The 81150-nt window shown below is 54.4% G+C and carries 71 protein-coding genes, 1 other RNA gene, 6 pseudogenes and 1 other annotated feature (1 of these 79 cut by a window edge); of the genes and pseudogenes, 40 read left to right on the forward strand and 38 right to left on the reverse strand.

Features of this window, described 5'->3' with window-relative positions; genetic code table 11:
* A protein-coding gene (gene stpA, locus QE396_RS22180; protein ID WP_044858472.1) for a DNA-binding protein StpA crosses the window boundary here: on the forward strand, window positions 1-209 show its 3' portion. It extends 196 nt beyond the left edge of the window; the window shows 209 of its 405 coding nt (coding positions 197-405); its start codon lies beyond the left edge, outside the window; its stop codon occupies window positions 207-209.
* Window positions 210-247: 38 nt separating this feature from the next.
* Here stpA and QE396_RS22185 read toward each other — a convergent pair whose 3' ends face one another.
* From QE396_RS22185 to QE396_RS22195, 3 genes are all read right to left on the reverse strand, one after another.
* Complete coding sequence (locus QE396_RS22185; protein ID WP_014171310.1) at window positions 248-427, reverse strand: hypothetical protein; 180 nt, start codon at window positions 425-427, stop codon at window positions 248-250.
* Window positions 428-506: 79 nt separating this feature from the next.
* A complete protein-coding gene (locus QE396_RS22190) occupies window positions 507-1028 on the reverse strand; it encodes a rhodanese family protein (protein WP_044868224.1) in 522 nt (173 codons plus the stop codon).
* A gap of 9 nt (window positions 1029-1037) precedes the next feature.
* Window positions 1038-1337 carry a helix-turn-helix transcriptional regulator gene (locus tag QE396_RS22195; protein WP_032680424.1) on the reverse strand — a complete coding sequence of 100 codons (300 nt, stop codon included), beginning with the start codon at window positions 1335-1337 and terminating at the stop codon, window positions 1038-1040.
* A gap of 179 nt (window positions 1338-1516) precedes the next feature.
* On the opposite strand from QE396_RS22195, the gene QE396_RS22200 reads away from it, so the two are divergent.
* Window positions 1517-1675 (forward strand): YqaE/Pmp3 family membrane protein, encoded by a 159-nt coding sequence (locus tag QE396_RS22200; protein WP_032678825.1) that lies wholly within the window; start codon window positions 1517-1519, stop codon window positions 1673-1675.
* Here QE396_RS22200 and QE396_RS22205 read toward each other — a convergent pair.
* Window positions 1672-2601, reverse strand: coding sequence for a LysR substrate-binding domain-containing protein (locus QE396_RS22205; RefSeq protein WP_309952488.1), 930 nt, complete (start codon window positions 2599-2601; stop codon window positions 1672-1674). The genes QE396_RS22200 and QE396_RS22205 overlap by 4 nt on opposite strands.
* Window positions 2602-2921: 320 nt before the next feature.
* Here QE396_RS22205 and QE396_RS22210 point away from each other — a divergent pair, with 320 nt between their 5' ends.
* The 6 genes from QE396_RS22210 to QE396_RS22235 all read left to right on the forward strand — a co-directional run bounded on the left by QE396_RS22210 (window position 2922) and on the right by QE396_RS22235 (window position 10537).
* Window positions 2922-3527 (forward strand): ankyrin repeat domain-containing protein, encoded by a 606-nt coding sequence (locus tag QE396_RS22210; protein ID WP_047366136.1) that lies wholly within the window; start codon window positions 2922-2924, stop codon window positions 3525-3527.
* Between the two features lie 106 nt (window positions 3528-3633).
* Window positions 3634-5175, forward strand: coding sequence for an acyl-CoA synthetase FdrA (gene fdrA / locus QE396_RS22215; RefSeq protein ID WP_309952492.1), 1542 nt, complete (start codon window positions 3634-3636; stop codon window positions 5173-5175).
* Window positions 5175-6590, forward strand: a complete 1416-nt coding sequence (locus tag QE396_RS22220) for a DUF1116 domain-containing protein (protein WP_047366123.1) — start codon at window positions 5175-5177, stop codon at window positions 6588-6590. Before fdrA ends, QE396_RS22220 begins: the two co-directional genes overlap by 1 nt.
* An 11-nt stretch (window positions 6591-6601) precedes the next feature.
* Window positions 6602-8146 carry a hypothetical protein gene (locus tag QE396_RS22225; RefSeq protein WP_014171302.1) on the forward strand — a complete coding sequence of 515 codons (1545 nt, stop codon included), beginning with the start codon at window positions 6602-6604 and terminating at the stop codon, window positions 8144-8146.
* A 44-nt stretch (window positions 8147-8190) separates the two neighbouring features.
* Window positions 8191-9141, forward strand: a complete 951-nt coding sequence (locus QE396_RS22230) for a carbamate kinase family protein (protein WP_279257781.1) — start codon at window positions 8191-8193, stop codon at window positions 9139-9141.
* A 16-nt stretch (window positions 9142-9157) separates the two neighbouring features.
* Window positions 9158-10537, forward strand: a complete 1380-nt coding sequence (locus QE396_RS22235) for an amidohydrolase family protein (RefSeq protein ID WP_309952497.1) — start codon at window positions 9158-9160, stop codon at window positions 10535-10537.
* A gap of 18 nt (window positions 10538-10555) precedes the next feature.
* Here the strand turns inward: QE396_RS22235 and QE396_RS22240 are convergent, their stop codons facing one another.
* On the reverse strand, window positions 10556-11476 hold the full coding sequence (locus QE396_RS22240) for a LysR substrate-binding domain-containing protein (RefSeq protein ID WP_020883878.1): 921 nt from the start codon (window positions 11474-11476) through the stop codon (window positions 10556-10558).
* A gap of 281 nt (window positions 11477-11757) precedes the next feature.
* On the opposite strand from QE396_RS22240, the gene QE396_RS22245 reads away from it, so the two are divergent.
* From QE396_RS22245 to QE396_RS22265, 5 genes are all read left to right on the forward strand, one after another.
* Window positions 11758-13089 (forward strand): MFS transporter, encoded by a 1332-nt coding sequence (locus QE396_RS22245; RefSeq protein ID WP_032678819.1) that lies wholly within the window; start codon window positions 11758-11760, stop codon window positions 13087-13089.
* Between the two features lie 36 nt (window positions 13090-13125).
* A complete protein-coding gene (locus QE396_RS22250) occupies window positions 13126-13875 on the forward strand; it encodes an SDR family NAD(P)-dependent oxidoreductase (RefSeq protein ID WP_047366121.1) in 750 nt (249 codons plus the stop codon).
* A gap of 12 nt (window positions 13876-13887) precedes the next feature.
* Window positions 13888-14733, forward strand: coding sequence for a transketolase (locus QE396_RS22255; protein WP_020883879.1), 846 nt, complete (start codon window positions 13888-13890; stop codon window positions 14731-14733).
* Window positions 14733-15731, forward strand: coding sequence for a transketolase family protein (locus QE396_RS22260; protein ID WP_020883880.1), 999 nt, complete (start codon window positions 14733-14735; stop codon window positions 15729-15731). The genes QE396_RS22255 and QE396_RS22260 overlap by 1 nt, the downstream gene beginning before the upstream one ends.
* Before the next feature lie 73 nt (window positions 15732-15804).
* A complete protein-coding gene (locus QE396_RS22265; RefSeq protein ID WP_047366120.1) occupies window positions 15805-16539 on the forward strand; it encodes a class I SAM-dependent methyltransferase in 735 nt (244 codons plus the stop codon).
* On the opposite strand, the gene QE396_RS22270 is transcribed toward QE396_RS22265, so the two are convergent.
* A complete protein-coding gene (locus QE396_RS22270; RefSeq protein ID WP_309952503.1) occupies window positions 16533-17135 on the reverse strand; it encodes a short chain dehydrogenase in 603 nt (200 codons plus the stop codon). The genes QE396_RS22265 and QE396_RS22270 overlap by 7 nt on opposite strands.
* A gap of 97 nt (window positions 17136-17232) precedes the next feature.
* Between QE396_RS22270 and QE396_RS22275 the strand changes: the two genes are divergently transcribed.
* The 3 genes from QE396_RS22275 to QE396_RS22285 all read left to right on the forward strand — a co-directional run bounded on the left by QE396_RS22275 (window position 17233) and on the right by QE396_RS22285 (window position 19992).
* The gene (locus QE396_RS22275; protein ID WP_032678815.1) at window positions 17233-18141 is read left to right on the forward strand and encodes a LysR family transcriptional regulator; all 909 of its coding nucleotides are present in this window, start codon (window positions 17233-17235) and stop codon (window positions 18139-18141) included.
* A 65-nt stretch (window positions 18142-18206) separates the two neighbouring features.
* A complete protein-coding gene (locus tag QE396_RS22280; protein ID WP_025203411.1) occupies window positions 18207-19388 on the forward strand; it encodes a PLP-dependent aminotransferase family protein in 1182 nt (393 codons plus the stop codon).
* Window positions 19389-19473: 85 nt separating this feature from the next.
* On the forward strand, window positions 19474-19992 hold the full coding sequence (locus tag QE396_RS22285) for a DUF6622 family protein (protein ID WP_047366118.1): 519 nt from the start codon (window positions 19474-19476) through the stop codon (window positions 19990-19992).
* A gap of 2 nt (window positions 19993-19994) precedes the next feature.
* Here QE396_RS22285 and QE396_RS22290 read toward each other — a convergent pair whose 3' ends face one another.
* Window positions 19995-20414, reverse strand: coding sequence for a hypothetical protein (locus QE396_RS22290; protein ID WP_020883886.1), 420 nt, complete (start codon window positions 20412-20414; stop codon window positions 19995-19997).
* Window positions 20415-20483: 69 nt separating this feature from the next.
* On the opposite strand from QE396_RS22290, the gene QE396_RS22295 reads away from it, so the two are divergent.
* Window positions 20484-21242 (forward strand): helix-turn-helix transcriptional regulator, encoded by a 759-nt coding sequence (locus QE396_RS22295; RefSeq protein ID WP_309952507.1) that lies wholly within the window; start codon window positions 20484-20486, stop codon window positions 21240-21242.
* Here QE396_RS22295 and nudI read toward each other — a convergent pair.
* The 5 genes and pseudogenes from nudI to QE396_RS22320 form a co-directional block, all read right to left on the reverse strand.
* Window positions 21214-21639 (reverse strand): nucleoside triphosphatase NudI, encoded by a 426-nt coding sequence (nudI, locus tag QE396_RS22300; RefSeq protein WP_044868767.1) that lies wholly within the window; start codon window positions 21637-21639, stop codon window positions 21214-21216. The two genes, QE396_RS22295 and nudI, sit on opposite strands and share 29 nt — an antisense overlap.
* A 171-nt stretch (window positions 21640-21810) precedes the next feature.
* Complete coding sequence (locus tag QE396_RS22305; RefSeq protein ID WP_086462978.1) at window positions 21811-22980, reverse strand: HlyD family efflux transporter periplasmic adaptor subunit; 1170 nt, start codon at window positions 22978-22980, stop codon at window positions 21811-21813.
* Between the two features lie 10 nt (window positions 22981-22990).
* Window positions 22991-25189: a type I secretion system permease/ATPase gene (locus QE396_RS22310; RefSeq protein WP_047356649.1), complete on the reverse strand. Its 2199-nt coding sequence runs from the start codon at window positions 25187-25189 to the stop codon at window positions 22991-22993.
* Window positions 25186-26590 (reverse strand): annotated as a pseudogene (locus QE396_RS22315) (TolC family outer membrane protein). Before QE396_RS22315 ends, QE396_RS22310 begins: the two are co-directional and overlap by 4 nt.
* A gap of 79 nt (window positions 26591-26669) precedes the next feature.
* Window positions 26670-37844 carry a BapA/Bap/LapF family large adhesin gene (locus QE396_RS22320; RefSeq protein ID WP_309952510.1) on the reverse strand — a complete coding sequence of 3725 codons (11175 nt, stop codon included), beginning with the start codon at window positions 37842-37844 and terminating at the stop codon, window positions 26670-26672.
* Window positions 37845-38611: 767 nt separating this feature from the next.
* Here QE396_RS22320 and QE396_RS22325 point away from each other — a divergent pair.
* From QE396_RS22325 to QE396_RS22335, 3 genes are read left to right on the forward strand one after another with little or no spacing between them, the layout of a single operon-like run.
* Entirely contained in the window at window positions 38612-39139 is a 528-nt protein-coding gene (locus tag QE396_RS22325) for a tetratricopeptide repeat protein (RefSeq protein WP_032678808.1), read from the forward strand.
* Window positions 39140-39146: 7 nt separating this feature from the next.
* Window positions 39147-39677 (forward strand): sigma-70 family RNA polymerase sigma factor, encoded by a 531-nt coding sequence (locus QE396_RS22330; protein WP_080346980.1) that lies wholly within the window; start codon window positions 39147-39149, stop codon window positions 39675-39677.
* Window positions 39674-40462, forward strand: coding sequence for an anti-sigma factor (locus QE396_RS22335; RefSeq protein ID WP_047366115.1), 789 nt, complete (start codon window positions 39674-39676; stop codon window positions 40460-40462). Before QE396_RS22330 ends, QE396_RS22335 begins: the two co-directional genes overlap by 4 nt.
* Here the strand turns inward: QE396_RS22335 and QE396_RS22340 are convergent.
* The 10 genes and pseudogenes from QE396_RS22340 to QE396_RS22385 all read right to left on the reverse strand — a co-directional run bounded on the left by QE396_RS22340 (window position 40454) and on the right by QE396_RS22385 (window position 45903).
* On the reverse strand, window positions 40454-41011 hold the full coding sequence (locus QE396_RS22340; RefSeq protein WP_047366114.1) for a YceI family protein: 558 nt from the start codon (window positions 41009-41011) through the stop codon (window positions 40454-40456). The two genes, QE396_RS22335 and QE396_RS22340, sit on opposite strands and share 9 nt — an antisense overlap.
* A 68-nt stretch (window positions 41012-41079) precedes the next feature.
* Window positions 41080-41424 (reverse strand): cupin domain-containing protein, encoded by a 345-nt coding sequence (locus QE396_RS22345; RefSeq protein WP_025203422.1) that lies wholly within the window; start codon window positions 41422-41424, stop codon window positions 41080-41082.
* 87 nt (window positions 41425-41511) lie between these two features.
* Window positions 41512-41868: a hypothetical protein gene (locus QE396_RS22350; RefSeq protein WP_047366113.1), complete on the reverse strand. Its 357-nt coding sequence runs from the start codon at window positions 41866-41868 to the stop codon at window positions 41512-41514.
* Between the two features lie 220 nt (window positions 41869-42088).
* On the reverse strand, window positions 42089-42529 hold the full coding sequence (locus QE396_RS22355; protein ID WP_020883897.1) for a carboxypeptidase-like regulatory domain-containing protein: 441 nt from the start codon (window positions 42527-42529) through the stop codon (window positions 42089-42091).
* A 557-nt stretch (window positions 42530-43086) separates the two neighbouring features.
* A complete protein-coding gene (locus tag QE396_RS22360) occupies window positions 43087-43254 on the reverse strand; it encodes a hypothetical protein (RefSeq protein WP_230075041.1) in 168 nt (55 codons plus the stop codon).
* Window positions 43255-43256: 2 nt separating this feature from the next.
* Window positions 43257-43493 (reverse strand): hypothetical protein, encoded by a 237-nt coding sequence (locus tag QE396_RS22365; RefSeq protein WP_050583616.1) that lies wholly within the window; start codon window positions 43491-43493, stop codon window positions 43257-43259.
* 330 nt (window positions 43494-43823) lie between these two features.
* A complete protein-coding gene (locus QE396_RS22370; RefSeq protein WP_309952524.1) occupies window positions 43824-44153 on the reverse strand; it encodes a TA system toxin CbtA family protein in 330 nt (109 codons plus the stop codon).
* A gap of 20 nt (window positions 44154-44173) precedes the next feature.
* A complete protein-coding gene (locus tag QE396_RS22375) occupies window positions 44174-44440 on the reverse strand; it encodes a type IV toxin-antitoxin system YeeU family antitoxin (RefSeq protein ID WP_050583617.1) in 267 nt (88 codons plus the stop codon).
* A pseudogene (locus QE396_RS22380) lies at window positions 44429-44946 on the reverse strand (DUF932 domain-containing protein); the annotation flags it as partial. The gene QE396_RS22375 and the pseudogene QE396_RS22380, both read right to left, overlap by 12 nt.
* A gap of 94 nt (window positions 44947-45040) precedes the next feature.
* Window positions 45041-45903 (reverse strand): annotated as a pseudogene (locus QE396_RS22385) (GTPase family protein).
* A gap of 188 nt (window positions 45904-46091) precedes the next feature.
* On the opposite strand from QE396_RS22385, the gene QE396_RS22390 reads away from it, so the two are divergent.
* Genes QE396_RS22390 through QE396_RS22400 form a run of 3 tightly spaced genes read left to right on the forward strand, consistent with a single transcriptional unit; the run spans window position 46092 to window position 52760 of the window.
* Complete coding sequence (locus QE396_RS22390) at window positions 46092-50867, forward strand: AAA domain-containing protein (RefSeq protein WP_309952526.1); 4776 nt, start codon at window positions 46092-46094, stop codon at window positions 50865-50867.
* Window positions 50839-51213: an AAA domain-containing protein gene (locus tag QE396_RS22395; protein WP_309952528.1), complete on the forward strand. Its 375-nt coding sequence runs from the start codon at window positions 50839-50841 to the stop codon at window positions 51211-51213. Before QE396_RS22390 ends, QE396_RS22395 begins: the two co-directional genes overlap by 29 nt.
* Window positions 51213-52760 (forward strand): hypothetical protein, encoded by a 1548-nt coding sequence (locus tag QE396_RS22400; protein ID WP_020883904.1) that lies wholly within the window; start codon window positions 51213-51215, stop codon window positions 52758-52760. The genes QE396_RS22395 and QE396_RS22400 overlap by 1 nt, the downstream gene beginning before the upstream one ends.
* 176 nt (window positions 52761-52936) lie before the next feature.
* Here QE396_RS22400 and QE396_RS22405 read toward each other — a convergent pair whose 3' ends face one another.
* Entirely contained in the window at window positions 52937-53263 is a 327-nt protein-coding gene (locus QE396_RS22405; RefSeq protein WP_020883905.1) for a hypothetical protein, read from the reverse strand.
* Between the two features lie 82 nt (window positions 53264-53345).
* Between QE396_RS22405 and QE396_RS22410 the strand changes: the two are divergent.
* Window positions 53346-53815: pseudogene (locus QE396_RS22410) on the forward strand (transposase); the annotation flags it as partial.
* A gap of 225 nt (window positions 53816-54040) precedes the next feature.
* On the opposite strand, the gene ssrA reads toward QE396_RS22410, so the two are convergent.
* Window positions 54041-54404: a transfer-messenger RNA gene (ssrA, locus tag QE396_RS22415) on the reverse strand.
* Between the two features lie 89 nt (window positions 54405-54493).
* A complete protein-coding gene (gene smpB, locus QE396_RS22420) occupies window positions 54494-54976 on the reverse strand; it encodes an SsrA-binding protein SmpB (RefSeq protein WP_008502505.1) in 483 nt (160 codons plus the stop codon).
* 156 nt (window positions 54977-55132) lie between these two features.
* On the opposite strand from smpB, the gene QE396_RS22425 reads away from it, so the two are divergent.
* Complete coding sequence (locus QE396_RS22425) at window positions 55133-55570, forward strand: type II toxin-antitoxin system RatA family toxin (RefSeq protein ID WP_024908332.1); 438 nt, start codon at window positions 55133-55135, stop codon at window positions 55568-55570.
* Window positions 55560-55847 carry an RnfH family protein gene (locus QE396_RS22430; RefSeq protein ID WP_020883907.1) on the forward strand — a complete coding sequence of 96 codons (288 nt, stop codon included), beginning with the start codon at window positions 55560-55562 and terminating at the stop codon, window positions 55845-55847. The genes QE396_RS22425 and QE396_RS22430 overlap by 11 nt, the downstream gene beginning before the upstream one ends.
* Window positions 55848-55946: 99 nt before the next feature.
* On the opposite strand, the gene bamE is transcribed toward QE396_RS22430, so the two are convergent.
* The 3 genes from bamE to nadK form a co-directional block, all read right to left on the reverse strand.
* Window positions 55947-56285, reverse strand: coding sequence for an outer membrane protein assembly factor BamE (gene bamE, locus QE396_RS22435; protein WP_014171256.1), 339 nt, complete (start codon window positions 56283-56285; stop codon window positions 55947-55949).
* A gap of 138 nt (window positions 56286-56423) precedes the next feature.
* Window positions 56424-58085, reverse strand: a complete 1662-nt coding sequence (recN, locus tag QE396_RS22440; RefSeq protein ID WP_047366094.1) for a DNA repair protein RecN — start codon at window positions 58083-58085, stop codon at window positions 56424-56426.
* A gap of 85 nt (window positions 58086-58170) precedes the next feature.
* Window positions 58171-59049, reverse strand: coding sequence for an NAD(+) kinase (nadK, locus tag QE396_RS22445; RefSeq protein ID WP_020883909.1), 879 nt, complete (start codon window positions 59047-59049; stop codon window positions 58171-58173).
* A gap of 122 nt (window positions 59050-59171) precedes the next feature.
* Between nadK and grpE the strand changes: the two genes are divergently transcribed.
* Entirely contained in the window at window positions 59172-59765 is a 594-nt protein-coding gene (gene grpE / locus QE396_RS22450) for a nucleotide exchange factor GrpE (RefSeq protein WP_020883911.1), read from the forward strand.
* A 51-nt stretch (window positions 59766-59816) separates the two neighbouring features.
* Here grpE and QE396_RS22455 read toward each other — a convergent pair whose 3' ends face one another.
* The gene (locus tag QE396_RS22455) at window positions 59817-61103 is read right to left on the reverse strand and encodes an HlyC/CorC family transporter (RefSeq protein WP_032670206.1); all 1287 of its coding nucleotides are present in this window, start codon (window positions 61101-61103) and stop codon (window positions 59817-59819) included.
* Window positions 61104-61121: 18 nt separating this feature from the next.
* Complete coding sequence (locus tag QE396_RS22460) at window positions 61122-61913, reverse strand: inner membrane protein YpjD (protein WP_003863130.1); 792 nt, start codon at window positions 61911-61913, stop codon at window positions 61122-61124.
* Window positions 61914-62079: 166 nt separating this feature from the next.
* Here QE396_RS22460 and ffh point away from each other — a divergent pair.
* The 7 genes and pseudogenes from ffh to QE396_RS22495 all read left to right on the forward strand — a co-directional run bounded on the left by ffh (window position 62080) and on the right by QE396_RS22495 (window position 67572).
* Window positions 62080-63442, forward strand: a pseudogene (gene ffh / locus QE396_RS22465) (signal recognition particle protein).
* 190 nt (window positions 63443-63632) lie between these two features.
* The gene (gene rpsP, locus QE396_RS22470; RefSeq protein ID WP_014171249.1) at window positions 63633-63881 is read left to right on the forward strand and encodes a 30S ribosomal protein S16; all 249 of its coding nucleotides are present in this window, start codon (window positions 63633-63635) and stop codon (window positions 63879-63881) included.
* Between the two features lie 15 nt (window positions 63882-63896).
* A complete protein-coding gene (rimM, locus tag QE396_RS22475) occupies window positions 63897-64436 on the forward strand; it encodes a ribosome maturation factor RimM (protein WP_032670210.1) in 540 nt (179 codons plus the stop codon).
* A gap of 31 nt (window positions 64437-64467) precedes the next feature.
* Window positions 64468-65235, forward strand: coding sequence for a tRNA (guanosine(37)-N1)-methyltransferase TrmD (gene trmD / locus QE396_RS22480; protein ID WP_014171247.1), 768 nt, complete (start codon window positions 64468-64470; stop codon window positions 65233-65235).
* A gap of 43 nt (window positions 65236-65278) precedes the next feature.
* Window positions 65279-65626, forward strand: a complete 348-nt coding sequence (rplS, locus tag QE396_RS22485) for a 50S ribosomal protein L19 (RefSeq protein WP_002914145.1) — start codon at window positions 65279-65281, stop codon at window positions 65624-65626.
* A gap of 131 nt (window positions 65627-65757) precedes the next feature.
* Window positions 65758-66162, forward strand: a complete 405-nt coding sequence (locus tag QE396_RS22490) for a DUF2946 domain-containing protein (RefSeq protein ID WP_014171246.1) — start codon at window positions 65758-65760, stop codon at window positions 66160-66162.
* 37 nt (window positions 66163-66199) lie between these two features.
* Window positions 66200-67572, forward strand: a pseudogene (locus QE396_RS22495) (PepSY-associated TM helix domain-containing protein).
* Between the two features lie 2 nt (window positions 67573-67574).
* On the opposite strand, the gene QE396_RS22500 reads toward QE396_RS22495, so the two are convergent.
* The 4 genes from QE396_RS22500 to QE396_RS22515 all read right to left on the reverse strand — a co-directional run bounded on the left by QE396_RS22500 (window position 67575) and on the right by QE396_RS22515 (window position 70350).
* Window positions 67575-68060, reverse strand: a complete 486-nt coding sequence (locus QE396_RS22500; protein WP_014171244.1) for an OmpA family protein — start codon at window positions 68058-68060, stop codon at window positions 67575-67577.
* A 12-nt stretch (window positions 68061-68072) separates the two neighbouring features.
* Window positions 68073-69293, reverse strand: a complete 1221-nt coding sequence (gene dgcN, locus QE396_RS22505) for a diguanylate cyclase DgcN (protein ID WP_047366092.1) — start codon at window positions 69291-69293, stop codon at window positions 68073-68075.
* Window positions 69286-69774 (reverse strand): YfiR family protein, encoded by a 489-nt coding sequence (locus tag QE396_RS22510; RefSeq protein ID WP_020883918.1) that lies wholly within the window; start codon window positions 69772-69774, stop codon window positions 69286-69288. Before QE396_RS22510 ends, dgcN begins: the two co-directional genes overlap by 8 nt.
* A 201-nt stretch (window positions 69775-69975) precedes the next feature.
* On the reverse strand, window positions 69976-70350 hold the full coding sequence (locus QE396_RS22515) for a DUF2799 domain-containing protein (protein WP_032680468.1): 375 nt from the start codon (window positions 70348-70350) through the stop codon (window positions 69976-69978).
* A 215-nt stretch (window positions 70351-70565) separates the two neighbouring features.
* On the opposite strand from QE396_RS22515, the gene aroF reads away from it, so the two are divergent.
* From aroF to QE396_RS22530, 3 genes are read left to right on the forward strand one after another with little or no spacing between them, the layout of a single operon-like run.
* Complete coding sequence (aroF, locus tag QE396_RS22520; protein WP_032680469.1) at window positions 70566-71636, forward strand: 3-deoxy-7-phosphoheptulonate synthase AroF; 1071 nt, start codon at window positions 70566-70568, stop codon at window positions 71634-71636.
* Window positions 71637-71646: 10 nt separating this feature from the next.
* Entirely contained in the window at window positions 71647-72768 is a 1122-nt protein-coding gene (gene tyrA, locus QE396_RS22525) for a bifunctional chorismate mutase/prephenate dehydrogenase (protein ID WP_309952546.1), read from the forward strand.
* A gap of 60 nt (window positions 72769-72828) precedes the next feature.
* Complete coding sequence (locus QE396_RS22530; protein ID WP_047366090.1) at window positions 72829-73701, forward strand: SMP-30/gluconolactonase/LRE family protein; 873 nt, start codon at window positions 72829-72831, stop codon at window positions 73699-73701.
* Here the strand turns inward: QE396_RS22530 and pheA are convergent.
* From pheA to bamD, 4 genes are all read right to left on the reverse strand, one after another.
* The gene (pheA, locus tag QE396_RS22535) at window positions 73698-74858 is read right to left on the reverse strand and encodes a bifunctional chorismate mutase/prephenate dehydratase (protein WP_020883922.1); all 1161 of its coding nucleotides are present in this window, start codon (window positions 74856-74858) and stop codon (window positions 73698-73700) included. The genes QE396_RS22530 and pheA overlap by 4 nt on opposite strands.
* 29 nt (window positions 74859-74887) lie before the next feature.
* Window positions 74888-75013, reverse strand: a sequence feature (Phe leader region).
* Entirely contained in the window at window positions 74965-75012 is a 48-nt protein-coding gene (gene pheL, locus QE396_RS22540; RefSeq protein WP_001386991.1) for a pheA operon leader peptide PheL, read from the reverse strand. It overlaps the preceding feature by 48 nt.
* 103 nt (window positions 75014-75116) lie before the next feature.
* On the reverse strand, window positions 75117-75458 hold the full coding sequence (gene raiA / locus QE396_RS22545) for a ribosome-associated translation inhibitor RaiA (RefSeq protein ID WP_003863162.1): 342 nt from the start codon (window positions 75456-75458) through the stop codon (window positions 75117-75119).
* A gap of 267 nt (window positions 75459-75725) precedes the next feature.
* Complete coding sequence (gene bamD / locus QE396_RS22550; protein ID WP_013098339.1) at window positions 75726-76463, reverse strand: outer membrane protein assembly factor BamD; 738 nt, start codon at window positions 76461-76463, stop codon at window positions 75726-75728.
* A 131-nt stretch (window positions 76464-76594) separates the two neighbouring features.
* Between bamD and rluD the strand changes: the two genes are divergently transcribed.
* From rluD to clpB, 3 genes are all read left to right on the forward strand, one after another.
* Window positions 76595-77575, forward strand: a complete 981-nt coding sequence (rluD, locus tag QE396_RS22555; RefSeq protein ID WP_014171235.1) for a 23S rRNA pseudouridine(1911/1915/1917) synthase RluD — start codon at window positions 76595-76597, stop codon at window positions 77573-77575.
* The gene (yfiH, locus tag QE396_RS22560) at window positions 77572-78303 is read left to right on the forward strand and encodes a purine nucleoside phosphorylase YfiH (RefSeq protein ID WP_047366089.1); all 732 of its coding nucleotides are present in this window, start codon (window positions 77572-77574) and stop codon (window positions 78301-78303) included. The genes rluD and yfiH overlap by 4 nt, the downstream gene beginning before the upstream one ends.
* A gap of 129 nt (window positions 78304-78432) precedes the next feature.
* A complete protein-coding gene (gene clpB / locus QE396_RS22565) occupies window positions 78433-81006 on the forward strand; it encodes an ATP-dependent chaperone ClpB (protein WP_032680474.1) in 2574 nt (857 codons plus the stop codon).
* Window positions 81007-81150: the final 144 nt, after the last annotated feature.

The raw sequence follows: 81150 nt of genomic DNA on the forward strand, positions 1-81150 counted from the left end.
AAGCTGATGGTATTTCACCGTCCGATCTCCTCGGTTCAGATTTGGCGCAGGCCGGTAAGCCAGCGAAAAAACGTAAACCGCGTGAAGCGAAATATCGCTTTATTGATCTCAACGGTGAAGAGAAAACATGGACCGGTCAGGGGCGTACGCCAAAGCCTATTGCCAATGCGCTGGCAAACGGTAAATCACTGGATGATTTTCTGATTTAATCCATGAGCCGGGCGGAGGACTCCGCCCGGTTGCCTGTTTAGCAGACGCCGAAATCACCCTCTTCGGTATACAGGGCCAGGTCTGCGGCCTTCAGGGTAAATTTCTCGCCTTGCTCATTGCTGGCCTGAACCGCCACAACGCTATCGCCGTTCACTTCGAGTACTTTCAGTTTTGGGCCGCCTTTACGCGGTTGCACATAATCACCGACAGAAAACATACTACCTCCTCATCGTTTCAATGATCTTCACCTTAGCCCACGTCTGATACCGGGTACAGCGTATTTCACCGATTACTGCTTACGAGGTACGCCGGTTCCAGGGCATCACTTTCAGCAGTCTCGCCATTCCGCAAAACCCGGTCAGCCCGGCAAACAGCAGCCCGGCCCCCACAAAGCCGCTCAGCAGGAAAAAGCCGCTGGAGAGCGTAAAGCCCAGCACGACCCCGCACAGGGTGAGCAGCCCGGCGGCAATTTGCACCTGACGCATCAACGGCAGCGGCTGTGACGTGTCTTCCTGCGTGATCAACCCAGCCTGCTTCCACCCCTGAATTCCGCCTTCAACGATAAATGCCTGAGCAGGCGCGGCAGCCTGAGCAAGGCGGGCTGCGTTCGAGGATGTCCGGGCGCCAGACTGGCAGTGAAAAATCACCGTTTCGCCCGCGTGCGTCTCAAGCCCGCCGGGTAAGGTGTCCAGCGGCACGGACCGGGCGGCGGGAATATGCTCGCGAGCATATTCGTCGGGATCGCGAATATCGATCAGTTTTGCACCTTCAGAAACGAGCGCATTGGCCTGCTGGGGTGAAATGAGCGGTAGTGACATGGTGGCTCCTTACGGGCAATAGAGGCTTTTCAGGGTACTGATAAGCTGATGCACCGCATCGTTTTTAATGAAATACAGAATGCGCTGCGCTTCACGGATGCTGTCGATAAGCCCCTCTTCACGCATACGCGCCAGATGTTGTGACGTGGCGGATGGGCTAAGCCCCGTCGCCCGCGCCAGATCGCCCGCGCTGGTACCCGGTGTACCGCACAGCATGCAGAGGATCAGCAACCGACGCGGATTGCTCATCGCTTTTAACAGGGCTGCGGCCTGTCCGGCGCTGGCCTGAAGTTGTTCCAGTTCAGTCATATTAGTTTAGTCTTTACTTAGTTAAGTAAACTCTAAACTAATGGGGAGGATTAAGCCAGTGTCAAAAGCGTAAAAGAGGGTAAAAGGGCGATAAAGAGATGGCGCAGGCCGTTAAACTGGCTACGCTTAGAGGATGTTCTCTTTTGTATTTTCAATTGGTTAGCTTGCACGGAGTCGTTATGGGTTTTTGGCGTATTGTCTTTACTATTATCCTGCCCCCGCTGGGCGTGCTGCTCGGCAAAGGGTTTGGCTGGGCGTTTATCATTAACATCGTTCTGACCTTACTGGGCTACATCCCTGGTCTTATTCACGCGTTTTGGGTGCAAAGCAAAAACTAAGCGCGCCACAGTAGATCGCTGTATATCCCGGTCAGCACGCCCTGTGGATCAAACTGCTGTTTGATCCAGCGCGTGACCTGGCCGGTCGCCGCATGCTGCGTGGCAAGCAGCATGCGTGAATCCTGACGCGGATTATTGATTCGCCGCGTGACCAGCAGCCCGTCCTCCACCGCCTCGCGGGCCATATACTCCGGTAAAAAACCAATCCCGTCCCCAAGGATCTGACACTGGCATTTGGTGTTGAAGTCGGGCACCAGAATCGCCTCCTGGCCGTGCAGCAGCCAGCCGACCTTCTTGTTTATAGTGTGCGCCGTGTCTTCCACCATGATGTTGGGGTACAGACGCAGCTGGCTTTCGGCTATCGGCTCCGGCACGAAGGCCAGCGGGTGTTCCGGCGCGATGGCGAATACCCAACGGATGGCACCGATCTCGGTGTAATCAATGCCGCCGCCGTCGAGCAGCGTATCCGGTGCGCCAATCGCGATATTGGCCTGGTTGTTGATGATGGAGTCCCAGACGCCGTTGTAGACCTCGGTCGTGACGGTGATCTGGCAGGTAGGAAACTGTTTTTTCAGCACCTGCAGCAGCCGCGCCGTATGGCGTGGGGTGTACAAAAGCTGATTGATGCAGATGCGGACCCGCGCCTCAATGCCCTGCGAAATGGTGTCTATCCCGCGCTTAATGGCATGAAAATCATTCAGCAGGTCGGTCGCTTTACGGTAAAAGTAAAACCCCGACTCGGTCAGCTCAATGCTGCGCGTATTGCGTACAAACAGCACCACATCCAGCCCGGTCTCCATTCGCTTGATGGTGTAACTGATGGCAGAGGTGGTTACGCCAAGCTCGGTGGCGGCTTTGCTGAAGCTGCCAAAGCGTGCCGCCGTGGTGAAGGCCAGCAGGTTCTCTTCAGTAAAGATGGAATTCATATTACGGCTCCTGTTAGCCATCAGTTTTGAACATATTTTAACAGCGCTGTTACAACGCATATGACGGCGGTCACAGTTCTGATTATTCGCGTCGAGCCGCGTCATGTCAGGCTTCATCAGGCATAAGCAGAATGCTGCCTGAGGCGAATAAAAGCGCTAAAACATAAGTAAAAGATTGCACGGCCGCACATTTTGGCTGAATTGTTGAATTTAACTCAATAATGAATTGACTGTCGATGAATGATTTTTAAGCGGATTCTTTTCTCACCAGGCTGTTGCTATTCTCAGGTCATGAGCAATACATCATGGGGAGTCTGAATATGTCTGCGAACGAACTCGTTACTGAATTTTTGCTGGCGGCAGAGCAGGGCAATATTGACGGGCTAAAAGCCTGCCTTGAAAAAGGTGTCGATATTAATGTCACTCAACGCCAGAAAAGAACGGCCGTTATTATTGCCAGCCTGAAAAAGCATTATGACTGCGTGGCATTTTTAATTGCCGCCGGAGCAGATATTGATCAACAGGATCAGACCTGTTTTAACCCCTTCCTGATTAGCTGCCTGACAAATGATTTAACCCTGCTGCGGATAGTCTTACCCGCCAATCCGGATCTTGATCGCCTGACCCGCTTCGGTGGTGTCGGCATTACGCCTGCCAGCGAGAAAGGGCACGTTGAGATTGTGCGCGAGCTGCTGGAGAAAACCGATATTAACGTCAACCACACCAACTTCGTGGGCTGGACGCCGCTGCTGGAAGCGATTGTCCTCAACGATGGCGGCGCGAAACAGCAGGAAATTGTAAAGCTGTTACTGGATAACGGCGCAAATCCGCACATGACCGATAAATACGGCAAAACCCCGCTCGAACTGGCGCGGGAAAAAGGCTACCACCAGATAGCAGACCTGCTGCTGGCTGCAGGCGCGTAATTCCTTCGGCCAGCCTTTTCCGGCTGGTCGCTCATTCAGACAGTATTTTACCGACGTGCCTATTGCACGACGGCGGCCCCCTTTTATCCTCATTCAGGAGAAAATAATGCCCACCAAAATCGTCATAAAAAAGAATACCTATTTTGACTCGGTGTCATTGATGTCGGTTTCCACGAAGGCCAATAAATTGCCGGGCGTTGAGCAGGCTTTTGTGGCTATGGCGACAGAAATGAACAAAGGCGTATTAAAAAATCTCGGGCTATTAACGCCGGAATTAGCGGATGCCAAAAACGGCGACTTAATGATTGTGATTAAAGGCGAGGCGGCGAATGACGAAACGCTGGCAGCCATCGAAGCGCTTTTCACCCGCAAGGAGAGCGGCGGGAGCCATGAAGCGCGTTATGCCACCCTTGCCAGTGCGAAAACCCATCGTCCTGAGAGCAACCTGGCGGTGATTTCGGTAAACGGCACGTTTGCCGCCCGCGAAGCACGTCAGGCGCTGGAAAACGATCTCAACGTCATGCTCTTCTCCGACAACGTCAGCCTTGATGATGAACTGGCGCTGAAGCAGCTGGCACACCAGAAAGGGCTGCTGCTGATGGGGCCGGACTGCGGCACGGCCATTATCAACGGTACCGGGCTGTGCTTCGCCAATGCGGTGCGCCGCGGACCGATCGGTATTGTCGGGGCGTCCGGGACCGGCAGCCAGGAGCTGAGCGTGCGGATCCATGAATTCGGCGGCGGCGTGTCGCAGCTGATTGGCACCGGCGGGCGCGATCTGAGCGAAAAGATAGGTGGCCTGATGATGCTGGATGCCATCGCGATGCTGGACGCTGACGACGCCACCCAGGTGATTACCCTCATCTCTAAACCGCCTGCGCCGTCGGTGGCAGAAAAAGTGCTGGCCCGCGCCCGCACCTGCCGCAAACCGGTGGTGGTCTGTTTCCTCGGTCGTCATCAGCCGCCGGCTGATGACGGCAACCTGCAGTTCGCCCGTGGCACCAAAGAGGCGGCGCTGAAGGCCGTGCTGTTAACGGGGGTGAAAAAAGAGTCTCTCGACCTGCATCCGCTGAACTGGCCACTGATCGACGAGGTGCGTGCCCGGCTGACACCCCAGCAGAAATACATCCGCGGCCTGTTCTGCGGCGGCACCCTGTGCGATGAGGCCATGTTCGCCGCGCTGGAAAAGTTCGACGACGTCTACAGCAACATTCAACCCGATCCGGCGAAACGGCTGGACGATATCAACGTCAGTAAAGCCCACACCTTCCTTGATTTTGGCGATGACGATTTCACCCACGGCAAACCGCACCCGATGATCGATCCGACCAACCGCATCAGTCGCCTGTTGCAGGAGGCGCGTGACCCCGAGGTGGGCGTGATCGTGATGGACTTTGTCCTGGGCTTTGGCGCGCACGAGGATCCGGTCGGCGTGATGCTTGAGGCCATAAAAGAGGCGCAGGCGACGGCGAAAGCTGATAACCGTCCGCTGGCAATTCTCGGCTATGTGCTCGGAACCGACCAGGACTCACCGTCCCTGGCACAGCAGTGTCAGCTTCTGACCGAGGCAGGGGTGATCTGGGCGAGCAGCAGCACCAACACCGGATTACTGGCACGTGAATTTGTCTTTAAAGGGGAGACTGCCTGATGACGACCTTATTTAACCAGCCGTTAAACGTGATTAACGTCGGTATCGCGCTGTTCAGTGCGGATCTCAAAAAGCAGCATATCCCCGTGACCCAGCTCGACTGGACGCCGCCGGGGCAGGGGAATTTGCAGGTTGTAGAGGCGCTGGATCAGTTGGCCCTTGCGCCACTGGCTGACAAAATCGCCGCCGCCAATAAGATTGCCCTTGAGCGCATTATCCAGTCCCATCCGGTGCTGGTGGGCTTCGACCAGGCGATGAACGTTGTGCCGGGCATGACCCGCACCACCATTCTGCACGCCGGTCCGCCCGTCAGCTGGGAAAACATGTGTGGCGCAATGAAAGGGGCCGTGACCGGGGCGCTGGTGTTTGAAGGGCTGGCACGCGATATCGACGACGCGGAGCGCGTGGCGGCGTCAGGGGCGATCACCTTCTCGCCCTGCCACGAGCATGACTGCGTAGGTTCAATGGCGGGCGTCACTTCGGCATCGATGTTTATGCACATCGTTGAGAACAAAACCTACGGCAACCGGGCGTTCACTAACCTTAGCGAGCAGATGGCGAAGATCCTGCGCATGGGTGCCAACGACCAGAGCGTTATTGACCGCCTGAACTGGATGCGTGACGTGCTCGGCCCGATGCTGCGCGATGCCATGAAAATCATCGGTGAAATCGACCTGCGCCTGATGCTGGCCCAGGCGCTGCACATGGGCGACGAGTGCCATAACCGCAACAACGCCGGCACCACGCTGCTGATCCAGGCGTTGACGCCCGGGCTGATTCAGGCCGGGTATCCGGTGGCACAGCAGCGTGAGGTGTTTGAGTTCGTCGCCAGCAGCGATTACTTCTCCGGCCCGACGTGGATGGCGATGTGTAAAGCCGCCATGGATGCCGCACACGGTATTGAGTACAGCACCGTGGTCACCACCATGGCGCGTAACGGCTACGAGTTCGGCCTGCGCATCTCCGGGCTGCCGGGGCAGTGGTTCACCGGCCCGGCGCAGCAGGTGATAGGGCCCATGTTCGCGGGCTACAGGCCGGAAGACTCCGGGCTGGATATTGGCGACAGCGCCATTACCGAAACCTACGGTATCGGTGGTTTTGCGATGGCTACAGCCCCTGCGATCGTCGCACTGGTGGGTGGCACGGTGGATGAAGCCATCGATTTCTCCCGTCAGATGCGCGAGATCACCCTCGGTGAAAACCCGAACGTCACCATTCCGCTGCTCTCGTTTATGGGCATTCCAACCGCCATCGACATCACAAAAGTCGCGGGCAGCGGCATTCTACCGGTCATTAATACCGCCATTGCTCACAAAGATGCAGGCATTGGCATGATTGGGGCGGGCATCGTTCACCCGCCGTTTAGCTGTTTTGAAAAGGCGCTGTTGACCTTCCGCGATCGCTACTTTTTATAAGGCATGCATCCATGAAAAACATGAAACTGGAGTGGAAAAGAGGTGACTGGGCGGCGTATTTCGGGTTGATGACCAACAACCTGACCAATTTGCTGACCATGATGGGGCTGCTCATTTTTGTCGTCGGCATCCCGAAGGAGATTGTTTATGGACGCATTGCGCCAGCCTTCGGGCTGGCGGTGCTGGTCGCGAGCGTCTGCTACGCGTGGTTTGGCCTGCAGATGGCGCGCCAGACCGGGCGTACGGATGTCACCGCGTTGCCGTCTGGCCCAAGCGCGCCGTCAATTTTCACCGTGACCTTTCTGGTGCTGATGCCGGTCTACCAGCAAACCGGTGATGCGGATTTCGCTATCCAGATTGGTCTGGTGTGGTGCTTCGTGGAGGCGATGATTCTGGCGGGCGGTTCGTTCCTGGGGGAAACCATCCGCAAGATGATCCCGCGTACCGTCCTGCTGTCTTGCCTGTCCGGGCTGGGCCTGCTGCTGCTGGCGATGAACCCGATGCTGCAGGCGTTTGAGGCACCTACCGTGTCGTTCATCGTGCTGCTGCTGATCTTTATTAACTGGTTTGGTAAAAAGCCGATCTTCGCCAAAATCCCGACCGGCCTGCTCTTGCTGATTGCCGGTACCGCGCTGGCGTGGATCTCCGGTCTGCAAAGCCCGGAGGCCATCAAAGCCTCAATGTCGTCGTTTGGCTTTAACCCGCCGGAAGTGCATGTCGACAGCTTTATGCAGGGACTGCCACACGCATTACCGTACCTGGCCTCTGCCGTCCCGCTGGGTCTGGCGAACTACATTTTTGACCTGGAAAACATCGAAAGCGCCCACGCGGCGGGGGATGAGTACCCGACCCGCAAGGTGATGCTGGCAAACGGGCTGGCCTCCATGCTCGGGTGTCTGATGGGTAACCCGTTCCCGGTGACGGTTTACGTCGGCCACGCGGGCTGGAAAGCGATGGGGGCCAGCATTGGCTACACGCTGGCCTCCGGTGTGACCATGTTTATCGTGCCGCTGTTCGGGCTGGGGGCGTTTATGCTCGCCATCATACCGATGACCGCCATCGTGCCGATTCTGGTGTTTATCGGGGTGGTGACCGCCAACCAGGTAGTAAGGGAAACGCCCAAAGTGGAGGTCCCCGTGATCTTCATCTGCCTGTTCCCGTGGATCGCCAACTGGGCGTTGACCATGATGAACAGCGTGATGGGCGCGGCGGGGACCAGTGCGGCGAAAATTGGCACCGACGTGCTGCACAGCAAAGGTATCTACTACCAGGGACTGGTGCATCTGGGTAACGGCGCACCGCTCGCCAGCATGCTGTGGGGCTGCATCGCTATCTTCGCCATCATCAACAAACCGCTGCGCGGAGCCGTGGCTGCCGCCGTTGGAGCGTTGCTGGCGCTGTTCGGCGTGATCCACGCGCCAGTGGTTGGCTTTGCCGAAGGCAGTTCGCTGATGTTTGTCACGGCCTACCTGATGATGGGGGGCATGTTTGTGGTGAAGCATTTTCTTGATAGCCGCGACGCGGTGAGCGCGGCAGCGCCGGTTTCGGAGTCCTGATAATGGCTGATGTCCTCACCCCGCACCATTTCAAAGGAAACACTATGAAAGAGCTCATGGTCGTCGCCATTGGCGGCAACAGCATTATCAAAGATAACGCCAGTCAGTCCATTGAACACCAGTCACAGGCCGTGAAACTGGTTGCAGAGTCAGTGCTGGAGATGCTGGCGTCTGACTATGACATCGTGCTCACTCACGGCAACGGCCCCCAGGTGGGGCTGGATCTGCGCCGCGCTGAAATTGCTCACGAGCGGGAAGGGCTACCCCTCACGCCGCTGGCAAACTGCGTGGCGGATACCCAGGGCGGTATCGGCTACCTGATTCAGCAGGCGCTCAATAACCGCATGGCCGCCCACGGCGAGCAAAAAGCGGTCACGGTCGTCACGCAGGTGGAAGTCGATAAACACGATCCGGGTTTCGCCCATCCCACCAAACCTATCGGCGCGTTTTTCAGTGAGACGCAGCGTGATGCGCTCCAGCATGCCCATCCTGACTGGCATTTTGTTGAAGACGCCGGGCGCGGTTATCGCCGGGTGGTGGCCTCGCCGCAGCCGCTGCGTATCGTTGAAGCGGAGGCTATCAAGACCCTGACGCAAAAAGGCTTTGTGGTGATCGGGGCGGGCGGTGGTGGTATTCCGGTGGTGCGCACAGCGCAGGGGGATTACCAGAGCGTCGATGCGGTGATTGATAAAGATCTCTCGACCGCGCTGCTGGCCCGCGAGATCCATGCCGACGTGCTGGTGATCACCACCGGGGTGGAGAAAGTGTGCATCAACTTTGGTAAGCCGGACCAGCAGGCGCTGGATACGGTGAATGTGGCGCAGATGAAACGCTACGTGTCGGAGGGGCACTTCCCGGCGGGCAGCATGCTGCCGAAAATCGTCGCCTCGCTGGCGTTTCTGAACGACGGCGGCAAGCGCGTGATCATCACCTCGCCGGACTGCCTGCCTGCGGCGCTGCGCGGTGAGACCGGTACCCACATTGTGAATGCGTAAGTAAAAGGAAGAGAAGATGAGTGAGAATAAAAGCCGACGCGAGTTTATTAGCCAGAGCGGCAAAATGGTTACCGCCTGCGCCCTGTTTGGCACCACTGGCTCCGTCGCGTATGCTGCAGAGACCGCGAAACCACGTTGTGAGACAGGCAAACCGATGAACATTACCGCCAGACACTACTACCTGGATAACGTGCTGCTGGAGGCCGGGTTCAACGTTGACGGCGGCGTGGCGACAAGCACCCGCACCGAACTGAAAACACTCGAAATTAATGACGGCAAAATTGTCGCCCTGCGTGATAACAAAAGCCATGCCGATGCCACGCTGCCACACTATGATGCAGGCAGTAAGCTGATGCTGCCGGCGATGCGCGACATGCATATCCACCTGGATAAAACCTTTTACGGTGGTCCCTGGCATTCCCTTAACCGCCCGGCGGGCACGACCATTCAGGACATGATCCGTCTTGAACAAAAATTGCTGCCAGAGTTACAGCCCTACACGCAGGAGCGTGCGGAAAAGCTTATCGATCTAATCCAGTCGAAAGGCTCCACCCTCGCCCGCAGCCACTGCAATATTGAGCCGACATCCGGCCTGAAGAATCTGGAAAATCTCCAGGCCGTCTTAGCGCGCCGCAAGCCGGGGTTTGACTGTGAAATTGTCGCCTTCCCGCAGCACGGCTTGCTGTTATCGCACTCCGAAACGCTGATGCGCGAGGCCATGCAGGCTGGCGCACACTACGTGGGCGGTCTGGATCCAACTAACGTGGACGGTGCGATGGAAAAATCCCTCGACACGATGTTCCAGATTGCGCTGGATTATGACAAAGGGGTGGACATCCACCTGCATGAAACCAGCCCGGCAGGCGTCGCGGCGGTGAACTACATGGTAGAGACCGTGGAGAAAACGCCCGCGCTGAAGGGGAAACTGACCATCAGCCACGCCTTCGCGCTGGCCACGCTCAACGAGCAGCAGGTCGATGAAATCGCCACCCGCATGGCGGCGCAGCAGGTGACCATTGCCTCTACGGTGCCGATTGGCACCCTGCATATGCCGCTGAAGCAACTCCGTGACAAGGGGGGGTTCGTCATGACCGGCACCGACAGCGTCATTGACCACTGGTCGCCGTATGGACTGGGGGATATGCTGGAAAAAGCCAATCTTTACGCCCAGCTCTATATTCGCCCGAATGAACAGACGCTCTCCCGCGCGCTGGGTATCGCCACCGGTGATGTGCTGCCGTTGAACGACAAAGGCGAGCGCGTGTGGCCAAAAGCGCAGGACGATGCCAGCTTTGTGCTGGTGGACGCTTCCTGTTCCGCCGAGGCCGTGGCGCGGATTTCACCGCGTACCGCGACCTTCCATAAGGGCCATCTTGTGTGGGGCACCGTCTCCTGACGCCACGTCGGGGTATTGCTACAGGTGATACCCCGACAGACGCAGCTCGCGATCAATCCATTCAACAAACTGCTGGATCTTCCAGGTGCGTTCGTTCATGTGCGGCATCACCAGATGATGCGCATTAATGGCGATCCCCGTTTCATCTGGTAGCACCTGCACCAGGGAGCCATCGTTCAGGTGATCGGTGGCCATCATCTTGCTTTCCAGAATAAATCCCAGCCCCATGCGCGCGGCTTCAAAGCTCATGTAAGAACGATCAAAACTCAGGCTGAAGTTGAGCCAGGGGCGGTCGATATTGTGCCAGGCAAACCATTTTTCCCAGTTGACGAGAGTGCTGGTCGACGAGATAAGCGCCTGTGAAAGCAGGTCCTGCGGCGTGTTGACGGGATGTGCACGCAGATATGCCGGTGAGGCCAGCACCACCAGCGCATCGTTTTTAATGGTCATGACCCTGTAAGCGTCCCAGTCCGGGATGCCGTGGCGAATATCAATATCGATGTTATCGCGTGCAAACTGCAGGTTCTCATAGGAGCAGGAAAGATTGACCGTAATATCCGGGTATTCACTGCGAAATTTGCCGAGCCGGCGCAACAACCACGTCAGGCCAAACGTTGGTGAAGAGTGAACGCGCAATACCGGATTATCAGCCTCTTTCATCACCTGTTCGGTTGCACGGCCGATGGCGCTCATCGCTGCGGAGACGTCGCGCAGATATTTTTCCCCCGTCGGGGTCAGGGTCACGCCTTTGCCGCTGCGGATAAATAACTTCTTCCCCATCCAGGATTCCAGCGAGGCGATCTGATGACTGACGGCTGACGCGGTGACGTTAAGCTGTTCGGCTGCCAGATGGATACTGAGAGAGTTGGCCACGGCGATAAAGGACTGAATATTTCGCAGCGAGGGTATGGGGAGGGTCTGGCGATCCTGCGCGGGCATGGCCCACTCCTTTTAAACGAGACAATTTTAAAAAACATAACATTGCGGCATCGTGTCAGCAATTTTTACCCAGCTGAATGGATTAAACATGATCCTGTTCACAGTGTTTTATCGATGAATATTGATGAGGGTTACATTTTATTTTTATGACCTGCATCGCGTATCAAATTTATCTCAGCAATAAATGAGTTTTATTGAATGGTGTTTCGTTCGATAGCCGATATATTGACGTTGAACGCATAAATAAAACGACTCACGTTGTTCGAATAATGAGGTAAAACATGTCTCGTATAGAACAAGTTGCCCCCTACATAGCGACAAAGAAAACCAATTACCGTTTCGTTGTGCTGGCATTAATTTTTATTGTGTATGCCATTAACTATGCCGACCGAACAAATATTGGTGCTGTACTTCCTTTTATCATCGACGAGTTTCATATCAATAATTTCGAAGCCGGTGCGATCGCCAGTATGTTCTTTTTGGGATACGCCCTGAGCCAAATACCGGCGGGCTTTTTTATCGCCAAAAAGGGCATTCGCGGGATGGTGGCGCTGTCGATATTTGGCTTCTCGGCGTTTACCTGGTTGATGGGGACTGCGACCTCAGTGCTGGGCCTGAAGTTTATCCGCCTCGGGCTGGGGTTAACCGAGGGGCCATGCCCGGTGGGGTTGGCATCAACGATCAATAACTGGTTTCCACCAAAAGAGAAGGCCACGGCGACCGGCGTCTATATTGCTGCCACCATGTTTGCCCCCATTCTGGTGCCGCCGCTGGCAGTGTGGATTGCCATGACATGGGGCTGGCGCTGGGTCTTTTTCTCTTTTGCTATTCCGGGGCTGGTCATTGCTGTCCTGTGGTATTTACTGGTACGTACCCGGCCTTCCGAGAGCCCTTTCGTGTCAAAGGCCGAACTGGAGACCATCACCGCAGGTCAGGCGACACCGGATGCCAGACGGGAAAATATCGTGATTTCCCCCGGCTTCTCCCGCCTTGACCGTTTGATTCGCGTACGGGATCTGTCGCCCATCAGCACGGTAAAAGGTCTGTTCACATCGAAAAATATTCTCGGTGACTGTGTGGCCTACTTCATGATGGTCAGCGTGCTGTATGGCCTGTTGACCTGGATACCGCTTTATCTGGTGAAAGAAAAAGGCTTTACGTTCATGAGTATGGGCCTCGTCGCGAGTATGCCGTGTATCGGCGGTTTTATCGGCGCGATTTTTGGCGGCTATGTCTCCGATAAATGGCTCGGGCGCAGGCGTAAACCGACCATGATGTTTACAGCCATCAGCACCGTACTGATGATGGTCATCATGCTGAATATCCCGCAAAGCACCGTTGCGGTTTGTGTCGGCCTCTTTTTTGTTGGTCTCTGTCTGAATATAGGCTGGCCCGCCTTCACCGCTTATGGAATGGCCGTCGCGGACAGCAAAACGTATCCCATCGCCGCATCAATTATTAATAGCGGCGGTAATCTCGGCGGATTTGTTTCGCCGATGCTGGCAGGTTATCTGCTGGATAAAACAGGAAGCTTTAATTCTGTCTTTATTTATTTCGGTATTTGTGCAGCAATTGGATTAGTCATGATTATCTTGCTGGAAGAACCGAAATAATAAATAAAACCTCTCTTACAATACTGGAGTAAATATATGCTTCTGAAAGATAAAGTCGCCGTGATTACCGGCGCGGCTTCTGTGCGCGGTTTGGGTTTCGCCACGGCAAAATTATATGCCGAGCAGGGCGCGAAAGTGGTCATTATTGATTTAGATGCCGAGGCCAGCCAGCATGCGGCTGCATGTCTGGGTGAAGGGCATCTGGGGCTTGCGGCAAACGTCAGCAACGAGTTGCAGGTGAACGCAGCCATTGAGCAGGTTCTGGGTAAATATGGGCGCATCGACATTCTGGTGAATAACGCCGGGATAACCCAGCCGCTCAAACTGATGGATATTAAGCGCGACAATTACGATGCCGTACTGGATGTCAGCCTGCGCGGTACGCTGCTGATGTCCCAGGCGGTGATTCCCACTCTGCGCGCGCAGAAGTCCGGCAGCATTGTCTGTATCTCTTCAGTTTCGGCACAGCGCGGCGGCGGTATTTTTGGCGGCCCGCACTACAGCGCTGCAAAAGCCGGCGTGCTGGGGCTGGCCAAAGCCATGGCCCGTGAGCTTGGGCCGGATAACGTGCGCGTGAACTGCATCACCCCGGGGCTTATCCAGACGGACATCACCGCTGGCAAGCTGAGCGATGAGATGAAAACCGCCATTCTGGCGGGTATTCCGCTCAACCGTCTTGGTGATGCACAGGATGTTGCCCGTGCCGCGCTGTTCCTGGGGAGCGATCTCTCTTCTTATTCCACCGGTATCACGCTCGACGTGAACGGCGGCATGCTGATCCATTAAGGGGAGACGAGAATGACGAATACGACAGTTCAACAGGTTGCCGCGGCCGCGTGGCGCATTCGCCGCTACGCGCTGCGAATGGGCGAAGTACAAGGTCAGGGCTATATCGGTCAGGCGCTGGGCTATGCCGACGTGCTGGCAACTGCGTTTGCGCACGGTATGACTTTCAGGGCTCAGGAGCCGGAGTGGGAAGGCCGCGACCGCTTCCTGCTCTCCCACGGACATTACGCCATTGCGTATTATGCGGCGTTGATCGAGGCGGGGATCGTTCCTGAAGAGGAACTTGAAACCTACGGCTCGGATGACAGCCGCCTGCCGATGTCCGGCATGGCAACGTATACGCCCGGCATGGAGATCTCCGGCGGTTCTCTGGGGCAGGGACTCAGCATTGGTGTGGGAATGGCGCTGGGGCTGAAACACAAACAGAGCACGGCGTGGGTAATTAACTCCATGTCTGACGGTGAGCTGGACGAAGGTTCGACCTGGGAAGCCGCCATGTCAGCCGCGCATCATGGGCTCTCGAACCTGATTGTGCTGGTGGACATTAACCGGCAACAGGCGGACGGTAATTCACATAACATCCTCGGTTTTGAGCCGCTGGAAGATAAGTGGACCTCCTTTGGCTGGTATGTACAACGCGTTAACGGTAACGATATCCCCGCGCTGGTGTCGGCGTTTGATAATGCCAGACGCTATCCCGAACAACAGCCGCGCGTCATCTTGTGCGACACGCTGATGGGCAAGGGCGTGCCTTTCCTCGAGCAGCGTGACAAGAACCATTTTATTCGCGTGGATGCCGATGAGTGGCAACAGGCGCTCGCCGTGCTCGATGCGAATAAACCAGAAGGAGTCCTGTAATGAGCCAGCCCGTCGAAAATAAACCGCGTTTAACCACCTCCGCCATGATTGCCTCAATTGCAGAGGAAGGGCAGGAAACCCGGGCCGCGCCGTTTGGCCACGCGCTGGTGAAACTGGCGGCTCAGCGCCAGAACATTGTCGGCATGACGGCAGATTTATCGAAATATACCGACCTGCATATCTTTGCTCAGGCATACCCTGAACGTTTCTTTCAGATGGGAATGGCGGAACAGCTGTTAATGGGGGCGGCAGGTGGGATGGCCAAAGAGGGCTTTATTCCCTTTGCCACCACCTATGCCGTGTTCGCCACCCGCCGTGCCTACGATTTTATTCATCAGGTCATTGCTGAGGAACACCTCAACGTCAAGATTTGCGCCGCGCTGCCGGGGTTGACCACCGGCTACGGGCCAAGCCATCAGGCAACGGAAGATATTGCGATCATGCGCGGCATTCCGGGCATGACCATTATCGATCCTTGCGATGCGATTGACACCGAACAGGCGGTGCCTGCCATTGCCAGCCACGAAGGGCCGGTTTATATGCGTTTGTTACGCGGTAAGGTTCCGGTGGTGCTGGATCAGTACAATTACCGGTTTGAAATAGGCAAAGCCGCGCTGCTGGAAGAGGGCAGTGATGTGCTGATTATCGCCTCAGGGCTGATGACCATGCGCGCACTGGAGGCGGCAAAGCAGTTGCGCAAGGATAATGTCAGCGTGGCGGTACTTCACTCACCCACGATTAAGCCCCTGGATGAAGCGACCATTCTGGCGCAAGCCGCGAAACCCGGACGTCTGGTTATTGTGGCTGAAAACCACAGTAGCGTTGGCGGGCTTTGTGAAGCCGTGGCGTCGCTGTTGATGCGCCATCGCGTTAACGTCGACTTTGATACCGTTGCGTTGCCGGATGCGTTCCTTGATGCGGGTGCGCTACCGACCCTTCACGCGCGTTACGGGATTTCGACTGCCGCCATGGTGGAGAAGATCCGGCGCAGGCTCTGATTTTCAGACGGGTATGTTGTCAACGGGCGAGGGGTGTTTTACCCTCGCCTCTGTTGCGATAAAGGAGTCCGTCATGGCACAAAACATCTACGACAACCCGGCGTTTTTTGAAGGCTATGCCCGGCTACCGCGTTCGGTGCAGGGTCTGGACGGCGCACCGGAATGGCCTGCGCTGAAAAGCATGCTGCCACCGTTATCCGGCAAGTCAGTTATCGATCTTGGCTGCGGTTACGGCTGGTTCTGTCGCGCTGCACGCGCGCTGGGGGCGACAGAAGTGACCGGCGTTGATCTCTCCGAAAAGATGCTCGCCCGGGCGGCTGAACTGACGGATGACGCGCAAATTCACTATCAGCGCAGCGATCTGGCATCTCTGGCGTTACCTGAGAACAGCGTTGATTTGATCTACAGTTCACTGGCGCTGCACTACCTGCCGGCGCTGGAGACCCTGTTTGAGAAAATCCGGCGGGCGCTTAAACCCGGCGGCAGCCTCGTCTTTTCAATGGAACATCCGATTTACACCTGCGCCACACGTCAGGGCTGGCTAACCGACGACAACGGCGAGCGTTTCTGGGGCGTTAATCGCTATCAGGATGAGGGCGAGCGCGTCAGCAACTGGCTGGCGGACGGGGTGATCAAATACCACCGTACGCTGGGTACCACGCTCAATGCGCTTATTAAGGCGGGGCTGACAATAACGGAAGTGAACGAATGGGGACCAACGCAGGCACAAATTGATGCCTGGCCCGCGCTGGCCGAAGAGGCGGAACGTCCGATGCTGGTCCTGATTTCTGCCGCTAAGGCTCAGTAACCCACTTTATACACCCGTCCATTCTGCACTCCTTCCACGCTGCGACGATAGGCCTGCGCCACCGTTGCGGCGGGAACACTTTCAAAGCCCGGGAAGAAGCCTTCGTACGCTTCCGCTGATTCGGTAAGCACCGTCGGGCTAATCAGGTTGATGCGGATCCCGCGCGGCAGTTCACAGGCCGCGGCGCGGACAAACCCTTCCAGGGCGGCGTTCACCGTGGTGGCATTCACCCCCTGAGCGATAGGCTCATGCGCCACGATCCCGCTTATCAGGGTGATGGAGCCGCCTTCGTTGAGATAATGCTGGCCGGTCAACGCCAGACGAACCTGTCCCAGCAGCTTATCCTGCAAGCCCTGGTTGAAATCGCTGTCTTTCATGGTCGCGAGCGGGCCGAAGTGCAGGCCGCCACTGGCAGAGACAATCGCATCCACCGCACCGATGTTTTCAAACAATGCCTGGACGCTTGCCTGAGAGGTGATATCCACCTGGTAGTCGCCCTGCGTGCGACCCACGCGGATCACGTCGTGGCGACGGCTCAGCTCTTCTGTTACCGCAAGACCGACCGTACCGCTGGCACCAATAATCACGATTTTCATAGCTGACTCCTTAGGTTGTGAGCCTTCATTCTTTAATAAATCAAAACTCAGATAAACTGGGCTAAAGTTAGAGGATTGCTAACCAAGGGTTTGGAATATGGATAAGCTTCGCAGCATGGAGACCTTCATTGCTGTCGTTGAGAGCGGCAGTTTTACCGGCGCGGCAGGCCGGCTGGAGATGTCGGCGGTGATGGTGGGGAAGTACATTGCGTTGCTGGAGTCTCAGCTCGGTACCCGGCTGCTGGAGCGAAACACGCGGCGTCAAAGTCTGACGGATGCCGGGCGGGTCTATTTCGACGAGGCGAAGCGGGTGCTGGAGCAGGTCTCTATCGCCGAAAGCGCGGTTGAGCGACTGCGTGCCGCCCCAGCCGGGACCTTGCGGGTCACGGCGCCCACCTCGTTTGGGGGGTGTGTGATAGCCCCTCTCACCGCGACCTTTTTGCAGCGCTACCCGGACGTGCGCGTGGAGCTGGATCTGACCAACCGGATGGTGGATCTGGTGGATGAAGGGGTCGATCTGGCCATTCGCATCGGTGACATTCATAACGACGATCTGGTGGCGAAGTACCTCTGCCCGTACCGAATGGTGATCTGCGCGGCCCCGGCGTATCTGGCGCGTTACGGCACGCCGCGAACGCCTGCCGATCTGGCGGATCATCTCTGCCTGTCACACACGGTGTGGACCGCACGTAACGAATGGCGGCTGCCGGGGGTTGAAGGCGAGATGCGCTGGAAGCGCGATGCCATTCTGCGCTGCAACGATGGCTATGGGCTACGGATGGCGGCGAGAGCGGGGGCGGGATTATTACTGCAACCCGAAGTGCTGGTGGCAGAAGAGCTGGCGAGCGGCAGGCTGGTGCAGGTGCTGGAGAACTACACGCCTGCGCCACGACCGGTACATTTGCTGTGGCGCCAGGATTTACGTCCGCTACCCAAGCTCACGCAATTTGTCGCGCATATTCTGCAGGGCGCGGAATATTTCGGCCATGCAGTTGAAGAAAAGTAATTATCAAAGCCGCAGACTTATGCTACTAAGATTAGGCACATTATAAAAAAGAAGGTAAGCAAAGAATGTCTGTGAATAAACTCGCCAGCAGCGCACAGGGCCTGCAATCATCAGCCATCCGTGAATTATTAAAACATAGCAAAATGGCCGGGGTGATTTCGCTGGGTGGCGGTATTCCTAACCCTGCACTGTTCGATCATGAAGGCCTGAAAATTGCCGCTGATGCCGTATTATCACAGCATTTTGGTGAAGCTTTTCAGTACGGTCTGACCGAAGGCATCCCGGGGCTGCGTGAAGAAATTAAGCTCATCTGTGAAGGCCGTGGGATCGCCTGCAAGGCCGATGACGTGGTCATTACGTCCGGTTCGCAACAATCTCTTGACGTGCTGGCGCGGGCGTTAATTAACCCGGGCGACACCGTCGTCGTCGAACGTCCAACGTATCTCGCGGCACTGCAGGTATTTGGTCTGGCACAGGCCAAATTTGAATCCGTGGGCACCGATGGCGACGGAATGAAAGTGGATGAACTTGAAGCACTGGTGGCGAATAAAACCATCAAGGCGGTTTATATTGTTCCGACATTTGGTAACCCGGGTGGGGTAACGCTTTCTGAGGTGCGTCGTAAACAGCTGGTGGAATTATCGAAGCGCTATGACTTCGTTATTATCGAAGACGATCCGTACAGCGAAATTAATTATACCGATGAAGTGTTCCGCCCGTTAATTGCCCATGCCAAAGATATCGGCAATGAAGAGAACGTTGTCTATACCTCGACCTTCTCCAAAATCCTCGCCCCGGGCACTCGTGTGGGCTGGGTGCTGGTACCGGAGTGGCTGAAACGCGCGGTGGTTAATCTCAAGCAAACCACCGATCTGCACACCAGCACGCTGTCACAGCTGATGACCTATGAGTACCTGAAAACCGGTCGTCTGGCCGATCAGATTAAAATGATCCGTGAAGCATACCGCCAGAAATACCAGACCTTTGCAAATGAACTGGAGGCGGAACTGGGTGATGTCATGTCGTTCCATAAGCCGAAGGGCGGAATGTTCCTGTGGGCCAAAATGAACAATGGCATCAACACCACGCGCTGGCTGGAAAAAACGTTAAGCAACGGCGTGGTTTTTGTGCCGGGTGAGTTCTTCTTTTGCAATGAGCCAGACCATACGACGCTGCGCATGTCGTTTGTCACGCCAACCGATGAAGAGCTGAAAGAGGCGGTTCGTCGCCTGAAAAAATCGCTGTAACAGACCTGCGCATAATGGCACCTGTGCTGTTATGCGCATTACTTGTGCAGTGCGGCCAGCGCCGCAAGCGTTCATGGTGAATCCCATGTTTGAATTTCTGATCGGTATCCTCACGCACACCCCCGTCTGGGTGTGGGTTCTGTTTATCTTTCTTATCTCACGCGGCCTCAATGCCCGTAAGCCTGCCACCGTTACGCTGGAAAGGCTGGCCATCATTCCTGCCATCTTTCTTATCTGGGATATCTACGATCTGGTGGTCTATCGCGATCTTACTCTCGCGACGGTGGCCCTTTGGGTTGCGGGGATTGTGGCGGGCGCGGCGCTGGGGTATGTGCTGATTAAGCAGACGGTCATCACCCGCACCGACGCGCCGCGCACCCTTTATCGCCAGCCGGACTACACGGCACTGCCGTTTATGATGCTGGCATTTGGGGTGAAATACGTGCTGGGGGTGATGAACGCCCTCTCTCCCCAGACGTTGCAACAGCCCGCCATGAGCGCGCTGGCGATAGTCTCCGGCGGGGTATTTGCCGGGGTCTTTATCGGGAAGTTTACGCGCTATGTAGGGGTATATCTCAGCAGCGCACCGCAACCGGCTGAGTAACGTTAGCCCGTTGCATGGGCCAGCGCGCGAGCAGAAGCTTCACCGTTGGCTACTCGCGTGACTTCGTGGATCCGGCAGATTTTTCCTGCGCACAGCGTGGCAAACATATAAACCTCTATTTCAGCCTGATGGCCTTCGGGATACGTGACGGTCACGATATGCCGGTCAGCCAGCAGTGTGTCATGACACCCTATCTGTTCCACGCGGAAGGCGATATCGCGGATCTGCGAACGCACGTGCTCCAGGTGCTGAATAAAGCCAGAATAATCAAGAGAGTGACCGTCCGTGATCTGCTGATACTCTGGCGAAAAAACGTCTTTCGGATCAATTTCGCCTTTAAACAGGCCGGTCAGTAAACGGGACATTTCCTCACGCAAAATAGCATTGTCAGACTGGGTAATCAGGCGGGTGATGATGTTCATGGTGATTCCTCGTTGCGTTGAGCCGCCATTATCCTTGACAGACAGAGACGTAGTTTCTGTAATAAGCCAATGAATAACGATTTTCGGCCAAATAACGTGGTCAGCTTCGAGACACTTTTGCATTCAGGTGGATACCATACGCCGTGGCACAGCCATCAGGCCGGTCAGCTCTGGCGGATTACGACGGGTCTGCTGGTTGTCGAAACAGCGTCTGGGCGTTCGGTTGTACCGGCGCAACATATCGGCTGGATCCCGCCTGGTCAGGAGCATGCTGCCTTTTCCGGAAGTGCGATTGACGGTCGTGCGATCTATCTGGATCCCGCAGGGTGTGACGCGCTGCCCGGTGAAACGACGCTTTTCGAACCCGACGAGCTCACCAGCGCGCTGTTTTCACGCTTAAACGCTGAAGGAAGCGGGTACGATCCGCGAAAGCTCACCCTGCTGCTGGATGAACTGGCGCGGGGCCGTCAGGTGCGCTATCTGCTGCCCATGCCAGCCGATCCCCGATTAAAGAAGGTAGCCAGCCATCTGATGCAACGTGTGGACGACAACCAGACGGTTGAGCACTATGCCTCCCTTGCGGGAATGAGCGTGCGGACATTCCACCGTCGGTTTAGCGCGGAAACGGGAATGAACGTTGTTAACTGGCGGCAACTTGCCCGCGTCATGCGGGCAATGGAGTGGCTGGCAGCAGGTAAACCGGTTGGCTGGATCGCGCTGTCGTGCGGCTACAACAGTATCAGCGCGTTTATTGAGGTTTTCAGGGCCTTTACCGGCAAAACGCCCGGGCAGTGGGCGCTTAAAGAAGCCCCTTCTGTGCGAAGGTAATGCGCGTGGCTTCGTTCAGATCCAGTGCTTTAAGTGCTTCCGGGCGAACCCAGGCAACCTCCTGAAACTCGTCGTTAAACGTTACCTGCCGATTTGCGCTGATGCAGTCGAAAATCAGGTAAATCATATAAATCTCTTCCGTGGTGCCATCGGCATAGGTTTTCACCCGAATGTCGTCGCGAAACGCCCAGGGTTTGACCTCCGTGATCTCCAGCGCGTCGCCCAGCTCTTCGCGAATTTCACGGCGCAGCGCCTGCTCCATGGTTTCTCCCGGCTCCATCCCGCCGCCCGATAACGCCCACTGGCCGGGAAATACGCCGCGGTCATCGGCCATTTTGCACAGCAGATACGCCCCGTCGTTCTGAATGATGGGGCAGACAATAGTTCGTTGACGCATGGTTTCTTCCTGAAAAATGAGTTTGGGCTATTTTAACAGAAGGCGGAAAGGGAAGAGGTAAACGAGGTCAGACTTTCGCCGCTGGCTTAAGCGGTATTGTTGCGGGTTATGGATGCCATGACTCCGGCCCTCTTCCACGAGGAGAGGGCCGGAGAAACAAACCGCCAGTGATTAGCGCTCTCGCAGCGCCTCTTTCGCCCGGTTGAACGGCTTGATCATGTAATCCAGCACCGTTTTCTCACCGGTTTTAATGTCCACCGTCGCAATCATCCCCGGCACGATTGAGAAGTGCCTGCCTGCTTTATTCACCAGGTAATCCTGGCTGGTGCGGATAAATACCCGGTAATAGAACACCTCCGGCTTGGCTTCGTCCTGAATAGTGTCCGGCGAAATGGTTTCAACCACGCCGTGCAGCCCGCCATAAATGGCGTAATCGTAGGCGGTGATTTTTACCAGCGCTTCCTGATTCGGGTGGATAAAGGCGATATCGCGCGGGGAGAGACGGGTTTCGATCAGCAGGTGATCGTCCACCGGTACAATCTCCATCAGCTCGCCGTTAGGCGGGATGACGCCACCGATGGTGGTGACTTTGATGTTTTTCACGATCCCGCGCACCGGAGATTTCACCGTTAAGCGGGTCACTGAATCCTCGCGGCCTTTGAGGATCGCCGAGACCATATCCACTTCAGCGTTGGCCTTGGATAACGCCTCGCGGGCCTGAACATAGTACTGGGATCGCACGTCGGTGAGTTTCAGCTCCAGATCGCTTTTCTGCCGCTGCAGGCGCAGTACCTCCACGTGGCTGGCGGCGCCGGTTTTCACCAGACGCTGAGTGATCGCCAGCTCCTTATTCGCAAGATCCAATGCCGCACGCAGCTCCCGCTGGGTATCTTCCAGCTGCGCACGGCGTGAGTTATAGAGCCGGGTTTCGGCGGCGGTCAGATCGGTCCACTTCGCCAGCGAAGGGGGAAATTTCAGCGGCAGATCGTTTACCTCGGCGTACAGTCGCACGCTGGAGGCCAGCGAGGCACGGTAGCGCGCCGCGCTTTCACCAACGTTAGATTCTGAACGCGTGGGATCGAGCCGCGCCAGCACTTGTCCGGCCTGCACCTGGTCACCCTCATGGACGTTCAGCTCGGTGAGGATCCCCCCGTCGAGCGACTGTAAAACCTGCTCGCGCGAACTGGGGATCACTTTGCCCGTGCCGGTTGAGACTTCATCCAGCACGCCAAACCACGCCCAGACGCCAAGTACCACGAACATCAGTAAAGAGAAGATAACAATCCGCCGCGCACCGGTGTAGCCGCTTTCGGAGTCGAGCGCATTGTCCAGGTCGTCCATTGCGGCGACGTCACGCTGACTGATTTTCATTTTTCCACTCCCGTCCGGTTGCTGCCTGCTGCTGTTGCTGCTGCATGCGGCTGTTGTTCAGTGCCTGTGCTTTCGGCGCGTCCATCACCAGCATTCCCTCTTTGAGCACCACGACGCGCTCCACCAGTTCCAGCACCGGCACGCGATGCGTGGCGACAATCAGGGTGCGGTTGCCAAGCCAGGCGCTCAGACGCTGGATAAATTCCCGCTCGGTGTGCTCATCGAGCGACGCAGTCGGTTCATCCATCAGCACAATATTGGGGTCGCGAAGCAGCATGCGCGCCAGCAGAATGGATTGCCGCTGGCCGCCGGATAACCCCACGCCGTTCTCCATAATTGGGTAGTCCAAACCCTTCGGCAGTTTCTGCACAAAGCCCGCAGCGCCGGTTAACTCCAGCACCTCGAAAATCTCCTCATCGGTGGCGCGCGGCATGCCGAGGGTGATGTTTTCGCGCAGGGTGCCGTAAAAGAGCCGGGCGTTCTGGGTCATAAAGCCGACGTTACGCCGGACATCGGCGACATCGAGGTGCGGGAGGCTGAAGTTATCGAGCCGCAATTCACCGCCGGCGAGATCCATTCCGCCCGCCATCGCCTGCAGCAGGGTCGATTTTCCGGCGCCGTTACGCCCGAGGATCGCCACTTTTTCACCTGGCTTAATCTCCAGACGGTTAATGCGCAGGGCCATGCGCGGATCTTCCGGGTGATAGCGGAACTGTGCCTGCTCGAAAAGATAGTGACCGCGCAGTACGTCCTGGCGGATCGGCGTCTCCTCACGCTGGTTTTCTGTGGGGAGCTGCATAATGCTGTCCAGTCCCTCTTTCGCCGCTTTGACCTGCTGCCAGCGCGCCAGCACGCCGCACAGGGTAGCCATCGGAGCGATCATGCGCGAGGCCAGCATCGAGGCGGCGACCACCGAACCGGTCGTCAGCGTGCCGTCGATCACCATCGGCGCACCGACCACGATCACCCCGGCATAGACCAGGCTCTGAATCGTCATTCCCCAGCTGATCAGATTCTGGGTCAGTTCACGGGTGCGCAGGCCAGATTCAGCGGTGATCTGGATGTAGCTGTTCCACTGCTGCAAAAAGCGGTTTTCCGCCTGCATCAGCTTTATGTCCTCCAGCCCCTGCACGCTCTCCACCAGCACGGCGTTGCGCAGGGTGGATTCATGCGCCGACTGCTTCGCCAGCTCTGCCAGCTTTTTCTGCAGCAGCAGACCGGGCAGGACCATGATCACCGCGGCGACCGGTGCGATCCACGCCAGTTGGGGAGCGATGATCGCCAGCACCACCACGAACAGGAAAAAGAAGGGCAGATCGACAATTGTGGAGATGGTGGAGGAGGTGACCATCTCGCGGATCTGCTCCAGCTCGCGTAGCTGGGAGATAAAGCTGCCGGTCGAGCGAGGAATGGCGCTGTTGCGCAGCCGCAGGGCGTGACCGAAGACCCGATCCGATACGCGCAGATCGGAGCGTTTGCCCAGCAGATCCATAATGTGCCCGCGTGCCACGCGTAGCACAAAGCCAAACAGGGTGGCGATCAGCACGCCGATGGTCAGGACATACAGCGTCGGGTAGGACTGCGCGGGGATCACCCGGTCATACACCTGCATGGAAAAGACAATCCCCGACAGGGACAGGACGTTAATGAACAGCGCGGCGAGCATTACCCAGCTGTAGGGGCGCAAGTCGCGCATCACCAGCCGGTAAAGCCAGTCCGGACGGTATTTCGAAATATAGGCATCCACGCGGCTGTCTTTCAGCGCGGCCAGTGGGCGCAGGGCAATGACGTGGCGGATGGCGGGCAGCATGGCGGTCATCGAAAGCCGGTTGGTGTAGGTCTGATCGTCGAAAAAGCTGACCTCCAGCGTATCGTCGCCATCGAAATGTTCGATCACGCCGATCCTGCCGTCGTTCATTGCCGCCACGACCGGCAGACGCCAGCTGTTGATCGCCTGCTGATCCGCCGTCAGCAGCTGAAACGACAGCCCTGCTTCACGGGCCAGCTGAGTCAGTGCGGGCACCATCGGTTTGCCTTTTAGCCACGGCGCGCCCGCGAGCAGCGCACCGGGGGAGCAGGCGACGCGGTAGCGCGTGGCGACAAAACCAAAGGCCTGCGCCCACTGCGCCAGGGCCTCATCCGTCATGGTCTCACCTTGCGGGATATCGCGTTGCTTCATGGCTGGATCTCCACGGTCTGGATGGGTGCGGTTATCAAGATCGAACGCGTGACGCAATTGCCCGGTGTTATAGAGGCAGTTGAGCTGCAGCTGGTGCAACTGTCCGAGGGTCTGCTGCTGGGTAAAACGCGCCTGATAGACCTCCTGCTCGGCGTTAAGCACATCGAGCAGCGGGCGAGAACCCAGATCCAGATATTGCTGCTGATAGAGTTCACGGGTGCGGGCGCTGAGCGCCTCCTGACGGCCCTGAATCTACAGCGTGCTCAGCAGGCTTAATACCTGGCTGCGCGACTCCAGCAGCTTCTGGCGTACCTCGAGGCGGGTACGCTGAATGGTGGACTGTGCGGCTTCTACCGCGTGGCCTGCGGCATTACGCCGGGCGGTGAGGCCGCCGCCCTGATAGAGCGGCATCTGCACTTTCACCCATGCAGAGTATTGGGTGCGATCCCGCGTTTCGTTACCCGCATAGCGTTCGTTCAGGTAGTGGCGCACCTCCGGCTCCAGCGAGACGGTCGGTGTCATCTGGGCGTCGGCGTAGTCGAGATTGGCCTGGGCAACGTTAGCCTGCGCCCAGGCGGCTAATACTGCCGGGACCAGGCGATCGTCCGGCTCGGCAATGTCGCAGCTGCGGGCCAGCTTTTGTGGAAAATCGTTGCTGATCGTGTTGAGGGTGTTCCAGCCAAGGAAGCTCATCAAAGTAGCACGGGCGCTGTCGAGGCTGGCCTGGTACTGCATCAACTGGGCGCGCGCGCCTTCGATACGTGCATCGGTCTGCACCACGTCAGAGAGTGAGGTGGCGCCTTCGTCATTACGCTGGCGGGTGAGGGTACCAATCGAGGAGAGCGCCTCAAGCTGCTCTTTGGCGGTGTCGACCATTTGCTGCCAGGTTTGCACCTGCACCATCGCGATGGCGGTATCGTGAGCGATAGTGTCGATGCTGACCAGCACGTTGGCCTGCTGCTGGGCGACGCCGGCACTTTCTGCACGCACCTGGCTTGCCACCTTGCCAAAGTCGTACAGCATTTGTGAGAGGGAGAGCACCAGCGACGGAGTAAAGCCATTATCGTCGCCATCATGGGTATAACCGTTATCCATGCCGGCATTAATTTGCGGATAGTATTTCGATTTGGCGACGTCCACCTCTTCGCTTTGTTGGTAGAGTTTCCCCACGGCTTCACTGATGGCCGGGTGCCAGGTGACGGCGCGGTTGACGGCTTCGCCAAGCTGCAGCGTGCCGGGGGCAGCCTTGCCGACGACAGGCGCCACGCGGCCATTCAGAGAGGGGAGTTCCTGCGTTTCACGGAGTTGTCCGGTATTGATCATCGCCGCCGGCGTCGCGGAGAGGGCGGGCACAGATATCAGGCAGCACGAGAGCCACCAGTAAGGCATCTTCATTCCCATGTCTTATCCCTAATAAAAATGTACTGCTTTATTGTTTATGCCCGGGCGCTGTGCGCCCGGGTCATTTGTGCAGGTGCTATCAGGTAACGATGTGTTGCTGGTTCACTAACTCGTCGTAGGTGGTCTGGACGTTATCCAGCGTCACGAGCGTCGTATTAGTGTAGGTGCTCCCTGAACCATCACGGTCGATGGAGATCACGGTATTGCCATTACTATTAGTAACATGCAGATAATTACCGAGCGTTGAGCTGCTCCCGTTCCAGCCCACCAGCAGATCGCCGATATCGATTTTGTCCCCCTGCGTGAGCGAGAAGTTGGTCCAGTGATCGCCGGCAGTGCTGCTGACGTTGCCCGCGGTGGCGTTGCCTGCGGTGGCGTTCAGCACCTGGTAAATCAGGGTGTCGCCGTAGGCGGTGCCGGTAATGACGTCGTTATGTTCCGAGCTGATGAACTGCGGCGCCATATTGATGGTCAGCGTGGCACTGTCTGTTTTCCCGTCGGCATCTGTCAGGGTGTAGTTGAAGGTCTCCTTCGAGGTGATGGTTGAGAGCGACACCCCGGTGTTGAGGGTGTAGGTGTAGTGGCCGTCCGCAGCAATTGCCAGCGTGCCGTAATGGCCGACGACGTTGACCGTTGCGCTGCCGGTGTACGGATCCAGCGTGGTGGTCACGCCGTTGTAGCCGGTCACGCTGAGGCGGGTATCCACTGAGTGCAACTGATCCATCGCCCCGGCAGAGTCGGTGCCATCGAAGATGTTGCCGTCAACGGTGTGGCCGCTGGTAGAGTCGAACTGGGTCAGCGAGTAGGTGGTGCCGTTCACGCTTGGGGTAATGGTAATGTTCCCCACGCTGAGCCCCGGTACGCTACCGGTATAGCTCAGCGTATAGGTTCCGGCATTCAGATCCAGCCCGGAGAGCGCGATGTCGATATTGCCGCCCAACAGCGAACCGCCGCTGAAGGAGCCGCTGCGAACAACATTCGAACCGTCACTGATTGACCAGTTCACCGTCAGGCCGCCCAATGCCAGCAGCGATGCCACGTTAAAGTGCAGCGACACGTTATGCAGCGCGGTGTTCGGATCCACCACGAAGGTTCCGCTCCCGCTGCCCTGGGTTGATGACAGCAGCGCGGTTGTCCAGCTGGCCGTCCCGACGGTGGTATCCGAGTAGGTCGTCGTGTGATGCACTGAGGTGACGTCCATCGCGGTACTGACATCGTTGACCGCATCCATCGCCCGCGCGGTTGGGGTGATGTTGAGCGATGCCGTATCCTTCGCCCCATTTGGTGCGGTGATGGTATAGACGAACGTATCCGGCGTACTGATCGCGTCAGCACCCACACCGGCTTTCAGGGTGTAGGTGTACTGTCCGGACGCATTGATGCTCAGCGTGCCGTATTCCCCCTGGATGTCGGTCAGGCCGCTGCTGTTCACCGCCACGCCGTTCACTTCTGATACCACCGCGCCGGTTGCGACATCGTTATCCAGCACATCTCCGGTGGTGGTCTCGCCCACGCTCGACACGCTGTAGACATGATCTTCCAGCACGTTCAGCGTGTAGGCGGTCAGGGCGGTGATCCCTGCAGCCGTATTCAGCAGGAAGAGGTACTCCCCGGCAGGCAGGTTCAGCGTCAGCTGAGACGAGGTACCGCCCAGCAACGGCGCACGCAGCCAGCCCGGTTCGACGCGCATCTGCTCGAAGGTCTGCGTCGCGTTATTGAACTTGTAGACATACAGGTCGAATACCGACGCCAGCGCCACACCGCCCACGGAAGCCTGAATGGTCATGGTGCGGGTGGTACCTTCCTCCACGTTATAGATGATCGGATTGCTCAGATCGTCCAGCAGGTTCAGCCCCAGCGTGTTGCCGAGATTGATCCCCACCACGGTAAAGCCGCCCTGCGACGAGGTGCCGTTATTGATTTCATGGACCGAGGTGTCAAAGGTCAGCGAGGCCGTGTCATCTACCGCCACAATACCGTTAGCGGTAGTACCGGCACCCAGCGACAGTACCAGGTTCGCCGACGCGCTGACGCCGTTATGGGTGATGGTGTAGGTGAAGCTCTCTGTCCGGCCTACGACCGAGGCGCTGGTGTCGGTCAGGTTGTAGGTGTAGCTGCCATCGCGGTTAATGGTCAGCGTACCGTACTGGCCCTGAACAACCGTGCCGTCGGCGTTCACGCTGGTGGTGACACCCAGCGCGTTGGTGACAGCAGAGACCGTGGTGCCTGCCGGGGCGTTGTCGCTGCCCGCGGTCGGGTCGGCGTCGAGAATTACGTTACCGTTCAGGCTGGTGTCGCCCGTCACGGTACCGGCGCTGGTTTCTTTCACCGCCACATCGAGGCTGGTGTAGGAGCCGGTCGCCAGCAGGTTAGTGTTATAGCTCAGCACCCGGTAGTCGCCGTTCGCCAGCCCGGTCAGGTTCAGCGATACGCCGGTAGCCCCGAGGGTCAGCAGATCGGCAAACTGGGGTTGTCCGGTATCCACCACGGTAGTCCAGGTACCGTTGACGCTGTCCCAGCGCTGTACCACCAGCTCAAGGGTATTGAGCAGGGAGAGCACCGCACCCGTGGCATTGGCGTTCACCACAATATCCGCATTGCCGCCGCTGCCCACCGTGAAGTCCACCTGGGCAGTATCATTACCCAGCAACGTGAGGACGTTGCCTACGGCACCCACCAGCAGGAAGCCATAATCACTGTACTGGCTGTTGGTGACGGTGGCCGTGGTGCTGATATCCAGCTCTTCGACGTTATTGCTGGCGGAGAGCGGGACGACCGGTGCGAGGGCTGAGCCGGGCTGCGACGTATTACCTGCGGCATCGGTGGCGGTGATCTGCAGCGTCTGACCTTCCGTCTGTTTATTGAGGAAGGTATAGCTGTAGGTGCCGTTGCTGCCCGCGATTGTGGTCACCGTGCTGCCATCGCCAAGACGGATAGAGACGGTGCTGCCTGCCTCCGCGTTACCGGTCAATACGCTACCGTCAGCGTTAAAGGTTCCGGTTGGGGCCGTTGGTGCCGTCAGATCGACAATCACGCTGGTGGCGGAAGAGACCGGGCTGGTGCCCGAACTGTTCGTCGCCGTGGCGGTAAAGGCGTGAGAGCCTTCGCTTAACGCCGGGGTGGTGAAGGTCCAGTTGCCTGAACTATCTGCCACTGCCGTTCCCATCGACACGCCGTTGTTATACAGCGTGACGGTGGTGCCTGGCAGGGCTGTACCACTCAGGGTTGGCGTGGTGTCGTCAGTGGTTTTACCGTTGGTCAGGTTACCGGTGACGGTGCCGACGTTATCGTTGATGGTGGTGATAAGCGGTGCGTTCGGCACCGGCGTCGCAGGGGCAATCACCGACGTGCTGACACCTGCGTTACCCGCCTTATCGGTGGCATAGACCAGCAGTGATTCACCGTTGGTTTGGGCCGGCGTGATTGTCGCGTTAAAGTTTCCGCTGCCGTCAGCCGTCGCGGTACCGAGTACTGTTCCGGTACTGGTGGTGATGGTAACGGTGCTACCCGCTTCGGCGGTCCCGGTGACGTGCGTACCGTTGGTGATCACGGCAAGGCTTGCCGGCACGTTCGGTGCAGTCAGATCCACGGTAATGGTGGTGGTGGCCGATGGCGTACTGGTGTTGCCCGCGGCATCGGTGGCGGTGGCGGTGAAGTTATGCGTGCCTTCCGTCAGTGTGGTGGTGGTTTGCGGTAGCGTCCAGTTGCCGTTCGCATCGGCGGTGACCGTGCCGACAAGCGTCGTGCCGTCATAGATGCGCACCGTCGCGTTGGCTTCGGCGGTCCCGTTCAGCGCTGGACGCGCGTCATTAGTCGGGTTATTGCCGGTTACCGGTCCGGTGATGCTGCCGACATCATCGACAACCGCACTGATGACCGGCGCAGCTGGCGCGGCGGCATCCACGTTGATCACATAGGCGGTGGTCGGGGCGCTGGTATTGCCCGCGGCATCGGTGGCGGTAAAGGTCAGGCTGTGTGACCCGTTGCTCAGCGCCGGAGAAGGGGTAAAGCTCCATGCCCCGCCTGTCGCGACCGCGCTACCAATCTGGACGCCGTTATCGAAAATTTTCACCGTGGCGCCCGCTTCCGCCGTACCCGTGAGGGTAGGCTGCGCGTCGTTAGTCAATCCGCCATTGGCAATCGGCGTAGCCGCATTGCCCACATCATCCACAATGCTGCTCAGCACCGGCAGGGCTGGCGGCGTCGTGTCGATAGTCAGGCTAAAGGCCGCTGACGAAACGCTGGTATTACCCGCTGCATCCGTGGCCTGCGCGGTGAAGCTGTGCGCGCCCGTGGCTAAGGTGGTCGTGAGCAAGATACTCCAGTTGCCACTGGCATCCGCGGTGCCCGTTCCGACAAGCGTTGTGCCTTCGTAGATATTCACAGTCGCAAACGGCTCACTGGTCCCGACAAGCCGCGGCACGGTGTCGTCGGTCGTCTGCCCTGAACTGAGCGGGCCGGTGATGCTGCCCGCATCGTCAACGGCCTGGCTGATAACCGGCGCATTGGGTGCGCTGGTATCAACAACCAGCGTAAAGCCAGGCGACGCCGGGCTGACGTTCCCCGCCGCGTCGGTCGCGGTCGCGGTCCAGGTATGACTGCCATTGCTCAGCGCTGATGACGGCGTAAAGCTCCATGCTCCGGTGCCATCCGCCAGCGCGGTGCCGACCGGCTGTCCGTTCTCATAGATGGTCACCGTGGCGTTGGCTGCCGCGGTGCCCGTCAACGTTGGCGTGGTGTCGTCGGTACTTTGCCCGGAAGTCAGCGGCGTCTGTACGCTGCCTGCGTTGTCTCCCGCGGTCGTGATGGCCGGTGCCGCCGGTGGTGCCGTATCCACTGTCAGGTTAAACGGTGCCGTCGTGCTGCCGGTGTTGCCAGCCGCATCGGTGGCATTGAAGGTGATGGCATGAGGCCCGTCACTCAGGGCGGTGTCAGGCGTGTAGGTCCAGTTCCCCTGAGCATTAACCACCGCGGTGCCAATCTCGTTGCCATCCACAATGATATGCACTGTGGCACCCACTTCGCCCGTACCGTTGAAGGTCGGACGCGCGTCGTTGGTGCTGTTGCCGGTAGTGAGCGTACCGGTGACCGGGCCGACGTCGTCAATCACACTGCTGACCAGTGGCGCAGCAGGGCCTGCTGCATCCACGGTAAAGGCAAAGACCGACGAGTTTGCTGACGCATTGCCTGTCGCATCGGTGGCGTAGGCGCGAAGGAGATAGTTGCCGTCACCCAGCGGCGTGCTCGGGGTAAAGGTCCAGTTACCACTTCCGTCGACGGTCGCAAGGCCAATTTGCGTACCGTTATTCATGATATGGATTGTACTACCCGGTTGTCCGGTGCCGCCGATCGTCGGGGTGGTGTCGTTGGTGACTTGCCCGCTGGTCAGGTTGCCGGTCACGCCGCCAGGGGCATTGTCGTTAACCGTATCCAGCGTTGGAACCGTTGGCGCCGTCAGGTCAACCACGACGTTCCAGCCGTTAGACACCTGGCTGACGTTGCCCTGTGGGTCGGTGGCGGTAACGGTGAAGGCGTGAGGCCCTTCGCTGAGCGCGGTGTCAGGGGTGAATGTCCAGGCACCGGTGCCGTCAGCCGTGACCACGGCAATCTGGGTACCGCCGTCGAAAATTTTCACCACGCTGTTCGCTTCCGCCGTCCCCGAAAGGGTTGGCGTCGCGTCATTAGTCGGATCGCCGCTCACAATCGTGGTTGCAGCATTGCCCACATTATCCGTTACGTTGGTGATCGCTGGCGTGGTGGAAACCGTATCAACGACGATGGTGAAGCCTGTCGACAGACCACTTTCATTGCCCGCGGGATCGGTCTCGCGGATGGTCAGAACGTTATTGCCCTCCGCCAGCGCGGGCGGTGTGAAGACCCAGGTCCCCGTATTGCCGACCAGTGCGGTACCCAGCAGGGTTCCGTTGCTGTAAACGGAGATGGTATCGCCCACCGTGCCGGAGCCGGTAAGGGTAGGCTGGTTGTCGTTGGTGGTCTGCCCGTTGGTGAGTTGACCAGTGCCAGGGCCGACATCATCAATCACTGAGCCAATGGTCGGCGTGTCCGGTGCAGTGAGGTCAACGGTGACGGTTGCAACCGGCGAGCGGCCGCTGGTCGAGAGCCCGACTGTCGCGGTCACTTCAAAGGTGTGCAGCCCTTCACCCAGCGCAATCAGTGGGGTATAGCTCCAGTTACCGTCCGCATCAGCAATCACGTTGATCAGCGGAACCGCGATGCCGTCCTGGTAGATGGTGATAATGCTGCCCGCTTCGGCCGTACCCACGAGTGTCGGGGTAATGTCGTTGGTGGTTTTGTCTTTCACGTCGCCGGTGACAGGCGTTTCATCATCGTTAATCGCCGTAATGATGGGCACATCCGGAAGATTCGGCAGCGTACCGGTGACGGTGTAGGATGCCTCAGGACTGAGGTTGCCCGCGGCATCGGTCGCGGTCACCGTCAGCACAGCGCCATCCGTTTGGGCTGGGCTGAGCGCGATGGAGAAGGTGCCACCGGTGGCTACGCCTGTACCGAGAACATTACCATTGTTATCGGTTACAGTGATGGTAGCCCCCGCTTCGGCGGTGCCGGTCAATGGAGTACCTTGAGCGGCTATGCCAGTAACCGCGGGAGCGGCCGGATCCAGAGTATCGACGTTAACGCTAAGCGGTGCAGAGCTACCGGACGTATTGCCGGCCGGATCGACCGCGGAGACGGTGAAGGTATGCGGGCCTTCCGCCAGCGTGCTGTCGGCGGTCCAGCTCCAGTTGCCGTCCGGCTGTACCGTTACCGGCACCGTGGATGCTGTACCGTCTATGGAGACGATAATGGTGGTACCCGGTTCGCCGGTGCCCGTGAGGGTCGGCGTGCCATCACGGGTATAAAGCACATTGCTTGTGAGCTGGCTGTCAGACACCGCGTTAATCAGCGGGATTTCTGGCGCAGTGGTATCAACGGTGACGGTGAAGACCGGGCTGAGGCCGCTGACGTTACCCGCAGCATCGACTGCCGCAACGGTGATGTTGAGTGGGCCATCAGTCTGGGTCGGAAGATCGAGAGACCACTCGCCATTGCTGCCGATTTCGACGCGTCCTAGTTCAACGCCATTGTTATAAACGATGACCGTTTCGCCCGCAGGGCCGGTACCGCCCACACCGGGGGTAGTATCCGTGGTAACACCACCGTCTGGCTTACCGCCAACGGCGCTAATGACAGGCGTATCAGGTGCCACGGTATCAACGGTAATAGTGATCCCCGGTGACGCCGCCGAAACGTTACCGGCTTCGTCGGTGGCGGTGGCGGTAAATTCGTGGCTTCCCTCATCAATGCTGGCGTCAGGGCGCCAGCTCCAGTTGCCGTTGCTGTCTACGGTGACGCGACCCACTTCGGTGGCAGGCTGACCATTTATGCTGTCATAAATAATAACCACATCGTTCGCTGTGCCGGTGCCGCTCAGGACCGGACGCGGATCGTTCGTGGTTTCCCCGTCGGCAACCGGTCCGGTTATCTGGCTGACGCTGTCCGTAATCACCGGTGCTGCTGGCGTAGCTGGCGGGTCGGTGTCAATGGTGATGGTCACCGGCTGGGACGGGGCGCTTTCGTTGCCCGCGCCGTCCTTGTTGGTGACGGTCAGGGTGATGTCGTAGGTACCGTTGGCCAGTGGGGTATCCGGTGTCCATGTCCAGTTACCGTTGCTGTCCACCTCGGCGTCACCAATTTTGTCGGTGCCGTTGTAGATAGTCACGGTATCGCCCGGATTGCCGGTGCCGCTCAGCGTCGGCGTGGTATCGCGGGTGGTCTCTCCCGGGTTCAGCGGGGTTTCTGTTGTGCCGCCGTCAGGGTTCACGGTGATTTCTGGCGTCTCCGGCGTGGCGGGTGCCACGGTATCGACCACCAGCACAAACGGGCTGGAGACGGTCGTATTCCCGGCGGTATCGGTCGCATGAACTGTCAGAGAGTGCGAGCCGTTGGTGAGCGGGGTGGTAGGGGTGAAGCTCCAGCCGCCGGTACCGTCGAGTGTGGCGGTACCGAGCAGGGTATTGCCATCATAAAGCGTAATAACCGTACCTGCCGGCGCGCTGCCCTGCAGCAACGGTTGCGTGTCATCCGTGGTGTCGCCGCTGGTGAGCGGGCCCTGAACGTCACCGACGTCATCGGTTACGGTTGTGATGGTCGCCGCCGGTGGCGGGGTGATATCGACCGTAAAGGTGAAGCCGCCTGACGGCAGGCTGATGTTACCTGCCGCGTCGGTGGTGACGGCGGTCAGGGTATGCTCACCGTTACCAATCGGTGTGCCTGGCGTAAATGTCCACGCGCCGCCGCTACCGACCAGCGCGGTGCCGATATCAACACCGTCCAGACGAATAGTGACCGTTGAGCCCGGTTCGGCAGTGCCGTTGAGTGTCGGGGTTGGATCGTTCGTAATGGCACCTGCGGTGAGCGCGCCTGTACTTCCCTGAACATCGTCCACCACTTGCGAAATTACCGGTACTTCGGGTGCGGTACCGTCAACAGTGATACTCCAGGCATTTGATGGCCCGCTTGGGTTACCGGCGGCGTCAACTGCCGTTGCGGTCAGCACGTGGCCGCCATCAGCAAGCGGTGAGGATGGCGTGATGCTCCATACGCCAGATGCCGGAACGAGTACCGTGCCGATGACCGTGCCGCCGCTGGAGAGCGTGATGGTTGTGCCAGGCTCGCCCGTTCCGTTTATGGTTGGCGTTCGGTCATTAGTGAGCCCGTTCTGGGCGACAGGGCCCGTAGTGGCAGAGGCATCGTCGTCCACTGAAACGATAACCGGCGTTTGCGCGGCGGTAATATCCGGCGCAATGGCAGGGGTTGTTGGCCCGGTATTGCCGGCGGGATCGGTGGCATCTGCGGTCAGGGTTTCACCGTTGGCTTTTGGTGGGGTCAGCGTGACGGTGAAGCTGCCGTCGTCATTGGCTTTCGCCTCGCCAACCGTGACGCCATTTTCACGGATGGTCACGGTGCTGCCCGGCTCTGCGGTACCTGTCACTTTGGTACCGTCATCTGAGACAACAACGTTATCCGGAGCCAGTGGCGCCGTGGTATCTGGTGCATCGGCTGTAGCGGGCAGGCTGGCGTTACCGCTGCCGTCGGTTGCCACGACCGTCAGCACTTCACCGTTGGTCTGTGCAGGACTAATAACCGCCGTAAAGGTGCCATCGCTGTTGGCGGTGGTTTCACCGATGACCGCGCCGTTAGGATCTTTAATGGTGACGGTGCTGCCTGGCTCCGCCGTGCCGCTGACGCTCTGGCCGTTATCTGCCACCTGAAGGTTTCCGGGGGCGACAGGAGGGGTTGTGTCCGTAGCCGTGACGGTCGCAGGTGTGCTCTGGTTACCAGCAGCATCAGACGCCACCACGGAGATCTGCTGGCCGTTAGTTTGCGCCGGCGTTAACGTGGCAACGAAGTTGCCGTTGCCGTCCGTTGTCGTCCGGCCAATTATGGTGCCGTCGCTGCTGGTGATGACAATGCTGCTGTTTGGCTCGGCAGTGCCGGTAATCTGCGTGCCTGCCGGATTAAGCGTGATGTCGGGCGTTTCCGGCGGCGTGGTATCGACAATGAAGTTGATTGGCTGCGACAACCCACTCTGGTTCCCGGCAGCGTCGGTGACCTGCACCGTTATAGAGTGAGCCCCCTCCGAAAGCGGTTTGTCCGGTGTGATGCTCCAGGTGCCGTTGGGCTGAACTTTAACGGTCGCAATGGGCACGCCGTTATCAAAAATCGTAATTGTCCCACCGGGCTCTCCTCTCCCTGCAAGAACAGGTTTAGCGGCATCAGTGAACAGGCCAGAGGTAATTGCGCCTTTGATGGCACCCGTTTCATCGTTCAGCACGATGGCGGTTGGCGCAGTTGGTGCGGTGAGATCGATGGTAACGGTGAACACCGGGGAAGCCGGTCCGGTGTTACCGGCGGCGTCGGTTGCCCGGACGGTGAGCTGATGCGTGCTTTCGCTGAGATTGATCGAAGGGGTAAACGTCCAGGTGCCGTTGCTGGCAACGACAGCGGTGCCAATCGCGATCCCGCCATCATAAATGGTGACCGTAGATCCGGCTTCCGCGGTGCCGGTAAGCTGTGGTCGCTGATCGTTGGTGCTACCACCGTTACTGACCGAGCCGGTGACCGGATTGGTATCGTCTGACACGAGCGTGATGGCTGGCGCTGTGGGGGCGACGGTATCCACCACAAAGGTCACGGCGCCGGAGGCTGGGCTGGTGTTACCTGCCGCGTCGGTCGCGGTGGTGGTAATGGAATGGCTTCCGTTAGCGAGATTTGTACCCGGGGTAAAGGTCCAGTTTCCGCTGGCATCAACCTTGGTCGTGCCAATCGGCTGACCATTATCGTACAGGGTGATGGTACTGCCTGCTTCGCCGATGCCGCTGAAGGTGGGGCGGGCATCATCGGTACGCTGACCGTTAGTCAGCGGTCCGGTTTCTCCGCCAACGTCGTCATTCACAATTACGATATCGGGCGCATCGGGTGCGGTGGTATCCGGTGCTGTAACATGGCCGGCCTGGCTGGTATTGCCTGATGAGTCGGTTGCTGTGGCGGTAAGTTGCTCGCCATTCGTCAGCGGTGTGCCCAGAACAATGGTGAATTTGCCGTCGCTACCGGTTTTACCCGTGCCGACCAGATTGCCGTCCGCGTCTTTCAGCGTAATCGTACTGCCGGGTTCGGCAGTACCTGTGACAGTTTTACCATCTGAGGAGAATTGAAGGTTGGAAGGCGCATTTGGCGGTGTGGTATCCGGATCGGAAGGATTGCCCGGCGTGCCGGGGTTCGTATTGTCATCATCATCGTCGCCACCCCCTCCGCCGCCGCTGCTTGCCGCGACAGCGATCCCGCCTGCGACAGCAAGACCACCGAGTACCCATGGCCAGATGGCTGCGCCACCGGTATCACCGCCTGAGGCCGCCAGTAATACGTCCGTGGAGGCGATAGATTCGTAGGTAGCAGCCCCGGTAGGATCTTCAATCCACCACAGCGCACCGTCACTCTCTTCCAGGACCAGCTGACTCACCCCCTCCGCGTCGGTGACGTAGAAATTCTTCAGGGTAATGACCTCGCCAGAGTGCAGCGTGACCACCAGATCGTTACCACTGCGGGCGAAGTGGGAGACATCGGCTCGCTCTACATGAAGCTCAACGATAGAGGAATGGCTCAGCGTAACCTGTGTGCCTTCCGTGGTAGTTTCCACGCCAGTAAGTTTCGATATAACAGAGATTTGGCTCATTTAGGTATTACTCCAGCAGAGTTGTCGTGAACGGCGTGCAAGATGCGCCATCTCTGCGGAAGGTAAAGCACGCCCCCGGCGGAGTTGCTGTTATTTACGCAGCACTCACCGTTATTTTTTTTAGAGCGAACGATGCCCGCCATAATCCAGAGTGGCAACATCAGAGCGAATCTAATTACTCATGAGAGAGCATGTCGTTTATTTGTATTTTTGTGTTGTATAAAACCCTGTAATTAATAGAGGTATTGGTTTTGACGATATAAAAATGATATAGCCAGAAAAGTCTGAATGTGCAAATTAAGCATCTGTAAACACTGTGTGAAGCGTTGAAGGGGGCATTAATTCATAGCTGGCTATTATAATTTAAAAAATATAAATTGTTGTATTTATTGTATTTTTATTTGTTTGTAAATTTCGGTGTTTTATCATTTGCCATGAATAAATATTTAGCAGGGGACTTTTTATAGGATGGCGTTAAACGCTATTGTTTATGCCAGCTTAATGTGCGTTTAAGTTAGGGTAACGTTTTTGATATAACATATATTATGTTGGTAATTAATTAAAAATATATTCTTGTGCGGTGCCGGGATTCTGCTACTGAGAGAAAAATAATAACTAACAGGGAGTAAAGATAAAATATCCCGCTCAACATTTAATGGGGATACGACGTCAACATGATTCTGAGAAAAAAAGAGGGGCCCGGGAATGAATAAAATGCATCGCTCACGCGTTTACTGACGTCATTCCCATTCACCCTGGAGCCTTTTATGAACACGACCTCTGTGCGTTTGATCCCGGTGCTGATTTTTTCCCTGTTGTCTCCTCTCGCGCTGGCGATGGGCGATAATAGTACCGAGAGTAAAACTCCCGACTGTCCGTCCGGACAGGTGTATGACAGTGCAACTCAGAAATGTGTGCCCGATAAGAGCAGCAGCCTTAGCGATCAGGACAAAACCAACTATGCCTATCACCTTGCTAAAAAAGGCGAGTACCAGGCGGCGCTGAACCTTCTTGATTCGCTAAAAAATAACAACACGGCTGAAGCATGGAACTATCGCGGGTATGCCACCCGCAAACTGGGTCGTACGGATGAAGGTATCGGTTACTACCAGCGTGCGCTGGCTATCGCCCCGGATTATGCCAAAGCCCGTGAATACCTGGGCGAGGCGTGGATGGTCAAGGGACGTCCGGATCTGGCCAAAGAGCAACTGAAAGTGATTGCCGGTATTTGCGGCCAGTCCTGTGAAGAGTACCGTGACCTGCAGGCTGCCATTAACGGACATCCGGAATCCTGATTTTCTCGTGGAGGGAAAACACATCGCTACCCGTGAGGTTCGCCAACAGTTAGCCGCACACCTCTCACGTCTCTGGCGTTATGGGCTGGTGTTGTCGCGAAACAGGGATGTCGCCGAAGAGCTGGTTCAGTCCACCTGCGTCCGCGCGCTTGAAAAAAGCAGTCAGTACATGCCCGGTACGCGTATCGACAGGTGGCTGTTTGCGATATTGCACTCCATCTGGATCTCTGAGCTTCGGGCACGCCATGTTCGTCAGGGGCAGGGGTTTGTCGCCAGCGACGAGCTTCTGGCACCGGATACCCGTGAACAGGATGAGACGCACCTGCATTACCTGAAGGTGATGCAGCGCGTCAACGCGCTCCCGGAAGCCCAGCGCAACACGGTTTTTTTGGTGTATGTCGAAGGCTTTACCTATCAGGAAGCCGCGAACACCCTGGCGGTGCCGATCGGTACCGTAATGAGCCGACTGGCGACGGCACGGGCAACGCTGGCAGCGTCTGCCGATGCCTTGCCCCCGGTTAAGGAGAAACGCTCTTGAACGCGCACCGTTTTACAGCGCCCTATAACGATGAGGCTATCGTGGCATGGATAGATGGCGAGATGTGTCATGCCGACGCGCAAAAATTTGAAGAACAGTTGAGACGTGACGAGCGCCTCTCCGGGCGGACCGCCGAGTTAATGAAAAGCAATGCGGATTACCCCGGCGCGTTTGGCGCTATGCTGGATGATGCTCCTCTGGAGAAGATGCAGGCCCGGCTGGCGGAACTGCCCGATCCGAAGCCCGCTACCCCGGCTGGCGTAAGCCGGCGCGCACTCATTGCCGCGTCGGTCAGTTTCCTGGTGGTCGGTTCCGGCGTGGGATATGGGTTGCGACCCGCTTTCGCACCTTCTGATGAAAACGCCCATATTCGTGACCTCGAAGCGCAATACATGTCGCTTTACAGCGTCGAGACATTGCTGGATATGGACAGCGCGCCGCATGTTCTGCAGCGTGGGCTGGAACGGGCAGCGCAGGATATCGGCCTGCAACTTCAGGCGTCACAGCTTATCCTGCATGGAGCAGAGCTTAAAATGGTCCGCATGCTGCGCTATGAAACCACCTCTATCGCGCAAATAGCCTGGATAAATGCCGACTACGGCCCAATGGCGCTGTGTATCTCCCCGACAGAGCAGACAACGACAGCCGCTCAACAGGAACAGCGGCACGACATGAACCTGGTGTGGTGGCAGAAAGCGGGATATCAGTTTGTGCTGATCGGCCGCAACCCGCTCCCACAGTTGCGGGGCAATGCAGAGCAGCTGCAAAGCCTGATTTCAGGATGATGGGATACCGTTAGCCTGAATCGCAATGGTGATGGCAATCCTGTCATCAACGACCAGCGCAAATTTATCCATGCCGTAGGCCGCGCGTGAAATGGTCGTCGTCGCATCCAGCGTGAGGACCGGCGCGTGCGGATCTTTCACGACGGCGTCCAGAATGACCGGGCGGGCAATGTCGCGTACGGTCAATGTTCCGAACACCCTGAACGTTCCTGAACCCTGAGCGACCACGCGTGAGCTGATAAATTCGATAACAGGATAACGTTCAGATTCAAAAAACATGTCGCTTTTCAGTTGCCAGGTGAGCAGGCTGTTTGAGGCAACCAGGGTGGCCACTGGAAGGGTGACATGAATATGGTCATCGATATCCTTATCCGGGTTAAGCGTTACGGAACCCGTGACGCCACTGAATTTGGCCCAGGAGAGGATCCCCCCGAAGGCGTGCCAGGATAACCGTATGGCGGTGTTTTCAGTATCAATGGTATAGCTCTGCGGGGCGGCCTGCGCCAGCGGACAGAGCAACACGAACAGAATAACCAGGCGTCGCAGCATCTCAGGATCTCTTTAGGGGTGGCAAGGCGTTAACGCGCAACCCCGGGGATCTATTCGGCTTTTAGGCGTCAGGACGTCTTAATAATATCCACCGAGATCTCGACGGCGGTTACCGGACCCCGGTTTTCCAGCCAGTGGACCGTGTTGTGATCTTCCGGCCAGCCGACACCGGGACCGTAATCAGTCGCAATACCGTGACGATGATCGGTGATGGTACCTTCAAGGATAAATACGGTGCCGGGTCTGTCGATATGATTATGCACCGGACCAAAGACCGCGCCGGGAGCGAGAGTGACTCTGCGCATGCGAAGCTGACGACCGACCATGCCCGCTATTTCCGGACCCAGATCGACGACGGAGAGTAATTCAACGGTAACGCCCTGGGTTTCAGGTGCGGTGTGTTTGCTGTTCATGATGGAGTCCCCCTGAGTCAAGTTTAGTCTGCAGGGAGCAGGGCAGGAGGGAATAAAAAAGGCCGCGTCTGCGGCCTTTCGAAGGGATTACTCAGTGACTTTCTTTTCCAGCTCGCTGGCACCTTCTTTGGTCTTATTCCAGCCTTTCTCAGCACCTTCTTTGGTGGCATCCCACCCTTTCTCGGTGCCTTCTTTGGTTTTATGCCAGGCTTTCTGGGAATCTTCGCTGACCTTGCTGCTTAAGTTTTCGGTTTTACCCTCTGCAGCATGCTTCTGTTTCAGCTTCAGCTCTTCGCCTTTATTCTGCTCTTCGTGCAGTTTTTGCTTCGCGTCGTTGGCGTTTGCCTTCGCCGCAGCGACGGTATCGTCAGTTGCATGTGTGGTCGTAGCAAATACTGGGGAAGCCAGCAGAACGGCAGATAATGCGATAATTGTTTTTTTCATAATATCCTCATTTAACGTTATCGGTTATGAGCGTGATTCAGCATGGCACAGACGAAGCGGCGTGGCTTTAGGAAAAAACTGTAATGTTATTTTGGCGTTATACCGTAAAGCGTATTTAGTTACGCAGAGGAATTAATTATTTTCAGGTTCAATGCCGTGTACCAGGGGCGTGCATATCCCTATTACTGGTGGCTTTTGGCCATGAGTAAAGTTAATTAACTCACTGAGCTTCGCAAAATATATTTTGACTCTCCCCGCTTGTTGGGGAGAGTTCGCATAACAGTTTCACGTTGTCGTTCCTGGAATAGCCTGAAAAAGGCCCGCCAAAGCGTTGGGAGGTGTAAATATCGCGTTTTTGTCCCTGAGGGTCGATTGTTGTCAGTGTCCAGCTACTCAGGCGATCTTGCGGTCCGATGGGTATAAAAACATGCCAGTCTCCCTGCGGTACGAAAGAAAAATACCCGTTATTATCCGTTTGTGTCGTGGCTATTTGTCGGTCGAATTCCAATAACGAAACGGTTACCCGGGGCAGCGGTTTCCCTGCGTTATTCAATGTGCCCTCAATACGAGGGGAGGGATAATCATGGTAAACGCAGCCGCTGAGCAAAAACGTGAGAGCCACGATAGCCTGGCTTGCGATGCGGTTTGAGGACGCTGTCATGGGTGCGAATCCTTTTGCGTTCAGGTGTTTTTCGGTGGCGTGAATGCAGTATACGCGGGTGGTGTAATTTCGGAACTGTAGATTCTGTTAAGGATGTTGATTTACTGAGTTTTTCCAGACTTATGCCTGGATAAATTGAGCGTGTGAATAGACATTGGCACCTCCAGGAGAATGTAGCTTTACGAGCTACATAATAAGAGGTCTTGTCGTTGCCTTTACAATGTTAACGTACTGACGTTGCGCTTTGCAGAAAGTCGCATCAACGAACTTTCTCTGGCGCAGGAGTGGCTGAAATCGTCATGTATTTTTTCAGGCCAGCCTCTCGTTTTACACCTTGGGGTCTGAACCAAAAGGAAGCCTTAAGCGCGGGGAGTCGACGGTGTTCACTGTCGAGAGAAAATTACCAATGAATCTGAAATTGATACTAGCTACTGTAACGGATAATACCTCAAAACTTCCCGTCGAATACTCATTACCCAAACGGACGATTTCTTTAACGCTATCCTTAACATCGATAAGAGCAATTGTCAGTGACTCCTCGAAAATAATGTCATCCGTTAAAAAAAGATATAGCGATGATCATTAACCTGAACAGCTGCTTCCAGTATTTGCCCTGGTACAATAATGTCTGTGCTATTGCCATTGATCACTACGTTAGGCTGCGCCTGGGATAAACCTGTCGCTTCCTGACCCTTTACCAGAGATATTAAATTAACCTGCTGCATAATCAATTCCACACACTCCCCATCTCCCATACTGCAAGAGCACCGCTGACAAAACCACCAATAAGTACACAAACAGATGCATCTGGCCCACACATCAATCCCACCATTGCGCCGCCTGCGGCGTTTATCGCTATTTTCCGCCCCGATTCTGAGACCTTATTCTCAGCGGTATAAATTTCGTAAACAGAAATTGCAATCGAGGGCACGACGAGCCCTTTTCCTAAACGCGAAAGCTGCATCAATTTCTCTGGATTAAGCTGGTTGCCCTCGGACAACGACAGACACAAAAAAAGCCCGCAGGGCTTGCGCCGTGCGGGCTCTTAGGACTTCATCGGATGACTCTGGTAATCACCGATGGAGAATTTTGGTGGGCTGGCGGAGTCTGAATTGGTTTTATAACTGTTTGTTTTATATGTGCTAATAATCAATTCAATTTTCATTTTGGTCCCATTGTTGGTCCTAAAAGAAAATGTCAGGGTTTTTGCAGGGGAGGGGAGATTACAGCAGGAGTCTCTTTGTCTACGAGATTAGCATTTTGCTTTCCTTTAGTCTGCTCTGTATTTAAGCGTTTATTTCACGTCAATTTTTAGCAAGCCGGTAGAGCGTCTTGCTCGCAAAATATCCACTACGGAAAGATACGGGCTCTGCTCTTGCCATGAAAATCCCTTTCGGTCGATACGGACAAGCCCGTATTTTTCGACAAGAAAGTTCACCGCATCGCTGAGCGATACTCCAGCATTAATATATTCCTGAATAACTGTTTTATCACTAAACGGCGTGTCGTTCAGTGTCAGGCCATAGTGTTGTTCCAGCAGGGGTGTCAGTAACATTTGCCAGACAGCCACTGGCGACAGACAGGGCTTCGCCGCCGGCGAAATTGTAGCAGGTAGAGTGTTCATGCTTGCTCTCGTGAAATTAGTTAAGCAGCGATGTATACGTAGCCGCAACTACCAAGGGTATCGGCTTCGCAGGTGAAACCGTTGTGGTACAGGGTGACACAGTGGGCATGGCGGGGATTCATTTCACCAGTGGTCAGCATCGATTCCATCTGGCTGATAAAGTGCGGGAATGTTTCATCCAGCTTCCGGCATTCGGCGTCACTGAATTTACCGGTGATACTGGCCTGGTCAGCCAAATAATGCAGTTGGTTCCCCTCCTGTACCAGACGGGCTCCCAGACGCGGCATGGCATCCCGCTTCTCTTCCACACGGTCAAAAATACCCAGCACTTCATACGCCCCCTCAATCACCTGACTTACGACATCTCCTTTGTGCGGCACCCGCACCTCGCCAAACGACTCACCGCAGACAAGTCCGTTCTGGCATACCGCACGGAATAGTCCCGGTAGCATCTGATACGAACTGGAGCCATCGTGAGAATTGAGTAGAATAATTTCCGGCACCTGCTTACCGGTAATCTGCTCCTCCCGACGCAGGCACAGCATATGCTTCGTATGTCACGACGACCCGGATCACGCAAGCGGGTCTGACAGGCAAAGAACGGCTGAAAGCCCTCCCGCTGCAGACTGTCCAGCAGAGAGATGGTGGGTATATATGTGTATCGTTCACTGCGGGATTCGTGTTTGTCCCCGCTGAAAACGCTGGGTACCACAAGAAACAGTTCTTCGCGGGTTAACGGACGGTCACGACGGATAAGATTTACTGCGCCAAAGCGCGAAGCCAGACGGGTCATAAGCAGACTCCTCATGATGGAAAATAAAGACGAAAAGCCCCGCCGCAAAGTCGCGGCAGGGCTCAGGAAACTACGGGTTAGAAGGGTTAAGTGTTCAGAAAAAGAAATTCCAGACGGCACGAGCGACCGATACCACGGTGTCGTGTGCAGCCTGAATGATTGCCCGAACCGGGGCCGGTATCAGGGGCAGGGAAGTTACTGTATCCAGTACCGAGCCGACTGTTTCACCAAAATCGTCACGGGCTTTTTTATTAACGAAATCGGTACGAAGTGGCGTACTGAGCTGGACCACAACCGGACTGCTGGCCTCACGCGGCAGGTACTTTATCATCCGCTCGGACATCACCCGCAGTCCCCACTGTAGTCGGACGGACACGGCACATACCGGATGCACGGGCTGGAACAGCTCATGCAACAGGCAGATCTTTCGGCTGATGTTTTGCTTCTGCTCTGTGGATAATCGTTCTCCTCCGCTGGTAGGTTCTGCTTTGTCTCACTGGCTGATAACAAACAGCACCTTATGCCGGTATGCTTCACCAATCACCTGACGGTAAAAATGCTCATCCACTGCCAGTGCCCGGTCATCAGCTTTAATCAGCCACAGCACAAGGTCGAGCCGGGGTAGCTGTTCGCGGTACAACGCAGCATACTCAGTATCGCGTGCACCACTTTCCCCCACTCCGGGCAGGTCCACCAGCGCCATATAGCGCTCACCGACTTGCAGACGAAAGCGCAGAGGTTCACGTCTACAGGCCGCAACATCGCTGACCGGCGACACTTCACCGCCAAACAGGGCATTGCACAGCGACGATTTTCCTGCCCCTGTTTTCCCATAATGCTGATAACTGGCTCGTAGTTTGTGAGCTGACGAATTTGCTTCATGACCCGTTCTGAGGCCCATTCAGGTAAGCCCTTAAGTGAGCCCTACAAGGGCTGCAACCCTCCCAGATTATTCATGGTATCTCTTGAAACAAAGAAAACAAAAACGGCGAATCCTTATGGATTCGCCGTTATAGTGATATGTTCAAGATGATGATATATATTTGAAAAGTTTTGGAATGCGTTCTCTTTGCGAACGGTATAAAATTTCTGGCGTTCCCTTTCATAATTACATTTTTTAGGATCAGGCAGGCACAATCTATGCAATGTCTGAGATAACTACATCCATTTTACTTGACTACCACCAACAAAAATTTAGTGGTGCAGGAGAAAACGTGAAGTATCAGATAGTAGGTGGTGCAGGCCTGCACCGCAGCGAAACCAAAACAGTTGATATGATGGTTAAGCAGTTACCAGATAGTTGGTTTGGCTATGCTGGCTTGGTTGTTACTGATAGCCAAGGATCGATGGAAATCGATACGCTAATTATTACTGCTGACCGGCTGCTATTAGTCGAGCTTAAAGAGTGGAATGGTAACATCACATACGAAGGGGGGAAGTGGCTGCAAAATGGTAAGCCACGAGGCAAAAGTCCCTATCAGATCAAGCGTGAGCATGCACTGCGACTAAAAGATTTGTTGCAGGAAGAGCTATCTCGTAAGTTGGGTTACTTTTTGCATGTTGAGGCTCATGTAGTGCTGTGTGGCACTGCAGGTCCTGAGAACTTGCCATCAAGTGAGAGTCGCTATGTTCATACCCGTGATGAATTCTTGACTATAGGCAACCCCAAAAATTACGAAAAGCTGGTGCAAGACACTAACTTTTCTCACCTTTTTGAGGGGGGGAAGCCTCGGCCAAATTCAGATGAGGCATTACCGATCATTAAGTCCTTCTTTGAAGGCCCAAAAGTCAGGCCTTTACCACTTAAAGAAAGCGGTTATCTTGCGAACGATAAGCCATTCTTTAGTCACCCTCACATGGTCTACAACGAATTCAGGGCTACCCACAAAGATAATAGTCAACACAGAGGTCTGCTACGTCAGTGGAACTTTGATGCCCTGGGGGTAGCAAACGCAATGCAAACATTGTGGACTGAGATAGCTCTGCGTGAGACTCGAGTAGGTCGCTTAGTTCGTCATGGCAGTGCAACTATGCAGGATTATATGTTGCGTGCGGTAAGGGAACTATCCGAGGAGGATATAACTGATGATGCCCGTGAGCTGTATGAGTTACGCCGTAGTTTTAGCCGATTGGATGAGATACTAGATAGCGAAGCTGACGGATGGAGTAAGTCTGATCGTATTGATCGCGTTCGTGCATTATTGGCTCCATTTTCTGAATTACATAGCCTAGGTATCGGTCATTGTGATATTGACCCGCACAATCTATGGTACGCAGGGGATCAAAAGAGCATTGTCGTTACTGGTTTTGGCGCAGCCTCGCTGGAGGGACATAATAGCCTGGAGGCATTACGTCCGACATTGCAAAGTGCTCCATATACTTTGCCCGAAGATGCTTTTGAAGAGGCAGTTGAGCCCTATCGCCTAGATGTATTCATGTTGGCTGTAATTGCTTATCGTATTTGTTTTGCAGGCGAATCATTACTAACTCCTGGACAGATGCCTGAATGGCGAGCTCCATTAACTGATCCTTTTAGCGGTATTTTAAACAGCTGGTTTGAACAAGCTCTTAACCTTGAGCCAAGTAAACGCTTTCCACGTGCGGACATAATGCTCAATGAGTTTAATGCGGCTACTAAGGAACATAGCCAAGACTTTGATGAAGCTAACCAGATTTATCAAGAGTTAAAGCAAAACAAATTCTTTCGCGAAGGGATGAACAGCGTTGGTGTGTTAATTGAATTTCCTCCGCTTCCTGAACAGTTGTCTATGGTTTACCCTGCTCTTGCTGCTATTGCTACGACTGGCAGCATCAGTTATCACTGTGAACAAGGTGGGAAAGCCCTGCAGGTAAAATTGTGGGATGGCGTGATTTTGAATCCTCAGCAACCTGGTGTTAACCGCCGTATCCACGCTTTTAAGCAGCGAATCGATAAGATTACGCATATTAATCTGCCAACTCCTAAGGTGCAGTCCTGTGGACTATTAGGACAAGGCGGCTTGTATGTAGTGAGCGAGTATGTGGATGGTCTACCGTGGTCACAGTTTATTGCTGAGAACGTGTTAGAACAATCCCAACGTTTCACAATAGCGGAGACGTTGATCAACACCATTCATGCTTTTCATGAAAAGCAGTTACCTCATGGAGATCTTTGCCCAGAGAAACTGCTGGTACAAGTCGGGGAGCAGACAGCAATTACCCTGATTGGATTGCTTGAATTCAGTGATGAATTAACTGCAGATAATCGCTACCAGCCAGATAATCCTGAAAGTACTGATGCTTTTGGGCGAGATTGCTTTGCAGTATATCGTATGGTGGAGGAGCTATTTAGTGATGATATGCCAGTATTGCTGCAAGCTGAGTTAGAACGTGCAAAGCAAACCGTTGACGGTATACCTATCGCGCTCGATCCTTTGCTGCAGTCACTTCGAGCACCGGAACAAGCTGAGATTAAGCAAGTTGTGGAGTCTGAGTTACAGGATAATGTAATTCCTGTTTGCTGGGGCGCAGATGATTGGCCGCAAGAAGTGAAGCTTCTAGAACAAAATGATGGGATCTATCATTTTCAATGTAACTGGTCAGCTAACCCACGCTTTGCGCATGAATTGCGTTGTTACATCACTGGCCTAGGTGAGCGGCTATTGGTAGACCTGGATCCTGATAATCGCACTATTAATAGAATAGTGTATGAAAAAGGATTATCGATCGAAGAAAGTATAAAGGCTGGAAAATATTCCCAGGCTAAAATTAATACTCAACTTTCATTACAGCGTGGCTCACTTAATCAGCGTAATACTTTTATTGAACTACTGTTTAATCTCGAGCCAGTAATTGACGCCATCATTGAGCGAGCTAATCCTAATCAAGAGATGGATGAAGATGACTTCGATAGCAGTGAGTCAAGTCCAGTTGAGTTGTGGCAGGCATTGTCTGACACAGAAGTAGACCTACGAGATATAGTCAACATCGATTCAACTGACTTTCAGGAATCACCAAGTGGTTGCTTACTCTACCCATATACTACGGAATCCGGTGCTGACCTCAGCTTTGAACTTGATGATAAGATCATTGTTTATATTAAAGATAAGCGTGAATCGGTGCAGTTAGGGGAGCTGCGGCTAAGTGAGACTACGCCGAATCTATTGGCTATTCGCTTTGATTTCGATGCTGCTCGTAAGCGAATTAGTAGCGGCAGCCAGCTACAATTGGAGTCGATCCGTGACAAATCATCAAGAGAGTTGCGTCAAAGAGCCCTTCAACGAGTAATTGAAAACAAAGCAGAGATCCAGCATCTGCCACAGTATTTTGATTACCATCAGAAACCCTGTATGCAGCAAATGCAACCGCGGCCATCCGCGGAGACATTACGCGAGCTTTATGATCAGCCTGGACAACGTTTTAATGATCAGCAGCTCATGGCGTTTCAGCAGTTGGTCGAGTTGGGACCTGTTGGAGTTCTCCAGGGACCGCCAGGTACAGGTAAAACAACCTTTATTTCAAAATTTATTCACTATCTGTATCAACATTGCGGTGTGAATAATATTCTTCTGGTCGGCCAATCCCATGCGTCTGTTGATAATGTAGCCATCAAGGCTCGAGAGCTCTGCCATACAAAAGGAATGGAACTGGATACAGTACGTATTGGTAATGAACTTATGATTGATGAGGGTATGCTAAGTGTTGCAACTAAAGCTCTTCAGCGACAGATTCAGCATAAATTTCACCGTGAATATGACCTGCGAGTTAGCTCCTTAGGAAAGCGTCTAGGGATGGCTCCATTATTAGTCAAACAGTTATGTCAGTTACATCGTACGCTGAATCCCTTGATGGTGACATATGGCCAATATAGCCGTGAGCTGGATAAAGTAGACCAGACAAAGAGCAGTAGTATTAGTCATCAAGAGCGACTGACTGAATTATTAGAACAAAGCAATCAGCTTAAACTGCGAACACAAGAAATTATTAACTCAATATTCGATGACAGCTTGCAGAAAACTCTTGTCTATGATGAGACCTTGATAAGACAGTTGGCTGAGCAAATTGCCATACAATGCAGTTATAACAATCCAGAGAACCTTGAACGTTTTATGCAGTTATTGGAAATGAGCCAAGAGTGGATGGATGTATTACGCGGCGGCGAGGCTGGATTTGATCGATTTATGTTCAAAAGTAAGCGATTGGTTTGCGGAACTCTTGTTGGTGTTGGGAATCGTCGACTAGAGCTAGCTGAGTCCAGTTTTGATTGGGTAATAGTTGATGAGGCTGGCCGAGCACAAGCTGCTGAATTGATGGTAGCGCTGCAATCAGGCAAGCGAGTGTTGCTGGTAGGGGATCATAAACAATTGCCACCATTCTATCATCAACAGCATCTTAAGTTAGCCTCTAAGAAGTTAGAACTCGGGAAAGGGATCTTTTACGAGTCTGATTTTGAACGTGCTTTTAAAGCAACAGACGGCGTAACGCTCGATACTCAATATCGAATGGTAGAACCAATTGGCGAGTTAGTATCGGAGTGCTTTTACGCTCAAGATATCGGTAAATTGCATTCATCGAGGAAAGTCTCGCCAGATTGGTATTCCGAGTTACCAAGTCCTTGGAACAAAACTGTTACTTGGATCGATAGTTCGAGCCCTAATGAAGCCGGTGCAGAAGAGCAAAAGGGTAATGGCCGTTACTATAATCAACGAGAAGTCCGGCTACTGTTAGAGGCTTTGCAGTCATTGTCGAGCGATGACTGCATTGCACAGCTTGAGCAAACTATTACCACAGAGCAGCCATATCCTATTGGTATAATCACTATGTATCGTCAGCAAAAAGAGGAAATTGACAATGCTATCAGTCGGGCTGAATGGGATAATACAAGAGCAGCCATATCCTATTGGTATAATCACTATGTATCGTCAGCAAAAAGAGGAAATTGACAATGCTATCAGTCGGGCTGAATGGGCAGCATCGTTACGTGGTTTGATTAAGATCGATACCGTTGATTCATATCAGGGCCAGGAGAACAAGATAATTATTCTCAGTCTGGTTCGCGATAATCCCAACAAACTACAAGGTTTCCTGCGCGATGCGCCGCGAATAAACGTTGCTATTTCGCGAGCTCAAGAAAGGTTATTGATTCTGGGAGCTAGGCGTATGTGGTCAAAGACCAATAATGATTCAGCCCTTGGAAACGTTCATGAATTTATTAGTAAACAGGTTGCCGTAGATGAACCCAACTACCAAATCCTGTGTGGTCAAAGTCTGCTTGGAGATAACAACTAATGTCAGAACCACGTCTGGGTAATCTGATTACCGTTTTACTACCTGCGCGTAGTTACAAGATCAACTGCGCTTTGACCACTGAAAAACTGATGCCTGGAATTGAACAGTTTGCATGTCGCTTGCTGCTGATTTTTGATCAGCTCTATCCCAGCGAGTTACAAAATTACTTTGGTCTAACCGATCATGAGCGAGAGGTATTGCTTGATGGCTTGCTGGCTAACAGACTGATCAACATTAACCCTGATGGGCATATTGAGGCTAGCTCATTTCTACGTAAGCATGCAGCTAGTAATGGTGGGAGGCCAAGTTTAGTTAAGTATCAAGAACGTACGGAGGAAGTGGCATTCGATCTACTAACTCTTTCGATATGTAAACCGCAACCGAATCGTCGTTTTACTTCTGGACTGCCAGAGCTATTGCCTCGGCATCAGATCGGGGGAGATGCTGCTGCGGTAACAGAGGCTTTTAGCTCACAGTTTCGCCACCATCTTTTGCTCAGCCGCAACAGCGAGTATGAGCGTCAAAGGACTAGATTATATAAGATAATGGGCTGTAGTTCGCATGAGATGGTGCAGCTCCCAATAGAGATAGAGGTTAGCTACGATGCTTCTGCTGGTAGCATTGAGCCGCAGAAGTTTACTCGCTCCTATGAATATTTAGGTAACACCCGGCTGCCGCTTTCAAACGAGCTGGAGGCTCATATCGCAGATTTTTTGGGAGAACATAAACTAGATGAATTTGGTATCGACTGTGAAGATTTCTGTAAACTAGCAAATGATAAAGTATTGTTACAATTTGCTAATGGTTATAAGTTCGACTATTCCGGCTGGATAGAGGCTCGCGAACAACGGAAAACTGGCTACGGTACTTCATTGACTACCGGTATGTTAGGGGCTATTTATTTACCGCACAACTCTAAGCTGTTCATTAGTATGTTGCATAATGCATTACGTGATTATGTAGGTAAAACAGCTCCAAAAGCGCTGTGGTATAGCAGTAAAGTACCACTGTGGGGAGCTAATGGCAGTCAACTTTCGCGTTTTACTCGCGATCTAGGCGACATACTTGGCAATTATTCCGATGATAAGATTGGTCGCATTTCGCTTTTACATCCAAGTGCTGATGAAGGTGAGAAACGTCAAGAACGTAAGCGACACTTAGGTCGTTTTCCAACCGGTATTGGCCTTACTTCGGAGGCTAAGTTTGATCGTTTGGAGATCCTCTTAATTCCCGATGTGATTGCTTTGGTGCAATACCACGGTCAACCTAATTCTGATAGTGCATTAACCCTGCCGATTGGTTATATAACCGTTGAGCCAGAGCGTTTAGAATTACTTAACAACCTAATGATTAAGCGAATTGAAGGGGTTGTTGCAACCATCAATTGGTCTGAATCAAAACTTGAAAATTTAACTTCGCTATTACCTGTTGAGTTTCTGATTAAATTGAATAAGAAAAGTGGTGAAGATGTGGATGCTGCAATACAAAAAATACAAATTGCTAACCGTGCTGAAACCGCACGGGCAATTTTATCGCTACGCAAGTAGCATTTATATTGCAGTGAATGAATTTTTCTAGGTTGCTATGAACTAGGTAAAGGACAACAAATAGGTGAACGGCGTTATTCATGTCAAATGAGATAATGCTAAATTGATAGGACTTTTTACCCCTCCGACCATTTTGAATGGTCGGAGTTCATAAGGTTTCTTTTTAAATTTTAATTCTAAGGGCTAACGATAACTCTTATATCCGATCCGGAAATGCTTTTAATATACGAATAACTAGTTCCAAGCACTGCTAACTGACCGCTAGAAATTTTTGTAGCTGAAATAGCAGGTTCTACTATAGCAAACTTGAAAACCAGTTCGTGATCATGACACTTATTTCGCAATATCTCGAGTTGTTCTGGGAGTCCTTTTAGAATTCTATCAAAGCCGGTTGGAAGCGACTTTTGATAATGCTCCATCGAACGCTCAAAAAACTTCTCACCCGTATATAACCATTTTACAAATCTGGATGCCTGAACACACACTTCGTAAACATCGTTCATGCGGGCTCCTGTGACCTGCTCCCCGTTGATTAATACACCGTGATGTTAGTAATGTCTTCTTCAGCAACGTGAGGGCATCCCTATGAAGAAGCGTTTTTCCGACGAACAGATCATCAGTATTCTCCGTGAGGCTGAAGCCGGGGTTTCTTCCCGGGAACTCTGCCGTAAGCACGCTATTTCAGACGCCACTTTCTACACTTGGCGCAAGAAGTTTGGTGGCATGGAAGTTCCTGAGGCAAAGCGGCTTAAGTCGCTTGAAGAGGAGAACGCCCGACTCACGAAGTTACTTGCCGAAGCTATGCTGGATAAGGAGGCGCTTCAGGTGGCTCTTGGGCGAAAGTACTGACGACTGGCCAGAAGCGGGAAGCCGTGGTGGTGATGTGTGATGCGACCGGTCTGTCGCAACGTCGTGCCTGCAGGCTTACAGGTTTGTCTCTGTCGACCTGCCGTTATGATGCTCAGCGTCCATCTTCTGATGCGCATTTATCAGGGCGTATCACTGAGCTGGCGCTTGAACGCCGACGTTTTGGTTATCGGCGCATCTGGCAGTTAACGGCTTGGTTTTTCTTGCCATGGGGAGTGTCCATGCGTTTAGGCCCAACGAAAACAATAGAGCTTTTCGTTGGGCCTATCAATGGGCCTAAAAGGTTCGGATTTAATTAGTTCTCTTCGGACTTCGCGGGACAAATTGCAGGCACAAAAAAGCCCGCATGGCTTGCGCCGTGCGGGCTCTTAGGACTTCATCGGATGACTCTGGTAATCACCGATGGAGAATTTTGGTGGAGCTGGCGGGAGTTGAACCCGCGTCCGAAATTTCTACATCCTCGGTACTACATGCTTAGTTTGTCTTTACATTCGCACGCCAGCTGCGAACAAACACGCCACTAACGTACTAGCCTGATTAGTTTTAACGCTTCAACCCCAGGCAGGGCTTCCACGCGATCTCTTTTGGGTTTGACCTCTCTTGAATCCCCGTCTTAAGAGCGGAAGCTAGGGAGAGAGGGCTCAGAGCAGGTTATTAAGCTGCTAAAGCGTAGTTTTCGTCGTTTGCGACTATTTTTTTGCGGCTTTTTACGAGGCAAACCGCCCCTCGGCATGCACCTTGGGTTTCGCAAATCCCGTCGAATCCAGAATCAGCCCCAATAGTGTTGAACTGAGTATACCAGATTTTAGATCCTGGATACCAGCCCGGAACGCTAACTTATTGAATAGTACAATAAGTGCGCAGAATCAACGTCCTGCGTTTTTCATAATACGTGCTTTGTCGAGCTGCCATTCGCGCTCTTTCAGATCGGTACGTTTGTCGTGCTGTTTTTTACCCTTCGCGACGCCAACTTTCACTTTGCACCAGGCATTTTTCCAGTACAGCGACAGGGCAACCACGGTGAAGCCTTCACGGTTAATGCGCCCATAAAGGGACTCCAGTTCACGCTTGTTCAGCAGCAGCTTACGGGTACGCGTTGGGTCACACACGTAGTGTGACGAGGCGACGGTCAGCGGCGTGAAGTTGGCACCGAACAGGAAGGCTTCGCCATCTTTCAGGATCACGTAGCTATCACCGATGTTGGCTTTCCCGGCGCGCAGCGATTTTACTTCCCAGCCCTGCAATGCAAGGCCAGCTTCGAATTCTTCTTCAATAAAATACTCGTGGCGAGCACGCTTGTTGAGCGCAATGGTCGCCGAGCCTGGTTTATGTGCTTTTTTCTTCGTCATAAGTATCGTAAAGCCATCGGTAATCTGATTTCAAAAAGTCACCTCATTGCGTCCTGTGAGGTCTAACGCGCTATATTAGCACGAGATGAGGCTTAGCGTTTTTTTAACAGGTGATAAATGTTATTATTTGTCGGTTGTGTGACCATGGGAAATGCTATGCCTCAGATTAGCCGTACTGCGCTTGTTCCATACAGCGCGGAACAAATGTATCAGTTAGTGAACGACGTTCAGTCTTATCCAGAGTTTATTCCGGGATGTACCGGGAGCCGAGTGCTGGAGTCTGGCCCGACGCAGATGACGGCGGCGGTCGATGTCTCCAAAGCGGGGATCAGCAAGACGTTCACCACCCGCAATACGCTGACGAGCAATCAGAGTATTTTGATGCATCTGGTAGATGGTCCGTTTAAAACCCTGATGGGTGGCTGGAAGTTTACCCCCCTCAGCGCTGATGCCTGTCGCATCGAGTTCCAGCTGGACTTTGAGTTTACCAATAAACTGATTGAGCTGGCGTTTGGCCGCATCTTTAAAGAGCTGGCCTCGAATATGGTTCAGGCGTTCACGACCCGCGCCAAAGAGGTTTACAGTGTCGCATAAGATAGCTGTCGAGGTGGTGTATGCGCTGCCGGAGAAGCAATATCTGCAGCGTGTGATGCTGGACGAAGGTGCGACCGTTGAGGCGGCTATTCGCGCTTCTGGCATCCTTGAGCTTCGTCGTGACATCGACCTGGCGAAAAATAAAGTCGGCATTTACAGCCGTCCGGTCAAACTGGCTGATGTGGTGAATGAGGGTGACAGGGTCGAAATTTATCGCCCGCTGATTGCCGACCCGAAAGAGCTGCGTCGCCAGCGTGCGGAGAAATCGGGTAAGTAGTTCGCTCTTCACCTTAAGCCTGATCTCAAAGGGGCGAGGGGGATGAAGGAAAACAAAAAAGGTGCTCATTGAGCACCTTTTTGCGTCTCTGACACCTGATTATTTGGTCAGGGCAGGCTTGTTGTCGATGTTGGTCAACACACCGGCGCTGCTGAAGGTCAGCGTCAGGGTCTGCTGGGACGCGTCTTCATGGCCCGGCTGCTGACGGAATACATAGAACCAGGTGTTTGTGCCGAACGGATCGGACATCATTGGGGTTCCAAGTGCATAAGCGACCTGCTGTTGTGTCATCCCCACACGGATTTTGGACACATCGTTAGGGGTAAGGTAGTTCCCCTGGTTGATGTCAGGACGGTAAACCACTTTCTCCAGAGTGGAACAGCCTGCGGTCAACATCAGAAGAACCGCTGCGGCAGCGGTCAGCATTTTACAACGCATAGTGATTTGATTCCTTTTCGGGCCCGAGCAGAACGCGGCTCATATGTTATATGCCGATGATAATAGACCTTGCCCCACTTTGAAACCGGTCTGGCGGCGTTTTTGTTGTTCTCTATGACCCTGAGATCCCGAAAAAGTTTATGCCGCCAGCAGTTCTTTCGCGTTCGCGAGCGTATTTCGCGTGACTTCACTGCCGCCCAGCAGGCGTGCCAGCTCCTGCAGACGTGCGCGTTTATCCAGTGGCTTCATATGCGTTTCTGTCATTTCACCGTCAGTTTCTTTGCTGACGATAAAGTGATGATGACCACACCCGGCCACCTGCGGCAGGTGGGTAACACACATGACCTGCGTTGATTCACCCAACTGGCGCAACAGTTTGCCGACAACCGCCGCCGTAGGGCCGCTGATCCCCACATCCACTTCATCGAAAATCAGCGCTGGGGTTTCCATTTTACGTGCGGTAATCACCTGAATCGCCAGCGCGATACGCGACAGTTCACCGCCGGAAGCCACTTTAGAGATGGGCTGCAACGGCTGCCCCGGGTTGGTGGTGACGCGGAATTCAATACGGTCCGCACCTTCCGCCGTCAGATGGTTCTCTTCGAAACGGACATCGATGGTGAATACGCCGTGCGGCATCGCCAGAGTGTGCATGCTGTCGGTGATGTGCTGACTCAGTTCCTGGGCGTAATGTTGACGGATCTCATGCAGCTGTTTCGCCGTCGTCAGCGCCTGTTCATGGTGCAGGTTCACCGCCAGTGACAGGGTTTCCAGCGAGTCAGCCTGATCGTCAAGCTGCTGTTGTTCATCAAGCAGGGACTGATAGTAGCCAGGCAGCTCTTCTGGCGTAACGTGGTGCTTACGCGCCAGCGAGATCTGACGGGAGATGCGTTGCTCCAGTTCAAACAGACGGTTCGGGTCGAGATCCAGACGTTCACAGTAGTGGCGCAGTTCGTCACTGGCTTCTGAAATCTGAATCGCGGCCTCTTCCAGCATATCCAGTACGCCAGAGAGTTTGCTGTCCATGCCGGCCAGCTCGGTGATGAGCTGACGAACATTATACAGCTGGCTCTGCAGGTTCACGTCTTCACCGTCAGCCAGCATGTTAAGGGCATTCTGGCTGGTTGAGAGCAGGTGACCGCTATTAGCCAGGCGCTTGTACTCTTCGTCGATAAGCTCAAATTCACCCGCCTGCGGGCTAAATTCGTTGAGTTCTTTAAGCTGGTATTCCAGAAGCTCAGCGCGGGCGGCACGCTCCTGGCTTTGCTGCTGGTGCTGGGCAAGCTCACGGCAGCTTTGATGCCACTGGCGATAGTGCTCCGCCATGAGCTGAGTAAGTGCGTACTCACCTGCATAGCCATCAAGCAGCGTTTTCTGCTGCTCCGGTTTAATGAGTTGCTGGTGCGCGTGCTGGCCGTGGATCTGAATGAGTAACTGGCCGAGCTCGCGAAGCTGGGAAAGCGGGACTGCAGTGCCGTTGATAAAGCCGCGGGAACGACCATCGCTGCTGATAACGCGACGAAGTAAACACTCACGTCCGTCTTCCAGCTGGTTCTCTTCGAGCCAGCGCAGGGCGGCAGGGGTATCTTTCAGGGAGAAGCGAGCGCAGAGATCGGCACGGTTTGCGCCCCTGCGCACCATGTCACCTTCTGCACGGCCGCCGAGGCACAAGCCGAGGGCATCTATGGCAATGGATTTACCCGCACCGGTTTCCCCGGTGATCGCCGTCATGCCGCTGTGGAAATCGATCTCAAGCTCACGAACTATGGCAAAGTTGCTGATGGTCAGTTGTGCCAGCATAATTGTTTTCCTGTATGAAAAACCATGACTGTGTTTTCATACAGTATAAACTGGTTTTATATACAGTAAAGTACTGGATGCAAAATCAGAACAATTTTTTTGACCAGCCAAGCTTCGAGCTTAATGTATTGAAATAGCTGTAATCTTTCGGGTGAATAAGATTCAGGTGGTAATCACACCGACGAATAAGAACATCTTCACCTTCCTGAATAGGCAGCGCAATCTGGCTGTCGCAGCTGATCTCCAGATCGTTACGGCGGTGCGAGAAACGCAGACGAATGGTGCTGCTGCTGTTGATCACCAGCGGACGTGCCGAGAGCGTGTGCGGGAACATCGGTACCAGGGTGATGGCATCCAGTGAAGGGGTGAGGATCGGGCCACCCGCAGAGAGCGAGTAGGCAGTCGACCCTGTCGGCGTGGAGATAATCAGCCCGTCAGAACGCTGCGAGAAGGCGAAGATTTCGTCGATATAGACTTCGAACTCAATCATGTGTGCCACTTTGCCGGGATGGAGCACCACTTCGTTAATCGCAGTGCTGATGCGCTTCTGGCAGTCCTGCTGACACACCTGCGCTTCCAGCAAAAAGCGTTTTTCGCTGATATAATGACCTTCCAGCACGTCGGCCAGCTGCTGCTGGGCGTTGTCCGGATCGAGGTCGGTCAGAAAGCCGAGATTGCCGCGGTTGATACCAATGACCTTGATGTCATAACGCGCGAGCGTTCGGGCCGCGCCGAGCATATTGCCGTCGCCACCGACCACCACGGCGAGATCCGCCTGCTGGCCAATTTCCGCCAGCGTGCCGGTTTTGACGCTCTTCAGCTGCAGCTCCTGAGCAATCTGCTGTTCGACCATCACTTCATAGCCTTTGCTACACAGCCAGCGATACAACATTTCATGTGTCGTCAATGCGGTAGGGTGACGCGGATGCCCGACGATCCCAATACACCTGAAATGATTATTCATTTTCTGGAGGTCCTTGTGCCTGATGAATGATGACAATCTGTCTTGTTCCCTTGAATCCCGGAAACTGATCCCCATAATAAGCGAAGTTAGCGATATGAATGCAGAAAAACGCGGAGAAATTCATGAGTAGTAAAGAACAGAAAACGCCTGAGGGGCAAGCCCCTGAAGAAATTATCACGGAACAGCACGATGATGTTGAGGCTGTAGAGCCGGACGCATCTGCTGAGCAGGTGGACCCGCGCGATGAAAAAATTGCGAATCTGGAAGCTCAGCTGGTAGAAGCACAGAATCGCGAACGCGACAGTGTTCTGCGCATCAAGGCGGAAATGGAAAACCTGCGCCGTCGTACCGAGCAGGACGTTGAGAAGGCGCATAAATTTGCGCTGGAGAAATTCATCAACGAACTGCTGCCGGTGATTGATAGCCTGGATCGCGCGCTGGAAGTGGCTGATAAAGCTAACCCGGACAACACCGCGATGATCGAAGGTATCGAACTGACGCTGAAATCCATGCTGGATGTGGTACGTAAGTTTGGCGTGGAAGTGGTTGGCGATACCAACGTTCCGCTGGATCCAAATGTGCACCAGGCGATTGCGATGGTGGAATCAGAAGACGTTGAAGCCGGTAAAGTGCTTGGCGTGATGCAGAAAGGTTATACCCTGAACGGTCGTACCATTCGTGCTGCAATGGTTACCGTGGCGAAAGCGAAAGCGTAATTTGCCATCTGTAGTGCCGGGTGGCGGCTTGCGCCGTACCCGGCCTACTCTCTACTCAGCAATACTTTCCCGAATCGGTTTTACCGGCAGGACTTTCACCTGCTTAATCATATTGTCCTGCACGTCCAGGATATCAATATCGTATTGCTCAATGCGCACCCGCGTGCCCGCCGCCGGGATCTCTTCCAGTGCTTCCAGAATCATCCCGTTTATGGTGCGTGCTTCATCTTCCGGTAAATGCCAGTTAAAGGCTTTATTGAGCTCTCGAATGTTCGCGCTACCGTCGATCAGCACCGAGCCGTCGTTTTGCGGGGTGACTTCTTCCGCAAGGGAAGGGGACATTGAGGTGGTAAAGTCGCCAACAATCTCTTCCAGAATATCTTCAACCGTCACCAGCCCCTGAATATCCCCGTACTCATTGACCACCAGGCCGACCTTCTTCTTATTACGCTGGAACTTCACCAGCTGGGTGCTGAGCGGCGTTCCTTCCGGCACGTAATAAATTTCGTCGGCGGCGCGGAGCATCACCTCTTTGGTGAACTCTTTTTTCTCGGTCATCAGACGATAAGCTTCGCGCACGCGCAGCATGCTGATGGCATCGTCCAGAGAGTCGCGGTACAGCACGATACGGCCGTGCGGGGAGTGGGTCAGCTGGCGGACGATGGCTTTCCAGTCGTCATTGATATCAATGCCGACGATCTCGTTACGCGGCACCATGATGTCGTTAACGCTGACTTTTTCCAGATCCAGTACCGACAGCAGCATGTCCTGATTACGCCGGGAGATCTGCGAGCGCGATTCATGCACGATGGTGCGCAGCTCTTCTTTGCTGAGCGCGCTGCTGATGGTGACGTCTGCTTTGATACCGATCATCCGCATCAGAACACGCGTCACCATGTTCAGTAACCAGACCAGCGGCATCATCAGGATCAGCAGCGGTGCCAGCAGGAAGCTGCTGGGGTAGGCCACTTTTTCCGGGTAGAGCGCGGCGATGGTTTTAGGCAACACTTCTGCAAACACCAGCACCACAAACGTCAGCACACCGGTGGCAATGGCGACGCCGGCGTTGCCGTACAGGCGCATCCCAACGATAGTACCGAGCGCAGAGGCAAGAATGTTGACGAGGTTGTTACCGATGAGCACCAGACTGATCAGACGATCCGGTTGACGCAGCAGTTTTTCGACGCGACGGGCGGCACGGTTACCCTGCTTAGCACGATGACGTAACCGGTAGCGGTTTAAGGTCATCATGCCGGTTTCCGAGCCGGAGAAATAGGCGGAGATGACCACCATGACGATCAGCGTAATGATCAGCGTGGTGGTAGAGATGTGTTCCAGGGGGAACTCCTTTGTTACTTAGCCAGCAAATTGCTGTATGAAGCGGCTGCCAAAATAGGCAAGGGTGAGAATGCCCGCGCCCGCGACGTTGAACCAGACCACGCGCCGACCGCGCCAGCCTTCATGATAATGGCCCCATAACAGGACAATATAGACAAACCACGCGATGATGGAGAGGACCGCTTTATCGATATTCTCCACGCTGAACAGGTTCTTCATATAAAACAGGCCCGTGCACAGCGTTAACGTCAGCAGCACGACACCAACCTGCGTGATGTGGAACATCTTACGCTCAATCACCATCAGCGGCGGCATCTCATGGTTAAAGGCCAGCTTTTTGTTTTTCAGCTGGTAGTCAATCCAGGCGAGCTGCATGGCATAGAGCGCGGCGATAATCAGCGTTGCGTAAGCGAAGAGTGACAGGCCGATATGCACCAGCATTCCCGGCGTCGCTTCCAGATGCGTAATAAACTCATTGGGCATAAACGTGGCCAGGGCCAGGTTGATCAGCGCGAAGGCATACACAATCGGCAGTAGCAGCCAGCCACGGTTTTTAGAGGCGACAATGGTCATCACCGTGCAGATCATCAGGCTGACCAGCGAGCCGACGTTGAGCACGCTCAGGTTCTGTACGCTGCCATCGCCGGGGATAATGCGCGATTCCAGCGCGAACGCATGGCTTATCAGTGCGATCACCGCCGAAAGAATAGCCATGCGTCGCCAGCCGCTGTTTTTTTGCAGCAGTCCAGGAATGATCAGCGCGAGGCTGACAGAGTAGGCAACAAGGGCGATCAGTGCGAAAACAGGCATATAGGCATCGACAGTTGTCTTAATAAGAAAGAGAAGCAGTATAACGTTACGTGACGCCTGCTCCAACCGTTGCATAACAACAAAGCCGCCTTCATGTTATACTCCGGCAAAATTCTGTGTATGTGTCGCTGCCAGCGACCCAACGTTTCTACTCAGGCGAGAGACAATGTTTGATAATTTAACCGATCGTTTGTCGCGCACGCTGCGCAACATCAGCGGCCGCGGACGCCTTACCGAAGACAACATCAAGGAAACGCTGCGCGAAGTGCGCATGGCGCTGCTGGAAGCAGACGTCGCGTTGCCGGTTGTTCGTGATTTTATCAACCGCGTTAAAGAGAAGGCGGTTGGTCATGAAGTTAACAAGAGCCTGACCCCGGGTCAGGAGTTCGTCAAAATCGTCCGTAACGAACTGGTTTCGGCGATGGGCGAAGAGAACCAGGTGCTTAACCTGGCAGCACAGCCACCGGCCGTCGTGCTAATGGCGGGCCTGCAGGGTGCGGGTAAAACCACCAGCGTGGGTAAGCTGGGTAAATTCCTGCGTGAAAAGCACAAGAAAAAAGTGCTGGTCGTTTCTGCGGACGTCTATCGCCCGGCGGCGATTAAACAGCTGGAAACCCTGGCGCAGCAGGTCAGCGTGGATTTCTTCCCGTCTGACGTTGCCCAGAAGCCTGTCGACATCGTTAACGCGGCGCTGAAAGAGGCGAAGCTGAAATTCTACGACGTGCTGCTGGTGGATACCGCCGGTCGTCTGCACGTTGACGAAGCGATGATGGATGAGATCAAACAGGTGCATGCCGCTATCAATCCGGTAGAGACCCTGTTTGTTGTTGACGCCATGACCGGTCAGGATGCGGCGAACACTGCGAAAGCGTTTAACGAAGCGCTGCCGTTAACGCGGCGTAGTGCTGACCAAAGTGGACGGTGACGCCCGCGGCGGTGCGGCGCTTTCGATTCGTCATATCACCGGCAAGCCGATTAAATTCCTCGGTGTGGGTGAGAAAACCGAAGCGCTGGAGCCGTTCCACCCGGACCGTATCGCCTCCCGTATCCTCGGCATGGGCGACGTGCTGTCGCTTATCGAAGATATCGAGAGCAAGGTTGACCGCGCCCAGGCTGAGAAGTTGGCCAGCAAGCTGAAAAAAGGCGACGGCTTTGACCTGACCGATTTCCTTGAGCAGCTGCGTCAGATGAAAAACATGGGCGGCATGGCAAGCCTGATGGGCAAACTGCCGGGCATGGGCCAGATCCCTGACAACGTAAAAGCGCAGATGGATGACAAGGTGCTGGTGCGTATGGAGGCGATCATCAACTCGATGACCCTCAAGGAACGTGCTAACCCGGACATCATCAAAGGGTCCCGCAAACGCCGTATCGCAGCCGGTTGCGGCATGCAGGTGCAGGACGTAAACCGCCTTCTGAAACAGTTCGACGACATGCAGCGCATGATGAAGAAAATGAAGAAAGGCGGCATGGCGAAGATGATGCGTGGCATGAAGGGCATGATGCCGCCAGGATTCCCTGGCCGTTAATCGCCTGGCAGCTGGCTATTTTGATGCCAGGGTGTGCCCGAAAAGCACACCCTGGCCGTGTTTTGCAGCAGAGTTTTAACTGCTGATTGCATTTTCCCCAGAAATCAGTAAAATTTTCGGGCTTTTAATATGACACCCGGGCTCCGTTCCTCGATGGGGCCCGGTTGTTTTATTCACACAAGAGGATGTTATGGTAACTATTCGTTTAGCACGTCACGGCGCTAAAAAGCGTCCGTTCTACCAGGTTGTTGTTACTGACAGCCGTAATGCACGCAACGGTCGCTTCATTGAGCGCGTTGGTTTCTTCAACCCGATCGCTTCTGGTTCTGAAGAAGAAACCCGTCTGGATCTGGATCGTATCGCTCACTGGGTTGGCCAGGGCGCTACTGTTTCCGATCGCGTTGCTACGCTGATCAAAGCAGCAAACAAAGCAGCTTAATCTGTCACGGTGGTCATGATGAGCAATAAAGCACCTGTTGAACCGATTGTATTGGGCAAAATGGGTTCTTGCTACGGTATTCGTGGTTGGCTCAGAGTGTTTTCCTCCACTGAAGACGCTGATAGCATTTTTAATTACCAGCCCTGGTTTATCCAGAAAGCCGGTAAGTGGGAAGAGGTCGAGCTGGAAAGCTGGCGTCACCACAATCAGGACATCATCATCAAGCTGAAAGGCATTGACGATCGTGATGCCGCGAATGCACTGACTAATTGTGAAATTATCGTGGATTCGTCGCAGTTGCCGCAGCTGGAAGAGGGCGACTACTACTGGAAAGACCTTATGGGTTGCCAGGTGGTCACCACTGAAGGTTATAGCCTGGGGAAAGTCATCGACATGATGGAAACCGGGTCAAATGACGTTCTCGTCATTAGGGCAAACCTGAAAGATGCATTTGGCATCAAGGAGCGGTTGGTTCCGTTCCTCGATGGACAGGTTATCAAGAAAGTCGATCTCGCTACTCAAACGATTGAAGTAGATTGGGATCCTGGTTTTTAAATTCTCCGGATAAACGGTAAAAGACGGCGCTATGTGGATTGGCATAATTAGCCTGTTTCCTGAAATGTTCCGCGCGATTACCGATTACGGGGTAACTGGCCGGGCAGTAAAGAATGGCCTGCTGAACATCCAGAGCTGGAGTCCTCGTGACTTTACGCATGACCGGCACCGTACCGTGGACGATCGTCCTTACGGCGGCGGACCGGGGATGTTAATGATGGTGCAACCCTTACGGGACGCCATTCACACAGCAAAAGCCGCGGCAGGTGAAGGCGCGAAGGTGATTTATCTGTCACCTCAGGGACGCAAGCTTGATCAAGCGGGCGTCAGCGAACTGGCGACGAATCAAAAATTGATTCTGGTCTGTGGTCGCTACGAAGGGATAGATGAGCGCGTAATTCAAACCGAGATTGACGAAGAATGGTCTATCGGCGATTACGTACTCAGCGGTGGTGAGTTACCAGCGATGACGCTGATTGACTCCGTTGCCCGGTTCATTCCGGGTGTACTGGGCCATGAAGCTTCGGCAACGGAAGATTCCTTTGCTGATGGGTTGCTGGACTGTCCACACTATACTCGTCCTGAAGTGTTAGAAGGGATGGAAGTACCGGCGGTGTTACTGTCAGGAAACCATGCTGAGATACGTCGCTGGCGTTTGAAGCAGTCGCTGGGCCGAACCTGGCTTAGAAGACCTGAACTTCTGGAAAACCTGGCTCTGACTGAAGAGCAAGCAAAGTTGCTGGCCGAGTTCAAAAAAGAACACGCGCAACAGCAGCATGAACATGATGGGAATGCGTAATACGCTCCCGAATATCAGTTTACCCAGGATAAGAGATTAAATTATGAGCAACATTATTAAGCAACTTGAACAAGAGCAGATGAAGCAGGACGTACCTTCCTTCCGTCCAGGTGACACCGTGGAAGTGAAAGTATGGGTTGTTGAAGGTTCCAAAAAACGTCTGCAGGCATTCGAGGGCGTGGTTATCGCTATTCGTAACCGCGGTCTGCACTCTGCATTCACTGTTCGTAAAATTTCCAACGGCGAAGGCGTTGAGCGTGTCTTCCAGACTCACTCTCCGGTAGTTGACAGCATTGCTGTTAAACGTCGTGGTGCTGTACGTAAAGCTAAACTGTACTACCTGCGTGAGCGTACTGGTAAGTCTGCTCGTATTAAAGAGCGTCTGAACTAAGATTCGCTTAAGCGACATCCTGTTAAAAAGGGCTGGCCGAAAGGCTGGCCCTTTTTTATTCCATCGCACCTCTCGCATTAACCCTTTCGTCATAAATCATTTACAATGCTGGCCTCTTAACGGGAGGGAAAGTGGATAACGTACTGCATCGGCATAACTGGAAACGCGCAGCGGCTTTGACCGCGCTGTTTGCGATCCTGCTGATCGTGGTTGCGCCGCTTATCTCCATCTCGCTGCAAAAAGATCCCATGAGCGCCATGCCGGGAATGCATCATGACATGAGCATGATGTCGATGGATGAGCACCATGGCGATATGCCGCACTCGATGCCCGTCGACCATGCGGAAGCGTGTGGCTACTGTGTACTGTTAGCGCATGTGCCGGGCATGATGCTGGCGCTGATTGTACTGCTCAGTGTGGTACTGCAAAGGAGTCGCGTTACACCGCCGCAACCGCCGGTCAGCCACTGGCACTTTTTCCCCTGGCTCTTTCCTGATACCCGCGCGCCGCCGCGGCAGTCTGCTTTTTCCCTTTAAAAAAAATCGATAACTTTTTGCCTTAAAAAGGAAAAGTATGACTACCTGCACTCCGCGCGCGGCATGGGGAAACCTGCTGCGTCGACTCCATTTCTATGTCGGGCTGTTTGTTGGCCCGTTTATCTTCTTCGCCGCGCTGACCGGTACGCTGTATGTGGCGACGCCGCAGCTGGAAAACACGCTTTACCGGCACGCGTTGCACACGGATTCGGTGGGAGAGGCGCAGCCTCTGGCCGAGCAGATTGCCGTGGCGGAAAACGCCGTGGGTTCAGATCTGCGCCTGCATGCCGTTCGTCCGGGGCTGGTTGACGGTGATACTACCCGCGTAATGTTCGCTGACCCGGCGCTTGGCCCCTCGGAGAACCGCGCTATCTTTGTGGATCCCGTGAGCCTTGAGGTGCGGGGCGATATGACGGTGTACGGCACGAGTGGCATTCTGCCGTTGCGCCAGACCATCGATTATCTGCACACCTCGTTGATGCTTGGCGATGTCGGGCGTCTCTATAGCGAGCTGGCCGCCTCCTGGATGTGGGTTGCCGCGCTGGGTGGAATCGCCCTGTGGTTTTACACCCGACCAAAACGTCGGATGGACAACCGTTTCCAGAACCGCCGTCGTGTGCATGTGGCACTGGGCTGGGTGTTGCTGGGGGGGGAATGTTATTGTTCTCAGCGACAGGCCTGACGTGGTCTCAGTGGGCGGGCGGTAACGTGGATACACTGCGTGCCCGGATGAACTGGCTTACGCCGCAGGTCAATACTACGCTCTCCGGTGTGCCTGCTATCATGGACGAGCACGCTGAGCACCGGGGGCATCATAGCGGGATGATGATGCCCGCGATGGTGATGGATCCGACGCTTTTTGATGACGTCCTGCATGCCGCCCGTACGGCGGGTATAGATGCCAGCAAGCTCGAAATCCGCCCGGCGAAAACGGCTGAACAGGCCTGGACCGTGACGGAAATCGATCGCAGCTGGCCGACTCAGGTCGACGCGGTGTCGGTCGATCCGCACTCCCTGCACATTCTGGACAGAACCCGGTTTGAAGATTTCCCGTTAATGGCAAAACTGACCCGCTGGGGTGTGGATTTCCACATGGGGATCTTGTTTGGGCTGGCCAATCAGCTGTTGCTGATCGCGTTCGGTATTGCCCTGTGCGTGCTGATCGTCTGGGGATACCGGATGTGGTGGATGCGTCGTCCGGCGCAATCGGCCGTGAACCCGGTTCAGACGCTCTGTCAGAGCTGGCTGGCGCTATCGGGATGGGGAAGAGCCGTCACGGCGATGGTGAGTGTCCTGCTGGGGCTGGCGATGCCGGTGATGGGGGTGAGTCTGGCCCTGTTTGTGCTGGTCGACTGGCTGCGCTGGCGAGCGGCAACAGGCGTGTCGCTCGCAGAATCATCGGTTAAATAACCTTATGGCGTGCTGATAACCACCGCAACCCGGCGGTTTTCAGCGCGCCCTTTTGCAGTACTGTTGCTCGCAACAGGGTATTTTTTGCCTAACCCCTGCGTGGTGAGGTTGCTGCGCGGGATATTGGCTCCCTTCGCCCAGGCGTCGGCTACCGCATTTGCACGTTTCAATGACAGCGCTTCGTTGTAGCGCTCTTCGCCGTAGTTGTCCGTGTGACCGTCCATACGCGCGTGGTTCAGACCGGTTGCCGCGAGGCGAGAGGCCATGGTCTTGATCTGCGTTTCACTTTCCGCACGCAGCCTGGCGTCGTTTTTATCAAACAGGATGGTATCTGACAGGCCAAGGGACCAGTCGCCGTTCAGTTCGTTAAAACCGTAAGACTTCATCGCCGCAATCTGCTCAGGAGTGAACTTGCCTTGCGGCGGTGACTGGCAACCTGCCAGCACGACTGAGGCTAATAACAACGGCGCGAAGTATCGCTTTAACATATCGTTTCCCTTCTAATTTATCGTTTTTGTACGCTGGTTTTTAACCAGGTACATATTGCGGTCGGCTTTCTCCAGTAATGCTTCCACAGAACCATTTTCCCACGCCAGAGCAAAGCCAATACTGAGTGACATTGATGCTTTTTGCCCGTTATGCAATTCGAACGGGCGGATAAACTGCTGCGATAAGGCAGCACAAAGATGTTGAACCTCAGGCTCTGAATGGACGCCGTACAGCACCATGGCAAACTCGTCGCCGCCAAGGCGGTATGACTGATGGCGCTTATCACCGAACTCGACCATTCTTCTGGCGACTTCAATCAGCACACAGTCTCCTGCCGCGTGTCCCCAGGTGTCATTAATAAACTTAAAATTATCACCGTCGAGGAAGAGCAGGGCCGAGTTTGTTTTTGCTGAGGGGTCATTCATTAATGCCGCGATGCTGTTACGAAACGCCGCACGGTTGGCAAGACCCGTCAGCGGGTCGTGCATGGCGGTGCGTAATAGCTGGGCGTTTTTCGCCTGCAGTTTAAGCTGCCACTCCTCCATTTCATCCAGAAGGCTGTTGAAGTCCTCGCCAAACTGGTGAAATTCTTCAATGCGCCCGTCTTTCACCCGTCGGGAGAAGTTACGGTTAGTGCGTACGTCATGAACGACGTCAGTAATGTTTTGCAGCGCTGTAACCATGCCGTGATGCAAGGATTGCGTAATGGTCAGTGCGACCACCGTCGCAAACAGAATACAGCCGGTGAGAACGGCAAACGACATCCAGATGAAGTGGCTTATCAGGCTGTCACGCGCGGTAAGGCGTATTTCGCCAATCGTTGAGCCGTTATGGAATACGGGCTGGGAAATCGGTTCGGGGAAAAGCCAGCGGCTGACCAGTGCCCCCAGGGTGTCGTTGTTATCCGCCGGGTTCCACGACCAGTACGCAAAGCGTTTTTTGTGCACGTTGAGGACTTCAGCCACGGCAAACTGACCCTGTTTGCCAAGGGCAGCAAGCGTTTCATTGGCTGCCACTGAATCGTTGAACACCAGGGAGGCTTCAAGGCTGTGGCTCATGGTGGCGCCGGTTAATTCGAGATTCTTTTGTGCGTATTGCTTTAATGTCACGACGGAGGCAAAACAGAGGAGCAGCCATATTAATGTCATCGTGATGATGACGCTTATCATGCTGATTCGTCTGAGTGTTCTTTTAAACGTCGGACGTGGCGCTGAAGTGAAATCTTTATCCATGCTGCTTATTCCGTGCGAGCATTAATACATCCGGATTGACTCTCACGCCACTGCGAGTCAGCGCATCCAGATTGACGGAAAACCGGACATGGTTGCGATCAATTATCAGGCAAAAGGCGCTGCCAATAATACATTCCGGATTTTGCTCTGAGATTAATAGCAATGCTCTGCCCTGATACTGACTTATTAATTCACGTTGTTTTACGGGGGATTCCGCCCCGAAATAAATAGCATCACACGTCGCGGACAGGGCTTCCTGATCGTTACGCACAATAACGGGGGTATAAGGTAATTCGCTTTGCCCGTCCTTGCTGGTGAGTGCATGCGTGTAGTGAGAAGAAGCATAAACACAGAGTTTTGGCTGGCCGGAAAGTGACGGCCATCGGGTGTAGCTCACAATACCTGAAACGATCGAACGTACCGATTTATCGGTTTCGGTGAACGTGCCTGCCGCCGCTGCGCCCACCATAAGGAACAGCATTAGCACCAGAGTGAGTCGGAAAAAAGAGATCAAGAATAAATTTCTCACCAGAATCCGCCACTTCGCTCCGGAAATAGATGTCCTTAAGAGTTGTGGGCAGAATACCATTGTTTATCAGAGCCGTCATTATGTCAGAATTTTCCCTGCCTCGACCTAAGCTAAATCCTACACTTTGTTATATTCCGGTGAATAAAAAGAGGCTTAATTAAGTCTGCTGGAGCGCATGCTTTCATCCATGCCTTTTTGCCATGACTCGTGCAGTTTTGCTGCATTTTCAGCAGTATCGCAGCTGGCAGGAAAAGATTTGCCCGCTAATCCCCAGGCGTGGAGAAAACCTTCTTCACACACTTTCTTCTGTCCGTCTGCATATCCCCGGAGATATTCACTACGATCAACTTGTGGATCATTAAAATTATCGGCCAGCGTCTGGTTATCTTTAACCGGCAGACCATTCATGGCGTCTTCTTTACCTGCATCAAACCAGCTGGGGCTGGTCCAGTCCGGGTGGAAGGTATAAGGATTGATTTGGCAACCCGATAAAATGAGCGACAACAGCACCAGAGCAATTGAACGCATAGCCATTCTCCTTTTTTCTTCAGCATAGCCTGGTAACGGAAAGTAAGTGGTGTAATTTAAAGTTTACGGATATGGCGGCTGATTTTTGCAATAAATTGGCATTCGTAAAGAAAAGTGTACGTATTTTGGATTGAAATCTTTACTTGTTATGGTATCGTTGTTTCACCTCTTCGAGGAAAACAACTATCGCAAACGAGCTCTACAGGATCGCAATCATGCAAAAAGACGCGCTGAACAACGTACATATCACTGACGAACAGATTTTGATTACTCCGGATCAACTGAAAGCGGAATTCCCGCTGAGCGTCGCGCAGGAGGCTCAAATTGAGCACTCGCGTCAGACCATTTCAGACATTATCGCTGGCCGCGATCCACGCCTGCTGGTGGTATGTGGTCCTTGTTCTATTCACGATCCTGAAGCCGCCATTGAGTACGCTCGTCGTTTTAAAACATTAGCGGAGGAGGTCAGCGATAGCCTCTATCTGGTAATGCGCGTCTATTTTGAGAAGCCACGTACCACCGTTGGCTGGAAAGGGTTGATTAACGATCCGCACATGGATGGCTCGTTTGATGTGGAAGCAGGGCTGAAAATTGCGCGTCGCCTGCTGGTGGAGCTGGTCAGCATGGGGCTGCCGCTGGCCACTGAAGCGCTGGATCCGAACAGCCCGCAGTACCTGGGCGACCTGTTTAGCTGGTCTGCCATTGGGGCACGCACCACAGAATCACAAACCCACCGCGAGATGGCGTCTGGCCTGTCGATGCCGGTTGGTTTTAAAAACGGTACCGATGGCAGCCTGGCCACTGCAATTAACGCCATGCGTGCCGCGGCAATGCCGCACCGTTTTGTTGGCATTAACCAGGCGGGGCAGGTTTGCCTCCTGCAAACGCAGGGTAACCCGGATGGTCACGTGATCCTGCGCGGTGGTAAAGCACCAAACTACAGCCCGGCAGATGTGGCACAGTGTGAAAAAGAGATGGAGCAGGCGGGACTGCGCCCGGCACTGATGGTAGATTGCAGTCATGGTAATTCGAATAAAGATTACCGTCGTCAGCCTGCGGTTGCGGAATCTGTGGTGGCACAGATAAAAGACGGCAACCGTTCTATTATCGGTCTGATGATTGAGAGCAATATTCACGAAGGCAATCAGTCATCTGAACAACCGCGCAGCGCAATGAAGCACGGCGTATCCGTCACGGATGCCTGCATCAGCTGGGAAACCACCGACGCGCTGCTGCGTGAGATCCATAAAGATGTAAGCGGCCAGCTGGCGACGCGTCTGGCTTAAGAGGGTAGTTATGGTTGCTGAATTGACCGCGTTACGCGATCAAATTGATGAAGTGGATAAGGCGTTGCTGGACCTGCTGGCGCGCCGTATGGCTCTGGTTGCCGAAGTGGGTGAGGTAAAAAGCAAATACGGCCTGCCGATTTACGTCCCGGAGCGTGAGGCATCCATGCTGGCTTCGCGGCGCAAAGAGGCCCAGGCGCTGGGCGTCTCGCCGGATCTGATTGAAGATGTCTTGCGTCGCGTAATGCGGGAATCCTATTCCAGCGAAAACGATAAGGGCTTCAAAACCCTCTGTCCGTCCCTGCGCCCGGTGGTTATTGTGGGTGGCGCGGGCCAGATGGGGCGTCTGTTTGAAAAAATGCTGACGCTTTCTGGTTATCAGGTTCGCATTCTGGAAAAAGAGGACTGGGAACACGCGCCAGCGCTGATGGCCGATGCGGGGATGGTTATCGTCAGCGTGCCTATCCACGTGACGGAGCAGATCATCGGCAAGCTTCCACCGTTGCCGAAAGATTGTATCCTGGTTGACCTTGCATCGGTCAAAAATGGCCCCCTGCAGGCGATGCTGGCGGCGCATACTGGCCCGGCGCTTGGCCTGCACCCGATGTTTGGTCCGGACAGTGGCAGCCTGGCGAAGCAGGTTGTGGTGTACTGCGATGGTCGTCAGCCGGAGGCCTATCAGTGGTTCCTGGAACAGATCCAGGTATGGGGTGCCAGGTTGCACCGGATCAGCGCGGTAGAGCACGATCAGAACATGGCGTTCATTCAGGCGCTGCGCCACTTTGCGACCTTTGCCTACGGTTTGCATCTGGCGGAAGAGAATGTGCAGCTTGAACAGCTGCTGGCGCTCTCTTCGCCGATCTATCGCCTGGAGCTGGCGATGGTCGGGCGTTTGTTCGCTCAGGATCCACAGCTTTACGCCGACATTATTATGTCCTCTGAGAACAACCTGGCGCTTATCAAACGTTATTACCAGCGGTTTGGTGAAGCGATCACCTTGCTGGAGCATGGCGATAAGCAGGCGTTTATCGACAGCTTCCGTAAAGTCGAGCACTGGTTTGGCGATTATGCGCAACGTTTTCAGAGTGAGAGCCGCACGCTTTTGCGTCAGGCAAATGACAGTCGCCAGTAATGCGATGATGTATATACTAAAAGCCAGCAATGCTGGCTTTTTTCATTTTGGGGAACTGTTATGGCCGAACCGCAGCCGCTGTTGAATTACACCGGGCATTTGCCCGAATGTCCGACGTGGAGTGCCGAAGAGCATGCGCTCTACTGGGCAGATATTCTGGAGGGGGAGATCCACCGTTATCATCTGCCTACCGCGGAACACACGGTACTCTCTTTCCATGAAGAAGTAGGCTGTTTCGCTCTGCGTGAGCGTGGCGGCTTTATCGTCGCGATGCGCAATGGCATCTGGCTTGCTGACAAGCACGGCCTGCTTCAGCGCAAGGTGTGTGATAACCCCTCTAACCCGCAACTGGCGCGTTTTAATGATGGAGGTACCGATCATCATGGACGGTTCTATGCGGGAACCTTCTGGGGGCCGGGGGATTACAACGGCGCCATGCTGATGCGTATCGATAATGACCTGACGCCGAAAGTGATCCAGTGTGATATTCACGGGCACAACGGTCTGGCATTCAGCCCGGACAAACAGTGGATGTTCACCTCTGACACGCCAAATGGCGTTATCTACCGCACGCCGCTTGATGAGCAAGGTGAGCCGGTGAAACGCGAGATATTCCGCCGCTTTAAAGAGGGGGAGGGCATACCCGACGGTGCTGCGATGGATGAAGAAGGCTGCTACTGGAGCGCAATGTTTGATGGCTGGCGTATCGCACGCTTTTCACCGCAGGGGGAACAACTGGAAGAGCATCGCATGCCGGTTCGTTGTCCGACGATGGTCTGCTTTGGCGGCGAGGATATGAAGACCCTGTTTATCACGACCACGCGGGAAAATATGGATGCGGATGAAGTGGCGCAGTATCCGCTCTCCGGCGCCATCTTCACCCTGCCCGTTAGCGTGGCAGGGATGAAGAAAAGCCGCTTTATCGAACGTTAAGCGGGGTCAACCGGCACGACGTTTTCGCTCGGATAGCAGCCCAGCACTTTCATTGAGCGGGTGATTTCACCCAGTTCACGCAGGGCTTTCTGCATGGATGCAGATTCCAGGTTGGCCTGGATATCCAGATAAAACATCTCTTCCCACGGATTGCCATGAATCGGGCGAGATTCCAGCTTCGTCATGATCAGGTTGTGGTTACGCAGTACCAGCAGGGCCTCAACCAGCGCACCCGCCTGCTGCCCGGTCGCCATCAGCAGCGTCGTTTTAGCCGGAACCTGCTCAGAGACATTGATGGCTTTACGGGCCAGTACCACGAAGCGGGTGATATTTTGCGTCTGGTTCGCCAGGTTGCGTTCCAGCACCTGCAGCCCATACAGCGCTCCGCCCGCCTCGCTGCCAAGCGCGGCCACCGTCGGAGAATTGGCCTGCATCACTTTTTCCATCGCCGCAGAAGTGCTTTCGGTGTACTCAATTTTCCAGTTCGGATAACGGTTGAGGAACTGACTGCACTGCTGGAACGGTTGTGGGTGACTGTACACCGTCTCGATTTGGCTCAGGTCGGTTGAGCCAGAGACCAGTACGCAGTGATCGATAGGGATGGTCATCTCGCCAACCAGCGACAGCGTAGTGTGCTGCAGAAGATCGTACACGTCGTTAATGGCGCCAGAGCTGGTGTTTTCAATCGGTACGACGGCGTAATCCGCCTGTCCGGTTTCGACCTGATTGAAAATATCAGCAAATTTTGCGCAGCCGCTTTCAATAAACTCTTCGAAATGACGCGCTGCGTACTGGCGTGCGGCAAGGTGAGAGTAAGAGCCTTTTGGGCCGAGGAAGGCGACACGTGCAGAGTGCGGGTTCGTTTTATTCAGATGCTGCTGGAGTAGCGCTTGCTGGGTCAGAACGGAGTCTTCGATGATGAGCTGGAACAAACGGGTGATGTAATGGGCGTCGAGGTGGTGCGCTTTGCCAAGCTGAATCAGGCGTTCCAGCAGGTCGCGTTCACGGTCGATATCACGCACCGGCCGATGGGAGTCCAGCTTGGCTTTTCCCACTTCGATGGCGAGTGTGCGACGTTCTGCCAGCAGGGCCAGTAATTTTTCGTCCAGTGCGCTGATTTTCACTCGCAGGTCCAGTAACGGGTTTTCCGGTGTCATAGTGTTGCCTGTCTCGTTTATCGTTATTAATAAAAAAGGCCTCCCGGTGTGGGAGGCCTTGTTGTTCGTCTTCGCATTCTTTATCACACGACGAAACGCCTCCCAATCAGGGGAAGGTAAAAAAGAATGCGAAGAAAAACGGTGTGTGTTTCATGAAATCATCCTGTCGTTGATACCGTTAAAGTACCCGTACTGTTTTCATGCTGTCAATAAAAAACGCGCCCGAAGGCGCGTTGGCGGTAAACTCAATTTAAAGGATTACTCTTCTTCAACTTCTTCCGCGAAGCTGGCGTCTTTCACCGACGTTGCGGCGCGACGGGCTTCACCTTTGTGTTGCACTTTATTGAGCTGCCGTTCCAGCTTGTTGATCAAATCGTTAATAGCGGTGTACATATCCTCGTGTTTTGCGCTGGCGACCAGATGGCCGTTTGGAGTATTGATAGTTGCGTCAGCGATGAAACCTTGCGGCTCCTTGGACAGGATGATATGTGGGTTAATCAAATGTGTTTGCCATTTATCCAGTTTGGCGAGACGGTCTGCGACGTGTTGGCGGATTGCCGGAGTAATTTCCATTTGTTTACTGGTAATGTTCATTGTCATAAATTTTACCTCTTGTCTTTCCGTCTTGGTGATTCCAGCATACCTGTCCTAATGTCAAAATGTGTGATTTAGATCACGTTATTTTGTCGGTTTTTGTCAGGGAATGTTTTTTGTGAGGCAGGGCAGGAAGAGGTGATATTTACCTTGTGGAAGGCCCGATTTCCGGTCATAGTTGATAGGATGTGTTGAGGCTAAACCGCTTCAGCTGATCTCTGAACGCATAAAAAAACGGCAGCCCGAAGGCTGCCGTTTTGCTTTGAGGCAATATCAGGTGTTGCTGCTGTTCGCGGCGATGATTTTCGCCACTTTGTCAGCCTGTGCGGTCATCTGCATCTGACGGTAAGCATTTTCCATCAGCTTCAGGCCATCACGCGTTGCCTGTGTATCCGGGTAATCACGCAGCATACCTTCTACACGATTAACCACGGCAACCCATGCGCCACGGCGGGTATAGTATTCCGCAACGGAGTATTCGTATTTCGCCAGACGATCTTTCAGGAACACCAGACGTTTGGTCGCGTCAGTGACGTACTGGCTGTTCGGGTAGCCGCGCACCAGTTTGGAGAAGTCGTTGAAAGCATCACGCGCATGCTGCGGGTCACGGTCAGAACGATCCACACCGAAGAAACCTTGCAGGGCACTGTCGTCCAGCGCCATGTTGGTAAGACCGCGCATGTACATGACGTAATCGATGTTAGGATGAGTCGGGTTCAGACGCATGAAACGATCGATGGTTGCCTGAGCCAGCGGCAGATCGGCATTTTTATAGTAGGCATAGATGAGATCTAACTGTACCTGCTGCGAATACGGACCAAATGGATAGCGATTATCCAACGCTTCCAGTTGCGTTATCGCCTGTTTCCAGTTACCGTCCTGCAACTTTTGTTGTGCAGTCGCATAGATTTCATTCGGCGGATTGTCAGGGACCTGTTCATTTGAACCGGAGCAGCCCACCAAAGCCAGGCTCAACGTGGCCGCTGCCACCAGATATTTCATGCGCGTCATGACGTTTTGACTTTCCTCAAATGTTTGTCCGGGAGAAACTCTGTTCCTGCTCCCGATTAAGACCAGCTACAATAGCACACTATATTAAACGGCAAAGCCGTAAAACCCAACGTTAAACGAAGAAGCAGTTTATGGCACAACGAGTAGAACTCACCGCAACAGTCTCCGAAAATCAGCTCGGTCAACGCTTAGATCAGGCTTTGGCCGAATTGTTCCCTGATTATTCGCGTTCACGCATAAAAGAATGGATCCTTGACCAGCGCGTGCTGGTAAACGGCAAGATCTGGGACAAACCAAAAGAGAAAGTGTTAGGTGGGGAAGCCGTCGCCATCAATGCTGAAATCGAAGAGGATATCCGCTTCGAGCCGCAGGATATCCCGCTGAACATCGTCTATGAAGATGATGACATCCTGGTGATCAATAAGCCACGTGACCTGGTTGTTCATCCGGGCGCGGGGAATCCTGATGGCACGGTCCTTAACGCACTTCTCCATTATTACCCGCCTATCGTGGATGTTCCGCGCGCCGGCATCGTTCACCGTCTGGATAAAGACACCACGGGTCTGATGGTGGTGGCAAAGACCGTTCCAGCTCAGACACGTCTGGTGGAATCTCTGCAGCTGCGTGAAATCACCCGTGAATATGAAGCGGTGGCCATTGGTCATATGACCGCTGGCGGCACGGTGGAAGAACCTATCAGCCGTCACCCAACCAAACGTACCCATATGTCGGTGCACCCGATGGGTAAGCCTGCGGTAACGCACTACCGCATTATGGAACACTTCCGCATTCATACGCGTCTGCGTCTGCGTCTGGAAACCGGTCGTACTCACCAGATCCGTGTTCATATGGCGCACATTACCCATCCGCTGGTGGGCGATCAGGTCTACGGTGGTCGTCCGCGTCCGCCAAAAGGTGCATCGGATGAGTTCATTAGCGTACTGCGTAAGTTTGATCGCCAGGCGCTGCACGCAACGATGCTGCGTCTTTACCATCCTATCACCGGTATTCAGATGGAATGGCACGCGCCGATCCCACAGGATATGGTCGACCTTATTGACGCCATGCGTGTTGATTTTGAAGAACATAAAGATCAAGTGGACTGGTTATGACCAAACTGATTGTCCCGGAGTGGCCACTGCCTGAGGGCGTGGCTGCCTGCAGTTCAACCCGTATCGGCGGTGTGAGCCAGGGCGCGTGGGAATCTTTGAATCTCGGCGCACACTGTGGTGACAACCTGGAGCACGTTGAAGAAAACCGCAAACGCCTGTTTGCTGCCGGGAATTTACCGTCGAAACCGGTCTGGCTGGAACAGGTTCACGGTAAAACGGTACTGCCGTTAACGGACGAACCCTATGCGTCTAAACGGGCCGATGCGTCTTACAGTGATACTCCGGGAACGGTATGTGCGGTAATGACTGCCGATTGCCTGCCGGTTCTGTTCTGTAACCGTGCCGGTACCGAGGTGGCAGCAGCGCATGCGGGCTGGCGTGGTCTGTGTGAAGGTGTGCTCGAAGAGACCGTCGCCTGCTTTAAAGATGACCCTGCGAATATCATGGCCTGGCTCGGCCCGGCCATTGGTCCTCGTGCGTTTGAAGTGGGACCCGAGGTCCGCGAAGCCTTTATGGAGAAAGATCTGCAAGCCGCGGATGCTTTCCTTCCTGCCGGTGAAAAATATCTGGCCGATATTTACCTGTTGGCCCGCCAGCGCCTGAATAATGTCGGCGTGACGCAGATCTTCGGCGGCGATCGCTGTACCTTCACCGAAAAGGGTGATTTTTTCTCTTATCGCCGCGACAAGACGACAGGTCGTATGGCAAGTTTTATTTGGCTGATATAACCTAAAGAATCAAGACGATCCGGAACGTGCCGTTTTCTTTTCACATAATTCAGGTCATTAACCTTGAATAATTGAGGGATGACCTCATTTAATCTCCAGTAGCAAATTTGACCTGTTATGGGAGGAGTTATGCGTCTGGATCGTCTTACTAATAAATTCCAGCTTGCTCTCGCCGATGCCCAGTCCCTTGCACTGGGGCACGACAACCAATTCATCGAACCTCTTCATTTAATGAGCGCCTTGCTGAATCAGGAAGGGGGATCGGTACGTCCGTTATTAACGTCTGCCGGCATTAATGCTGGCCAGTTACGCACCGCCATCGATCAGGCTCTGAGCCGTTTACCCCAGGTAGAAGGTACCGGTGGCGACGTTCAGCCGTCTCAGGATCTGGTGCGTGTGCTGAATCTTTGCGACAAGCTGGCGCAAAAACGTGGGGACAACTTTATTTCGTCAGAACTTTTCGTTCTGGCGGCGCTTGAATCACGCGGTACCTTGACCGACCTGCTGAAATCTGCCGGCGCAACCACCGCCAATGTGACTCAGGCGATTGAGAAAATGCGCGGAGGTGAAAGCGTGAACGATCAGGGAGCCGAAGACCAACGTCAGGCTTTGAAAAAATTTACGGTCGACCTGACCGAGCGTGCCGAGCAGGGCAAGCTTGACCCGGTGATCGGCCGTGATGAAGAGATTCGCCGTACTATCCAGGTACTGCAGCGTCGTACCAAAAACAACCCGGTGCTGATTGGTGAGCCGGGGGTCGGTAAAACCGCCATCGTCGAAGGTCTGGCGCAGCGCATTGTGAACGGTGAAGTGCCGGAAGGGCTGAAAGGTCGTCGTGTACTGGCGCTCGACATGGGGGCGCTGGTGGCCGGGGCGAAATACCGCGGTGAGTTCGAAGAGCGTCTGAAAGGCGTGCTTAACGACCTGGCGAAACAGGAAGGCAACGTCATTCTGTTTATTGACGAACTGCACACCATGGTCGGCGCAGGTAAAGCGGACGGCGCGATGGATGCCGGTAATATGCTAAAACCAGCCCTGGCACGTGGGGAACTTCACTGCGTAGGGGCTACCACGCTGGATGAGTACCGTCAGTACATCGAAAAAGATGCTGCGCTGGAGCGTCGTTTCCAGAAAGTGTTTGTTGCTGAGCCAAGCGTTGAAGATACCATCGCGATTTTGCGTGGGCTGAAAGAACGTTATGAACTGCACCACCATGTGCAGATTACTGACCCGGCGATTGTTGCAGCGGCCACGCTTTCGCATCGTTATATCGCTGACCGTCAGTTGCCCGATAAAGCAATCGACCTTATTGATGAAGCGGCCTCGAGCATTCGTATGCAGATTGACTCGAAACCGGAAGAGCTGGACAGGCTCGACCGTCGCATCATCCAGCTCAAACTGGAACAGCAGGCACTGAAGAAAGAGTCTGATGAAGCCAGTAAGAAACGGCTGGATATGCTCAACGAAGAACTGGACGATAAAGAGCGTCAGTACTCTGAGCTGGAAGAAGAGTGGAAAGCGGAGAAAGCTTCACTCTCGGGTACTCAGACAATTAAAGCTGAACTGGAACAGGCGAAAATTGCCATTGAGCAAGCGCGTCGTGTGGGTGACCTGGCGCGAATGTCTGAACTGCAGTACGGCAAAATTCCTGAGCTTGAGAAACAGCTTGAGATCGCCACACAGTCGGAAGGCAAAACGATGCGTCTGTTACGAAACAAAGTAACAGATGAGGAGATCGCTGAAGTGCTGGCTCGCTGGACCGGTATTCCGGTTGCGCGCATGATGGAAAGCGAACGCGACAAACTGCTGCGCATGGAGCAGGATCTGCATCAACGCGTGATTGGTCAGAACGAGGCGGTTGAAGCGGTCTCTAATGCCATTCGCCGTAGCCGTGCAGGGTTGTCTGACCCTAATCGTCCAATCGGTTCGTTCCTGTTCCTGGGGCCTACGGGGGTCGGTAAAACCGAACTCTGTAAGGCGCTGGCTAACTTCATGTTTGACAGCGATGACGCGATGGTCCGTATCGATATGTCCGAGTTTATGGAGAAACACTCCGTTTCGCGACTGGTTGGTGCGCCTCCAGGATATGTGGGTTATGAAGAAGGTGGCTACCTGACAGAAGCGGTGCGCCGTCGTCCTTATTCCGTCATCCTGCTGGATGAAGTGGAAAAAGCGCATCCGGATGTGTTCAACATTCTGCTGCAGGTTCTTGACGATGGACGGCTTACTGACGGACAGGGGAGAACGGTCGACTTCCGTAACACGGTAGTGATCATGACCTCGAACCTGGGTTCCGATTTGATTCAGGAACGTTTCGGTGAACTGGACTACGGCCATATGAAGGATCTGGTGATGGGCGTGGTAAGCCATAGCTTCCGTCCAGAGTTCATTAACCGTATTGATGAAGTGGTAGTGTTCCATCCTCTGGGTGAGAAACATATTGCGTCGATTGCGCAGATTCAGCTGCAGCGTCTGTATAAACGTCTGGAAGAGCGTGGATATGAAATTCACATCTCCGATGATGCGCTGAAGCTCTTGAGCGCAAATGGGTACGATCCGGTTTATGGGGCGCGTCCGCTGAAACGCGCAATCCAGCAACAGATCGAAAACCCACTGGCGCAGCAGATACTCTCCGGGGAGCTGATTCCGGGCAAAGTTATCCGTCTGGAAGCCAACGACGACAAAATTGTGGCAGTGCAGTAAGTCACAAAACGCAAAAACGGGCCGCTTGCGGCTCGTTTTTGTTTAAAAACCAGGCCAGAATTGAGGTCTGGGATGCAAATTGCCTGGAAAGTGAGCAGTCAGTAAATAATTTTCACTTTATCCTTGCAGCTTCAGAATTACCCC

This window comes from Enterobacter sp. SORGH_AS_0287 (assembly GCF_031453695.1).
Taxonomy (GTDB): Bacteria; Pseudomonadota; Gammaproteobacteria; order Enterobacterales; family Enterobacteriaceae; genus Enterobacter; species Enterobacter ludwigii.

Coding starts and splice junctions, on each gene's coding strand:
- QE396_RS22395 (WP_309952528.1), top strand. CDS start 50,839: ATGTATCGTCAGCAAAAAGAGGAAATTGACAATGCTATCAGTCGGGCT.
- clpB (WP_032680474.1), top strand. CDS start 78,433: ATGCGTCTGGATCGTCTTACTAATAAATTCCAGCTTGCTCTCGCCGAT.
- QE396_RS22275 (WP_032678815.1), top strand. CDS start 17,233: ATGGATAAGCTTCGCAGCATGGAGACCTTCATTGCTGTCGTTGAGAGC.
- nudI (WP_044868767.1), bottom strand. CDS start 21,639: ATGCGTCAACGAACTATTGTCTGCCCCATCATTCAGAACGACGGGGCG.
- QE396_RS22370 (WP_309952524.1), bottom strand. CDS start 44,153: ATGAACACTCTACCTGCTACAATTTCGCCGGCGGCGAAGCCCTGTCTG.
- QE396_RS22195 (WP_032680424.1), bottom strand. CDS start 1,337: ATGACTGAACTGGAACAACTTCAGGCCAGCGCCGGACAGGCCGCAGCC.
- QE396_RS22390 (WP_309952526.1), top strand. CDS start 46,092: ATGTCTGAGATAACTACATCCATTTTACTTGACTACCACCAACAAAAA.
- QE396_RS22355 (WP_020883897.1), bottom strand. CDS start 42,529: ATGACAGCGTCCTCAAACCGCATCGCAAGCCAGGCTATCGTGGCTCTC.
- QE396_RS22270 (WP_309952503.1), bottom strand. CDS start 17,135: ATGAAAATCGTGATTATTGGTGCCAGCGGTACGGTCGGTCTTGCGGTA.
- QE396_RS22320 (WP_309952510.1), bottom strand. CDS start 37,844: ATGAGCCAAATCTCTGTTATATCGAAACTTACTGGCGTGGAAACTACC.
- QE396_RS22325 (WP_032678808.1), top strand. CDS start 38,612: ATGAACACGACCTCTGTGCGTTTGATCCCGGTGCTGATTTTTTCCCTG.
- dgcN (WP_047366092.1), bottom strand. CDS start 69,293: ATGGATAAAGATTTCACTTCAGCGCCACGTCCGACGTTTAAAAGAACA.
- QE396_RS22290 (WP_020883886.1), bottom strand. CDS start 20,414: ATGAACATCATCACCCGCCTGATTACCCAGTCTGACAATGCTATTTTG.
- fdrA (WP_309952492.1), top strand. CDS start 3,634: ATGCCCACCAAAATCGTCATAAAAAAGAATACCTATTTTGACTCGGTG.
- raiA (WP_003863162.1), bottom strand. CDS start 75,458: ATGACAATGAACATTACCAGTAAACAAATGGAAATTACTCCGGCAATC.
- QE396_RS22305 (WP_086462978.1), bottom strand. CDS start 22,980: ATGGACGACCTGGACAATGCGCTCGACTCCGAAAGCGGCTACACCGGT.
- aroF (WP_032680469.1), top strand. CDS start 70,566: ATGCAAAAAGACGCGCTGAACAACGTACATATCACTGACGAACAGATT.
- QE396_RS22295 (WP_309952507.1), top strand. CDS start 20,484: ATGAATAACGATTTTCGGCCAAATAACGTGGTCAGCTTCGAGACACTT.
- QE396_RS22340 (WP_047366114.1), bottom strand. CDS start 41,011: ATGCTGCGACGCCTGGTTATTCTGTTCGTGTTGCTCTGTCCGCTGGCG.
- QE396_RS22425 (WP_024908332.1), top strand. CDS start 55,133: ATGCCTCAGATTAGCCGTACTGCGCTTGTTCCATACAGCGCGGAACAA.
- rpsP (WP_014171249.1), top strand. CDS start 63,633: ATGGTAACTATTCGTTTAGCACGTCACGGCGCTAAAAAGCGTCCGTTC.
- QE396_RS22205 (WP_309952488.1), bottom strand. CDS start 2,601: ATGAATTCCATCTTTACTGAAGAGAACCTGCTGGCCTTCACCACGGCG.
- QE396_RS22360 (WP_230075041.1), bottom strand. CDS start 43,254: ATGCAGCAGGTTAATTTAATATCTCTGGTAAAGGGTCAGGAAGCGACA.
- pheA (WP_020883922.1), bottom strand. CDS start 74,858: ATGACACCGGAAAACCCGTTACTGGACCTGCGAGTGAAAATCAGCGCA.
- QE396_RS22220 (WP_047366123.1), top strand. CDS start 5,175: ATGACGACCTTATTTAACCAGCCGTTAAACGTGATTAACGTCGGTATC.
- rplS (WP_002914145.1), top strand. CDS start 65,279: ATGAGCAACATTATTAAGCAACTTGAACAAGAGCAGATGAAGCAGGAC.
- QE396_RS22405 (WP_020883905.1), bottom strand. CDS start 53,263: ATGAACGATGTTTACGAAGTGTGTGTTCAGGCATCCAGATTTGTAAAA.
- QE396_RS22280 (WP_025203411.1), top strand. CDS start 18,207: ATGTCTGTGAATAAACTCGCCAGCAGCGCACAGGGCCTGCAATCATCA.
- rimM (WP_032670210.1), top strand. CDS start 63,897: ATGATGAGCAATAAAGCACCTGTTGAACCGATTGTATTGGGCAAAATG.
- QE396_RS22210 (WP_047366136.1), top strand. CDS start 2,922: ATGTCTGCGAACGAACTCGTTACTGAATTTTTGCTGGCGGCAGAGCAG.
- QE396_RS22225 (WP_014171302.1), top strand. CDS start 6,602: ATGAAAAACATGAAACTGGAGTGGAAAAGAGGTGACTGGGCGGCGTAT.
- QE396_RS22285 (WP_047366118.1), top strand. CDS start 19,474: ATGTTTGAATTTCTGATCGGTATCCTCACGCACACCCCCGTCTGGGTG.
- nadK (WP_020883909.1), bottom strand. CDS start 59,049: ATGAATAATCATTTCAGGTGTATTGGGATCGTCGGGCATCCGCGTCAC.
- QE396_RS22185 (WP_014171310.1), bottom strand. CDS start 427: ATGTTTTCTGTCGGTGATTATGTGCAACCGCGTAAAGGCGGCCCAAAA.
- QE396_RS22235 (WP_309952497.1), top strand. CDS start 9,158: ATGAGTGAGAATAAAAGCCGACGCGAGTTTATTAGCCAGAGCGGCAAA.
- QE396_RS22245 (WP_032678819.1), top strand. CDS start 11,758: ATGTCTCGTATAGAACAAGTTGCCCCCTACATAGCGACAAAGAAAACC.
- QE396_RS22375 (WP_050583617.1), bottom strand. CDS start 44,440: ATGCCGCGTCTGGGAGCCCGTCTGGTACAGGAGGGGAACCAACTGCAT.
- QE396_RS22260 (WP_020883880.1), top strand. CDS start 14,733: ATGAGCCAGCCCGTCGAAAATAAACCGCGTTTAACCACCTCCGCCATG.
- QE396_RS22310 (WP_047356649.1), bottom strand. CDS start 25,189: ATGAAGCAACGCGATATCCCGCAAGGTGAGACCATGACGGATGAGGCC.
- tyrA (WP_309952546.1), top strand. CDS start 71,647: ATGGTTGCTGAATTGACCGCGTTACGCGATCAAATTGATGAAGTGGAT.
- QE396_RS22255 (WP_020883879.1), top strand. CDS start 13,888: ATGACGAATACGACAGTTCAACAGGTTGCCGCGGCCGCGTGGCGCATT.
- QE396_RS22230 (WP_279257781.1), top strand. CDS start 8,191: ATGAAAGAGCTCATGGTCGTCGCCATTGGCGGCAACAGCATTATCAAA.
- QE396_RS22350 (WP_047366113.1), bottom strand. CDS start 41,868: ATGAAAAAAACAATTATCGCATTATCTGCCGTTCTGCTGGCTTCCCCA.
- bamD (WP_013098339.1), bottom strand. CDS start 76,463: ATGACGCGCATGAAATATCTGGTGGCAGCGGCCACGTTGAGCCTGGCT.
- yfiH (WP_047366089.1), top strand. CDS start 77,572: ATGACCAAACTGATTGTCCCGGAGTGGCCACTGCCTGAGGGCGTGGCT.
- QE396_RS22515 (WP_032680468.1), bottom strand. CDS start 70,350: ATGCGTTCAATTGCTCTGGTGCTGTTGTCGCTCATTTTATCGGGTTGC.
- grpE (WP_020883911.1), top strand. CDS start 59,172: ATGAGTAGTAAAGAACAGAAAACGCCTGAGGGGCAAGCCCCTGAAGAA.
- QE396_RS22240 (WP_020883878.1), bottom strand. CDS start 11,476: ATGCCCGCGCAGGATCGCCAGACCCTCCCCATACCCTCGCTGCGAAAT.
- QE396_RS22345 (WP_025203422.1), bottom strand. CDS start 41,424: ATGAACAGCAAACACACCGCACCTGAAACCCAGGGCGTTACCGTTGAA.
- QE396_RS22265 (WP_047366120.1), top strand. CDS start 15,805: ATGGCACAAAACATCTACGACAACCCGGCGTTTTTTGAAGGCTATGCC.
- QE396_RS22250 (WP_047366121.1), top strand. CDS start 13,126: ATGCTTCTGAAAGATAAAGTCGCCGTGATTACCGGCGCGGCTTCTGTG.
- QE396_RS22200 (WP_032678825.1), top strand. CDS start 1,517: ATGGGTTTTTGGCGTATTGTCTTTACTATTATCCTGCCCCCGCTGGGC.
- smpB (WP_008502505.1), bottom strand. CDS start 54,976: ATGACGAAGAAAAAAGCACATAAACCAGGCTCGGCGACCATTGCGCTC.
- trmD (WP_014171247.1), top strand. CDS start 64,468: ATGTGGATTGGCATAATTAGCCTGTTTCCTGAAATGTTCCGCGCGATT.
- QE396_RS22460 (WP_003863130.1), bottom strand. CDS start 61,913: ATGCCTGTTTTCGCACTGATCGCCCTTGTTGCCTACTCTGTCAGCCTC.
- bamE (WP_014171256.1), bottom strand. CDS start 56,285: ATGCGTTGTAAAATGCTGACCGCTGCCGCAGCGGTTCTTCTGATGTTG.
- QE396_RS22530 (WP_047366090.1), top strand. CDS start 72,829: ATGGCCGAACCGCAGCCGCTGTTGAATTACACCGGGCATTTGCCCGAA.
- recN (WP_047366094.1), bottom strand. CDS start 58,085: ATGCTGGCACAACTGACCATCAGCAACTTTGCCATAGTTCGTGAGCTT.
- QE396_RS22510 (WP_020883918.1), bottom strand. CDS start 69,774: ATGCTGTTCCTTATGGTGGGCGCAGCGGCGGCAGGCACGTTCACCGAA.
- QE396_RS22365 (WP_050583616.1), bottom strand. CDS start 43,493: ATGCAGCTTTCGCGTTTAGGAAAAGGGCTCGTCGTGCCCTCGATTGCA.
- QE396_RS22190 (WP_044868224.1), bottom strand. CDS start 1,028: ATGTCACTACCGCTCATTTCACCCCAGCAGGCCAATGCGCTCGTTTCT.
- QE396_RS22400 (WP_020883904.1), top strand. CDS start 51,213: ATGTCAGAACCACGTCTGGGTAATCTGATTACCGTTTTACTACCTGCG.
- rluD (WP_014171235.1), top strand. CDS start 76,595: ATGGCACAACGAGTAGAACTCACCGCAACAGTCTCCGAAAATCAGCTC.
- QE396_RS22500 (WP_014171244.1), bottom strand. CDS start 68,060: ATGTTAAAGCGATACTTCGCGCCGTTGTTATTAGCCTCAGTCGTGCTG.